This is a genomic window from Ancylobacter sp. GW821-FHT10E12, from assembly GCF_058809335.1.
The window spans coordinates 271,826-384,884 of the sequence record NZ_JBXASN010000001.1; the positions used below are offsets into that span (position 1 = coordinate 271,826).

Consider the following 113,059-nt stretch of genomic DNA (forward strand, 5'->3'; position numbering starts at 1 on the left):
ACGCCATCGGCTTTTCCGCCCCGGATGCACCGGGGGCGGTGCCGGCCGAGGTCTATTCCAACGAGCCGTTCGGCAAGCACGCCATCGTCACCATCGACCTCGGCAGCCTGCTCGCCAAGGTGAAGACCTCGATGCAGGACGCCGCTGCGCTGGGCGCGGATGGCGGCATCGGCCGCACCATCGGCATCACACTTCCCGGCGAAGGGCTGGTGCTCTTCGACGGCGCCACCGGCCGGGCCTTGTCCGGAAACTGACGACCATAAGCCGCTAACGGCACATACAGAGGGAAAGAGCGATGAAGCGTAAAATCTGGTGTTTCGCCGCCGCCTTGGCGGCAACGACGGCGCTGACGGCGCCGGCGACGTTCTCCGCCATGGCGCAGGACGCGAGCTTCTACACCGAAGCCGCCAAGCCCTACAAGGGCACCACCATCCGGGTGCTCGACGAGATCACGCCGCTGCAGGAGACGCTCTCCAAGATCGTGCCGGATTTCGAGAAGGAGACCGGCATCAAGGTCGAGTGGGAGCTGCTGAACCATTTCGAGGTGATCAACAAGGGTCAGGCCGACATGCTGTCCGGCCGCGGCTATTACGACGCCATCATGCTGCACGGCGCCCAGCTCGGCCCGATGCTCTCGGCCGGCGTGATCATGCCGATCGACAAATACGCCGCCGATCCCAAGCTGTCGGATCCGGGCTTCAACGCCGGCGACTTCATCCAGACGCCGTACAAGACCACCGCCTTCAGCGACGGCAAGCAGTACGGCTTCATCAACTGGAACTACAACCACGTCTACTGGGCGCGGGCCGACCTCTTGAACAACCCGGAGGAGAAGGCGGCGTTCAAGGCCAAGTACGGCTACGACCTCGCCCCGGCCAAGACCATCGAGCAGATGCGCGACATCGCCGAGTTCTTCACCCGCAAGAAGGGCGAGAAGCTGGCCGGCACGCCGCTGACCAGCGATTTCTACGGGATCGTGCTGGAAGGCATCAAGGGCGGCTCGACCTTCTCGAACCTGTGGGTGAACTTCATCCAGAACTACGGCGGCAACATGCTCGACGACAAGGGCATGCCGGTGTTCGACAGCCCGCAGACCGTCGCCGCGCTGAAGATGTGGCGCGAGCTGTGGACCTTCGCCCCGCCCGGCATCGCCGAGTATTCGCTGGTCGACGTGCCGACCGTGATGGGCAACGGCATCGCCGCGCAGTCGCTCGCCTGGTCGGACTTCGTGCTCGGCATCGACAAGCCGGGCGTGTCGCCCTACGCCGGCAAGTTCGTCTATGCCCCGATCCCGGCCAAGGCCGGCAACGAGGCGCACCGCCATGCCGACGCCGAGCCGTCGGTGACGGTGATCAGCGCCGCCTCGAAGAACCCGGAGGCGACCTTCCTGTTCCTGGAATGGCTGGCCTCCAAGAAGCAGCAGGACAAGCTGATCGAGATGGGCCAGGGCGGCGTGCCGATCCGCGAGAGCTCGTGGGCGGCGCCGGCGATCACCGGCAGCGCCAACCCGACGCTGTTCGCGGCGATGAAGACCTCGCTCGACGTCGCCTCGGCGCGGCCGAAGATGGAGAAGTACCCGGAAATTATCGACGCGATGAGCGGCATCGCCCAGCAGGTCGGCCTCGGCAAGATGACGCCGGAGCAGGGTGCCAAGGAAGGCCAGGCCATCCTGGTGAAGCTCTGCGGCGGCAAGTCCTGCACGCTGTGAGGGTTTGAGCCATCTCCCTGGAGAAGGACGTTTCCAAGAGGGACGCTCCCAGGAGGGAGGCTCCCAAGAGGGGCTGCTCCCTCTCCCCGACGGGGAGAGGGATGGGGTGAGGGGTCTTTCCCGAGCGCCGTTACAAGCCCCTCACCCTACCCTCTCCCCCGACGGGGAGAGGGAAAAGAAGACGTCACCCGAACCTCTCCCCCACGGGGAGAGGAAAAGAAGACGTCGCCCGAAGCATCGAGGACCGGAATTCACATGGCGAGCGCAAGCGAGACGGTGACGGCGGCTGAGCCGCAGGGGGCGGCCCTGCGCGAGCGTGCCTGGTATCCCTATCTCCTGATCGCGCCGTCGATGATCACGCTGACCGTGGTCTCGCTGGTGCCGTTCATCTACGCGATCTACCTGAGCTTCCACGAGGCCAAGTTCGGCCGGGTGCGCGACTTCGTCGGCTTCGACAATTACGCGACGCTGCTGTCCGACGAGCGTTTCTGGAACTCGATCGGCGTCGCGGCGACCTTCGTGTTCATCGCCGTGCCGATCGAGTTCATGCTCGGGCTGGCCGGCGCGCTGGTGCTGAACCAGAACGTGCGCGGGCGCTCCATCCTCATCCCGCTCTTGTTCATGCCGACCATGATGGCGCCGATCGTCGTCGGCCTTCTGTGGAAGATCATGCTCGCGGGATCGTGGGGGTTCTTCTCCTACAACGTGCTGGAGCGGTTCAACATCCTCGAGGGCACCTCGATCTTCGCCTCGCCGGACCTCGCGCTCTATGCGCTGATCTTCGTCGACATCTGGCAGTGGACGCCGTTCATGATGCTGGCCTTCTTCGCCGGCCTGCAGGCGCTGCCGCTCGGCCCCTATCGCGCCGCGGCGGTGGACGGGGCGAACCCGTTGCAGATGTTCTTCCACATCACCCTGCCGATGATGACGCCGCTGCTGGCGGTGATCGGCCTGCTGCGCTTCATCGACGCCTTCAAGGTGTTCGACACCATCTACATCCTGACCAATGGCGGGCCGGGCACCTCGACCGAGACGCCCTCCATCCTCGCCAACAAGATGACCTTCGAGTTCTGGAACATCGGCGAGGCGTCGGCGCTGGCGGTGCTGGTGTGGATCGCCTTCTTCGCCTTCTGCAACATCTTCTACCAGGTCGCCAAAAAGCGCCTGAACGCCTTCTGATGGAGCGCTGCGCATGACGATCGCGGAACACCTTGTGCGTCCTTCGAGGCCCGCCTGCGGCGTGCACCTCAGGATGACGGCTGTCCGACGGGCGCCCCGACAGGCGCCACTTGGGCCCGTCATGCTGAGGAGCGGGGCTCGGCCCCGCGTCTCGAAGCACGCAGGCCATTTCCCCCACCGCTCGGTCGGCTGATATCTCGGAGGACGTTCATGGCCGAAGCCCAAAGCCGTCCCGAGGGGTCGCGCGGTCTGTTCTGGACCACGATCACCGTCGTCTACGCCGCCATCGTGCTGTTCCCCATCTTCTGGATGGCGACCATGATGGTGAAGCCCAACGACGCCATGTTCGCGCGGCCGACGCAGTGGCTGTTCGTGCCGACGCTGGAGCATTTCGACTATGTCATCGCCCAGGGCTTCCACTGGAGCCTGCTGACCTCCTTCGTGCTGTGCGCGGTGTCGACGGCGCTGGTGGTGATCATCGGCACGCCGGCCGCCTATGCGTTCGCGCGCTTCGAGATGCGGGCCAAGGACGACCTGTTCCTGTTCATCCTCGGCTCGCGCATGGCGCCGCCGGTCTGCCTCGTCATCCCGTTCTACCTGATCTACGCCAAGATCGGGCTGCTCGACAGCTTCCTCGGCCTGACGCTGGCCTACATGACCTTCAACCTCTCCTTCTATGTCTGGGTGCTGCGCAGCTTCTGCCGCGACCTGCCGGTGGAGCTGGAGGAGGCGGCGGCGCTGGAGGGCTGGTCCAAGGCGGAGATCTTCCGCCGGGTGGTGTTCCCGCTGCTGCGCAACGGCATCGTGGCCACCAGCGTGCTGTGCTTCATCTTCGCGTGGAACGAGTTCCTGTTCGCCTTCATGCTCGGCGGCAAGGCGGTGACGACGCTGCCGGTCTCGATCCCGAAGCTGATCACCAGCCAGGGCGTGCGCTGGGGCGAGATGGCCGTCGTCGGCATGACGGCGCTCATCCCGGTGCTCGCGGTGGTGTTCGTGCTGCAACGGCACATTGTCCGCGGCCTGACGCTCGGCGCGGTGAAGGGGTGACCATCATGCAACATCATCTGCCCGCCACGCCCGGCAACGTGAACTGGGGCCAGTGGGACGCCGGGCTGAAGCCGGCGCTGAGCATCAAGTCCGGCGACCTCGTGGTGATCGACACGCTGTCGGGCGAGCCGGAGGACATGCCGGACCCGGCGCTCGGCTTCACGCCGGTGCCGGGGCAGGCGGAGGTATTCGCCAGCACCTTCCGCGGGCCGGGCCCGCACATGCTGACCGGGCCGATCTTCGTCGAGGGCGCCGAGCCGGGCGACGTGCTGGAGGTGCGGCTGCTCGACATCGCGTTCCGGGCGGACTGGGGCTGGAACATCCAGATGCCGTTCCTCGGCACGCTGCCGGAGGATTTCCCCGAGCTGCGGCGCATCCATTTCCCGGTGGACGGCAAGAGGCGCATCGCGACGATGCCCTGGGGGCAGGAACTGCCGCTGGATCCGTTCTTCGGCAATTTCGGCGTGGCGCCGGCGCCGCAATGGGGGCGGCTGTCCTCCACCGAGCCGCGGGTGTTCGGCGGCAACATGGACAACAAGGAGCTGGGCGTCGGCACGACCACCTATTTCCCGGTCTTCGCGCCCGGCGCGCTGTTCTCGGTCGGCGACGGCCACGGGCGGCAGGGCGACGGCGAGGTCTGCCTCACCGCCATCGAGACGGCGCTGACCGGCACCTTCGAGTTCCACCTGCGCAAGGACATGAAGCTGTCGGCGCCGCGCGCGGAGAAGGCGGATGCGTGGATCACCATGGGCTTCGACCCCGATCTCGACGACGCGGTGAAGGAGGCGCTGCGCGACATGATCGCGCTGATCGGCGAGCAGTCCGGGCTGTCGCCGCAGGATGCCTACACGCTGTGCTCGCTCTGCGCCGATCTGCGCGTCACCCAGACCGTGGACGGCAACAAGGGCATCCATTGCGTGCTGCCGAAACAGTTCCTGCCGGTACGCCGAGGGAGCGGGAGATGAGGAAGACCCGCTTCGGCATCTTCATGCCGCCGTGGAATTCGCCGCCGACGCAGAACATCACCACGTCGCTGCAGCGCAATATCGAGACCATCCGCTGGATCGACGAGCTCGGCTATGACGAGGCGTGGGTCGGCGAGCATCATTCCGCCGGCAGCGAGATCGTCGCCGACCCGATGGTGTTCCTCGCCCATGTCGGGGCGCTGACCAGGTCGATCAAGCTCGGCACCGGCATCGTGCCGCTGCCCTATCACAACCCCTACCATGTCGCCGACCGGATGATCCTGATGGACCATCTGCTGCGCGGGCGCTTCATGGCCGGCTTCGGGCCGGGGGGGCTGCCGAGCGACGCCTCGATGTTCGGGCTCGACCCGCGCGAGCTCAGGCCGGCGCTCGACCACGATCTCGGCGTGCTGATGAAGCTGCTCACCACAACCGAGCCGGTGAGCGCGACGACCGACCGCTACAGGCTGGTCGACGCCTTCTGCCAGGTGGCGCCCTATACCGACCCGGTCTTCGACGTCTGCGTGGCGGCGACCCGCTCGGAGGCCGGGCCGCGCATCGCCGGCCGGCACGGGCTGGGGCTGCTCTCCACCGGCGTGGTGTCGCCCAAGCCCGGCATGCCGGCCTCGCCGCTGCACTGGGACGTCTACGCGGAGGAGGCGATCCGGCACGGGCATGTGCCCGATCCCGGCCGCTGGCGGCTGGTGGTGAACGTGCATGTCGCCGAGACCCGCGAGCAGGCGATCGCCGACATGCGGCACGGCTTCGACGCCTTCTGCGACTACACCCAGAAGACCATCGCCATGCCCTCGATCACCGCGCAGGGCGAGACCTTCGAGGAACGCATCGCCTGGATGAACGAGACCGGCATCGGCGTCATCGGCACGCCGGACGATGCGGTCGACTTCCTCAAGCGGCTGGCGGCGCGGGCCGGCGATTTCGGCTGCTTCCTGATGCTGGCGCATGACTGGGCCAACCGGGAGGCGACGCTGCGCCATTACGAGCTGTTCGCCCGCCACGTCGTCCCGCATTTCCAGCCGAGCATGGCACGCCTCTTGAAAGCCGAGGAGCGCTCGCGCGCCAGCCATGCCACCGATCTCGTGAACAATGCCGCCGCGATCAACGCCTGGCTGCCGCCGAACGAGCAGCTGTCGTCGACGAACTGACTGGAGGAGTGCCCATGGCCGAGACCTCGATGCCAATAGCCTATAAGGACTCGAAGCTGCCGGCGCCGCTGGCGCTGCCGGACGGGCCGGAATGGATCGGCGTGCTGAAGGTGTTCGACGCGCATGTCGCCGAGACGCTGGTGGTGGCGGCACGCACGCTCTACCCGCACCAGGGCCTGCCCGAGCGGGTCTATCGCCGCACCGTGGCGGCCTTCGACGGCATCGCCGCCAAGGTGCCGGCCGCTGCCCAGAGCTTCGCCGAATTCGTCGACCTCGTCGACGGCGCCACCTCGCTGCCGTTCCGCGACCTGTCGGAGAGCTATCGCGTCAACGCGCTGAAGGAGATCGAGGGCACCACCGCCTTCCGGCTGGTGCAGCGCTCGACGGTGCGCTTCCTCTACGACGATGTCGAGGTGTGGCAGGCCTTCGGCTACGAGGGCGCCAGCGTGCATCTCGGCGGCTATGTGAACCGCGGCTTCAACGATCTCGACTGGTTGCCCGAACCGCCCGCGGGCGTGTGACGCAACCTCCGCATACGGGTACGCAGCATGACACATTATGAGCTCGATGATTCCGGCGTCGTCGTCATCGTCGGTTCCGGCGCCGGCGGCGGCACGCTCGCCCATGAACTGGCCCGGCGCGGGGTGGACGTGGTGCTGCTGGAGGCCGGCAAGCACCTGACGCCCGAGGACTTCGTCAATGACGAATGGGGCGGCTACGAGATGCTGTCCTGGCTCGACAAGCGCACCGCGTCGGGCACCTGGCGCGTCGCCAGGGACCATCCGACGGCGCCGAGCTGGCACTGCCAGGTGGTGGGCGGCACCACCACGCACTGGTCGGCCTGCTGCTACCGCTTCATCGAGGACGAGCTGCGCGCGCGCACCGTCTATGGCGATGTCGAGGGCGCGAGCCTGATCGACTGGCCGATCACGCTCGCCGATCTCGACCCCTATTACGACCTCGCCGAGGCCAAGATGGGGGTCACGCGCACCAACGGCCTGCCGGGCCTGCCGCCGAACAACAATTTCAAGGTGATGTATGCCGGCGCGAGCAAGCTCGGGCTGAACGTCTCCACCGGCCGCCACGCGATCAATTCGGTGGCCTATGACGGCCGTCCGGCGACCACGCAGGACGGCTTCACCATCACCGGCGACAAGGTGGGCTCGCGCTGGTCGACGCTCAACGTGGAGATCCCGCGCGGCCTCGCCACCGGCAAGCTGGAGCTGCGGCCGCAATCGCGCGTCGTCCTCATCGAGCATGACGAGGCCGGCAAGGCGTCCGGCGTCGTTTATGTCGACGCGGCGGGCGTCACCCATCGCCAGAAGGCGCGCGCGGTGGTGCTGGCGGGCAATTGCGTCGAGACCTCGCGGCTGCTGCTGCATTCGAAGAGCGGGCGCTTTGCCGACGGCCTCGCCAATGGCCATGGCCATGTCGGCCGGCATTACCTGCGCCACCTGATCCAGACCGTGTGGTCGGTGTTCGACAAGCCGGTCTACATGCATCGCGGCGAGATCATGGGCGGCATGATCGACGATTTCGTCCGCCACGACCCGGCGCGCGGCTTTGCAGGCGGCTACTACATCGAGATGAACTCGATGGGCCTGCCGACCACCGCCGCCTTCATGGACCCCGGCTGGTGGGGGCGCGACTTCGTCTCCGTCATCGAGCAATATGCCAACATGGCCGGCATCTTCATGTCCGGCGAGGACATGCCGCAGCCGGACAACCGGGTGACGCTCGGCGACGAGCTCGACGCCTTCGGCGTGCCGGTCGCCAATATCCATTATGACGACCACCCGAACGACCTGAAGATGCGCGTGCATGGCTACAAGCAGCTCACCGCCATCCATGCGGCGGCGGGGGCGAAGCGCTCCATCGAGGCGCCGGCCTATCCCGCCAGCCACAATCTCGGCTCCAACCGCATGAGCGCGAAGGCCGAGGACGGGGTGCTGGACGGCAACGGCCGGGCGCACGAGGTGCCAAACCTGTTCATCGCCGACGGCAGCACCTTCTCCACCGGCGGCGCCTGCAACCCGACGCTGACCATCGTGGCGCTGGCGATCCGGCAGGCGGATTTCATGGCGGGGCGGATGGCGGCGGGAGAGCTCTGAGCGTTCTTGCCGAGGGGAGGGCGTGTGCGTGCTTCGAGACGCGGAGCTTTGCTCCGCTCCTCAGCGTGAAGAGGTCATCTTCCTGCTTATGAGATCCTCGTCATCCCGAGGTGCCCGGCATGCCGGGCCTCGAAGGACGCACGCCGCCGGCCACATGCCATGCCCGGACCGTCTTTATGGTTCGTGTAGAACACCGAACAGCCCCAGCGACATGCCGGGGCCGTTTGCACGAGGTGCGACGTGAGCGACGGCTTCACCGAATCGACGCTGGACTATTGGCAGGAACTCACCGACGCGGTGCCGGCGCGGTTCTCGCAGGCGCCGCCCTATCGCCATGGCTACCCGGTGCGGCTGCCGGACGGGCGGGTGCTGGTGCTGCCGCTGCGCCCTCTGCCGGACGGCGAGCACGCGGTCGCCTCGCTGATCGCCAACCAGGCCGCCCATGCCGTGGTCTCGGCGCTCGCCGACGCGATGGCCGAGGCGGCGGCTCCGCTCGGGGCCGAGATCGTCGCGGGCCTGCCGACGCTGGGGCTCTCCTTCGCGGCGCTGGTGGCGGAGCGGCTGGGGCAGGCGCGCTACGTGCCGCTCGGCTATTCCCGCAAGTTCTGGTACCGCGACGAGCTTTCCGAGCCGGTCTCCTCCATCACCACGCCGGAAGCGGGCAAGCGGCTGCGGCTCGACCCCAACCTCACCCCGCTGATCGAGGGCCGGCGGGTGCTGCTGGTCGACGACGCCATCTCCTCCGGCGCCACGGCGGTCGCGGCCTGCCGGCTGCTCGCGCGGGCAGGAGCGGAGATATCAGGCATGGCGGTGGCGATGAAGCAGACCAACCGCTGGGTGGCGGCGATGGAGGGCGTGCTGCCGGCGGACCGGGTACGCGCCGCCTATGGCTGCCCGCTGTTCATCCGGCGCGAGGATGGCTGGTGGCCGGATGAGGCGACGCTGCCGCAGGTGCCGTGAGCGGGCGGCCCTCGCGGCTCTTCCCGCAGCCTGTCGTTCCGGTTCGGCCTTTGACGGGTTTGGAGTGGGAACAGCGGCGGGCGTGGTGCGTCCTTCGAGGCCCGGCTAGGCCGGGCACCTCAGGATGACGGAGGTTCCAGCACGCAAATGAGGTCCTGAGTCCTCAGAATAGATGTCATCAGAATAGACGTCGTCATGCTGAGGAGCGGGGCAAAGCGCCGCGTATCGAAGCACGCGCGGCCTGCCCGGCTTCGCCCTCGACCTCAGGCTGCCTCGATCTTCGCCGCCTTCGCCTCGATGGCTTCCCACACCCGGAACGGCGTCAGCGGCATGTCGAGGTCGGTGATGCCGAACGGGGCCAGCGCGTCGATCACCGCGTTGACGAAGGCCGGCGGGGCGCCGATGGCGCCGGCTTCCCCGGCGCCCTTGATGCCGAGCGGATTGGTGGTGCAGGGCACGTTCTGCGTCGACACCGCGAAGAAGGGCAGGTCGTCGGCGCGCGGCAGGCCGTAATCCATGAACGAGCCGGAGAGCAGCTGGCCGCTGTCGGGGTCGTAGACCACGCGCTCCAGCATCGCCTGCCCGAGCCCCTGGGCGATGCCGCCATGCACCTGGCCCGACAGCACCAGCGGGTTGAGCACCCGGCCGAAATCGTCGACCACGGTGTAGCGCTCGACGACGATGCTGCCGGTCTCAGGGTCGAGCGCGACCTCGCAGACATGCGCGCCGTTCGGGAAGGTGCCGATCAGCTGCTCGAAATCGCCGACGCCGGTGAGCCCGCCCGCCTTCGCCGCGACGTCGAGCAGGCCGACATGCCGGTTGGTGCCGGGGACGTGGAACACGCCATCGTCGAACTCCACCTCGCGCGGGTCGGATTCGAGGATCCTCGCGGCCTCCCCATGCGCCTTGCCGAGCACGTCGCCGGTGGCGAGGCGCAGCGCGCCGCCGCCATGCACCATGGAGCGCGAGGCCACCGTGCCGCCGGCGGAGGGCAGCGGCTGGTCGGTGTCGCCGGTCTTCACCACGATGCGCTCGGGCGGGACGCCGAGCGTCTCGGCGGTCATCTGCACATAGGTGGTCTCGTGGCCCTGGCCGGTGGACTGGGTGCCGACATGCACGGTGACGTCGCCGCCGGCGGATATCTCCACCACCGCGCCTTCCTTGCCGGGCACGCCGGTGCGCTCGATGTAGTAGCCGATGCCGATGCCGCGCATCAGCCCGTCCGCCTTCGCCCGGCGGGCGGGGAACCCGTCCCAGTCGGCGGCTTCCATGCCGGCCTTCATCACAGCGGCGAAGTCGCCGGAATCGTAGGTGACGCCGGTCGCGGTCCTGTGCGGCATCTCGTCGGGCGCGATCATGTTGATCTCGCGGAGCTTGTCGGGCGCCAGCCCCACGGTTCGCGCGGCCTTGTCGACGATGCGCTCGATGAGATAGGCGGCCTCGGGCCGGCCGGCGCCGCGATAGGCATCCATCGGCGCGGTGTTGGTGTAGGCGATGCGCACATCGGTGGCGACGGCGGGGATGCGGTAGACACCCGGCGCCATCGGCGGGCCGGACAGCGTCGGGCAATAGACGCCGAAGGCCGAGAGCGCGCCGCCCGCCGGCGCCATGGTTTCCACCAGCAGCGCGGTGAAGCGATGCTCGGCGTCGAGGCCGAGCCGGGCGCGGGAGAGGTTGTCGCGGCCCTGGGTGTCGGAGAGGAACGCCTCGGCGCGGGTCGACTGCCAGCGCACCGGCCGGCCGAGCTTGCGGGCGGCGTAGAGCACGAGGCCCTGCTCGGGATAGGGGATCGCCTTCATGCCGAAGCCGCCGCCGACATCGGGGGTGACGACGCGCAGCTTCTCGGCGGGCAGGCCGAACAGCGCCTCGAACAGCCAGGCGCGGATCATGTGGCTGCCCTGGCTGCCGGTGACGAGGGTGAAGTTGCCGGTCTCGGCGTCATGCAGGCCGATGGCGTTGCGCGGCTCCATCGAGGCGACGACGATGCGGTTATTGACCAGTTCGATCTCGACCACGCGGGGGGAAGCGGCCAGCGCCGCCTCGGCCGCCGCGACGTCGCCGATCCGCCAGTGCAGCGCGACATTGCCGGGGGCCTCGTCGAAGAGGAGCGGCGCGCCCTCGGCGAAGGCGGCGAGCGGGTCGACCACCGCCGGCAGGTCCTCGATGTCCATCGCCACCGCCTCGGCCGCCTCGACGGCCTGAATGGCGCTCTCGGCGACCACGAAGGCGACCGGCTGGCCGAGATAGGTCACCTTGCCCTGCGCCAGCGGGCGCTGCGGCGGCGTCGGCATGCGCCCGCCCTCGACATTGTCGAGCACGATGACGGCGGGCAGCGCGCCGATGCCGTCGGCGGCGAGATCGTCGGCAGTGTAGACGGCGAGCACGCCGGGCATTTCCCGCGCGGCGTCGGCGTCCACCGAGCGTATGATGCCATGGGCGAGGGGGGAGCGGACCACGACGGCGAAGGCCTCGCCGTCATAATGGATGTCGTCGGTGTAGCGGCCGGCGCCGGTGATGAAGCGTTGATCCTCGACACGCCGGAACGGCTGGCCCACACCGAACTTCATCGCTCTCTCGTCCTTCTCGACCGACCGCCGCACAGGTTAGAACGCATCCATGGACTTGCCAATGATGCTATTTGTGCAAAGATCAGCACATATCGTGTGATAGTCTCGATAATCGAATAAGATAGAGCCTCGCACAAGGGCTTCCGTCAGGAGATCGGCATGGCCGTGGACGTGCAGGAATCGCGCCACAGGACCGCGCATTCCGGCGCCTCGTCGAAAGGACGCGGCGTCGGGGCCTCGGTCCGCCGCAAGGAGGATGCGCGTCTGCTGGCCGGGCGCGGCCGGTTCATCGGCGACATGCGCTTTGCCGGCCAGCTGGAGGCGGCGTTCCTGCGCTCTCCGCTCGCCCATGCCCGCATCAGGGCGATCCACATCCCCGCGCATCTGGAGGGACGCGCCTTCACCCATGCCGACATGGTGGGGGTGAAGGACATCCTCGCCAAGACCGGCCTGCCGGGCTTCCGCGTTTCCGCCCAGCCGTCGCTGGCGAGCGGCAAGGTGCGCTTCGCCGGCGAGCCGGTGGTGATGGTGCTGGCCGAGACCCGCGCCGAGGCGGAGGACCTCTGCGAGGAGATCCTCGTCGACTACGAGGAACTGCCGGCGAATTTCGACATACTGAAGGCGGTGCAGCCCGACGCGGCGCTGGTGCATGACGACTGGCCGGACAATGTGTTCCTGGTCTCGGCCACCGAGAAGAATTTCCATGACGGCCTCAAGGACGCGCCGATCCAGGTGACGCGCGAGGTGCGCACCAGCCGGCAATGCATGGCGCCGCTGGAAGGCAAGGGCTGCATCGCGGTGTTCGAGCGCTATGCCGAGCAGCTGACGCTGTGGACCTCGACGCAGATGCCGCACATCGTGCGCTCGGGCCTTGCCGAATGCCTCGGCATTGAGACCCGCAAGATAAGGGTGGTGGCGCCGGATGTCGGCGGCGGCTTCGGCTGGAAGGGGCTGCTGCAGCCGGAAGAGGTGTGCTGCGCCTGGGCGGCGTTGAAGCTCGACCGGCCGGTGAAATGGCTGGAGGACCGGCGTGAGCACCTGATCGCTGCCGCCAATTGCCGCGAGCATCATTATGTGATGACCGCCTATGCCGATACGGACGGCAAGCTCATCGGCCTTGAGGCGGTGGCGCATGTCGATGCCGGCGCCTATTCGGTCTACCCGTTTTCGGCCTGCCTCGAAGGGGCGCAGGTGGTGTCGAACCTGCCGGGGCCCTACGACATTCCCGCCTATCGCTGCCGGGCCTATTCGGTGTGCTCCAACAAGCCGCCGATCGTGCCCTATCGCGGCGTCGCCCGCACCGGCGTGTGCACGGCGATCGAGCTGATGGTCGACGCGGTCGCGCGGGAGGCCGGCATCGACCCTTATGAGGTGCGCATGCGCAACCTGGTGCGGCCGGAGCAGATGCCGTTCACCTCGATCACCGGCAAGGATTTCGACATGGGCGATTATCCCGAGAGCCTGAGGCGGGCGGGGGAGATGATCGGCCATGAGGCGGTTCGCGCGCGCCAGCGGCAGGCCGAGGCGGATGGACGGCTGATCGGGCTCGGCTACGCCACCTATTGCGAGCAGGGCGCGCACGGCACCTCGGTCTATCACGGCTGGGGCATCCCGATGGTGCCGGGCATCGAGAGCTGCGGCGCGCGGCTGACCCCGGACGGCACGCTGGAAGTGCGCATCGGCGGCCAGAGCCACGGCCAGTCCATGGAGACGACGCTGGCGCAGGTGGCCTGCGAGGTGCTGGGCATCGACCCGGAACTGGTGAACGTGGTGCATGGCGACACGGCGCTGACGCCCTATTCCACCGGCACCTGGGGCTCGCGCTCGGCGGTGATGGCCGGGGGCGCGGTGGCGAGCGCCTGCGAGCGGCTGGCGGAGCGGGTGAAGCGGATCGGCGCGCATCTGCTGCAGGCGCCGGAGGAGGCGGTGATCATCCGCGACGCCGAAGTGGTGGGGCCGTCGGGTTCCGTCACCTTCAAGGAGGTGGCGAAGACCTGGTACCTGGCGCCGCAGAATCTGCCGGCCGACATCCACCCGGACGGGCTCGACCTGGTGGCCGGCTACAAGCCGACCGTCGATACCGGCACCTTCTCCTATGCTTCGCACGCCGCCGTCGTCGCGGTGGCGCCGGAGACCGGCGAGGTGGAGATCCTCGACTACGTCATCGTCGAGGATGGCGGCGTGCTGCTCAACCCGATGGTGGTGGACGGCCAGATCTATGGCGGCACCGCGCAGGGCATCGGCACCGCGCTCTACGAAGAAATGACCTATGACGAGCACGGCCAGCCGCTCGCCTCGACGCTGGCGGATTACCTGCTGCCCGGCGCCGGCGAGATGCCGACGGTGCGGATAGACCATATGCAGACGCCCTCGCCGAATACCCGCTTCGGCCAGAAGGGCATTGGCGAGGGCGGGGCGATCGCGCCGCCGGCCGCGCTGGGCAACGCGATCAACGACGCGCTGAAGGGCATGGGCGTCGAGCTCTCCATGTGCCCGATGACGCCGCGCCGGGTGCGGGCGGCGGTATCCGCGAGGGTCGCGTCGTGAAGGCCGCGCGTTTCGATTATGTGCGGCCCGCCTCGGTGGGAGCAGCGGTGGCGGCGCTGGCGGACACAGGCGGCAAGCCGATGGCCGGCGGGCAGAGCCTCGGGCCGATGCTGAACCTGCGCCTCGCGCGGCCCTCGACGCTGGTCGATGTCGCGCGGTTGCCCGACCTGCGGCGGATCGAGGAGCGGCCGGACGGCGTGCTCTACGGCGCCGCCATCACCCATGCCGAGTTCGAGGACGGCGTGGTGCCGGACCCGACGCCGGGCTTCCTCGCGCGGGTGGCGCGCGGCATCGCCTATCGCGCGGTGCGCAATCGCGGCACGGTGGGCGGCAGCCTCGTGCATGCCGACCCGGCCGCCGACTGGCCGACGACGCTCACCGCGCTCGGCGCGCGCGTGCATCTCGCCGGGCCGGCGGGGACGCGGGAACTGGCGCTGGAGGATTTCATCCTCGGCGCGTTCGAGACGGCGCTGGGGGACGGCGAAATCGTCACCGGGGTGCTGGTGCCGCGCTGTTCGCCGCAGGGCCGGTTCGGCTATCGCAAGTCCTGCCGCAAGGTCGGCGAGTTCGCCGAGGCGATGTGCGCGGTGCTCGCCGATCCCGCGCGGAACGTGCATCGGCTGGTGATCGGCGCCACCGAGGGCCGGCATATCGTGGTGAGCGATGCGGCGGCCGTCCTCGCCGATCCGTCGCTGCTCGATGCGCGCCTCGCAAGCGCCGGCCTCACCGGGGAGATGGCGACGCTTCGCCTACACCGGGCGGTGATCCGCGGGGCGATCGATCAGCTGGCAATCGATCAGTTGGCTATCGATCGACCGGCCGGCGCCGCGCTGGAAGCTGAAAGTCCGTCCGCATGATTCCGATCAAACTGGAGATCAACGGCCGCGCCATCGAGGCGGCGGTCGAGCCGCGCCAGCACCTCGCCGATTTCATGCGCGAGGAGATGCTGCTCACCGGCACCCATCTCGGCTGCGAGCACGGCGTGTGCGGTGCCTGCACGGTGCTGATCGACGGGGCGCCGGCGCGCTCCTGCATCGCCTTTCCGGTGGCGCTGGACGGTGCTTCGATCACCACCGTCGAGGGGCTGGCGGACGATGCGGTGACGGCGGCGCTGCGCGAGGCGTTCATGGACGAGCACGCGCTGCAATGCGGCTTCTGCACGCCGGGCATGCTGATCATGGCGCGCGACATCGTGCTGCGCCGGCCGCAGGCGGACGAGGAGACCATCCGCCACGAGCTCGCCGGCAATCTCTGCCGCTGCACCGGCTATGTCGGCATCATCCGCGCGATCAGGAAGGTGGCGGCGACGCGGTCGGAGGCGGTGGTGACGCGCGGCACGGTGCTGGCGCCGCCCGCCTACGGCTCGCCGCTGGCATTGCCGGTCTCGCCGGCGCAGGTGGTGCGCGCGGCGCCGGAACCGGCTGCGGTCGCCGTGCCCGCGGTGGCCTCCGAGGCGGCGGAGCCGCTGCGCAACCCGGTGGAGATGTCCGAGAGCTTCACCGTGCCGGCGCGGCGCGAGGACGTGTGGGCGCTGTTCCAGTCGCCGGAGAAGGTCATCGCCTGCCTGCCCGGCGCGCGGCTGACGGCGCCGAGCGACGGGCGCAGCCTCGCATCCGAGATGGTGGTGAAGCTCGGGCCGATGCAGGCGGCGTTCGGCGGGGCTGGGGTAATCACGCCGCACCCGGCTGACTGGTCCGGCACCATTGACGGGCGCGGCGTCGACCGGCGCAGCGCCACGCGGGTGCAGGCGCGGCTCGCCTACCGGCTGGAGGAGGCCGAGGACGGGGCGGCGACGCGGGTGCGGGTCGACGTCGCCTATGTGCTGCAGGGCCCGCTGGCGCAGATGAGCCGCGGCGCCATCGCCCGCGACGTGGCGGCGCGGCTGACGCAGAGCTTCGCCGCCAATCTCGCGGCGCTGGTGAAGGGTGAGGCGCCGGCGGCGCGGAACACCTCGCTGGACGCGGGGGCGCTGTTCCTCGCGGTGGTGAAGGGCTGGCTGATGCGGATTTTCGGACGGGGTTGAGGGCGGGCGCCTGCGCGCTTCGCCGCCGATGGCGTCGCTTGCTGGCTCGGGCCTCGCGCGAACTTCCCTCTCCCCAATGGGGAGAGGTGGCCCGCGAAGCGGGTCGGTGAGGGGCCTTGCTTCGGCCGCCGCGTCTCCCCCTCTCCCCAATGGGGAGAGGGAGCACGGGCGCGCCGTGTGTTGCCGGTTCGTCCCGGAGAGGCGCGCCTCAGCGCAGCAGGTCGATGTCGAGCTGCACGCAATCGCCGCGATAGATGATGTCGGCGACATAGATCACGGTGTCGTCGGAATCGGTGACCACCAGATGCGCCTCCACCGTCGGGAAGCCGATGCCGATGGCGAGAAGATTGGCGACGCGCGGCTCCACCGTGCCGACGATGAAGGACTGCCGCGCCTTCTTCACCTTGAGCGCCTCCAGCGTGGCGACGACGCTGATGGTCGGCTCGCGGTCGAAGCGGGCCGGGGCGAGGCGGTAGATGTTCTCGTCGAAATGCACGCGGGCGAAGGAATAGGGCTGGCCGCGCCGCGACTGCACGCTTTCGAGATAGCGGTACTGCGCCGCCGGCATGCCGTCTTCCGGGCGGATCTGCGGCGGGGCCGAGGGCGTCGCGCCGGGGATGAAGCGCGGCACGTTGGCGCCGATGGTGCCGGCGAGCGAGTGCCATTTCAGGTCGAGCTTGAGCCAGCGCTTCTCCTCGACCGAGCCGGACACGAAGGTGCCCTTGCCCTGGATGCGGCGCACCAGGCCCTCGCCCTGCAGCACCTCCACCGCCTGGCGGACGGTGACGCGGGCGACCTGGAACTCGGCCTCCAGCTCCTGCAGGGTGGAGATCTTCTCGTTGGGACCCCAGACGCCGTCCTCGATGCGACGGCGGATGACGCCGGCAATCTGCAGATAGCGCGGCACCGGGCTGCGTCGGTAGTCGGGATTGGCCAGCGCGGCCGCGGAATCCTTGAGCATCGGCGATGTCGCACCCGGTCGCAGCCGCCTGTACGCGGCGGCAGAATCAGCGAAATCTTCTTATGTTCAGTATCACATAATCTTATCCACGCGCCTCGTTACTCGGGATCGAGCGCCGTGACCACCCCCGAAATGAGGTTGGCGGCGAACAGGGCCTTGAGATCGACCCGGGCCGCCTCGCGCACCGGCGCCAGCGAGGACAGGAGCGCCGCAATCTCGCGTTCCAGCGCCCGGCGGGCTTCCTCCGCCTCGGCGACGCTCACCGCCGCGAAGCCGAACGTGGCGCCGGGCGTGAGCCGGCCGGCGCGCGGCAGGTCGGCGGAGATGATCGTGGCGATCTTGGCGTAGCCGCCCACCGTCTGGTGGTCGGCCAGCAGGACGATGGGCAGGCCGGAGCCGGGCACCTGGATGGCGCCGGTGGCGATGCCGTCCGAGGTGATGTCCGGCCCGGTGCGGAAGGCGAGCGGGGCGCCTTCCAACCTTATGCCCATGCGGTCGGCCTCGCGCGAGACCGTGTAGGTGCTGTCGAGGAAGGTGGCGAGGCCCGCCTCGGTGAAGGCCTCGTCCTGCGGGCCGAGCACCACGCGCAGCACGCCGTCGAAGGCGAGCGGGGGCGGGTAGGGGAGTTCCAGGCAGGGGCCGTCCGGGGCGCCGCCCACCGGCAGGCGGTCGCCGGCCGCGAGCGCCCGGCCGTCGAGGCCGCCGAAGCCGCCCTTGAGATCGGTCGCGCGCGAGCCGAGCACCGCCGGCACGTCGATGCCGCCGGCCACGGCGAGGATGGCGCAGCCGCTGCCGCGCAGGGCGCCGATGCGCACGCCGGCGCCGGTGGGGATGTCGACGGCGCGCCAGGCGGGGAAGCTGCGGGTCTCGCCGTCCCTCGTCACCTCGATGCTCGCTTGCGTGCCGGCCAGCGCGAGGCGCACCGGCCCGTCCTCCACCGTGAAGCTCGGGCCGAGCAGGCGGCATTCGAGTGCCGCATCGCCCTCCGCATTGCCGACGAGGCGGTTGGCGAGCCGCAGGGCGACGCCGTCGAGCGCGCCGCAGACCGGCACGCCATAAGCCTGCGAACCGATGCGGCCGAGGTCCTGCACGCTGGTTTGCGGGCCGGGCTGGGTGATGAGGAGGCGGGCGCTCATCGGCCGGCCTCCTGCTCGGGCTCATAGGCGCCGCGTGCCACCGCGTCGCGAATGGCCGCGTGCTCGTCGGCATCGACCGGGCGGAAGCGCACGCCGTCGCCGGGGGCGAACAGGGTCGGCGGCGTGCTGCCGGCATCGAAGAAGCGCAGCGGCGTATTGCCGAGAAGCCGCCAGCCGCCCGGCGATTCGACCGGATAGATGCCGGTCATCAGCTGGGCGATGGCGACCGAGCCTGGCGGTACCCGCACCCGCGGCGTGGCGAGGCGCGGCAGCTCCAGCTCCCTCGGCAGCACGCCGAGATAGGCGAAGCCGGGCAGGAAGCCCTGCACATAGACCCGGTAGAGCGTGCCGGCATGGCGGGCGACGACCTCCTCCTCGGGCAGGCCGGTGGCGGCGGCGACCTCGGCGAGGTCGGGGCCGGCCGTTCCGCCATAAAGAGTCGGGATGACCCAGACGCGCTCGGGCGCGCTGAGGATCGCTTCGCCGAGGTCGAAATCGCCGATTTGTGCTTGAAGAGCATTAGCGGAGGTCGCCAGCGGATCGTAATGAATGAGCAGCGAGCGGAAGCTCGGCACCGTCTCGACGATGCCGGGCAGCGCGGCCTCGCGGATGAGCGCGGCGGCGCGGTGGACGCGCGCGTTCAGCACCGGATCGATGCCGGTGCCGAACTCGATGGCGAAGGCGGTGTCGCCTACCGCCAGGAACCGGGCGAGGCGGTTCAGGCGGTTGTCGTCCCGCGCGGATGGATGCGCCACGTCGAGGCTCCGATACGTGCATTTTGCCTTGCGGCAGTCGTACTAATGTTAGTATGTTTCGAATTGAAATGCATGATTATTTAATGCGTTAATAGTTCGGCTGTCGAGAGCGGCCTGCTCTCACTCAGGAGGTTTCCTTGGCGACGCGCATCAATATCAACGCCGACATGGGCGAAGGCTACGGCCATTATGACATCGGCGACGACGCCGCGATCCTGAAGATCGTCCAGAGCGTCAACGTGGCCTGCGGCCTGCATGCCGGCGATGCCACGGTGATGCGCGACGTCTGCCTCAAGGCCAAGGCCAACGGGGTGTCGATCGGGGCGCATCCCGGCTTCAACGACATCTGGGGCTTCGGCCGCCGGCAGATCCGCATGAACGCCAACGACCTCGAATATCTGGTCGCCTACCAGCTCGGCGCGCTCGCCGGCATGGCCGCCTATGCCGGGGTGAAGGTGACGCATGTGAAGCCGCATGGCGCGCTCAACAACATGGCGGCCATCGACAAGGACTATGCGCTGGCGATCGGCCGGGCGATCAGGACCGTCGATCCGAGCCTTTATTATCTCGCGCTCTCCAATTCCGAGATGGAGAAGGCGGCGCTGGCGCTCGACCTGAAGCTCTCCCGCGAGGCCTTCATCGACCGGCTTTACGACGACGAGGGCAACCTGCTCACCCGCACCGACCCGCGGGCGGTGATCAAGGACCCCAAGGTGGCGGCGGAGCGCACGGTGCGCATGGTGCAGGACGGGGAAATCATTTCGGTGAACGGCAAGAAGATGCCGACCAAATTCGACTCGCTCTGCGTACATGGTGACGAGCCGACCGCCATCGCGGTGGCCGGCGCGGTGCGCGATGCGCTGCTGGCGGCGGGGATCGAACTCGTCACCCTGCCGGACGTGATGGAAGGCTGACGGCGATGAACGATGCGGCGGCGCGGTGGGATGAACTGGCCCGGCAGGTCCTGGCGACCGGCGGGCTCGACCGCGACGCCGCCCTCGCGCTGGTCGGCGAGGGTGCCGTCGGGCCGATGCGGGCGGCGGCCGGGGTGCGCGACGCCGGCTTCGGGACGGTGGTCACCGTCTCGCGCAAGGTGTTCATCCCGCTCACCCAGCTCTGCCGCGACGTCTGCCACTACTGCACCTTCGCGCATCCGCCGCGGAAGGGGCAGCGGGCGTTCCTGACGCCGGACGAGGTGCTGGAGATCGCCCGCGCCGGCGCCCGCGTCGGCTGCGACGAGGCGCTGTTCACCCTCGGCGACAAGCCGGAGCTGCGCTACAAGGCGGCGCGCGAGGAACTGGCGGCGCTCGGCTACGAGACGACGCTCGCCTATCTCGCCGCGATGGCCGGGCTGGTGCTGCGCGAGACCGGGCTGCTGCCGCATCTCAATGCCGGGATTCTGACGCTCGACGATGCGAAGGCGCTGCGGGCGGTTTCCGCCTCGCAGGGCATGATGATCGAGACGACGTCGGAGCGGCTCTCCGTGCGCGGCGGGCCGCATTTCGGCTCGCCGGACAAGGCGCCGGCTGTGCGGCTGGCGACGCTGGAGGCGGCAGGCGAGGCGCGGGTGCCGTTCACCACCGGCCTGCTGATCGGCATCGGCGAGACGCGGGAGGAGCGGATCGAGGCGCTGTTCGCCATCCGCGATTCCCACGCGCGGCACGGCCATGTGCAGGAAGTGATCATCCAGAACTTCCGCGCCAAGCCCGGCACCCGCATGGCGGCGGCGCCGGAACCCTCGCTCGACGAGCACCTCTGGACCATCGCGCTGGCGCGGCTGATCCTCGGGCCCGGCATCTCGATCCAGGCGCCGCCCAATCTGCGCGCCGATGAGCTCGGCCCGCTGATCGAGGCCGGCATCAACGATTGGGGCGGGGTGTCGCCGGTGACGCCCGATCACGTGAACCCGGAGGCGCCCTGGCCGGCGCTCGCCGCGCTCGCCGCCGCCACGGCGAAGGCCGGCAAGGTGCTGGCGCCCCGGCTGGCGATCTATCCGCGCCATCTGTTCGACGCCGGACGTTGGCTCGACAGGGCGGTGGCGCCCCATGTGCTGCGCCGCGCCGATGCCGGCGGCCTCGCCCATGAGAGCGGCTGGCGGGTCGGCGAGGGCGAGACCTTCGCGAGCACCGTGGTCGAATGGCCGGCCAGCCCGTCCATCGCCGGGGAGGGAAGCGAACTCGATGCGCTGTTCGACAAGGCGTTCGACGGGCGGGAACTCGCCGAGGGGGAGATCGTCCGGCTGTTCGAAGCGCGTGGCGACGAGGCCCGCCGCGTCTTCGAGGCGGCGGATGCCTTGCGGCGCGAGAGCGTGGGCGACACGGTGTCCTATGTCGTCACCCGCAACATCAACTACACCAATGTCTGCGCCTATCGCTGCGGCTTCTGCGCCTTCTCCAAGGGGCGCCACAACGAGCACCTGCGCGGAAAGCCCTATGAGCTCGACCTCGGCGAGATCCAGCGCCGCGCCATCGAGGCGTGGGAGCGCGGCGCCACCGAAGTGTGCATGCAGGGCGGCATCCACCCGGATTTCTCCGGCGAGACCTATCTTGCCATCGTCCGCGCGGTGAAGGCGGCGGTGCCGGACATGCATGTCCATGCCTTCTCCTCGCTGGAGGTGCGGCACGGGGCCGAGACGCTCGGCATCCCGGTGCCGGAATTCCTCGTCCGGCTGAAGGAAGCGGGGCTCGGCACGCTGCCGGGCACGGCGGCGGAAATCCTCGACGACGAGGTGCGCGCCATCATCTGCCCGGACAAGCTGAACACCGCCGAGTGGCTGGAGACGGTGGGCGCGGCGCATCGGGCCGGGCTCCGAACCACCTCGACCATCATGTTCGGCCATGTCGACCACTACCGGCACTGGGCGCGGCATCTCCTGCGCCTGCGCCGGTTGCAGGCGGAGACCGGCGGCATCACCGAATTCGTGCCGCTGCCGTTCCTGCACATGGAGGCGCCGCTCTATCTCAAGGGCGGCACGCGGCAGGGGCCGAGCCGGCGCGAGGCGCTGCTGATGCACGCCGTCGGGCGGCTGGCGCTCAACCCGCTGATCCCCAATGTGCAGGCTTCCTGGGTGAAGCTCGGCGAGGGCGGCATCGTCGCGGCGCTCAAGGCCGGCGCGAACGATATCGGCGGCACGCTGATGGACGAATCGATCAGCCGCGCCGCCGGCGGCACGCATGGGCAGGAATTCCCGCCGGACCGGATGGAGGCGGCGATCCGCGCCGCCGGCCGGCTCGCCCGTCAGCGCAACACGACCTATGCCGACGCGCCCTCGCGGCAGAAGCAGCGCTCCTATGCGGCGAACGCGCTGACGCAGCGGGTGGAGCCGGCGGCGGGCAAGCTGGCGAAGGTGGGGAGCCTGAAGGCGCTCAGGGGGTGAGGGATCCGCGCGTTTCCGCGTGACACCTCAACAATACGCTGCGCGGGCCTCTTCTCCGTCCGGCAAGGCGACTCAGGCGAATTTCGACACGTCCACGACGCCGGACGCCTTCACCAAAAGGTTTCCATTGCGGTTTGGGTGCAGCCCATCCCGCGTTATCCAGTGGGCCGTGCCGTTTACTTTCCATTTGCCGCTGTTGCGGGCGCTCTCGACGACATCGGCCACGTCGAACACGGCATGGAGGGGGTGCGAGCCGTCGCCGGACCGGCTGGCACCGGATGTCCCGATGGCGACCGGCACGCCGGCAAGGATCGGGGCGCCATCCCGCAGCCAGTCGTTCAATTGCTCGCGCTTGCCGATGCCGCCGGTCGAAAAGCCGGTCGCCGCCTTTTGGTTGGCCAGCGTCTCAAACCGGTCCGAGCTTTTTGTCGACGGGGTGATGGTGGTCTGGAACAGCCGGGAACCTTGACGCTTGTACTGTGCTCCGAGCATCCACAGCGCCAGCATTCGGGTCTTCACCATCGCCAGATCGGTGTCCGGGAGATCGTTCACCCCATGTTCGAAGATGATGTTCTTCACATAGCGCGCCAGCGACAGGCGCTTATTGTAGGAACTAAGGATATTCCTGATTTTATCGCCGCCAACGCCCGCATTGATATAGGCATGGGTGTCGGAGACGGCGCGGCCGATCAGTCCGAGGTCGTCGCTCTCGTCCTGTTCGTCGCCGACACCCTGCACGATGCTGTCGCCTATGCCGAGGACGCCGCCATGCCGTGTTCGGGCGATGATGCCGATCGGCCATATGCCCACCTCTTGAGCGCTCGGCTCGGTCTGGCCGAACGACCTCGTCCGGTCGGTGACGCGCGTCTTGCTGTCCATCGCCCCGGAACGGACAAGCGGATTCTGCGGGGTCGACTGATGTGCCCACGGCGCCGCACTGTAGGTCGCGACGCGCACCCATAGTTCCGCGCCGGCGGGCATGGCGATCGGCAGAAAGTCGGAGCAGACCTCCCCGCCCGCGTCGGCCATCCCCTGGGTATTACCCGAAAAGGTCAGGCCGGTGATCGTGCCAGCCGGATACTCGATCGAGATGGAATAGGCTGTTTGTCCGGCGACGGCACATTCCAGTTTGTTTCCTTTTCTCAAAACAAACCAATTGCCGAATCTCACGGCAAGTTCCGTTATGTCCGATCTAAGGACATGACGCTGATATCCGAAATAAGATACGATCTGACTGGTCGATATGGCTGTCGATATCCAGCAATTCGTAGCGACTTGACCGTAGAATTCCCCTTTCCTCAAGGGGAATTTGTCAAGATTAGCTGGAAATGATCCCGTTCCATGACGGAAACGTTTCTCATCATGGTAAGGTTTTAGTATCGTTCTGGCGGATTTCCATAGTTTCGGTAAGAAAGAAGGATTGCGACGTAAGCTGAACCCACCAAACATGAACGGCCACTCTCTCACGCACTTGGTTTGGCAGTATCATGGCAACGTCATTATGGTATTAAAATGGGGAAAAAGGCGTATGGGTCGTTCTTTACATTACCCATGGTAAGCATCGAGGCGACGGGGCGCGGGCTGAGCGTTCAAGCCGAGAGACCTCACCTGGCGAGGCGGCATCGATCTCTTCGTGCGTGACGGTACGGAGCCATCAGGCGATGCCATCGCGGCGACCCGGCCGGATGCCGTGGCGGCTTCGCGCTGACGCAGAGGGTCGAGCCGGCGGCGGGCAAGCTGGCGAAGGTGGGGAGCCTGAAGGCGCTCAGGAGGCGAGACGCGGCGCCCGCCGCACGATGGCGGGCACCGCGCGCCTCGCGAGGTCAATCCACCGGCATCATCGGTCCCCAGGGACCGGGTCCCCAGGGGCCGAAGTCGAATTCGGCCTGCTGGTTCATCATGGCGGTCATCTGCTGCTCGTTTACCAGCCGCTGCTGATACGCCATCTGCTGATAGGCCTGATAATTGTCCTGGGTGCCGTAATAGATGCAGCCGCAGACGGTCGGGTCAGCGTAGAGGAACACCGGCTGGCCGTTCTTGTTCTGTACGGTGAACTTGTGCGGCGGCAGGCTTGTCAGCGACGCGACCTTTTCCGGGGTGTCGGCGAGGCGCATGTTGAAGCCGGCGGCCGACAGCATGTTCTCCTTGTCCTGGGTAGCCGTCACGCATGCCGCGGCGGAAATGCTGACCAGCGCCAGCACAGCGATCGAAAGCAGTTTCACTGCTGGTTCTCCTGAGGGGTAGGCGAATTCCCGGCGCCGCAACGGTAGCAGCCGGAGACCGGGAGTCGAGTCGGCCGCGCCGCCGCGCCGCCGCCTTCGTAAACAGCCGGTATCTTTTCCGGGGCTCGAACCCCCGGCCTCCGGCGCGACGGGCCGGCGCTTCAACCTCGGGTCGCGCCGCCGCTCACTTCCGCAGCAACGGCAGCACTTCATGGGCGAGCAGGTCGACCTGCTCCTTCTCGTAGCGATACGGCACGAAGACGATCTTCTTCACGCCGGTGGCGATATGCGCGGCGATCTGCTCGGCGCATTCGGAGGGCGTGCCGACAATGGCGCTGTCGAAGGTGGAGAGCGAGCCCTTGGACAGATCCCACTCGGCGTTCAGCCATTCGGTCATCTTGGCCATGCCGGTATCGCGCGGGCCGACATGGATCGGCAGCTGGTTGAGGCTGTAGAGCGAAGAGGGATCGCGGCCGGCCTCCTCGGCATAGGCGGAGATCTTCGCCCAGGCCTCGTTGTAGCCTTCCGGCGTGTAGAAATAGGTGAGCCAGCCGTCGCCCTTGGTGGCGGCGCGCTTGAGCACCACGTCGACATAGCCGCCGATGAGGATCGGCGGATGCGGCTTCTGCACCGGCTTGGGGAACATCACCGCGTTGCGCAGGTTCAGTTCGTCCCACTGGCCGGTGACGCTGTCCTCGGTCCACAGCCGCTTCAGGATGTCGAGATTGCGGTCCATGATCTTGCCGCGGCGCTCATAGGGGATGCCGATGGCGTCGAATTCGCGCTTGTACCAGCCGACGGCGGCGCCGAGCATCAGGCGGCCGTTGCTCAGCAGATCCATCGAGGCGAGCTGCTTGGCCAGCGTCACCGGGTTGCGCAGCGGCAGCACCAGCACGCCGGTGCCGATCTTGATGGTTTTGGTGCGCGCCGCCACCGCGGTGAGCAGCGAGAGCGAGTCGATGATGGGGAAATGCGGGTCGGTGCCGAGCAGGATGTGGTCCCACACCCAGAGCGACTCGAAGCCGAGCTCCTCCATCCGCACGCCGTAATCCACCAGCGCGCCGGCATCCGGCAGCTCGGGGAAACGGGTGAAGTTGCGCATCGCGATGCCGAAGGAGACGGGAGCGGGCATTGGGGGAGGGACCTTTGCTGTCTCACCTCTCCCCGCAGGAACTCGGCTGTTGCCAAGTTCCTTTCCGCGGGTATGAAGCCGGAAATATCCGGCTTCAGCGAGAGGTCGGCCGCGAAGCGGCCGGGTGAGGGGGTGCGCGATTGCGGAGCGAAGGAAGGCCCCTCACCCCAGCCCTCTCCCCGACGGGGAGAGGGGGAAGACGTTCACGCCGTATACAGGCGCTCGGGGTCGAGCTCGCGCAGGATGGCGAGCTCGACATCGCCCGGCGGCTCGGTGACGGGCACGTCGGCAGGCACCGGCAGCTCGAAGCCGGTATTGTCCTTTATCGCCTGCGCGGTGACGCCGGGATGCAGGGCGACCACCGTCATGGCGCGGGTCGTCTCGTCGAAGCCGAGAATGCCGAGATCGGTGACGACGCGGAACATGCCGCCCGCCGGCAGGCCGGCCTTCGCCCGCGTGTCGCCGCCGTCGAGGAAGCCGGGCGAGGTGATGAAGTCGACCTTCTCCACGAAGCGGCGCTTCTCGTGCTTCATGGCGACGATCATGTCGGCGAGGCTGGCGATGTCGTTGCCGCCGCCGGTGCCGGGCAGGCGGATCTTCGGGTCGTCGGCATCGCCGATGAAGGAGGAGTTCAGGTTGCCGTAGCGGTCGATCTGCGCGCCGCCCATGAAGCCGACATCGACATAGCCGCGCTGCAGCATCAGCAGCACTTCGGTGATCGACACCAGCATGTTGGCGCGCCGCGTGCAGCGCTGCTCGTTGGTGGAGGGCGGCAGCTTGCCGGCCTCGACGAAGGGGCCGATGACGCCGCCCTCGAACAGGATGGTGAGGCCGGGCGCATGGGTCTTCTGCGCCAGGATGGCGGCGAGCAGCGGGATGCCGACGCCGGCGAAGACGGTCTGGCCGTCCTTCAGCAGGCGCGCGCTCATCACCGCCAGCAGCTCGGAGGCGGTGTAGGCCGGCACGGCCGCAAGGGTGGGCACGCTGCGGGCGGGTTCAGTCGTCATAGATGCCACTCCCGCGACGCTGGGCGTCGAGCAACTCGGCCATGCCGATGCGGCTGAGATAGTCCGCCCAGTTCTTCGGCTCGTGATAGAAGCGCTCGAGATAGGCCTTGGCGCCCGCGTCGGGATCCTTCGACGTCATCCCGGCATAGAGATCCATGTGGGTGTAGAACGGCTCGTACAGCCCGTAGCATTCGTGCGGCGCGCAGCCGAACGGCACTTCCACCACCGCGTCGACGGTGAAGAAGCCGATCTTGGTCTGGTCCGGGTGCCGGCGGATCTGCTCGTTGGAGACGATGCGCTCGGTGGTGAGGATCACCTTGTTCGCCGCCATGGCGATGTCGATGTCCATGAAGGTGAGGCCGTCGAGCTGCGCGTTGCCATAGGCGTCGCAGCGCTGGACATGGATGAGTGCGACATCCGGGTTCAGCGCCGGCACCAGCAGCAGCTGATCGCCGGTGAACGGGCATTCCATCACCTTGGCGCCCGGCGCGCGGTCGACGACGCCCGAGCCCATCATCGAGCGCATCGGCATGAAGGGCACGCCCATGGCGCCGGCGCGGTAGCGCAGGCCCATCGCCATGTGGCTCCATTCCTCGAAGGTGGCGCGCTTGCTCTCGGTATAGGCCCGCATCACCTTGGAGACGCCCCAGACGATGCCCTGGCTGAACCAGGAGGTGATGACGTGGCTGGAGAGGCCGGAGGCGTAGAGGATGTCGCCCTCGGTCGACATGATCGAGCGGGAGACCACGAGGTCCTGCTTCCGCGCGCGCACCAGCGCCCACAGCATCGCCATCGGGGTACGGGACGCGGTGCAGCCGCCGAGCGCCACCGAGGAGCCGTTCTCCACCAGCGCGGCGGCCTCCTCCAGCGACATCACCTTGTCGCGCAGGCTGCGGTCGCGCTCGCGGGTCTTCTGCCGGAGCTCAAGATAGGACGAGGTCACGCGTACATCTCCCTCACGCTGCCCTGGCGATGCCGACATCGCGGTTCATGCGGGCGATCAGTTCGTCGAACAGGTCGAGATGGGCGGTGAGGCCCTTCCAGAACGACTGGTGGCGGCGACGGTCGAAATCCTCCACCGAGACGCCCTGCTGCTCGACCCAGGTGTAATAGCCGAGGTTGAACACCCGCTGGCGGTCGCGGTGGTCGAGTTCCAGCACATGGTCGGCGTCGCCGCCCAGCAGGTGCTGGCCGAAGGCTTCCGCCGCGTCGATCCGGTCGAAGCGGCCGCCCTTGCGGGCGAGGTGCCCGGCGATCTCGCTGGGATAGAGCTCGGAGCCGTCGGTGGCGACGGTGATGAGGACGTCGTTCTCGTCGAGATCGAGCTTGCGCGCGGTCTTGATGGCCGCGAGCACATTGCCGATGCCCGACAGGCCGAGGCCGGCGAGGCCCGTGATGGTCGCGTCGTCGAGGCCCCGGCGCTCGGCGAGATAGGCGCGGCCGGCCTCCGAGCCGAACAGCAGCGCCAGATCGTCCGACGCCGCGTCGGAGACGCCGGCGACGATGTCGGTATTGGTGACGTTGTGGATCAGCGGCAGGTGCTTGTCGCCGATGCCCTGGATGTTGTGCTCGCCGAAGCCGTTATAGAGCAGGGTCGGGCATTGGACCGGCTCCATGGCGACGATGCGGGTGCCGAATTCCTGCTTCAGCCGGTCGCCGGCGCCGAGCGTGCCGGCCGAGCCGGTGCCGGCGACGAAGGCGGCGAGCTTCAGCTTGCCGGAGCTGTTCAGCCCCTCGAACAGGCGGGCGGCGGCGGCACCGGTGACGGCGTAATGGCCGAGATAATTGGGGAATTCGGAGAACTGGTTGAGGATGAAATTGCCCTCGTCCTTCGCCATCACGGCGCAGGCGTCGTAGATCTCCTTGACGTTCGACTCGGTGCCCGGCGTGCGCACGATGTCGGACGGGTCGGTGACCCATTTCTCCAGCCAGTTGAAGCGCTCGGCGCTCATGCCGCCCGGCAGCACGGCGACGCCGTGGCAGCCGAGGATGCGCGAGATGGCGACGCCGCCGCGGCAGTAATTGCCGGTGGAGGGCCACACGGCGCGGTGGCGCGTCGGGTCGAAAGCGCCGGTGACGAGGCGCGGGGCCAGGCACGCATAGGCCGCCAGCACCTTGTGGGCGTGGATCATCGGGAAATGCCGGCCGAGCATCACCACGATGCGGGCCGGCACGCCGGTGACCGCGCTCGGCAGCTCGATGAAGTCCGGCACCGTGACCGGGCCGAGGGCACGGGCATTGTTGTACCAGTGCACGCCGAACAGGTTTCTCGCGTCGGGCGCGTCCTTGTCCGCCGCATTGGCCGCGGCGCGGGTGGCGGCGGGAATGGTCTCGGGGTCGGCGAGCTCGGAGAACAGCGGCAGTACGATGCTGCGCGCGCGCAGATGCGCGACGGTGCGGGCATAGATGCCGGGGTCGACGATGGCGGAGGGAAGCTCGAAGGGGTTCATGGCAAACCTGGTGGGGACCGGCGCCGGGCGCCATCGCGATATTTTCTATGATACTAATCATAGTATCATTTATGCAAATTGTTCTTTTAGATCACGGGTATCAAATCGACAGGTAGGCCTCCCCGACGGTGGGGTCGACCATCAGATCGGCGGAGGCACCGGCACGGGCGACCTTGCCGTTCTCGATGATATAGGCGCGGCTCGACAGCTCGAACGCGGTCATTACGTCCTGCTCGACGAGGAGGATAGTCTGGCCGGCCCGGTTCAGCGCCGTGAGTGCGGCGCCGAGATGCTCGACCATGCGCGGCGACAGGCCGAGCGAGAGCTCGTCGATCATCAGGAGCTTCGGCCGCGACATGATCCCGCGCCCGACCGCGCACATTTGCTGCTCGCCGCCGGACAGGGTGGTGGCGTCCTGCCGCTGGCGCTCGGCGAGGATCGGGAACAGCTCGAACACCCAGTCGAGGTCGCGGGCGATGGCGTGCTTGTCGGCGCGCAGATAGGCGCCGAGCAGGAGATTGTCGCGCACGGTGAGGCCGCGGAACAGGCGGCGGCCCTCCGGCACATGGGCGATGCCGGCGGTGAGCACCGCGTCGGGCCGGGCGCCGCCGATCTCGCGCCCGTCGAAGCGGATGGTGCCCGCGCGCGGCGCCAATTGGCCCGAGATGGTGCGCAGCAGCGTCGACTTACCGGCGCCGTTGGAGCCGACGAGCGCGACCACCTCGCCTTGTCGCACCGCGAGGTCCATGCCCCACAGCACCTGGATCTGGCCGTAGCCGGAGGTGACGCCGGCAAGTTCCAGCAACGGTTCAGCCATGGTGCCGCTCCCTGAGCTTCGCCGCGTATTTCTGGCCGAGATAGGCCTCGATGACACGCTCGTCGGCGACGATCTCGCCGCTCGGGCCGTCGGCGATGAGCTGGCCGTGATGCAGCACCAGGAGCCGCTTCGTCAGCGACAGCACCACCTTCATCAGGTGCTCGATGATCAGCACGGTGACGCCGCGCTCGGCGATCCTGCGGATGAGCGTCAGCGCGCCGTCGATCTCCGAGGAATTCAGCCCGGCATTCACCTCGTCGAGCATCAGCACCTTGGGCTGCATGGCGAGGCTTTTCGCCAGCTCCAGCCGCTTGCGGGCCGCCAGCGCCAGCTGCGCAGCGGGACGATCGGCGAGCGGGGCGAGGCCGACGAAGTCGAGGCTCTGCACCGCCATGTCACGGGCGTCGCCCAATGAGGCCGCACCGCCGCCGAACAGCGCGCCGGCGGTGACGTTCTCCAGCACGGTCATCTGCGGAAAGGGCTGCACGATCTGGAAGGTGCGGGCGAGGCCGCGGCGGGCGGCTTCGAACGGCTTCTGCGCCGCCACATCCTTGCCCTCGAACAGGATCCTGCCGGAGGAGGGGCGCAGATTGCCGGTGACGACATTGACGAGGGTGGTCTTGCCGGCGCCGTTCGGCCCGATCAGGCCGACCACCTCGCCCGGCGCCAGCGCGAAGCTGACATCGGTGAGGGCGTTGAGGCCGCGGAAGCTCTTGGAGACGCCGTCGAGGCGCAGGATCGGCTCGCTCACGCTGCGCCTCCCGATTTCGAGCGGCGGCGCAGATGCAGGCTGAGCAGCCCGCCGGGCAGCAGGAACACCAGGAGCACGATGACGATGCCGAGGATGGCGCGGTTCCAGTCGATAAAATTGGCCCAGAACACTTCCTCCAGCAGCACGAAGGCCGCCGCGCCGAGGAACGGGCCGACAAGGGTGCCGGCGCCGCCGAGCATCGCCATGACCGGCACCTTCACCGTCATCAGGATCTGGAAGGATTCGGTCGGGTCGATATAGCCGGTCCAGGAGGCATAGGCGGCGCCGGCCGTGGCGCAGAACACCGCCGAGAGCGTGTAGGCGGCGACCTTGTAGCGGGTGGTGTCGATGCCGACCATGGCGGCGGCATCCTCGTTCTGGTGGATGCAGCGCAGGCCGAAGCCGAGGCGCGAGCGGTCGACCAGAGCGGTGGCGATCAGGCTGGCGACGAGGATGGCGAGCATCACGAACAGGAAGAAGCGCATCAGCTCTTCCGGCGGCCAGTGCATCAGCGGCAGGTTGAGCCCGTCGCCGCCGCCGGTGAGGCTCGACCAGGAGGAGGTGACCAGCCGGCACACCTCCACTACGGCGATGGAGCCGATGGCGAAATAGTGCCCGCGCAGCCGCAGGATGATCGCCCCGAGCAGGGCGGCGAAGGCGCCGACCATCAGGGTGGCGATCAGCCAGGCGGCGATCATCGGCACGCCGGCGCGCTGGCAGATCGCCCCGACATAGCAGCCGAGGCCGAAAAAGGCGGCGGTGGAGAAGGAGGGGTAGCCGGTGAAGCCGCCGATGAAGTTCCACGAGGTGGCGAGCGCGCCATACATGGCGACGATGGCGGCGGTGCGCACGATATAGTTGTCGGCATAGAGCGGCGTGGTCGCCAGCACGACGATGCCGGCGACGGCGGCGAGACAGGCGAGCGGGCCGGATTTCATTCATACCCCCTGACGCCGACAAGGCCGGTGGGACGGGTGAGCAGCAGCACCAGCATCAGCACGAAGCCGGCGGTGATCGCCTGCTGCGGGCCGAACCAGTGGCCGGCGAGGCTTTCGACGAGGCCGAGCACCAGCCCGCCGACCAGCGCGCCCGGCACCGAGCCGAGGCCGCCGACGACGCAGACCACGAAGGCCTTGCCGAGATAGGTGCCGGTGACATTGGTGGTGATGGGGAATACCGAGGCGAAGACCACGCCCGCTGCACCGGCCATCAGCGCGCCGATGCCGAAGGTGATAGCGTAGATGCGGTCGGTGCGGATGCCCATCAGTTCGGCGGCCGAGCGGTCCATGCGCACGGCGACGATGGCGCGGCCGATATTGGAGCCGCGCATCACCGCATAGAGCAGCCCGGTCAGCGCCAGCGCCACGCCGGTGCCGACGAGGCGGTCCACCGGCAGCGTCATCGGGCCGAGGGTGACGGCGCCGAGATCGAGCGTCACCCGCCGCGGCGTGGCGGTGAACCAGTAGGTCATGAGGTTGTAGAGGATCATGTCGAGCCCGAAGGTCAGCGTCAGCGTGGTGAGCACCGGGGCGCTGACCACGCGGTTGATCACCAGCTTCTGCAGCGCGAAGCCGAGGGCGAACATGAAGGCGCAGACCACGGGCAGCATCGCGAGCGGATGGATGCCATAGGCGTGCCAGGCGAAATAGGTGAGATAGCCGCCAAGGATGATGAAGGAGCCGTGGAGCATGTTGATCACGTTCAACACGCCCCATACCAGCGAGAAGCCGACGGCGAGGCAGGCATAGAGCGCGCCCAGCATCAGTCCGTTGGCGAGTATCTGCGCATAGATGGCCATCGGTCAGGCGATCCGCTGCATCGTGGTCGGAATGGTCACGACGTCTCCTTGGCCTATCGGGCGGGACCGGATCCGCCTCATGGCGCTGTCCCGAAATCTGGCGTTCGTTTTCCTCTCCCCGCCGGGGAGAGGTGGCCCGCCCACGGGTCTCGCCTATGGCGAGCCCGAGGACAGGCTCCGCGGGTCGGTGAGGGGAGACGCGATCGGGAGGCGTCGAAGACCCCTCACCCCAACCCTCTCCCCGCCGGGGAGAGGGAGCGTCCGCCATCATCGGCGAATCTAAATATTGCTGAGCGAAGTTGGCCGGCGGACCAGAGGGGGGTCTGTCAGCGTCCGCCGGCCTCTTCACGCGGCGGGGCGGTGCCCGCGCCGCGTGCAAGCGATCCTTGCCGCGATCCTCACTTCGGCATGGCGATCATCTCGGCGTTCTTGATGTCCGCCGGGGCGAGAACCTTGATGGTCTCGTCCTGCACCTGGATGATCGGCAATTCGCGCGAGAGGTTCATGCCGGTCGGGCCGAACTTGATCGGGCCGTAGAAGGTGGCGATGTCGGTGGAGGCGATGGCATCGCGCAGCCTGGCCTTGTCGAGCGAGCCGGTGCGCTTGAGCGCGTCGGCGATCACCTCGCCGGCGGCGGCGCAGGAGCCGTGCACGTAATCCGGGTCGCCACCGGTCTTGGTCTTGAATTCCTTGTAGAAATCGGCGGTGGTCGGCCACACGCCCTGGCCGGTATAGCTGGTGGCGTGGTGCCACCAGCTCGACGAGGTCACGCCGTCGGCGAGCTTGCCGAGGCCCTCGGTGAATTCCTTGTAGGACGGGCCGGTGACCATGGTGACGATCGGCGCGGTGACGCCGAGGTCCTGCATCTGCTTGCGGGCGAGGATCAGGTCCTGGGTGTAGCCGGTGATGTAGATCCAGTCCGGCTTGGCGGCCTTGATCGAGGACAGCGCGGCGGCATGGTCCATGGTGCCGACCGGATAGAGCTCCTTGTAGGCGACGGTCAGGCCCTGCGCCTCGGCGGCCTTGGCGATGCCCTCGGCCATCGACTTGGGGAACACGTCGTCGCGGCCGAGCACGGCGATGGTCTTGGTGGCCGGGAACTTCTCCTTGAACAGCTTCACCATGGCGGTGGTCATGCCGCCATTCGGCGACAGGGTGCCGAACAGGTGCTTGAAGCTCTGGTCGAACACCGATTCGGAGGAGGCGACGCAGGCGATGGTCGGCACCTGGTAACGCTCGCCGACGCCGGCGACGATCTTGGTGTGGCCCGAGCCGAACGGCGCGAACAGGAACTGCACCTTGTCGTCATTGATCAGCTTCTCGGCGAGCTGGCTCGCCCGCTGGCCCTCCGACTGGTAGTCGTACTCGATCAGCTCGACCTTCATGGTCTTGTCGCCGACCTTCAGGCCGCCGGCGGCATTGACCTTCTCGATCCACATCTTCCAGACGATGTCCTGCTTCTTGCCCTCGTCGGCGAGGCCGCCGGTGAGCGCGAGCGGGGCTCCGATCCTGATGGCCTCCTGGGCGAGGGCCGGTGCCGGGGCCGCGCCGGCGAGGGCGGCGGCCAGCGCTGCCGCCAGCAGGCCGGTGCGGGCGGCGTGTCGTGCGGAGAATGACGGAGCGCGGCTACGAGGATCTCGTTCGAACATGTGCCTGTTCCTGTGCTCGGGGGGCGATGAGGGCTGGGTCCTGCTCGGAGGGGCGTTCATGCGCGGGCCACCGGGGCGGGATGGTCAGTTCCCGAGCTCGATGGTATGGTGTGCTATGTGACCATACCAATCTAGGTTATTTCCTCAATCCGTAACGTGACTTAAGGCTGCGCGAATTTTATGCACCCACCGCCTGTCCTGTCGGCAATTCCCGGCCGTCGCCGCCCGCTCGCGGTGATGGGCGCCGCATGGACGGCGCGGTTGCTGGCATGGCATGGTCGTTGCTGATGGCAAGCCGACGCGCGCCCTGCTCGGCCCGCCCGCACGCTATCGTTTTGGCGCGACCCACGGTCAGGCGGGTGGACGCTTCCCGCCTGTCGGCCCGGTGCTCCGCGCCCCGGCCGGCTTTTCATGCTTAGGTGATCCATGGACCTTTCCGGCTCGCAGCGCATCGCCGCTCCCCGCGCCGTCGTCTGGCAGGCGCTCAACGATCCCGACGTGCTGCGCCGATGCATTCCCGGCTGCCAGGAGCTGGTGCAGACCTCGCCGACCGAATTCGCGGCCAAGGTGGTGCTCAAGATCGGCCCGGTGAAGGCGACCTTCGCGGGCGCGGTGACGCTCACCGATCTCGATCCCCCCAATGGCTGCCGCATCAATGGCGAGGGGCAGGGCGGCGTTGCCGGCTTCGCCAAGGGCGGGTCGGTGGTGACGCTGACCGAGGAAGGGGAGGAGACGGTGCTGACCTATCAGGGACAGGCCAATGTGGGCGGCAAGATCGCCCAGCTCGGCGCACGGCTGATCGACGGCACCGTCAAGAAGCTGACCGCCGAGTTCTTCGGCGCCTTCTCGCGCGTCGTCGCGCCGGAGGCGGCCTTCGCCGCAGCCGAACCCGCCGAGGGAGCGGCGGGCGAGGCCTGACGTACCGATTGCGTGCCTTACATGCGTCGCCTGTGCCCGGGAGAGGTTCGATGCGAGACGTGACTTTGACCATCAATGGCGCGCCGGTAAGCGTCGCCGTCGACGAGCGCAGCCTGCTGGTGCAGCTTATTCGCGACGATCTGCGGCTGACCGGCACCCATGTCGGCTGCGACACCAGCCAGTGCGGCGCCTGCACCGTGCTGATCGACGGCGAGGCGGTGAAGGCCTGCGCCGTGCTCGCCGTGCAGGCGGACGGCGCGTCGGTGACCACCATAGAGGGGTTGGCCGAGGGCGAGGCGCTGCACCCGATGCAGGCGGCGTTCCGCGAGCATCACGGCCTGCAATGCGGCTTCTGCACGCCGGGCATGATCCTCGCCGGCATCGACATGGCGCGCCGCCATGGGGCGGAGCTCGACGAGGCGACGGTGCGCGCCGAGCTCGAGGGCAACCTGTGCCGCTGCACCGGCTACCACAACATCGTCAAGGCGATCCAGGCCGGCGCGCTGGCGATGGCCGGCGATGCGGCGCTGGTCGCGGCCGAGTAGGGAGGGCGGGATGTTCGCGTTCAACTACCACCGTCCCGCCGAACTGGCGGATGCGCTCGGCCTGCTCGCCGGTGCCGAGGAAGCCAAGCCGCTGGCCGGCGGCCAGACGCTGATCCCGACGCTGAAGCAGCGGCTGGCCAGCCCGTCCGATCTCGTCGACCTCTCGCGGATCGACGGGCTCAAGGGCATCGCGCTGGAAGCGGGCGCCCTCGTCATCGGCGCGATGACCCGCCATGTCGAGGTCGCCACCTCGCCGGAGGTCGTCGCGCACCTGCCGGCGCTGGCGGCATTGGCGGCGCTGATCGGCGACCCGGCGGTGCGCAATCGCGGTACGCTCGGCGGCTCGATCGCCAATAACGACCCGGCGGCCGACTATCCCGCCGCCTGCCTCGCGCTCGATGCCGTCATCGTCACCGACCGGCGCGAACTGCCGGCGGCGGCATTCTTCACCGGGCTGTTCGAGACGGCGCTGGAGGCAGGCGAGATCGTCACCGCGGTGCGCTTCCCGCTCGGCGGGGTTGGCACCTACGAGAAATACCGCAACCCGGCCTCGCGCTATGCCATGGCCGGCGTGTTCGTCTGGCGCGGCGCGGGCGAATTGCGCGTCGCGGTGACCGGCGCCGGGCAGGAGGGCGTGTTCCGCTGGACCGAGGCGGAAGCGGCGCTCGCCGCCGATTTCAGCGCCGCGGCGCTCGACGGGCTGAAGCCGGATGCGGAGGTGATGATCGGCGACATCCACGGCTCGGGCGCCTACCGGGCGCAGCTTGTCGCGGTGATGGCGCGCAGGGCCGTGGAAAGACTTGCGGTGGCGCGACTCGCCTCGGCCGGCTAGATCATCGGCGTTTACCTTGCGGAGGCACCGGGATGGCCGCGACGATCTACGGCATCAAGAACTGCGACACCATGAAGAAGGCCCGCGCCTGGCTCGACGCGCATGGCGTCGCCTATGATTTCCACGACTACAAGGCGAGCGGCATCGACCGCGGCCGGCTCGGCGGCTGGACGAAGCAGGCCGGCTGGGAGACGCTGCTCAATCGCGCCGGCACCACCTTCCGCAAGCTGCCGGACGCCGAGAAGGATGGGCTCGACGCCGAAAAGGCGATGGCGCTGATGCTGGCGCAGCCCTCGATGATCAAGCGGCCGGTGCTGGAGATCGGCGACGGGCTGCTCGTCGGCTTCAAGCCGGAGGCCTATGAGAAGGTGTTCGGCTGAGGCCAATCGGCCCGCCGGCTGCGGCGAGATGCCTTCCGCCTCTTGATCCCGCACGCCATCCCTGCCACATCCCGCGCTATGAACGCTCTCAGCAACTCCGCCGCGTCGCCGATCGCCCTCGAAGTCGCGCGGCGGCGTACCTTCGCCATCATCTCGCACCCGGACGCCGGCAAGACCACGCTGACGGAAAAGCTGCTGCTGTTCGGCGGCGCCATCCAGCTCGCCGGACAGGTGCGCGCCAAGAAGGACCGGCGCTCGACCCGCTCGGACTGGATGGCGATCGAGCGCGAGCGCGGCATCTCCGTCGCCACCTCGGTGATGACCTTCGAATTCGCCGGGCACGTGTTCAATCTCCTGGACACGCCGGGCCACGAGGACTTCTCGGAGGACACCTATCGCACGCTGACCGCGGTCGATGCGGCGGTGATGGTGATCGACGCCGCCAAGGGCATCGAGGCGCGCACGCGCAAGCTCCTGGAAGTGTGCCGGCTGCGCGACATCCCGATCATCACCTTCATCAACAAGATGGACCGCGAGAGCCGCGACCCGTTCGAGATCCTCGACGAGATCGAGAAGACGCTGGCGCTCGACACTACGCCGATGACCTGGCCGGTGGGGCGCGGGCGCGACTTCGTCGGCACCATGGACGTCGCAAGCGGCGGCATGCGGCTGCTCGACGGCGACGAGGGCAAGACCGGCCCGCTGCGCGACATGAGCATGAGCGCGATCGCCGGGCTGAACAATTCGCTCGACGAGGCGGCGCTGACCGAGGAACTCGGCCTCGTGCGCGAGGGCTGCAACCCGTTCGATCTCGACAGCTTCCTCGAAGGCCATCTGACGCCGGTCTATTTCGGCTCGGCGCTGCGCAATTTCGGCGTCGGCGACCTGCTGGAGGGCCTCGGCCGCTACGCGCCGCCGCCGCGCGCGCAGGATGCCGACAAGCGCCGGGTCGAGGCCGAGGAGCCGCGCATGTCGGCCTTCGTGTTCAAGATCCAGGCGAACATGGACCCGAACCACCGCGACCGCATCGCCTTCGCGCGGCTGTGCTCGGGCAAGCTGACGCGCGGCATGAAGGCCAAGCTGGTGCGCACCGGCAAGCCGATGAGCCTGTCGACGCCGCAATTCTTCTTCGCGCAGGATCGCCAGCTCGCCGAGGAAGCCTATGCCGGCGACGTGGTCGGCATTCCCAACCACGGCAACCTGCGCATCGGCGACACGCTGACCGAGGGCGAGGAGCTCAACTTCGTCGGGGTGCCGAGCTTCGCGCCGGAAATCCTGCGCCGGGTGAAGTTGTCCGACGCGATGAAGGCGAAGAAGCTGAAGCAGGCCTTGCAGGAGATGGCGGAAGAGGGCGTGGTGCAGGTCTTCCGCCCGAATGACGGTTCGCCGGCGCTGGTCGGCGTGGTCGGCCCGCTGCAGCTCGACGTGCTGAAGAACCGCCTCGATGCCGAATACGGGCTCGATGTCGGTTTCGACACCAGCGAGTTCCAGCTCGCCCGCTGGGTGCAGAGCGAGGACGGCAAGAAGCTCGACGACTTCATCACCGCCAGCCGCTCCTCGATGGCGGAGGATCTCGACGGCGATCCGGTGTTCCTCGCCTCCTCGGCCTTCATGATCGGCTATACCGGCGACCGCTGGCCGGGCATCGTCTTCACCGACATCAAGGATGTGAAGAAGACGGCTGCGTGAGCAGGTCGTCGGCGATCCGCACGCCGGCGACGGCGACCCGGTCGCGGCCGCCGCGCTTGGCCTGATAGAGCATCTGGTCGGCGGCGTTGAGCGTCGCCTCGAAGTCGCTGCGGGTGGGGCGCCCGAAGGCGATCCCGGCGCTTGCCGTGCAGGCGAGGCCGAGTTCCGCCCGGGTCATGCGCACGAAGCTGGCGCGCACCGCCTCGGCATGGGCGAGGGCGGTTTCCGGCCCGGTATCGGCGAGCACCAGGGCGAATTCCTCGCCACCGAGCCGGGCGGCGAGCTGCCCCTTGCCCAGATGCAGGCGCAGCGCGCCAGCAAACCGGGCGATGACCTGGTCGCCGGCGGCATGGCCGCGCGCGTCGTTGATCGACTTGAAGCGGTCGATGTCGAAGAGGACGATCGCGGTTTCATTGCCGAGCGACATGGCGCCGACCATGCTGAACAGCGCGCGGCGATTGAGCAGGCCGGTGAGCGGATCGGTCATGGCGTCGCGCTTGTGCGCCTGGGCGATGCGGCTCTGGTGGAGCGCGAAAGTCAGGGCGCCGATGCCCGGCACGGCGATGACGCCGGCAATGACGTTGAGGTTCTCCGCCCAGTTGGCCGGTGGCGTGTCCAGTATCGCCTTGCCATCGATGAGCAACATCACCGCGCACAGGACGAAGGTCGATGCCAGCAGGAGATAGAACGCGCACAGGCCGGCAATGGCCGCCGGCGCCTCGATGCGCGCGCGCCAGTATTCGCGGGCGATGAGCACGATGAGCAGCGCGGCGCAGATGTTGAACAATATCGCGCAGATGCCGTCATAGCCCGCGATGCCGGGCAGGACGGTGATCACCACCACGATGGTGGCGGCGAGCACGTGCGACCATGGCGCATGGCCGGTTCGGAACTGGCGGGCGGCGCCGTAGAGCACGCAGGCCCCCATCAGCAGGAAGCCGAAGGCCGCGCTGATGAGATAGGGGTGCGGGTGGGTGAAATAGGCCGAATAGGTGAAGGCGTGGCAGATGATGAAGAACGCGCCGATGGCGCAGGTCAGCATGAACCTGTCCGTCCGCGCCGTCATCCAAGAGGCGAACAGGATGACGAACAGGCAGATGGCGGAGAAGCCGATGGCGACCAGCAGGGACGGATAATCGAACAGCATGGAGGGCTTCCGCAGCCCAGCGCCGGGCCGACCCGCCGCGTCGGCGGCAGTATTGAACAATAGCTTAGCACCATCTCCGGTAATTTCGAGCGCTGCCGCAATCATCGGCTGATGACGATGCGGGTGTCCGCCCGGCCATAGATGCCGATCAGCGAATAGAGCGTCGCGGCGTCCTTCGGATTGAGGCGGATGCAGCCATGCGACGCCGGGCGGCCGAGCCGGCGCAGGTCGGTGGTGCCGTGGATCGCCCAGCCGCGATGGAAGAACACCGCATAGGGCATCGGCGCGTTGTCGTATTTGCGCGAGAAATAGCGCCGGTACATGCGCTCGGGCCGGTAGGTGCCGGCGGGGGTGAGATAGCCCTTGCGGGCGGTGGAGACCGGCCAGCTGAACTGCCGCCAACCCTCCACCCAGACATCCATGCGCTGGGCGCCGATATCGACATAGGCGATCACGCTGGCGGCCTCGGCCGGCACGGCAACGTGCAGGAAAAGCGCGCCGAGAAGGGCGGAGATCATCCGTTTCATCGGTGCCTTGTCCCACGCCCGATCCACCACGCCGGGCAATGTGCCACGAAGCGGGGTGCGAGGGGAGCGCGGCCGCCGTTCATGGTTTACGTAGCGTCGGGACGGGCGCCGGCGGTGGTTCGGCACCGGCACGCGGATCGATGCGCGACCGTCACGCTAGAGTCGTTCAAATTCGGGGCGGCATGTTCTAGCGTGGCGCCGCTTCATGCGAAGAGGGAGATCGCGACATGCTGCTCATGCTGGCCGGACTGGTGCTGTTTATCGGGACGCATGTCTTTTCCACCTTTCGCGACGCGCGCGGCGCGGTGATCGCGCAATTCGGGATGCTGCCCTATCGGGCGGTCTATTCGCTGGTCTCGATCGCCGCGGTGCTGATGATCGCCTATGGCTATGGCGACTGGCGCGCCGCCGGTCCGGCGCAGATCTGGAATCCGCCGGTGGCGATGCGGCACATCGCGCTGGCGCTGATGCTGCTCTCGGCCATCGCCATGGGCGGCTATCTGGTGCCGAGCCATCTCCGTGCCCGCCTCAAGCATCCGATGCTGGTGTCGGTGAAGATCTGGGCATTGGCGCATCTGCTCGCCAATGGCGATGCCGCCACCATGACCCTGGCGGCCGCCATCCTCGCCTGGGCGGTGTTCGACCGCATCTCGGTGAAGCGGCGTGGCGCGCCGCTGCCGGTGGCGCCCAAGGGCTGGGGCGGCGATGTCGTTGCGGTGCTGGCCGGGCTCGTGCTTTATGCGGCGCTCGCCTTCTGGTTCCATCCTTACGTCGTCGGCGTGCCGGTCATTCCGGGCTAGGAGCATGCCGGCCCAAGAATATGCCGGGCCCAAAGAACCGGCCGAAACGAGGAAGTGCCCATGTCCGTCCAGTCCGCCGCCCGTCGCCTCACCGCGCCCGACATCCGCGCCAGGAAGGGCGGCGATCCGATCGTCTCGCTCACCGCCTATCACGCCCACACTGCCCGGCTGATCGACCCGCATGTCGACTTCATGCTGGTGGGTGATTCGCTCGGCATGGTGATGCACGGCATGGAGACCACCGTGCCGGTGACGGTGGAGATGATGATTTTGCAGGGACAGGCGGTGATGCGCGGCTCCTCGCGGGCGCTCGTCGTCGTCGACCTGCCCTTCGGCTCCTATGAGGGCTCGCCGCAGCAGGCCTTCGCCACCGCCTCGCGGGTGCTGAAGGAAACCGGCGCCGGCGCCATCAAGCTCGAGGGCGGGCGGCGCATGGCCGAGACGGTGCGCTTCCTCGCCGACCGCGGCGTGCCGGTGATGGGCCATGTCGGCCTGACCCCACAGGCGATCAACACGCTCGGCTCGTTCAAGGCGCTGGGCCGCGACGAGGCGGGCGCCGAACTCATTCGCGACGACGCCCGCGCCATCGCCGATGCCGGCGCCTTCGCCATCGTGCTGGAGGCGATGTCCGAGCCGGTGGCGCGGGCCATCACCGAGGAGGTGGGGCCGCCGACCATCGGCATTGGCGGCTCGGTCGCCTGCGACGGGCAGATCCTGGTGCTGGAGGACATGCTCGGCCTCTCCGACCGGGTGCCGCGCTTCGTCAAGAAGTTCGCCGAGATCGGCCCGGCCATCGGCGCGGCGGTGGAAGCCTATGCCAGCGAGGTGCGCGGGCGCAGTTTTCCCGGACCGGAGCATGTCTACGCGCCGAAGAAATCGTGAGCTTCAGGCGCGCGCCGGCTGTCGCAGCGCCGCATTTGCCTTGCTGAAGCCGCATCGCTAGTTTACGCGGCCTTTCCTGGTGCTGGATTGCCGCCGCTTGCGCGCGGCTCCGGCGCTTCCCCGAAGACCTCTCCACGGATCGCGACATGGCTGACATTTTCCACGAAATCGACGAGGACCTTCGTCGCGAGCGGTTCGGCCGCCTGTGGAAACGCTATGGCGCGTTCGTCATCGGCCTCGCGGTCCTCATCGTCGTCGCGGCCGGTGGCTGGCGTGGCTACGAATGGTGGAAGCTGCAGCAGGAGGAAGCCTCCGGCGCCCGCTTCGAGGCGGCGCTGAAGCTCGCCGCCGACGGCAAGCACGCCGAGGCCGAGGCGGCCCTGCAGGCGCTGGAGAAGGACGGCACCGGCGGCTATCGGACGCTGGCACGCTTCCGCGCCGCCGCCGAGCAGGCCTCCACCGACCGTGCCGCGGCGGTGACGGCCTATGACGGCCTTGCCGATGATTCGTCGCTGAACGGGCTGATGCGCGACGTCGCCCGGCTGCGCGCCGCCACGCTGCTGGTCGACACCGCCCCGGCCGCCGACATCGCCGCCCGCATGCAGCCGCTTGACACCCCGACCGGCCCGTTCCGAAATTCCGCGCGCGAACTGGTCGGCCTCGCTCAGTACAAGGCCGGCGACTTCGCGGCCGCCGCCAGGACCTTCGAGGCGATCCTGTCCGACGGGCAGGCCCCTCCGGGACTGCGCCAGCGCGCCGACCTGATGCGCACGCTCGCCGCAGCCAGTGCTCCCCCGCCTCCGGCCGCGGCGCCCGCCGCCGCGCCGGCGGCTCCGGCCGTGCAATAGGAGGCTTCCGATGCCGTCCCACATGCGTGCCGCGCACCGCGCGGCTCTCGTGATCGCCGCGTTGTCGCTGGCCTTTGCCACCGCCGGCTGCGAGACGATCGACAAGATCAATCCCTTCGTCGAGAAGGAAAAGAAGCTGCCGGGAGCCCGTGCGCCGGTGTTTCCCGAGGGCGTGCCGGGCGTCGACTACAACGCGCCGCCGCCGCAGCCGGCCAATTCGGGCTATGACTACACGCCGTCGTCCGATGCCTCGGGCACCCAGCCGGCCGCCGTCAAACCCGCCCAGTAGCTTCCGGTCCAGTAATCCGGCCCAGTGATTTTCGGCGCGGGGGCGCCATCCGATGACCATGACCGTCGCCATCGTCGGCCGCCCGAATGTGGGCAAGTCGACGCTGTTCAATCGCCTCGTCGGCAAGCGCCTCGCGCTGGTCGACGACCGGCCCGGCGTGACCCGCGACCGGCGCGAAGGCGAAGCGCGGCTCGGCCATCTCTCCTTCCGCGTCATCGACACCGCCGGGCTGGAGGAGGCCAAGGCCGAGAGCCTCGAAGGACGGATGCGGGCGCAGACCGAGGCGGCGATCGACGATGCCGACGTGCTGCTGTTCCTCATCGACGCCCGCGCCGGCCTGACGCCGACCGACCGTTCCTTCGCCGAGCTGGCGCGCCGTTCCGGCAAGCACACCATTCTCGTCGCCAACAAGAGCGAGGGCAAAGGCGCGGTGGCCGGCGCGCTGGATTCCTATGCGCTCGGCCTCGGCGACCCGGTGGAGCTTTCCGCCGAGCATGGCGAGGGCATGGGCGACCTGCTGCGCGCGCTGGTGCAGTGCTACCCGGATGACGACGAGGCCTTCGACGAGGAAGTCGACGACAGCGAGGGCGAGCGGCCCATCCGCGTCGCCGTGCTCGGCCGCCCCAATGCCGGCAAGTCGACGCTGATCAACGCGCTGCTCGGCGAGGACCGGCTCTTGACCGGGCCGGAAGCCGGCATCACCCGCGATTCCATCGCCGTGGATGTCGAGCGCCACGGCGTGAAGCTGAAGGTGTTCGATACTGCCGGCATGCGCAAGCGGGCCCGCATCGAGGACAAGCTGGAGAAGCTCTCGGTTGCCGACGGCCTGCGCGCGGCGAAATTCGCCGAAGTGGTGGTGGTGCTGATCGATGCCACCCATCCCTTCGAGGAGCAGGACCTGCGTATCGCCGACTTGGCGCTGCGCGAGGGGCGGGCGCTGGTGCTGGCCTTGAGCAAGAGCGACCTCGTCAAGGACCAGGCCGGCTTCGCCAAGCGCATGCGCGAGGAGGCCGACCACTGGCTGCCGCAGGCGCGCGGCATGCCGGTCGTCATGGTCTCCGGCCTCACCGGCGAGGGGCTCGACCGGCTGGTCAAGGCGATCGAGGGGACGTACGAGGTGTGGAACCGCCGCGTCGCCACCAATCCGCTCAACCGCTGGCTCATCGAGACCACCGACCAGCATCCGCCACCGGCGGTGTCGGGCCGGCGCATCAAGCTGCGCTACATCACCCAGCCCAAGGCCCGGCCGCCGAGCTTCGTGCTGTTCTGCTCGCGCGCCGATGCGCTGCCGGAGAGCTATATCCGCTATCTGGTGAATGGGCTGCGCGCCACCTTCGACCTGCCGGGCGTGCCGATCCGCCTGACGCTGCGCGAGAAGGACAATCCCTACGCCGAGAAGGAGTGAGGGCGCTCACTCCAGCGGCGGCAGGCGCCGACGCACCGCCTCCGACTTGATGACGGCGGTGCTGGTGACGGCGTGGTCGCACAGTCCCTCAAGCACGGCGTCCATTTCCTCGACGCTGCGCACCACCAGTTGCGCCAGGAACGGGTCGTCGCCGGTGATCTTGTGGCATTCGACGATGTTCGGGCAGGCCTCGATCAACGTCTCCACGAGATGCAGCTTGCCGGGCAGCGGGCGGATGCGGACCATGGCACGTATGGCATAGCCGAGCGCCCGCGGGTCGACATCGACCGTGAACGCCGCCAGCACGCCGGAATCGTGCAGCCGTCGCACCCGCTCGGCGACGCCGGGCGCCGACATGCCGACGAGGCGGGCCAGCTCGCTCATCGGGGTGCGCGCATCGCGGTCGAGCGCGGCGAGCAGGCGGGCATCGACGGGGTCAAGGGCGGGCTTTTCGGATTGAAGAGGTTTCATCGGTCCGGCCTTCGTTGCTGACGCATTTTGGCGCGTGCGGCTTCGATCATCCATTCGAATCGCCGCCGTCGCATGGCATTCTTGACGTCTCTCCTTTTCGGACCTTCCTGACATGCTCATCGGCATACTCGCCGGCCTTCTCACCGGGGCGCTGTGGGGCCTTACCTTCGTCGCTCCGCGCGCGGTCGAACCCTTCTCGACGCTGGATCTCGCCATCGCGCGCTACCTCGTGTTCGGGGTGGTCAGCGTGCTGCTGATGGTCGATGCGCGGTTCCGGCCGACCGGCATGACGCGCGGGCGCCTCATCGTGGGGCTGGTGCTCGGCGCCCTAGGCTATTTCGGCTATTTCCTCGCCGCCGCCAATGCGGTGCGGTTCGCCGGCGCGGTGGTGCCGCCGCTGATCATCGGCACCATGCCGGTGCTGCTGGCGGTGATCGCCAACCTGCACGAGCGCGCCGTGCGCTGGCGGCGGCTGGCGCTGCCGCTCGGCCTGATCCTCGCCGGGCTGATGGTGGTGAACGCCGCCGGCCTCAACGAGGCGGCGCCGGCGGAGCGGGACGCGATGCTCGCCGGGATCGGCCTGTCGGTCCTCGCCCTGGCCATCTGGGTGGTCTACGGGCTTGCCAATGCCGGGGTGATGCGCGCGCCCGATGCGCCGGACAGCCTGCGCTGGACCGGCCTGCAGGGCATCGGCGCCGGCCTTGCGGCGCTGGTGCTGCTGCCGCTGTTCGCCGGGCCGGCGGCCGACGTGGCGAGCGAGGCGGCGACGCTGCGCTTCGCCGGCTGGGTGCTGGCGATGGGGGTGTTCGCCTCCTGGGTCGCGACCTATTGCTGGGTCGTCGCCGCACGGCGGCTGCCATTGGCGCTCTCGGCCCAGCTGATCGTCGCCGAGACGGTGTTCGGCCTCGGCTATGGCCTTGCCTTCGAGCAGCGCTGGCCGACCGCGGTGGAGGTCACGGGCACGCTGCTGCAACTGGTCGGCGTGGTGGCGGCGGTGGCGATCTTCGCCCGCGCGTCCTCTATGCCGGAGGCGCAAAGTCCTTGAGGCTGCGGGTCGGGAAGTCGTAAAGGCGGCCGGTCTCGGTGAAGCTCGGCAGGCACAGCGAGAGGATGGCGTCCGCCACCTCTTCCGGCGCCGGCAGGGTTTCCGGGTCCTCGCTCGGGAATGCCTTGGCGCGCATGCCGGTGCGGATCGGGCCGGGATTGATCAGGTTCACCCGCAGGGCGGAAATGTTGGCGACCTCGGCCGACCAGGTGCGGGCCAGCACTTCGAGCCCGGCCTTGGTGACGGCATAGGCGCCCCAGAAGGCACGGGCCTTGTGGGCGGCGGCGGAGGAGACGAACACCGCGCGGCCGGCATCGGAGAGCCGCAGCAGCGGGTCCAGGGAGCGCACCAGCCGCCAGTTGGCGGTGAGGTTGACCGCCAGCGCGTCGTCCCATTCCTTCGGCTCGACCTGGGCGAGCGGGGTCATCGGCCCGAGCACGCCGGCATTGCCGACCAGCACGTCGAGCTTGCCGAAGCGCTCGAAGAGGGCTCCCCCGAGCCGGTCGATGGCCGGGAAATCCTTGATGTCGAGCGGCACCAGCGTGGCGGTGGAACCGACGGCGACGATGGCGTCGTCGAGTTCCTCCAGCGCGCCGGCGGTGCGGCCGGTGGCGACGACATGGGCGCCCGCTCCGGCGAGTGCCAGGGCGGTGGCCCGGCCGATGCCGCGGGTGGCGCCGGTGACGAGGGCGAGGCGGCCGGCAAGCGGCCGCGTGGCGGAAATGTCGGTCATCCGGCGTTCCTCGGAAATGTCAGTTGTCGTCGGTCATGACCACGGAGGGCGCCGAACGTTTGGCGGGGCCGTGCCAGACGGCCTCGATATTGTTGCCCTCGGGATCGAGGACGAAGGCGGCGTAATAGCCGGGATGGTAGTCGCGCGGTCCCGGCGCGCCGTTGTCGCGCCCGCCATTGGCGAGCGCAACCTCGTAAAAGCGCTGAACGGTGGCCTCGTCCGAGGCCTGGAAGGCGAGATGGGCGCGGCCGGTGGTGGGCTCGCCGGGCGAGACGAACAGCTCGTCGGCGAAGAAATAGCCATCGCCCTCGACGACCGGCACCCCGATCACCTCAAGCACCGCCTTGTAGAAGCGGAGGCTTCCCTCGAAATCGGTCACGACCAGCTGGATATGGTCGATAAGACGGCCGCGATGCCACTCGTTGAGCTCCACCATGGCCGTCTCTCCGGTTCGCCTCAGCTCGCTTCGGCCAGCAGCGAGAGCTGGCGCGGGGCGACCTCGCCGAGACGGTCGGTGAGCGGGGTCGGATACTCGCCGGTGAAGCAATGGTCGGTGAATTGCGGGGTGACATTGTCGCGCCCCTCATAACCCATCGACTTGTAGATGCCGTCGATGGACAGGAAGGCGAGGCTGTCGGCGCCGATATAGCGGCGCATGCCTTCGAGATCGTGGGTGGCGGCGAGCAGCTTGTCGCGGTCCGGCGTGTCGATGCCGTAATAGTCCGGGTGGGTGATCGGCGGCGAGGAGATGCGGAAATGCACCTCGCGGGCGCCGGCCTCGCGCATCATGCGCACGATCTTCACCGACGTCGTGCCACGGACCAGGCTGTCGTCGATCAGCACGATGCGCTTGCCCTCGACCACGGCGCGGTTCGCCGAGTGCTTCATGCGCACGCCCTGGTCGCGCACCGACTGGGTCGGCTGGATGAAGGTGCGCCCGACATAATGGTTGCGGATGATGCCGAGCTCATAGGGCAGGCCGGAGGCCTGCGAATAGCCGATGGCGGCCGGCACGCCGGAATCCGGCACCGGCACCACCAGGTCGGCATCGGCCGGCGCCTCGGCCGCCAGCTGGAAACCCATGTTCTTGCGAACCTGGTAGACCGAGCGGCCGCCGACCACCGAATCCGGCCGGGCGAAATAGATGTACTCGAAGATGCAGGGGCGCGGCGTGGCGGCCGGGAAGGGGCGCAGCGTCTCCACCTTGTCGGAGGAGAACACGATCACCTCGCCGGGTTCGACGTCCCGCACGTGGCGCGCACCGATTATGTCGAGGGCGCAGGTCTCGGAGGTCAGGATCGGGTGGCCGTCGAGCTCGCCCAGCACCAGCGGGCGGATGCCGAGCGGGTCGCGGGCGCCGACCAGCTTCTTGTTGGTGAGGCCGACAAAGGCGTAGGCGCCCTCGATGACGCGCAGCGCGTCGATGAAGCGCTCGGTGAAGCGCGGGCGCTTGGAGCGGGCGACGAGGTGCAGCATCACCTCGGTATCGGAGGTCGACTGGCAGATGGCGCCGTCGCGGATGATCTGCCGGCGCAGCGACAGGCCATTGGTGAGGTTGCCATTATGGGCGATGGCGAAGCCGCCGCCGTCGAGCTCGGCGAAGAGCGGCTGCACGTTGCGCAGGATGGTCTCGCCGGTGGTGGAATAGCGGACATGGCCGACGGCGATATGGCCGGGCAGGCGCTTGATCGCCTCGCCGTCCGAGAAGGCGTCGCCGACTAGGCCTAGCCGGCGTTCCGAATGGAAGCGCTGGCCGTCGAAGGTGGTGATGCCGGCGGCTTCCTGGCCGCGATGCTGCAGGGCGTGCAGGCCGAGCGCGGTGATGGCGGCGGCATCCGGGTGCCCGAAGATGCCGAACACGCCGCACTCCTCGCGGAGCGTATCCCCATAGGGATCGAAATCATCGGTTCCCGCCTCGCGTTTCGACGCGATGTCGAGGGGGGCCCAAGAAGGGGCCGACATATCCAGGGTCCTATGGGTCATATGACCTCACTCCGCTTCACGCAGTCCCGGCTGCGCACGCTTGTGGCTCTACGCGAACGCCGCAGCGCCGGAAACGATCCCGTTCCGGCGCTGTGCGCGACTTCACTGTGCCGGAGGTGCGGCCGGTCCCGGATTGAAAGGCTCCGGGGGAGGTTCGGTCGGTTCGGCGTCCTTCGGGCTGCGGATATCGCGTATCAGCTTCTCGGGATCTTCCGGCAACACGGAGATGAGCCAGTCGCCCGCACTTTGCAAGACCACCCGCGAATGCGCGTTGCGAATCCAGTCCGGCTGCCCCTGTTCGTTCTGGACCAGCCAGTTGAAGAACAGGAAGGCAACCACCATTATCAGGAATCCGCGCGCCAGGCCGAACAGGAAGCCCAGCGTGCGGTCCAGGGCGCCGATGCGGCTGTCCAGGATCGCGTCCGAGATGCGGACGGTGATGATCGACACCACCAGCAGCGTCAGCAGGAAAATGCCGCCGATCGCCACCGCCATGGCGAAGGTGTCCTGCGAAATATACTGTTTCGCGTAGGGCAGGGCATGCGGATAGGCATACAGCGTCACGGTCGCGGCGATGATCCAGGACGCGATGGCGAAGACCTCGCGCACGAGACCGCGCACCATGGCCAGCAGGCCGGAGATCACCATCACGGCGATCAGGATGATGTCGAGCAGCGTCAAGACGAGCGCACCGTGGTCGAACCGAAGGCCCGCAGGCAAGACCGCGGGGGCGAATCTGCAATCATCGAACCCCGAGCGGGGCCGGGCGACGTATAGCGCGGCCCGCCGGCTCCGTCATCCCTCTTGAAGGGCGTCTCTTTCCTCCGCGGCGGCACCTCTTTCCCCCGCGACGGCCCGTGCCGCCCGGCGCGGTGCCCGCGCGGCGATGCCGGCGACGAGATCCCCGAGCGAGCCGATCACGTCGAGCGGGATGGGCGAGGAGCCGGCATCGCGCTCCTTGGCTTTCGCCTCCGGCACCACGGCGCGGGAAAAGCCGAGCTTGGCCGCTTCCTTCAGCCGTGCCGGCGCGTGCGGCACCGGCCGCGCCGCGCCGGTGAGGCTGATCTCGCCGAAATAGACATTGTCCGGCGGCAGCGCCGCGCCGCTGAGCGAGGAAACCAGCGCCGCCGCCACCGCCAGATCGGCCGCCGGCTCGCTGATGCGGAAGCCGCCGGCGACATTGAGATGCACGTCATGGGCGCCGAGCTTGATGCCGCAGCGCGCTTCCAGCACCGCCAGCACCATGGAGAGCCGGTTCGGGTCCCAGCCGACCACGGCGCGGCGCGGGGTGCCGAGGCTGGTCGGCACCACCAGCGCCTGGATCTCCACCAGCACCGGGCGGGTGCCTTCCATGCCGGCATAGACGGCGGTGCCGGGCGCGCCGCGGTCGCGGTTCGACAGGAACAGCTCGGAGGGATTGGCGACCTCGGACAGGCCCAGGCCGGTCATCTCGAACACGCCGATCTCGTCGGTCGGCCCGAAGCGGTTCTTCTGCGCCCGCAGGATGCGGAACTGGTGGGCGCCGTCGCCCTCGAAGGACAGCACCGCGTCGACCATGTGTTCCACCACGCGCGGGCCGGCGATCTGGCCGTCCTTGGTGACGTGCCCGACGAGGATGACGGCGGCGCCGGCCTGCTTGGCGTAGCGGATGAGGATCTGCGCCGAGGAGCGCACCTGGGTGACGGTGCCGGGTGCGGATTCGGCGGTGTCGGTCCACATGGTCTGGATCGAATCGATCACCACCAGTACCGGCGTGCGCCCCTGCGACAGGGTGGCGACGATGTCCTCGACATTGGTTTCCGCCGCGAGCTCGACCGGCGCCCCGGCGAGGCCGAGGCGATCGGCGCGCAGGCGCACCTGCTCCACCGCCTCCTCGCCGGACACGTAGATGACGCGGTGACCGGCGCCGGCGAGGGTCGCCGACGCCTGGATGAGCAGCGTCGACTTGCCGATGCCGGGATCGCCGCCGATCAGCAGCACCGAGCCGGGCACGATGCCGCCGCCGGTCACCCGGTCGAATTCCGCGATGCCGGAGCAGGTGCGCGGCGGGCTCTCGCTGGTGCCGGAGAGCGGCTGCAATTCGATCAGCCGGCCCTTGCGGCCCGAGCGATGCGCCATCGGCAGGCTGATGCTGGCGGCCTCTTCCTGGACGATGCTGTTCCAGGCGCCGCAGGCATCGCATTTGCCCTGCCAGCGTGTATGGGCGGCACCGCAGGACTGGCAGATGAAGGCGGCGGGTTTCTTGGCCATAGGCGAGCGGATCGTTTCCGTGGAAAAGGGGCGGGCGCCGGAGCGTGCGACCTATATGGGTGTCTTATGCCGGCCGCGGGCGTCTCACGTCCAACGCCGATAATAGCGACGGCCGAGCGAGGTCAGTATCTCGTAGCCGATGGTCTGCGCATGGGCGGCGAGATCGTCGACGCCTATGCCCTCGCCGAGCAGTGTCGCCCACCCGCCAGGCTGCGTCGCGTGGTCCGGCAGGTCGGTGACGTCCACCGTCAACACGTCCATCGAGATGCGCCCGACCAGCGGGCAGCGCCGGCCGGCGATGACGACCTCGGCGCCGGGCCGGGCGTCGGAGGAACCGGCGAGCCGGGGGATGCCGTCGGCATAGCCGCCCGAGAGCACGGCGACGCGCGAGGGCCGCCGCGCCGTCTGCACGGCGCCGTAGCCGATGGTCTCGCCTTCATGCACGTCGCGGACCTGCACGATGCGCAGGTCCAGCCGCACCACCGGGCGCAGCGGCGGCCGATCGGCCCGCGCCCGTCCGCCATAGAGCGCAATGCCGGGACGCACGAGGTCGAAATGCAGCCCGGCCTCGCCGAGTGCGCCGGCGGAATTGGCGAGCGAGGCCCGCACGCCGGGAAACAGCGCGGCGACGGCACGGAAATCCTCGACCTGGCGCGCGGTCAGCGGATGGCCGGGCTCGTCGGCGCAGGCGAGGTGGCTCAGGATCAGCGCCAGCGGGAAGCCCAGTGTCGTCAGGTCCTCGGCGAGGTTGACCGCCTCGGCCGGCGAAATCCCGAGCCGGTTCATGCCGGTATCGACATGCAACGCCGCCGGCGCGGGCTGGCCGGTGCGCGCACAAAAATCCTGCCAGCGCGCGATCTCGTCGAGGCTGCCGAGCACCGGCACGAGACCGGCTTCGCGGTAGCTGCCCTCGGTGTCGGGGAACAGGCCGTTGAGGACGAAGATCTCGGCGTGCGGGAGCAGGTTTCGCAGGCGCCGCGCCTCGGCCAGCAGGGCGACGAAGAAGCTGCGGGCTCCGGCCTCCCACAGCGCGGCGGCGGCGGGCTCCAGCCCGGTGCCATAGGCATCGCCCTTGAGCACGGCGGCGCAGGCGGCGGGGGCCACATGCGCGGCGATCTGCGCGTAGTTCGCCGTGAGCGCCCCGAGATCGACGGTCAGGCGGCCGCCGGCCTCGGCGAGCGGCGGGCAATCGTGCGGTGCGGAAGCGAGAGGCGTGGACGCGTCCTGCATGGCCGGCGCCTCACCGAATGGGGATGCGGTCCTCGCGGGCGAGCGAGGAGAAGCGGGTGAATTGCGGCTCGAAGGCGACCTTCACGGTGCCGGTGGGTCCGTGACGCTGCTTGCCGATGATGACTTCCGCGGTGCCCTGGGCAGCCTTCATGTCGCTGTCCCACTTGAACCATTCCTCGGTGCCTTCCTTCGGCTCCTTGCTCTTGAGGTAATATTCCTCGCGGAACACGAACATCACCACGTCGGCATCCTGCTCGATCGAGCCAGATTCGCGCAGGTCCGAGAGCTGCGGGCGCTTGTCGTCGCGCGATTCGACCTGACGCGAGAGCTGGGAGAGCGCCATGATCGGCACCGCAAGCTCCTTGGCCAGCGCCTTGAGGCCGGTGGTGATCTCGGTGATCTCCTGCACGCGGCCTTGCGAGGAGCTCTTGGACGAGCCGGACAGCAGCTGGAGATAGTCCACCACCATGAAATCGAGGCCGCGCTGGCGCTTCAGCCGCCGGGCGCGGGCGCGCAGCTGGGCGATGGAAATGCCGCCGGTGTCGTCGATATAGAGCGGGATGGTCTGCATCATCTGCGCGCCGGCGGCGAGCTTGTCGAACTCGCTCTCGGAAATGTCGCCGCGGCGGATCTTGTAGGAGGGGATCTCGGTCTGCTCGGCGAGAATACGGGTGGCGAGCTGCTCGGCCGACATTTCCAGCGAGAAGAAGCCGCACACGCCGCCGTCGACGGCGCGGATCGAGCCGTCCGGCAGCGTTTCCGAGCGATAGGCCGCGGCGACGTTGTAGGCGATGTTGGTGGCGAGCGCCGTCTTGCCCATGCCCGGACGGCCGGCGAGGATGATGAGGTCGGACGGCTGCAGGCCGCCCATCATCGCGTCGAGATCGTCGAGGCCGCTGGCGAGGCCGGACAGGTGGCCTTCGCGCTGGAACGCGCGGCTCGCCACGTCGACGGCCTCCTTCAGCGCATTGCTGAAGCTCAGGAAGCCGCCATCGTAGCGGCCGGTCTCGGCAAGTTCGTAGAGGCGCTTCTCGGCTTCCTCGATCTGCTGCTGCGGCGTCGATTCGATCGGCGCGTCATAAGCTTCGTTCACCACCTCCTCGCCGATGGCGATGAGATCGCGGCGCACCGAAAGGTCGTAGATGGTGCGCCCGTAATCCTCGGCGTTGATGATGGTGGTGGCTTCCGCCGCCAGCCGCGCGAGATATTGCGGCGCGGTGAGCCCGCCAATGTCGAGCTCGACCGCGAGGAAGGTCTTCAGCGTGACCGGGGTGGCGACCTTGCCGGCACGGATCAGCGCGCTGGTGGTCTCGTAGACGGCGACATGCACCGGGTCGAAGAAATGCTTCGGCTGCAGGAAGTCCGACACGCGATAGAACGCCTCGTTGTTCACGAGGATGGCGCCGAGCAGAGCCTGCTCCGCCTCGATATTGTGCGGAGCCGTGCGGTAATGCGGTTCGGACGCCGCGAGGGGGCGCGCGGGAGAATCGAGCATGACGGTTCCGGCTGCGAGGGTTCAGCAAACAGCTAACGCCACCCCGGCATCCGAGTCCGGGGCGAATCGCACGCAGCCTATTTTGTCCTGTGGAGCGCCTGTGGAAAGCGGAATCGCCCTTGACGCGTTCCGCCCGGCCGCAGCCGCGGCGGCCGGCTACTCGCCCGCCAGCCGCAGATCGGGGCGATTGGCCCTTTCCATCGCCTTGAGCGCCGCCTCGGCCTCCTGGATATAGGTGCGCGTCATCGGCACCACGCCCTCGCGCTTGGCGAGCTGCACCTGGAAGATCATCATGCCCTGGTGACGGAACGCCATTTCCGAGGCGGCGAGGTAGAACTCCCACATCCGGCAGAAGCGCTCGTCATAGAGCCGCTCGGCTTCCTCGCGATGGGCGAGGAAGCGGTGGCGCCATGCCTTCAGCGTTTCGGCGTAGTGCAGGCGCAGCATCTCGATGTCGGTGACATAGAGTCCGGCGCGCTCGATGGCCGGCAGGACCTCCGACAGCGCCGGGATGTAGCCGCCCGGGAAGATGTACTTGGCCACCCAGGGATTGGTGATGCCCGGACCTTCCGAACGACCGATGGAGTGGATCAGCGCGACGCCGTCATCGTTCATCAGCTCGGCGACACGCTTGAAATAGGTGTCGTAATGGCCGACGCCGACATGCTCGAACATGCCGACCGAGACGATGCGGTCGAAGGAGCCGGGAGTCAGGCGATAGTCCTGGAGCCGGAACTCGACGCGGTCGGACAGGTCGCGTTCCTCGGCCCGGCAGCGGGCGATGCCGAGCTGTTCCTGCGACAGCGTCACGCCGGTGACGCGCGCGCCGGCATTCTGCGCCATGTACAGGCCCAGGCCGCCCCAGCCGCAGCCGATGTCGAGCGTGGTCAGGTCCGGGCGGTCGAACAGCAGCTTGGCGGCGATGTGGCGCTTCTTGGCGAGCTGGGCATCGTCCAGCGACTGGTCGGGATGCTCGAAATAGGCGCAGGAATACTGGCGGTCGGCATCGAGGAACAGCGAATAGAGCCGTCCGTCGAGATCGTAATGGTGCGCGACGTTCTTTTGCGAGCGGCCGGGCGGGTTGAACTGCGCCAGCCGGCGGAACAGGAAGCGGAAGCGCATCAGCGTCTTGGCCGGCAGGCTCGGCACCTGCAGGCCGACCTGCGACATCAGCAGCTCCAGAACGTCGGCGATGTCGCCCTGGTCGACGACCATGCCGCCTTCCATGAAGGCCTCGCCGAGCTTGAGCTCGGGATCGAGCGCGACCTGCTTCTGCCACTTCGTCGACGTGAAGCGCAGGACGAGCGGGATGCCGCTGCCGTCACCCAAGATGACCTTCCTGCCGGACGCGAGCACGACAGTAAGCGAACCACGGCTAACGACGCGCGATAGCGCGCCCATGAGCAACCGTTCCATTCGGCCGCCTCCACGGTACCAGCAGTCTTGCAGATGACTGCTTGCCCAACCAAGGGGCATGTTTGCAACTGATGCTTTTCATTGCACCACAACATTGGGAGGCCCGCAACACGCAGATTATCCGATAGGAACGCAAAAAAGCCCGGTCGCGAACGACCGGGCTACGCAATTTGGCGTATTACGTTAGGTAATAGTGTCAGGCCTGCTCGGCTTCGTCCGCCTCGGCCTCATCGGCAACTTCGGCGACATCTTCGTCCTCGTCCTCGTCACGGACGACCGACAGGTCCTCGCCGCGCGACTGGCGGGCGGCTTCTTCGGCGCTGCGGGCGATGTTGGTCTTGATCGTCACCTCGACCTCGGGATGCAGCGTCACCGGGACGGTATGCACGCCGATGGTCTTGATCGGGTGGTTGAGAACGACCTGCGAGCGGCTGACGGTGAAGCCGGCGGCGGTCAGGGCATCGGCGATGTCGCGGGTCGACACCGAGCCGTACAGCTGGCCGGTCTCGCCGGCCTGGCGGACCAGCACGACTTCGGTGCCGTTGAGCTTGGCGCCGACCTTGGAGGCTTCGTTCTTGAGTTCGAGGTTGCGGGCCTCGAGCTGGGTCTTCATCGAGTCGAAGCGGGTCTTGTTGTCCTTGGTGGCGCGCAGCGCCTTGCCCGACGGCAGCAGGAAGTTACGGGCGAAGCCGTCCTTCACGCGAACCACTTCGCCCATCTGGCCAAGCTTGGCCACGCGCTCCAGCAGAATGACTTCCATGTTGATTCTCCTTGTCGATCGTTGGTTGGTTGATGTCGTCAGATGTCGTTGGCGGCGGGCGGTCCGCCCCGGCCGCCCTTGCGGGGAAACCGGGCGCGCACGCCGAACAGGGTTTCGACGAGACCGAGCAGCGCCAGCGCCGCAAACGGCCAGCCGAGGGCAAGGGCGGCGAGCCACACCGTGCCGATGACGAGGCTGCGGCCCGGCGCGCCGCGGGTCACCGTGTGCACCACCGCAATGCCGAGCAGGCCGAAGGCCAGCAGCAGCGTGGCGGCGAGCAGCTCGACCAGCAGCCCGACGAAGCCGGAGGTGATCATGGCGCCGAGGAAGGCGCCGACGAGCAGCACCGCCGCCGCGCGCGGCAGCACCATCGCCGACAGGTCGGGCCACGGGCGCATCAGCCGGCCCGACATCCGGGCGATATGGGCGGCGAGCCAGAGATTGGCGAGCTGGGTCGCCATGGTCACCACCGCCGCCGCCGGCGGCATGATGGCGACCAGGATATCGGCGAGCCGCTCGGCGTCCGGGCCGACCTCGCCGGCACGATCGGCCAGCATCGCCTCGAACAGCACGCGCAGGGCCGCCTCGTAGTCGGCGAAATCGCCGGCGACCAGCGGGACCAGCGAGGCGACGGCAAGGCTGCCCAGCACCGCCGCGGCGAGGACAAGCCGGCCGACGGGAAACCACTCGAGCGGCGCATCGGGGCCGTCCTGCCGCGCCATCAGCGCGAGATAGGCCATCACATAGGCCGGCAGCCCGACGCCGGCGACATAGGCGACGGTCAGCTCCAGCCCGAAGAACAGGCCGGTGAGCACGGCGGCGGTGGAGGCGGCGACCAGCGCCGCTAGATGCGACCAGCCGAGGCCGGCGATGAAAACGGGCAGGGGGGCGAGATAGAACAGCGGCAGGGCCAAAGCGCTGCCGGTCGCAACAGCGGCGACCATCAGGGCGGACGCCGCACCGGCGCCGAACGCTATGAGCCAAATCATCATCATCGACGAGCTGTCCCGCTCCTTAAGCGGTTAGAGGCGGATCTAGGCCCGCCTCAGCTGAAGGCCCGACGGGATTGTCCCGCAGGCCGGTCGGAAAATCGTCAGGCGAACGTCCCCGGCATGGCTGCCGGGGACGGAATCGATGTGATCAGCGGATCACGAAGGGCAGCAGGCCGAGGAAGCGGGAACGCTTGATGGCGGCCGCGAGCTCGCGCTGCTTCTTGGCGGAGACCGCCGTGATGCGGGACGGCACGATCTTGCCGCGCTCGGAAATGTAGCGCTGCAGCAGACGCACGTCCTTGTAGTCGATCTTCGGGGCGTTGGCGCCGGAGAACGGGCAGGTCTTGCGACGACGGAAGAAAGGACGGCGCGCGCCGCCCGCGGCGGAACCGCCGGTGCTACCGAAGGCCATCATTCAGTCTCCATATTCGCGTTGGCTTCTTCACGGTCACGGCGCGGGGGACGATCGTCCCGACCGCCGCCGAAGCCGCGCCCGCCACCGCCGAAGCCGCGATCACCACCGAAGCCGCGCTCGCCACGCTCGCCGCGATCGTCACGGTCGCGCTTCTGCAGCATGACCGACTGGCCTTCCTCGAGCTCCTCGACCCGGATGGTCAGGAAGCGCAGGACGTCCTCGTCGATGCGCATCTGGCGCTCCATCTCGGCTACCGCCGGCGCCGGGGCGTCGATGTTGAGCAGAGAGAAGTGGGCCTTGCGGTTCTTGCGAATGCGGTAGGTGAGCGTCTTCACGCCCCAGTATTCGGTCTTGGAGACCGCACCGCCATTCGCCTCGATCACGCCCTTGAAGCGGGCGGTGAGTTCCTCGACCTGCTGCGCCGTTACGTCCTGGCGCGCGAGGAACACATGCTCATAAAGAGCCATGTCTCGTGCCTTTCCTATAGAATCCGCACCATTGCGGCCATCGTCCCGGCGACGAGCCCTTCGAGCCTCGCGGAAAGGCTCGAACAATCTCGAAGGCGGGGACACGGGACGCGCGGAAACATCGAAGATTCCGACATCGCGACGAGCGCGACCGTCCGTTCAGCCCCCGGCCGGGACCGACAGTGCGCGGGCTTATACGCGAAAACGCCGGGAAATCAAGGTTTGTCCCGAATATCAGCCATGCCGGGTCGTGGCGTTTCCCGCGCGCGTGTAAGTCCGTTGTAAAGAGCGTCGCTTTCCTGCCGCCTCCGGTGGCGCCTGCGCTTGACAGGGCCCGCGCATCGGTGTTCCTGCCCGCGCCTATCGTCAACCTGCGGACATCATCTGCATGAGCACAGCTTTCGTTTTCCCCGGTCAGGGCAGTCAGGTCGTCGGCATGGGCAAGTCGCTCGCCGACAACTTCGCCGTTGCCCGCGCCATTTTCGCGGAAGTGGACGAGGCTCTCGGCGAGAAACTGTCCGCGGTGATGTGGGACGGCCCCATCGAGACGCTGACCCTGACCGCCAACGCCCAGCCGGCGCTGATGGCCACCTCGCTGGCGGCGATCCGCGTGCTGGAGGCGGAGGCCGGCCTCGACCTCGCGCGCGACGCCGCCTTCGTCGCCGGCCATTCGCTGGGCGAATATTCGGCGCTCGCCGCCGCCGGCGCCCTGTCGGTCGCCGATACGGCGCGGCTGCTGCGGCTGCGCGGTATCGCCATGCAGGCCGCGGTGCCGGTGGGGGCCGGCGCCATGGCCGCCATTCTCGGGCTCGACTACGACAAGGTCGTCGCCGTCGCCGCGGAAGCGGCGCAGGGCCAGGTCTGCGACATCGCCAATGACAACGCGCCCGGCCAGGTCGTGGTCTCGGGTGATGCCGTCGCCATCGAGCGGGTGGTCGAGATCGCCAAGCGCGAAGGCGCCGCCCGCGCCATCCTGCTCTCGGTTTCCGCGCCTTTCCATTGCCGGCTGATCGTGTCGGCGGCCGACGCGATGCGCGATGCGCTCGGCAAGGTCGAGGTCGCCTCGCCGAAAGTGCCCGTCGTCGCCAATGTGACGGCCGCGCCGGTGACCGATCCCGGCATGATCCGCGAATTGCTGACCCGGCAGGTGACCGGCACGGTGCGCTGGCGCGAATCGGTGGCCTTCATGGCCGGCGAGGGCGTGACGCGGCTCGTCGAGGTCGGCTCCGGCAAGGTGCTGTCCGGCCTCACCAAGCGCATCGCCCGGCAGGTCGCCTCCGCCAATGTCGGCACTGCCGAGGACGTCGCCGCCTTTGCCCCGCTCGGCGCATCCGCCTGAGAGCAGCAGGAGATTCCATGTTCGACCTGACCGGCAAGACCGCCCTCGTCACCGGCGCCACGGGTGGCATCGGCGGCGCCATCGCCAAGTCGCTGCACGCTCGCGGCGCGACCGTCGCGATCTCGGGAACCCGCCGCGAGGCGCTCGACGCGCTTGCCGGCGAGATGGGCGAGCGCAGCTTCGTGCTGCCCTGCAACCTCGCCTCCAGCGAGGAAGTGGAAAAGCTGGTGCCGCAGGCGGAGGAGGCGATGGGTGTCGTCGACATCCTCGTCAACAATGCCGGCATCACCCGCGACGGCCTGTTCGTGCGCCTCACCGACGAGGCGTGGGACACGGTGATCTCGGTGAACCTGACCGCCGGCTTCCGGCTGATGCGCGCCGCCGCCCGCAACATGATGCGCCGGCGCACCGGCCGCATCATCGGCATCACCTCCATCGTCGGCGTCACCGGCAATGCCGGGCAGGGCAATTATGCCGCCGCCAAGGCCGGCATGATCGGCATGTCCAAGGCGCTCGCCAAGGAAGTGGCGGCGCGCGGCGTGACGGTGAACTGCATCGCGCCCGGCTTCATCGCCACGCCGATGACCGACGTGCTGAACGACAAGCAGCGCGAGGCGATTCTCTCCAACGTTCCGGCCGGCCGGCTGGGCGCGCCGGAGGACATCGCGGCCGCCGCCGTCTATCTCGCCTCCGACGAGGCCGCCTATGTCACCGGCCAGACGCTGCATGTGAATGGCGGAATGGCGATGATCTGACCAAAGCCGCTGAATTCCGGCGGTTCCGGCGCTGGCAGCGGCGCTGGTTTTGCCAGATGAAGTGTGCTAACGACCGCCACGGCTCACAGGGGGGTCGGACGTCGCCGACGAGAAGCGACGTGTCCGCGACATCCTGTAATCGGGGCAGATAACAGGCGGTTTTCCGGCTCGCCCGGATGGCCGTCTAGATGGAAACAACGTAGCAACCTCCGGATACGGACGAGGGTGGACCGATGAGCGATATTGCCGAGCGCGTGAAGAAGATTGTAGCCGAGCATCTGGGCGTCGAGCCCGAGAAGGTTACCGACAATGCCAGCTTCATCGACGATCTCGGCGCTGACAGCCTCGACACTGTCGAGCTGGTGATGGCCTTCGAAGAGGCCTTCAATTGCGAGATTCCCGATGACGCCGCCGAGACGATCCTGACCGTCGGCGATGCGATCAAGTTCCTTGAGAAGAACGCCGCCTGAGAGCGGCCCGATGCGGCTGCGACGGCCTGGCCGTCGCAGCGCGCTGTGCTCCTGGTGATTTCCGGAGAGATTGAATGAGGCGCGTCGTCGTTACCGGCCTCGGCATGGTGACGCCGCTCGGGTGCGGCGTCGAAACCAGCTGGAAGAACATTCTCGCGGGCAGGAGCGGTGCTCGCGTGGTCGACACGTTCCAGGTCGACGACCTGCCCTGCAAGATCGCCTGCCAGGTCCAGCGCGGCGACGGCTCCGACGTGACCTTCAATCCCGACCAGTGGATGGAGCCGAAGGAGCAGCGCAAGGTCGACGATTTCATCATCTATGCGATGGCTGCGGCCCGGCAGGCGCTCGACGATGCCGGATGGCATCCGAGCACCTACGAGGAGCAGATCGTCTCGGGCGTGATGATCGGCTCGGGCATCGGCGGCCTTCAGGGCATCGCCGAAACCAGCATCCTGCTCAAGGAGCGCGGTCCGCGCCGGGTGTCGCCCTTCTTCATCCCCGGACGCCTCATCAATCTCGCCGGCGGCTATGTCTCCATCGCCCATGGGCTGAAAGGCCCGAATCACGCGGTGGTCACCGCCTGCTCGACCGGCTCCCATGCCATCGGCGATGCCGCCCGCCTCGTTGCGCTCGGCGATGCCGAGGTCATGGTCGCCGGCGGCGCCGAGTCGCCGATCAGCCGCATCGGCATGGCCGGCTTTGCCGCCTGTCGCGCGCTTTCCACCAGCTATAACGACACGCCGGAGAAGGCCTCGCGCCCCTATGACAAGGATCGCGACGGTTTCGTCATGGGCGAAGGCGCGGGAGTGGTGGTGGTCGAGGCCCTCGATCATGCGCTGGCGCGCGGCGCGCGGATCTACGGCGAAATCGTCGGCTACGGCATGTCGGGCGACGCCTTCCACATCACCGCCCCGTCCGAAGACGGCGATGGCGCCTATCGCTGCATGAGCGCCGCCCTGAAGCGGGCGGGGATCACGCCTTCCGAGATCGACTACATCAACGCGCATGGCACCTCCACCATGGCGGACGAGATCGAGCTGGGCGCGGTGCAGCGGCTCGTCGGCAATGCGGGCGCGACCATCTCGATGTCGTCGACCAAGTCGTCGATCGGCCATCTGCTTGGCGCCGCGGGCGCGGTCGAGGCGATTTTCTCGCTGCTCGCCATTCGCGATCAGATCGTGCCGCCGACCATCAACCTGGATAATCCGTCGGTGGAGACGCCGATCGACCTCGTGCCCCACACGCCGCGCGAGCGCCATGTGGAATATGCCCTGTCGAACTCGTTCGGCTTCGGCGGCACCAATGCCTCGCTGGTGTTCCGGCGCTACGCCCATTGACGCGAGGCGGGGAGGGCACGGCCCGGCTTCCCGCTTTCGCCATATTTGAGGGTAGTCTGCCTCGAGCGTCGCGCCGCCCGCGCACGCCGCAGTGTCGACCATTGGAATAAAGTTTTCGCAATGGTCGGGGTTGCAGATCGAGCAAATCGCGGCATGGTCCGCTCGCCGGGATCGCCCGATCCTTGCGGAACCTGCCCACGGCGAGGCCCCCGATGACTGACGAGAATTCGCCGGCTCCCGGATCGACCCCCGCCGAGGTGCCGTCCAGCCAAGCGCTTCCCCCCGAGATCCCGCCTGCGGAGCCGATCGCCGCAGCGCCTCCGCCGCCCCCTCCGCCGCCGTCGCGCGCCAAGAAGGCCAAGGCGGCGCACAAGGCCTCGCAGCGGGCGAATCATCCTCTGGTGGTGGCCGGCAGCGCCGTGTTCACGCTGCTGCTCGTCGCCATCCTGCTCGGCGGCGGCGCGTTCTGGATCGGCAAGTCGCGCTATGTCGAGCCCGGACCGCTGGTCGCCGACACGACGCTGGTGATTCCCGGCGAATACGGGCTGATGGACATCGCCGATCTGCTGGCGAGCAAGGGCATCATCAACGACAAATGGGTGTTCGTCGCCGCGGCGGTGGGCACCCGCTCCTCCGGCCGGCTTAAGGCGGGCGAGTATGGCTTCGCCGCGGCCGCCTCGACCCGCGATGTGCTCGATACCCTCGTGTCGGGCAAGGTGATCGAATACAACATCACCATTCCCGAAGGCCTGACGAGCGACCAGATCGTCCAGCGACTTGCCGAATTCGACGTGCTTTCCGGCACGGTGCGGCAGGTGCCGCGCGAGGGCAGCCTGTTGCCGGAGACCTACAAGGTCACCCGCGGCACGTCGCGGGAAGACATCCTGCGGCGCATGGCGCGCTCGCAGCAGGCGATTCTGCAGGAGGTCTGGCAGAAGCGCGACCCCTCGGTGCCGCTGCGCAGTCCCGAGGAGCTGGTGATCCTCGCCTCCATCGTCGAGAAGGAGACCGGCGAGGCCGACGAACGCTCGCGCGTCGCCGCGGTGTTCATCAACCGGCTCGACAAGAAGATGCGGCTCCAGTCCGATCCGACCATCATCTACGGGCTGGTGCGCGGCAAGGGGAGGCTGGAACGCCCGATCACCCGTGCCGACATCACCACCCCGACCCCGTTCAACACCTATGCCATCCTCGGCCTGCCGCCCGGTCCGATCGGCAATCCCGGCCGCGCCTCGCTGGAGGCGACGGCCAGTCCGGCCAAGACCAAGGACCTCTATTTCGTCGCCGACGGCACCGGGGGGCACGTCTTCGCTGAGACGCTGGACCAGCACAACCGCAATGTCGCCCGCTGGCGGCAGATCGAGCGCCAGCAGCCGGCCGCCGCCGGGGTTTCCGGTAATACCGGCGCGCCGCCGCCCGATTGATCCGCGCAACCGCTTGAGGGCCGGAGCGTCGCTGGCTATGGTCCGCGCGCCCGAGCAATGTCGGGGGGAGTGTGCTTCATGGCGCTGGCCAGCATGACGGGGTTTTCACGCACGCAAGGGCTCTCAGGTGCCTGGAGCTGGGCGTGGGAGCTCAAATCGGTCAATGGCAAGGGGCTCGACCTGCGCCTGCGCCTGCCGGGCGGCTGGGACGCGCTGGAGGCTCCTCTCAAGGCCATGGCCTCCAAGCGGCTGTCGCGCGGCAATATCAACGCCAATCTGACCATGACCCGCGCCGATTCGGCGGTGAGCGTTCGGGTGAACGAAGAGGTGCTGCGCGCGGTGGCCGGGTCGGTCTCCCGCATCGCCGCCGAGATGGGCGCCCCGCCGGTCCAGCTCGAGAGCCTGCTCGGGCTCAAGGGCGTGATGGAGATCGCCGAATCCGAGGATACGCCCGAGGAGCGCCGGGCGGCGGAAGCTGCGGTGACTGCCGGCTTCGAGGCGGCGCTCGAGGCGCTGATCGCCATGCGGGCCGGCGAAGGCGCGGCGCTGAGCGCGGTGCTGGGCGAACGGCTCGACGGCATCGCCCGCCTGACGGCCGCCGCCGAGGCCAATCCGGCGCGCCGGCCGGAGGCGATCCGCGCCAGGCTCGCCGAGCAGATCGCCGTGCTGGCCGGCAACCCGAGCGGATTCGACCCGGACCGGCTGCATCAGGAAGCGCTGATGCTGGCCAGCAAGGTCGATGTGCGCGAGGAACTCGACCGGCTGGTCGCCCATGTGGCGGCCGCCCGCACCATGCTGGCGGAGGGCGGCCCGGTCGGACGACGGCTCGACTTCCTCGCCCAGGAATTCAACCGCGAAACCAATACGCTTTGCTCCAAGGCCAATGACGTGTCGCTGACGGCGATTGGTCTGGAGCTGAAGGGGCTCGTCGAGCAGTTCCGCGAACAGGTCCAGAATATCGAGTGAGGCGCATGAACGCGGCACTAACCGAAATCGCCATCGCCCGACGCGGGCTGATGCTGGTGTTGTCCTCGCCCTCCGGGGCGGGCAAGTCGACGCTGGCACGGCTGCTGCTGGAAAAGCACCCGGAGATCTATCTCTCGGTTTCGGTGACGACGCGCGAGCGGCGGCCGAGCGAGGTGGAAGGAGTGCACTACCACTTCCTCACCCGCGAGCGCTTCCAGCGGATGCGCGATTCCGGCGATCTGCTCGAATCGGCGGAGGTGCACGGCAATTTCTACGGCACGCCGCGCGAGCCGGTAGAGGCGGCGCTGTCCTCCGGCCGGGATGTGCTGTTCGACATCGACTATCAGGGCACGTTGCAGCTGTACGAGAAGATGCGCTCCGACATTGTCGGGGTGTTCATCCTGCCGCCTTCCGCTTCCGAGCTGAAGATGCGGCTGGAGCGGCGGGCGGAAGACGCCTCCGGCGTGATCGAGAAGCGGCTGAAAAACGCCCGCACCGAGATCGCCCACTGGACCGAATATGACTACGTGCTGGTGAACCAGGACCTGGACAAGACCTTCACCAGCCTGCGCCAGATTCTCGCCACCGAACGGTTGCGCCGGGAGCGCCAACTGGGCCTGCCGCCCATCATCGAGCGGCTGGACTCCGAGCTCGCGGCGTTGACCGACTGAGCCTCAGCCGGCCCGCGCCGCCGTCCAGGCATTGGCCAGCGCCACGAAACCCTCCACCGGCACCTGCTCGGCGCGCTCGGTCGGCTCGATGCCGGCGGCTTCCAGCAGCGCGGTCGTGTCGACGCCGAGGCTTTTCAGGCTCTGGCGCAGCATCTTGCGCCGCTGGCCGAATGCCGCTTCCGTCACCCGCTCCAGCGCGCGCCGGTCGCAGGGGAGCGGGGAGGGGCGCGGCACGATATGCACGACCGAGGACGTCACCTTGGGCGGCGGGACGAAGGCCGAGGGCGCGACGTCGAAGGCGATGCGCGCGGTCGCCCTCCAGCCGGTGAGCACGGCGAGGCGGCCGTAATGGTCGGTGCCCGGCGCGGCGACGATGCGCTCGGCCACCTCGCGCTGGAACATCAGCGTCAGGCTCTCATAGAAGGGCGGCCAGGGCTCGGCCGACAGCCAGCCGATCAGCAGCGGCGTGCCGATATTATAGGGCAGGTTGGCCACGATGCGGGTCTGCCCGTCGGAGGCGAGGCGGGCGAAATCGGTGGCGAGCGCATCGCCCTCGATGATCTCCAGCCGGCCGGGATAGCGGGCGGCAACCTCGTTCAGCGCCGCGATGCAGCGGGCATCGCGCTCCACCGCCACTACGCGCCCGGCGCCGAGCGCCAGCAGGGCGCGGGTGAGCCCGCCAGGGCCGGGGCCGACCTCGAACACCGTCACCTCTTCCAGCGCGCCGGCGGTGCGGGCGATGCGGGCGGTGAGGTTGAGGTCCAGCAGGAAATTCTGGCCGAGCGACTTCAGCGCCGAAAGGCCGTGGTCGCGAATGACGTCGCGCAGCGGCGGCAGATCGTCGAGCGCGCTCACGAGACGGCGTCCGCCGCGGCGAGCCGATCGGCGAGGCGCAGCGCCTCAATGAGGCTCGACGGATTGGCGCGGCCGGTGCCGGCAATGTCGAAGGCGGTGCCGTGGTCGGGCGAGGTGCGCACGAAGGGCAGGCCGAGCGTGACGTTGACGCCGGTGTCGAAGGCCAGCGTCTTGACCGGCGCCAGCACCTGGTCGTGATAGGCGCCGATGACCACGTCGTAGGTGGCCCGCGCGGCGGCATGGAACAGCGTGTCGGCCGGCAGCGGTCCACGCGCGTCGATGCCGAGCGCCCGAAGCGCGGCTACGGCCGGGCGGGTGACGGTCTCGTCCTCGCGCCCGATGGTGCCGTCCTCGCCGGCATGCGGATTGAGCCCGCACACGGCGATGCGCGGCGCGGCGATGCCGAAGCGGCGGATGAGATCGGCGGCGGCGATACGGCCGGTCTCGACCAGCAACTCGACGGTGTACAGGCGCGGAACATCGGCGATCGGGACATGGATGGTCGCCGGAATCACCGCGAGCTCGGGCGACCAGATCATCATCACCGGCCTCGGCGCCGGCGAGCCGCACAGATGCGCCAGGTATTCGGTATGGCCGGGGAAGGCGAAGCCGTCGGCATAGAGCACCGACTTGGCGATCGGGTTGGTGACGATCGCCCGTGCTCGGCCGGAACGGACGAAGCCGACGGCCGCATCGATGGCCGCGCGTGCCGCCGGGCCGCTGGTGGCGTCCGGACGGCCCGGTTCGGCGGTGGCGACCCGGCCAGATGGAACGACCGGGAGGGCGGTGGCGAAGGTCGCGGCGGCATCTTCCGGCGCGACCTCGGCAAGTTCGACCTCACAGCCGATATGCGCGGCGCGGGCGGCAAGGCAGGCGGCATCGCCGGTGACGAAGAAGGCCGGCAGGCGCAACTCGTCCCGCCGCATCCAGGCGGCGAGGGTGACGTCCGGCCCGATGCCCGCCGGTTCGCCGAGCGACAGCGCGAGCGGGGAGAGGGAATCGGCCATGGAGCGTCAGCGGTACTGGATCATGGCGTTCTTGCGCGCTTCCTGGAGAAGGCGAGCCGACTGCGAGTCGAACTGCTTGTTCTGCAGCTCGTTGCGCACCTCGCGCTTCTGGGCGCTCTCACCGACGACCTCGCGGCGGTTGCAGATGGCGACCATCTCGATGCCGGCCTGCGTGACCTCGGGCTGGGTGGTCTGGCCGACCGGCGTATCGTCCATGATCTTGCGCAGCGGCGCCGACATGTCGGCCGAGGTGCGGATCACCGGGTCGCGGACCACGGTCTCGCGCAGCTGCCGGGCGGCAGCGGTGCCGCTGTCGCAGTCGGTGAACGATTTGCGCAGTGCCGCCGCCTCCGCCATGCGCTGGGAGCGCTGGGCCGGCGAGGCGGTGCGCGACACCACGAGGACGATCTGGCGGACCGTGTATTCGGTGGTGCGCTGGGCCTGGTTGACGTCGGCGCCCTTGGCGCTCAATGCGGCGAAGATGTCGGAATCGCGCACCGTGGTTGCCGACGAGAAGCGCCCGCGCACATAATTGTTCCACACATAGTCCGCCCGCATCTTCTGCTTGAGAAGGCGGGCATCGATCCCCGACTGCGCCAGTGCTTGGGTGAGCTGGTCGGGGGTGCGGCCGGAACGGCTCGCCATGTTGGTGTAGAGCTTGTTCAGCTCGGCGTCGTCGATGGTGATGCCATAGCGATTGGCGGTGAATATCTTCAGCCGTTCGTCGACGAGCTCGTCGAGCGCCTGCTTGCTGTTCAGCGAGCGGCGCTCGGTGAGCTGGGCGAGCTTGATCCGCTGGCTGACGTCGAAGCTGGTGATCGGATCGCCCTGCACCATGACGAGGATCTGCTGCGCCTGCGCCGGAGCGGGCGCCATGAGCACAGGCACGGCGAGGCCGGCGCAGAGCCAGGCGGCGCGCCATGCGCTCTTCAGGAGGCGGGCCGAAGGGGCCGGATGGAGGCGCGATGCGTCCTGGCGATGACACGTCGTGGGCATAACCCGTCGCTTCTCCTTCTTCCCGGCGGTTCGTTCCGCGATCATGGCTTCTTCTGACTGTCGCTTGTGGCTTCAATGCGACATGCGGGCAATGGAGCTCATTGGGTCGAGCTGTCGCCGAGACCGGTCGAGAGGCCCACGGAACCCAGCGTGCGCAGGGTGAGGGTGAGCAGCACCGTGTCGACCCGGCTGCGGGTGCCACTCTCCGTGTAATCCGACTTGTAGCTGAGGGCGAGGCCGAAGCACTCGTCCATGTAGCTGACGCCGAACAGGGTGTAGTCGATCTCGTCGATCAGGAAATTGTAGCGAGCCGCTGCCTGCACGCTCCACTTGTCGTCGATCTTGTAGGAGCCGGTGCCGAGAATGCCCTCGCGTTCATCGTAATAGCCGAGCTCGGGCTGGGGGGCGTACATGCCGTAGAGGGCGGAAACCGTCAGCTTGTCGATGGTGGCGGTGCCTTCGAACTCGTAGCGCTCGACCGCCCAGTCCGACTCGTTGAAGCGGAAGCGGTTGATCAGCGCGATGTTCGGCAGCGGCGCGAAATAGAGGCGGGCGACATAGTCGGACAGGTCGTTCTCGAGGCCGGAATCCGCACCGGTATTGGCCATGTCCTCGATGGCATAGGAGTTCTGTCCGGCGATCTGGTAGGACTGGCCGATCAGCGCATTCACCTGGCCGACGCCCCCGACATAGGCATTGTACTGCAGGCCGTAATTGGCGCGGGTGCCGCCCTCGACGCGGTCATAGCCGGAATATTTGTTCACTTCGAACAGGTTGGTGTCGTCGAAGATCAGGCTCTGGGCATCCTCGTTCGGGAACTTGCCGATATCGGTCTCATCCGGCCGTACGATGATCTGGGCGATCGGCTCGATGGTCTGCGCGCCCCAGCTTTCGGTCGACATGAAGGGGTAGCGGTATTCGAGGCCGATGGCCGGCATGATCCTGGCGAGGGACTGGTCGCTGCTCGACAGCCAGGGAAAGTTGGCCTCCTCCGACTGCACGGAGGCGAGATCGACCTGGGCGTTGAGGAACGGCGTCCACATCTGGCCGAAGGAGTCGGTGATGGTGCGGCGCCAGTTCGCTATGCCCGACAGGCGAGTATAGGTGCCGGCCATGCCGCGCATCAGGCAGTCCTGCCGCTGCTGCGCCGAATCGGCGCCTACCGCGGTCAGATCGCACTCGTTGGTGGTGCTTTGATAGACCTGGGTCGTGGCAAACGCTGCCGAGGTCGCGCGCAGGTCGGCTTCCTGCCGGGTGAGGCTGGTGAAGTTGAAGTCGTAGCTGAACTCGCCGCCGAAGATCGATTTGTCCAGCGTCTTGCTGTAGTCCATCACCCCGACGACGGGCTGCTGATCCTGGTTTTCATAGGCCGTAAGGCCCTGGAAATACATGCCGCGCAGGTCGAAATAGGACCGGTCGCCCTGGCCGACGAGGTAGACCTGCGAGGTGACTTCCTTGATGTTGCTGTTGATCAGCTTGTAGTCCTGAAGGAAGGTCGCGTCGGAGGTCAGCCAGCCGTCCCAGCCCCAGTACCAATTCTCGTTGATATTGAAGCGGCCATGGGTCTCGACCATGCCGCGCTGCTCGCGATCGCCCGGCTCATTCTCGAAGGCTTCCGGGTCCTGCTGGTCGATCCAGGCGCCGCGGACGCTGTAGGTGCCGGTCTCCAGCCGGTGCCGGAACTCGCCTTCCACCAGCACGCCCTGCTTGGACAGCACCACCGGCGAGAACGTCACGTCCATGTTCGGCGCGATGTTCCAGAAATAGGGAACCGTGGCGCCGGTGCCGATATTGGACGAACTGATGAACTGCGGCATCAGGAAGCCCGACTTGCGCTTCACCGTCGGGTCCGGGGCCGACATATAGGGCACCCATGCAATCGGAACGCCGAGAAACTCGAGCTTGGCGTTCTCGAAATAGATGGTCTGCTCCTTCTCCTTGTGAATGATGCGGGCCGCCTTGATCTGCCACAGCGGCGGCTTTTCAGGATTGGTCTTGCACGGTTCGCAGGGCGTGTAGGCGCCGCTGGTGAGCACCGTCGTGTCGCCGGTCTCGCGGTCGGCGCGCGCCGCGGCGAAGTGCATGTTGTCCGGCGTGTCGATGCGCAGCGAATTGACGAAGCCGTTGGTGAAGTCCTGCGACAGGTCGAGGTTGTCGGCGGTGATGACCTTGCCGTCCTTGTCCTTCAGCCGCACGCCGCCTTCGGCCTTCAGGCGGTTATTGGCGCGGTCGTAGACCACGCGCTTCGCCTCCAGCACCGCGCCGTCATAGTAGATCTGGACGTTGCCGTCCGCGATCACCTCGTTGCGGTTGTAGTCGTAGACGAGCTGGTCGGCGGTCACCAGCATCTTGGCATTGGGATCGGCCTGGCGCTGCGCCAGCATCTCGCGCGCCGCGGCGGAGGAGCCGGTGTCCTGCGCCATAGCTCCGCCAACCGGCGCGAGGATGCCCAGCGCACTGCAGAGAACCGTTGAGAACAGCCAACCTGCAAGGCGCCGGCGATGCCCGTCGGGCAACCGGATGGCCTCGCCGATTTGGCCGGCTGGTACGCGGCCGACCTTCATCCGTCCTCCCGGTGAAGCAGGATGAGAATACCCATCAATGCCCCAACGACTGCTGGAAACCACGCTGCGATAATGGGATGCACGATCCCAACCTCTCCGAGATCCTCGGCGAGCTTGGTCGATACATAAAGCAGAAACCCCGCCGCCACGCCACCGAGAATCGTCTGGCCGATGCCGCCGAAGCGGAACACGCGCAGGCTGACCGAGGCCGCGATCAGCACCATGGCAAGCAGCAGAGCCGGCCGCGCCAGAAGGCTTTGGTACTGCAACCGATAGCGCTCGGCACCGAATCCGACCCGGGTCGCCGCCTCGATCGCCTCGGGCAGATCCCAGAACGAGACGGTGTCGCTCTGCAGCGTCTCCTGAACCTGATTCGGGGTGAGGTTGGTCGCGACCATGTAGGTGTCGTAGCTCTGCAAACCTATGGCGGGGGTAAGCACCCGCACCTCGTTGAGTCGCCAGGCACCCGCTTCCAGCACGGCGTTGCGGGCCTCGATCCGTTCCACCAGCTTTCCATCGGAACCAAACAAGAAGACGTTAACGCCGGACAATTGGCGCCCGCCGTCGGCCTTGGCCGCCGCCTCGATGATCGCCTGGCCGTCGACGCTCTGCTGGCGGATCCAGAAGCCGCTGTTGGTGGAGGCGAACAGGCCGGTCTGGCGGTTGAATATCTCCGCCTCGATGCGGTTTGCGCGTTCCTTGAAGTCGGCCGACATCGGATTGTAGATGGCTGTGGAAAACACGCCGAGCAGCAGCGCGCAGATGCCCGCCGGGGCGATGAACTGCCAGGCCGAAATGCCGGCGGCGCGTGCCACCACCAGCTCCAGCCGGCGCGACAGCGTGAGAAAGGTGCCGATGGCCCCGAACAGCACCGCGAAGGGCAGGAGCTGCTCGGTGAAGAAGGGCGCGCGGTAGATGGTGAGCATGAGCAGCGTCAGCGTATCGACGTCCCGCTCGCCGACCCGCCGCGATATCTCGAGGAAGTCGATGAGCATGATGAGGAAGACGCAGCCGACGAAGATGCCGAGCACCGAGTTCAGGAAGCGGCGGGCGAAATAGATTCCGAGCGTGCGTCCGATCACCGCATCGCTCCTGTCGTCCGAATGATTCGCATGCGGGTCAGTTCACCGTCTCGCGCACGACGCGCTGGGCCAGGGCGTCGAGCCGGCGTCGAATCGCCTCCGGCATACGCGGCTTGAACCGGCCGCTGAGCAGCAGCGCCGAGCCGAGGATGACGACGATCGGCACCAGGTAGACGAACGGTACCAGGCTGGCATTGTTGCGCACCTGCTGGATCAGTCCGAAGCTGGTGACCTGCAACGCGACCACGAAAGGCGCGGTGGCCGCCAGCGCGAGGCCGCGCCCCTCTCGGGTCGTCCGCGGCTCGGCGAGCGCCGCGACCGCGATGCCGAAAAAGGCCAGCACATAGAGCGGCAGCGACAGCCGGCGATGGATTTCCTCGGTGAAGCGGCCGGGATCGTTCTTGAAGGCCGGATCGTCCGCCGGCGGGTTCAGCAATTCACGGAAGCTGCGTTCCGGCGCCCGATAGACCGGGCTGTCGCCGCCGGCGGTGAAGGGCGACAGGTCGAAGGCATAGCGCTGGAACTCCACGATGTTGCTGTCCGGCTTGCCGGGGGTACGGCGATGAATCGCCCCCTCTTCGAGAATCAGGAAGGTGCCCTTGTCGGTGTCGACGATCTGGCCGCGGTCGGCGAGATAGGTGCTGACCTCTTCCGGGTTGCGCGAATCGTTGATGAAGATGCCGCCGAGCACGCCGGTCGAGTTGCGCTCGCGCACGTTGAACACCATCCCCGGCGCCAGCGTGGTGAAGCGCCCCGGCTGGGCGATGAAGGCGACCACATCGGCGCGCACGCGCGTTATCTCGTAGCGGAACTGCCGCAGCGCGGCCGGCACCAGCTCCATCGACAGCGCCGTGCAGAGCGCGGCGACGAGGACCGCCAGGATGACCAGCGGCCGCAGGAAACGCAGGGTGGAGATGCCGGCGGCGCTGGCGACCACGATTTCCGAATCGCTGTTCATGCGGAACAGTGTGTGGGCGACCGCCATGAACAAGGCGGCAGGCGCGAGCGCCAGCACTAGCGCCGGCAAGGCAAGGCTGGTGATGAAGACGAAGGCCAGGATGGTCTGGCCCTGCGTCGTCATGATGTCGAGCTCGCGCAACGCCTGGGTGATCCAGATCATCCCGGCGAGCACCGCGAGCGTGCCGACGAAGGCCGTGCTCGCCGCGCGGAAGACATAGCGGTCGAGGCGGGTCATCAACGGGGGTTCCTCATCATGCCTTCCGAAACGTCCCCCGCGCGGCCATCGCGCTCCTCATCTGGACGATGAATAAGCGGGCTCGTCGCCGGGTGCAAATCCCGTCCCGCGCGAGATGTCGTCAACCCCCGGCCTGCCGTGCCTCTCGTCGCCGCGTCGCGAATGGTCTAAACAAGCGCCGAAGGCTCGACCCTGCCAATAAGAAGGTGCCCGACGATGGCCGATTCCGTGAAGATCAGCTTTGCCAAGTTCCCCGCCACCCTCGAAGGCGTGACCGTGCTGCTCGCCGCCTCCGGCGAAACGGGGGGGAAGGCGAACCTGTCGGCCATCGCCGAGGCGCTGCTGGCACCGGCAGGCGATCTCGTCGAGCGCGCCGCCGCGGCGGACCGCTTCGAGGGCAAGAGCGGCACCGGCCTCGATCTGCTGGCGCCGACGGGCCTCGCCGTGCCGCGGCTCATCGTCGTCGGCGTGGGCAAGGCGCCGGAGCTTCGGCCGCTCGACTGGCTGAAGCTCGGCGGCACAATCATGGGCAAGCTGCCGGAATCGGCGGGCGATGCCGGAATCCTGCTCGACCTGCCGGGCGTCGAGGTCAGCGCGCAGGCGGCGGCGGAGATCGCGCTCGGCATGCGGCTGCGCGTCTATTCCTTCGACCGCTACAAGACCAAGAAGAAGCCCGAGGATGCCGCCGGCAAGCTGCGCGTCACTCTCTATGTAAAGGACGACGCGGCGGCCAAGCGGGCGTGGAAGAAGCGCGAGGGTACCGGCGAGGGCGTCGTGATCGCCCGCGATCTCGTCAACGAGCCGGCCAATGTGCTGACCCCCACCGAATTCGCCCGCCGCGCCGGTGACCTCGCCAAGGTCGGCGTCGACGTGGAGGTGATGAACGAGAAGGACCTCAAGAAGCTGGGCATGCGGGCGCTGCTCGGCGTCGGTCAGGGTTCGGCCGAGGAAAGCCAGGTCGTGGTGATGCGCTGGAACGGCGGCAAGGAAGATGCCGCGCCGGTCGCCTTCATCGGCAAGGGCGTGGTGTTCGACACCGGCGGCATCTCGATCAAGCCGGCGGCCGGCATGGAGGACATGAAGGGCGACATGGCGGGTGCGGCATGCGTCGTCGGCCTGATGCACGCGCTGGCCAGCCGCAAGGCGAAGGCCAACGTCGTCGGGGTGATCGGCCTCGTCGAGAACATGCCGGACGGCAAGGCGCAGCGGCCGGGTGACATCGTCACCTCGATGTCCGGCCAGACCATCGAGATCATCAATACCGACGCCGAGGGCCGGCTCGTGCTGGGCGACGTGCTCTGGTACACCAAGGAGCGCTTCAAGCCGCGCTTCATGGTGGATCTCGCCACGCTCACCGGCGCCGTGCTGGTCGCGCTCGGCACCGAGAATGCCGGCCTTTTCTCCAATGACGACGCTCTCGCCGCCAGCATCCACGAGGTCGGCCTCGAAACCGGGGAGAAGGTGTGGCGCCTGCCGCTCTCGCCCGAATACGACAAGCTGGTCGATTCGAAATTCGCCGACATGAAGAATACCGGCGGGCGCTATGGCGGCTCGATCACCGCGGCGCAGTTCCTGCAGCGATTCGTCGGATCGGTGCCGTGGGCGCATCTCGACATTGCCGGTACCGGCATCTCCTCGCCCTCGTCCGAGATCAACCGCAGCTGGGGCGGCGGCTGGGGCGTGCGGCTGCTGGATCAGTTGGTCGCCCGTCACTACGAGGATTGAGCCGGGGCGCCGCCGTGACGGAAGTCTTCTTCTATCACCTGAAGGGACGACCGTTGGAGGCGGCCCTGCCGCAGCTGCTTGAGAAGTGCATCGAGCGGGGCTGGCGCTGCGTGGTGCAGGCCTCCTCGCCCGAGCGGGTCGACGCGCTCGACCAGCATCTATGGACCTATGACGATGCCTCCTTCCTGCCGCACGGCACCGACCGGCAGCCGGAGCCGCAGCGCCAGCCGGTGCTGCTGACCGACGGGGCCGGCAACCCGAACGGCGCGCAGGTGCGTTTCCTCATCGAGGACGCGGGCATCGACGACGCCTCGCCCTATCTGCGGGTGATTCACATGTTCGACGACAGCGACCCCGCGCGTATCGACCAGGCGCGACAGAACTGGCGCGCGGCACGCGCCGCCGGGCACAGCGTCGCCTATTGGCAACAGGATTCGCACGGCCGCTGGATCCAGAAGTAAGGCGAAGCCGCCTGCGGCAAGTGAGGCGCCCCGTTGGCGGACGTCCCGGAGAGCCTGTGGATGGCGTCGAACGAGCGTTAGGTCCTCATTAGGCTTAACCGTTGATTTACAAAAGCTTTCTACCAACGGCCTTTTGACGGCCACCTACCCCGTTGCCTCCCCTAAATTGTGTCTGGAGCGCAACACCTGCCCGCGGAATGCCCCTTGGTCGCCCAAATCCGGCACTTTGGCTTTGCGCCCCGAAACCGATTCAAACAATATCGTCTGCGGATGCCGTGCTTCACGTGCGGTGGGTCCTGACAATCGGAAAAACCCAACATTGGTCCAATTTGGGGGAGAATGAAGTGAAGACGGTCATGAAGAATATCCTGCTCGGCTCGGTTGCCGGGCTCGCGATGGTCGGGACTGCTGCGGCGGCCGATCTGCCTGTGAAGGCGAAGGCTGCGGAATATGTGAAGATCTGCTCGACCTACGGCGCGGGCTTCTACTACATTCCGGGCACCGATACCTGCCTGAAGGTCGGCGGCTTCGTGCAGGTCGACTACTACTACCAGGACTATGACTACCTCGCGAGCGCCGACTACCAGGCCTCCTACTTCAAGACCCGTGGCACCATCCGCCTCGACGCCCGCACGCAGACCGAATACGGCACTCTGCGTTCGTTCATCGACCTGCGCGCCACCTACGGCGACTCGGGCTACGGCGACGGCGTCGACGGCACCGGCCTGAACCTGGATAAGGCTTACATCCAGTTCGCCGGCTTCACCTTCGGTAAGGTCCAGTCGTTCTTCGACTACTATGCCGACAACAACGTGTGGGGCTTCGACAGCCCGGCGCTGACCGCCGACACCAACGTGACCGCGGCTGCCTACACCGCTGACTTCGGCAGCGGCTTCACGGCCACGATCTCGATCGAAGACGACTCCAACCGCTCCAGCGGTACGGATCTCGGCACGCTCGCTCAGCCGGACATCCCGGCCCTGATCGGCAACATCAACTACGAAGGCGAGTGGGGCGGTTTCCAGATCGCCGGTGCTGTCCGTCAGATCGACGACAGCTACTACGACCCCTTCGGCATCGACACGGGTGACTCCGTTGGCTGGGCGATCCTCGGCGGCGTGAAGTTCAACCTGCCGACCCTCGGCGACGGCGACACGCTGTACATCGAAGGCGCTTACGCGAGCGGCGCGACGGGTTATACCGGCATCAACGGCGGCTATTCCAGCATCTATGCTGCCAATGACCTGTACTACAACCCGCTCACCAACGAGCTCGAGGCTTCGGACACTTGGACGATCGCCGCCGAACTCACCCACTACTTCACGCCTCAGGTCTTCGGCGTGCTGTACGGCAACTACGGCGAACTCGACGTCCCGTCGGATCTCGCCACCGACTACAACATCTACTCCATCGGCGGCAGCCTGAACTGGAGCCCGGTGAAGAACCTGCTGTTCGTGGCTCAGTACACCTACATGCAGACCGACTACGACGCCCCGGTTCTCAACCCCTACGGCTCGTACGTCGACAGCTCCAACGCTCAGCAGGTCATCCTGTCGGTGCGTCGCTCCTTCTGATCCTTTCGGATCTGAAAGACTTGGAACCCCGGCCTTGTGCCGGGGTTTCTTGTTTTGCGGGATAGCGTGTGATCCCCCGCGACTAGGCCAGCGCCTTCGGGTGCAACTCTTTCGGCACAAGATCCGTTTGGCACATGGCCCGCTCGACACCTGACCGAGATGTCGTTGCGCCCCGTACGTCGGCTGAATTCATCGGCGGACAGGCTATTGCCGCCTTGTCCGATCTGTCAGGTCGCCGGCCAGGTGCCGCAGCCGGTTGCGCGTGCAGTCTGCACCGATACCCAATTCCTTGATGCGCCCTCGCCGGACAGGAACGTCATCGGTCGGCTTCTGCCAACGGGTTGCTCGGGGCAGGTGCAGGTCCAGGCCCAAGTGCTGGGAGACCGTCGTCGATCCGGTCAATCTTCAGGCGGAGCCGCCACGACCATTCGTGCGTGAGGCGCCGACGCGCGGATCGGTTTCAATCGCCAGTCGCGCAGGGGGCGGTCCGCCGCGTCAATCGTCGGCGGCTTCCAGTGCGTCGATTTCCGAGGAGATCGCAATCCAGCTCTCCTCCTCCAGCCCCAGCTTCCCACTCTGTTCGCCGCGCAACCGGGCAAGTTCGGCGGCTTTCTGCGGAGCTTTCGCATAGAGCGAGGCGTCGGCCAGCTGGCCGTCGAGTTCGGCGATCTGGCGCTCGAGCCGCCCCATGCGGGCCTCGACATCCTTCAGCTTCTTGCGCAGCGGTACCGCCTCGGCGCGTCGGCGCGCCGCATTCTGTCGCGCCGTGTCGAGCTTGGGCGCGGCGCGGTCGTCCTTGCGGTCGGAGCGCCGCAGCACCAGCTTGCGATATTCGTCGAGATCGCCGTCATAAGCGGCGACGGTCCGGTCGGCGACCAGCCACAGCCGCTCGGCACAGGCGTCGAGCAGCGCGCGGTCATGGCTCACCAATATCACCGCACCGGGAAAATCATTGATCGCCTCCACCAGCGCCTGGCGCGCGGCGATGTCCAGATGATTGGTCGGCTCGTCGAGAATCAGCAGATGCGGGCCGTGGAAGGCCGCGAGCCCGAGCAGCAGCCGCGCTTTCTCGCCGCCGGAGAGCGAGGCGACCGGCGTGTTGGCGGCGGCGCCGGAAAAGCCCATTTCAGCCGCGCGCGAGCGCACTTTCGCCTCCGGGGCATCGCGCATCAGCCGTCGCACATGATCATAGGCGCTCTGATCCGCCACCAGCTCGTCGAGCTGATGCTGCGCCAGATAGGCGATGTCGAGGCCGGATGCCTTGACCATGCGGCCGGATAGCGGCTCCAGCCGGCCGGAGATCAGCTTGGCGAAGGTCGACTTGCCATTGCCGTTCGGCCCCAGCAGGGCGATGCGGTCGTCATGATCGATGCGCAGCGTCAGGTTGCGCAGGATCGGCTTGCCCGGCTCGTAGCCGACCGTCACCCCGTCCAGCGTCAGGATCGGCGGCGAAGGGATGCGCTCGGGATGGCGGATGACGATGGCGGCCGCCGCCTCGCCGGCCTCCTCGGTGATCGGCGCCATACGCGCCAGTGCCTTGAGGCGCGACTGCGCCTGCCGGGCCTTGGACGCCTTGGCCCGGAAGCGCTCGACGAAGGCTTCCATATGCCGGCGCTTGGCGTCCTGCTTTGTGCGCAGCTTCTGGTCGAGCAACAGCTTCTCGCTGCGCTGGCGTTCGAAGGAATCATAGCCGCCGCGCCAGAGCTGCAGCTTGCCGCGGTCGAGATGCAGGATGAACGACACCGATTCGTTCAGAAGCTCGCGGTCATGGCTGACGATCAGCACCGTGCGCGGATAGCGCGAGAGATAATCCTGCAGCCAGAGCGTGCCTTCGAGGTCGAGATAATTGGTCGGCTCGTCGAGCAGCAGCAGGTCCGGCTCGGCGAACAGGATCGCGGCGAGGGCGACGCGCATGCGCCAGCCGCCGGAGAATTCCGAGCAGGGGCGCTGCTGGGCCGCATCGTCGAAGCCGAGGCCGGCGAGAATGCGGGCGGCGCGGGCCGGAGCGGCGTGAGCATCGATATCGACGAGCCGTGTTTCGACCTCGGCGATCCGCGCCGCATCGGTGGCGGTGGCGCTCTCGGCGATGAGGCGCGCCCGCTCGGTGTCGGCGGCGAGCACGACGTCGATCAGCCTGTCCGGGCCGGCGGGGGCCTCTTGCGCCACCTGTCCGATGCGGGTGCCGTTCGGAATGCGAATCTGGCCGGTTTCCAGCGAAAGATCGCCGGTGATGGCGCGGAAGAGGGTGGTCTTGCCGGTACCGTTGCGGCCAACCAGCCCTATGCGCCCACCTTCCGGTATGGCGACGGAGGCGTGGTCGATGAGCAGGCGGCCGGCAAGCCGCAGCGATATGTCGTCGAGCGTGATCACCTGGGCCTTTTGCCCCGCGCAGCCCGCGAGGGCAAGAGCGCAAAGCCTAGGCTGACGCGGCGTCGATGCGTACGCCGCCCATGCCACTCTCGCGCTGGAAGAACACCAGATCGAGCGATGGTGCGGCAGCATTGCCGAGAAAGCCCGAGATCAGGCAGTGCGCCTGGCCGCGATGATGCGTCTGGTGATTGAAGAAATGATCGAGCGCCGTATGCAGCGGTTGGGTGATGCGGGTTCCGCTGGAATTGGCGTAGCGAAGCTCGGTGCCGAGATCGGCCTCCGTGAGTGCCGCGGCGAAGGCGAGGATGCGGGCGTCTTCCATCTCTCGGGCCTGCGTCAGTGTGGGCAGCGTCTCGAACAGGATGGTATCGAGGCTCGGCGGCTGCGGTCCGGTTCCGGTGAAGCGCCGCAGCCACAGCTGGTCGGCAACCAGCAGATGGTTGAGCGTGCCGTGCACGGAGCCGAAGAAGGCGCCGCGATCGGCGCGATATTGCTCGACGCTCAGCGCTGCCGCCGCCGCATGGAGTCGGGTGTTTGCCCAGGCATTGTAGCCGGCAAAGTTGCGATACCTCTCGACCGACATTCCGCCCCGCCCTCTTCTCGCGTCGTCGCGTTGACGGCCGCAACGGTCGGTCAAGCGTGCCCCGCTGTCCAGCGATCAAGATGCACAAGAAGCGGGCATTTGTTCGCGATAAATGCTCTTGACGTGGGCATTGCAGAGGAATGTGCTCACATATCGGGGAGCTGGCATGGGGCGGATGTCGATGGTGGCGTCCTTCCCGTCGAGGGAGTGGGCTATGAAGAAGTATCTCGCGGAATGTATCGGCACGGCGGTGCTCGTGCTTTTCGGATGCGGTTCGGTGGTCATTGCCGGATTCGCGGCTGTTTCGCCCGTGTGGTTCCTTGCGGTGGCTTTCGCTTTCGGACTTTCGGTGGCGGCGATGGCCTATGGCATCGGTCCGGTGTCGGGCTGCCACATCAATCCGGCGGTGAGCGTCGGCGTCTGGGCCGCCGGCCGGCTGTCGACGGGGGATCTGCTCGGTTACATCGTCGCTCAATTGCTCGGCGGCATTGCCGGTGCGGCGATCCTGTACTTCATCGTCTCCGGCCGGGTCGCCGGCTACGACATCGCCGCGCTTGGCCTCGGGCAGAACGGCTGGGGCGAAGGCTATGGCGCGGGATATGGTCTCCACTCGGCCATCGTCGCCGAACTGGTGGCGACCTTCGTGTTCCTGGTCGTCATCCTTGGGGCGACCAGCAAGGCAGGCGCGACCCCCGCGGCCGGCCTCGCCATTGGCCTGACGCTGGTGCTGATCCATATCGTGTTCATTCCGGTGACCGGCGTGTCGGTCAACCCGGCGCGAAGCCTCGGACCGGCGCTATTCGTCGGCGGTCAGGCGCTCAGCCAGCTCTGGCTGTTCCTGATCGTGCCGCCGATCGGCGGCCTGCTCGCCGGCCTGCTCTTCCGCGCCCGCATTCTCGAGGCTTGAAGGTCCGGCAACAAAAGGGAGCGGCGGAGATGCCTCCGCCGCTTCTGCATTTTCGGGAGCCGCAACTGTCGCGATCACTCCGCGGCGACGGCGTCCGTGCGGAGGCCGAGGCGCTTGGCGACGCCTTCGCCGAGCGGGGAATCGTTATTGCCGATGCGGCGGAAACGCTGGCCGAACCGGTGCGCAGCTGCCGCCGGTTGAGCCGGTTCTCGCCGCCAGGACCGATAAAAATGAAAGCCCCGGCCCGTGGAGGCGGGCCGGGGCAGATTCAACGCGATCCGGGGTCGGCGGAAACGGAACGCGCCGTGGTCGACCGGCATTGCTCCGGCAGCTGCAATCTCGCGCATGCCTGTGGAACCGGCGCTGAACGTTCCGTTGGCTGGCGTTCATCTTCCCGGAAGCGTGCTGGGCGGGACAAAAAATGCCCCGGCTTCCTGGGGGAGAAGCCGGGGCGCTATGGGCTCGCGTGGGGCTTGGGGGAGTGGGATGCCGCGAGCCTAACCTTGAATTCCTCAGTAGCAGACCGCCCGTTCGACCTGCCGCATCTGGCCGGCGTCGCTCACCCAGCGGGTCTGCACGACACAATCACCTGCCACCGGCTCGACCGGAAGAATGACGGTGCTTTCCACCGCGGAGCGCTTGAAATAGCCAGTGGCCGAGGCGCCGCCAGCGAACAGGGCCGTGAGCCCCATCAACGCCGCGATCGTTCCGATGACAATCGACCTAGCCATGACATACGCCTCCGCCATCCGGCGGAACGTGCCGCCGGTGCCTATTTCCTCGAAAAGCTACGCACGTTCTTCAAATCGAACTCACTGTGGTCTCGATCGTTTTTGCCGGAACAAAAGGGAGCGGTATTTCAAGTTCCCATTGTCCACAGCGTTAACACCGACTTAACGTGCGCACTCCGGCAAAAGTTCCAAGGGGCGTTCATGAAGTCGTGATTGGATGGATTCGCTGGCTGGCGTGCGGCGGCGACATGATCTTGTCGCGGCATCGCACCATCGCTATAAGCCGCAGCGAAATCACTCCCCACTCCAAGGAAGCATCTCATGGCGCTCGAGCGCACCTTTTCGATCCTGAAGCCCGACGCGACCCGCCGCAACCTGACCGGCGCGATCAACGCGACCATCGAGAAAGCCGGCCTGCGCATCGTCGCGCAGAAGCGCATCCTCCTCACCCGCGCCCAGGCCGAGACCTTCTACGGCGTGCACAAGGAGCGTCCCTTCTTCGGCGAGCTCGTCGAGTTCATGATCTCCGAGCCGATCGTCGTGCAGGTGCTGGAAGGCGAGAACGCGGTGGCCAAGTATCGCGAAGTGATGGGCGCCACCAATCCGGCCAATGCCGCCGAAGGCACCATCCGCAAGGACTTCGCCCTGTCGGTCGGCGAGAATTCCGCGCATGGTTCCGACAGCCTGGAGAACGCGGCGATCGAGATCGCCCAGTTCTTCGCCGGCAACGAGATCGTCGGCTGAACCACGCGATGCTTCGCGGCGGCTTCCGCTGAGTTTGCGCCTCGCCCGACTGTTCGGGCGAGGCGTTTTCTTTTTGCGTGGCAGCAAACACTTGCTGCATTCGCGCATCATTTGCGTAGAAATTGCTGCTTATGGGCTTGGCCAGCGCATAGATTATTATGTATGTTGCTGCTATGGGCGCTGCGGGGGTCCGGCCACGGAGAAGTGGCCCGCAGCGGGGATAGCCGTTATGGCGCGCCAAGAGCGCCCGGGAGTGGGCCCGCCGGAGCCACCTCCTCTTGCCTCACCGTATCACGGCGCGCCAACGCCGATTCAACCATATGAATCTCGTCCGCGGGCGGGAGGTGAGGGAAAACTCATGAACTATCTGGAGCCGCTATTCTGGCTCGCGTTGCTCAAGATCATCTGGATCAACGTGCTGCTGTCCGGCGACAATGCCGTGGTCATTGCCATGGCCTGTCGGTCGCTTCCCGATAATATGCGCCGCTGGGGCATGGTCCTGGGTGCCGGCGTGGCCGTCGGCATGCGCATCGTCTTCACCGCGATCATCGCGGTGCTTCTCGGCCTGCCCTGGCTTCGGATCGTCGGCGCGCTGGCACTGCTCTACATCGCCGTCGATCTGGTCGTGCCGGAGGGCGAGGGTGGCGAGGACGGCGTCCATGCCCATGACAGCCTGTGGCGCGCCGTCGGCACCATCGCCGTCGCCGATCTGGTGATGAGCCTCGACAATGTCGTCGCCATCGCCGCCGTCGCGGATGGCAACTGGGTGCTGATCACGATCGGCCTCGTCATTTCCATCCCGATGATCGTCGCCGGCGCGGCGCTCATCATGTCGCTGCTCTCCCGTTTTCCGGCCCTTGTATGGGCGGGCGCGGCGCTGCTCGGCTGGGTGGCCGGCGAGATGTTCGTCTCCGACATCAAGATCACCGAATATCTGGGCGAAGCCTTCGTACACGGGTTCGAATATCCGGCGGCGGCCCTGGGGGCGGCGCTGGTGCTGGTGATCGGGTGGTTCATGGCGCGTCGCGTCACGGGTGCGGCAAAGCACGACGCTTCCCATTAGGGGCGGGCGATTTCCCCTTCCCAACGTGCGCCCGCGCCTGCAAAGGTTGCGGGCGCGTTTACTTTGCGGAAGAAGATCTGGTGCATTTAATAATGTATGCCAGTTTTCTTCCGCGAGGGCGGATGGGCGAAATCGTTCCGCGACTTCGGATTTCGACGACGTGAGAGGAAACGATGGATTTCACTAGTCCCATTTTCTGGGTCTCGCTGCTCCAGATCATCTGGATCGATCTGCTGCTGTCCGGCGACAATGCCGTCGTCATCGCGCTGGCATGCCGCTCGCTGCCCGAGGGGCAGCGCAAATGGGGCATCCTGCTGGGTGCCGGCGCGGCGGTTGCCCTGCGCATCGTGTTCGCGCTGGCGGTGTCCTATCTGCTGGGTGTGCCGCTGCTGAAGGTGGTGGGCGCGCTGCTGCTGTTCTGGATCGCCATCAAGCTGGTGCTGGACGAGGAGGGCGGCGGTCATCATGTCGAGAGCGCCGACAGCCTGTGGAAGGCGGTGCGTACCATCGCCATCGCCGACGCGGTGATGAGCCTCGACAATGTGGTGGCGATCGCCGCCGCGGCGCGCGGCCATGCCGAACTGTTCATCTTCGGCCTGCTGCTCACCATCCCGCTGATCATCTTCGGCTCGCAGTTGATCCTCAAGCTGATCTCGCGCTTCCCGCTCCTCATCTGGTTCGGCGCGGCGCTGCTCGGCTGGATCGCCGGCGAGATGCTGGTGAGCGACAAGATCGTGCTGGAGACCATGCAGGCCATGGCGCCGCAAATGGTTGAAACCATTGCCGATCCTGAGGATCCGGTCGGCCTGAAGCCCTCGGCGTTCCCGCATTATCTGGCGGCTACGGTCGGCGCGATCTTCGTGGTGGCCTTCGGCTGGATCGTGAAGAGCCGGCGTTCGGAAGCGGCGGTCGGCAGCTCGCACTGAGCTGCATGCCGGCGTTCCAATAGGCAAGGCGCTCCGCTACGATGGTGGCGGAGCGCTTTTTCATGAATCAGCACACGACACCCATCCGCACCGGCCATTCGGCCTGCCCGCATGACTGCCCGTCCACCTGTTCGCTGGAAATCGAGATATCCGGCAATAGGATAGGCCGGGTGCGCGGCTCGCGGGACAACACCTTCACCGCCGGGATCATCTGCGCCAAGGTCGCCCGCTATGCCGAGCGCGCACACCACCCGGACCGGCTGACCCAGCCGCTCAAGCGGGTGGGGCCGAAGGGATCCGGCGCCTTCGAGCCGATCTCCTGGGACGAAGCGCTTGATATCGTTGCCGAAAAATTCCGTGCGGCGGAGGCGCTGCACGGGCCGGAGACGGTGTGGCCGTATTATTATGCCGGCACCATGGGGCTGGTGATGCGCGACGGCATCAACCGGCTGACCCACGCGAAGGGATATTCGCGTTTCTTTTCAACCATCTGCACCAATCCCGCCTGGTCGGGCTTCATCGCCGGCGCCGGGCGGTTGTCCGGCCCGGATCCGCGCGAGATGGCGCGGGCCGACCTCAACGTCATCTGGGGCACCAATCCGGTCTCGACCCAGATTAACGTGATGACTCATGCGGTTAGGGCACGCAAGGAGCGCGGCGCGCCGCTTGCGGTGGTGGATGTATACCGCTCGCCGACCATGGAGCAGGCGGATATCCCGCTGCTGATCCGCCCCGGCACCGACGGGGCGCTCGCCTGCGCCATCATGCATGTCCTGTTCGCCGAGGGCTTCGCCGACCGCGACTATCTCGCCAGCCATGCCCGCGATGCCGAGGGGTTCGAGGCGCATCTCGCCACCCGCACGCCGGAATGGGCCGAAGCGATCACCGGGCTGCCGGCCACCGAAATCATTGATTTCGCTCGTCTAATCGGCCGAACGCCGCGGACCTTCATCCGTGCCGGCTATGGTTTCACCCGCTCGCGCAACGGCGCGGTGAACATGCATGCGGTGACCTGCATCCCCACCGTGACCGGCGCCTGGAAGCATGAGGGCGGCGGGGCGTTCCATTCCAATTCGGCGATCTATGGCTGGAACAAGAGCCTGATCGAAGGCACCGACCTGCAGTACAGTGAGGTGTACGGTCAGCCCGATCCGGTGTCCGGTCAGCCCAGAATCCCGCGCCAGCTCGACCAGTCGCGGATCGGCGCCATCCTATGCGGCGAGGAAGACGTGCTCGCCGGCGGTCCGCCGGTGACGGCGATGCTGATCCAGAACACCAACCCGGTGACCATCGCCCCGGACCAGCAGAAGGTGCGGGCCGGGTTCGCCCGCGAGGACCTGTTCGTCGCCGTGCATGAGCAGTTCATGACCGAGACGGCGGGAATCGCGGACATCGTGCTGCCGGCCACCATGTTCACCGAGCATGACGACGTCTACCAGGGCGGCGGCAACCAGTATGTCACCCTCGGCCCCAAGCTGGTCGACCCGCCGGGCGAGTGCCGCTCCAACCACGAGGTGATCTGCGCGCTGGCCGACCGGCTCGGCGCCTCCCATCGCGGCTTCACGATGAGCGCCCGCGAGATCGTCGACTGGACCTTGCAGGCGACCAAGCGGGGCAGCTTCGAGGAACTGGAGCAAAAGCGCTTCATCGACGTGCAGCCGGATTTCGACGCCGCGCATTTCGTGAAGGGCTTCTCCTGGCCGGACGGCAGGTTCCGCCTGAAGCCGGACTGGGCGAAAGTGCCCTACAAGGCGCCGGCCAAGTTCGGCCCGGTGGCCGACATGCCGGAATTCCCCGACCATTGGGCGGTGATCGAGGAAGCCACCGCCGAGTTTCCCTTCCGGCTGGTGACGGCGCCGGCGCGCTCCTTCCTCAATTCGAGCTTCACCGAGACGCCGGGCTCGCTCGCCCGCGAGAAGCGCCCGACGCTGCTGATCCATCCCGACGATGCCGCCGATCTCGGCATTGCCGAGGGCGAGGCGGTGGAGGTGGCGAGCGCGCGCGGGACGGTGATCCTGCACGCGGTGCTGTTCGAGGGCATGCGGCGCGGGGTGGTGGTGGCCGAATCGATCTGGCCGAACGGCAGGCACCAGGGCGGGCGCGGCATCAACACGCTGACCGGGGCCGACCCGGTGGCGCCGGTGGGCGGCGCCGCCTTCCACGACAACCGGGTGCGCATCACCCGGCTGGCATGAGGAGGCCGGGAAAACCGCGCCCGGCAAGGAACCGGCGGGGGGCCTCGCGCGTCTAGGCGGTACATGCCTCGTGCCCGGATATCCCCGATGCAGTTCAACGTGTCCTCGCGCCTCGACTACGAGGTGCGCTCAACCACCGTCTTCGTGCTGAACGTGGAGGCGGCCGCCCTGCGCAATCAGCGCGTGCTGTCGGAAAACCTGGTGCTGGAGCCGCCGCTGGCGCTCGACCGCCATGTGGCGGGCGAGAGCGGCACCCGCTTCGTGCGGGTGGCGGCCGAGCCGGGCACGTTCAGCGTCGGCTATCAGGGCCGCATCGAGCTCAACATGCACGATGCCGACCCGGCGACGGTGCCGGAAGTGGCGATCGCCGAGCTGCCGCTCGACATCGCGCCCTATCTGAACCCCAGCCGCTACTGCCAGTCCGACCTGCTCGCCCGCTTCGCCCATCGTCAGTTCGGCGAGCTGCCGCCGGGCCATTCCAGGGTGACGCAGATCTGCAACTGGATCTACGACCATGTCGACTATGTGCGCGGCGCTTCCGACGCGCAGACCTCGGCCTATGACACCATGGTGCTGCGCGCCGGCGTGTGCCGCGATTTCGCGCATCTCGGCATCAGCTTCTGCCGGGCGCTGGGCATCCCGGCCCGCTTCGCCAGCGCCTATGCCTGGCAGCTCGACCCGCCGGATTTCCATGCGGTGTTCGAGGCCTATCTCGGCGATTCCTGGTACCTGTTCGACCCGACCCGCCAGGCGGCGCTGCAGGGGCTGGTGCGCATCGGCGTCGGCCGCGACGCCGCGGACGCCGCCTTCGCCACCCTCCATGGCGACGCCGAGATGACCGGGATGCAGGTCTCCATCGAGCCGGCCGACGATGCGGCGGCACAGGAGCCGACGGTGCGGGCGGTGGGGATCGCCTGAGGCGCCGGGCAGGCTACAGCGCGCCGCATCGGGCCCCGGTGAAGCGCGATACGCCGCTGTAATAGGCGACCTGGGTCGGCTTCGCCTTGCCGGCGAACGAGGCGAGGTGCGAACGGTACAGGCCGTATTTGAAGTACCATTGCGTCTGGTCGTCCGGCAGCGTGCGGATGTCGCGCTGGTCGACCACCTTGCGGCCGTTCAGCCAAAGCTCGATGCCGCCCTTGGCATGCGAGGGGGTGAGGCGGCCAGCGCCGCCGACGGCAGGGCGACGCACGGGAGCAGGGCGGAGAGGGGAGCCAGCAACGCCAGGGAGCGGAAGATCATGGCGCCTCGCATCGCCGCATGATGTTGCCGCAACGGTAGCAATGCGCGGGCGGCGACGCAACCTTGAGTCGGCGGCTCCGGCGGCTATGCAGCCGGCGCGACCAGCGCGCGGTCGCCGAGGCCGATCTCGTCGATGCGCACCCGGCCGTCCTCGATGCGGGCGCGGCCCTCGCAGACGAGGCGCAGCGCCGCCGGGTAGATCACGTGCTCCTGCGCCAGAACGCGGGCGCTGAGGGTGGCGGCGTCGTCGCTGTCCAGCACCGGCACCGCCGCCTGCATGATGATCGGGCCGACATCCATCTCCGGCGTGACGAAATGCACGGTGCAGCCGTGGATCTTCACGCCTTCCGCCAGCGCCCGCTCATGGGTGTGCAGGCCCTTGAAGCTCGGCAGCAGCGCCGGGTGGATGTTGATCATCCGTCCCGACCATTGCCCGGTGAAGCCGGGGGTGAGCAGCCGCATGAAGCCGGCGAGGCAGACGAGGTCGATCCGCTCCTCGACGAGCGCGGCGTGCAGCGCCGCGTCGAAGGCGGCGCGGTCGGGATAGGCCTTGTGGTCGAGGGCGCGCACCGGGATGTTGCAGGCCTGCGCGCGGGCGAGGCCGTGGGCGTCCGGCCGGTTGGAGATCACGCAGGCGATCTCGCCGGGAAAGCCAGGGGCGGCCGCGGCCTCGATCAGCGACATCATGTTCGAGCCGCGGCCCGAGATCAGGACGGCGACGCGCAGGCGGCTGGGTTCCGACAGGCTCACAGCGGCAGGTCCAGGCCGAGCGCGCCGTCATAGACGACATGCGCCGCACCCTCGCCGGGCTCGATGGCGCCGAGATGGATCACTTCCTCGCCGGCATCGGCGAAGGCGTCGGCGACCGTCTCGCAATCCGCCGCGTCGCACACCACCACCATGCCGATGCCGCAGTTGAAGGCGCGCAGCATCTCCTCCGGCGCCACGCCGCCGACCTGCGCCAGCCAGCGGAACACCGGCGGCACCGGCAGGCCGGAAAGGTCGATGCGCCCGACGGTGCCCTTGGGCAGCACGCGCGGCAGGTTCTCGGTGAGGCCGCCGCCGGTGATGTGGGCGAGCGCCTTGACCTTGCCGGTCGCGCGGATGACCGACAGGGCCGGCTTCACATAGAGCCGGGTCGGGGTGAGCAGCGCCTCGCCGAGCGAGAGGTCGGCATGGAACGGGGCGGGGGCGTCCCATGAGAGGCCGGAGCGCTCGACGATGCGGCGCACCAGCGAATAGCCGTTGGAATGCACGCCGGAGGAGGCGAGGCCGATCAGCACGTCGCCGGCCGCGATGCCGGGGCGCGGCAGCAGGTCGCCGCGCTCCACCGCGCCGACCGAGAAGCCGGCGAGGTCGTAGTCGCCCTCGGCATACATGCCGGGCATCTCGGCGGTCTCGCCGCCGATCAGCGCGCAGCCGGACTCGAGGCAGCCCTTGGCGATGCCGGCGACGATGCCGGCGCCGACTTCCGGGGCCAGCTTGCCGGTGGCGAAATAGTCGAGGAAGAACAGGGGCTCGGCGCCCTGCACCACCAGGTCGTTGACGCACATGGCGACGAGGTCGATGCCGATCGTGTCGTGGCGGCCGGTCTCGATGGCGATCTTCAGCTTGGTGCCGACGCCATCCGTCGTTGCGACGATGAGCGGGTCCTTGAAGCCGGCGGCCCGGGGGTCGAACACGCCGCCGAAGCCGCCGATATCGGCATCGGCGCCGGGGCGGCGGGTGGCCTTCACCAGCGGCTTGATCAGATCGACCAGCCGGTTGCCGGCGTCGATGTCGACACCCGCGTCGCGATAGCTGAGACCTTGGCCGTTGCCGCTCATGATGCGCCCTCTCACGAAAGCACGCGGATTAGCCGCTTATCGGGCGTCCGGCAAGTTCCGCGCCGGGCCTCGGGGCTAGCGCCGGCCGGCACGGTCGATGCCCAGCGCTATGAGCCCGGCCACCAGCCCCCAGAACGCCGAGCCGATGCCGAGCATCGACACGCCCGAGGCGGTGACCGCCAGCGTCAGCACCGCCGGGAAGCGGCGGGCACCGTCGCCCATCGCGGTGCCGAGCGCGTTCACCAGCGGGCCGAGCAGCGCCAGCCCGGCAAAGGCGGCGATCAGCGAGGGCGGCAGCGCGGCGATGAGCGCCACCAGCGAGGCGCCGCCGGCGGCCAGCACCACGTAGGACAGCGCGTAGAACGGGCTCGCCATCCAGCGCTTCTGCGGGTCGGGATGGGTGTCCGGCCCGGTGCAGATCGAGGCGGTGATCGCCGCGAGGTTGGAGGTGAGCGAGCCGACGAAGGCGGTGACGAGCGAGGACAGGCCGGTGACGACGAGTAGCGGCGTGGCCGGCGGCCTGTAGCCGGCGGCCTGCAGCACCGCGAGGCCGGGCAGGTTCTGCGAGGCCATGGTGACGATATAGAGCGGCACGCCGATGCCGATCAGCGCCTGCATGTCGAATTCCGGCAGGATGAAGGTCAGCTGCGGCAGCGGGAGGCCGCCCGGCAGCGGCCCGACGCGGCCGAGGAAGAAGGCCAGCGATATGCCGATGGCGAGGATGGCCAGCACGGCGCCGAACGGGCTGATTCGCCGGGCGACGAGGAACATCGCGACCAGCGGGATCACCAGCAGCGGGTCGGCCTGCGCCGAGGTGAAGACGGCGGTGCAGAAGCGGAACAGCACGCCGGCCAGCATGGCGGCGGCGATGGCGACCGGCAGCCGCTGCACCAGCGTGCCGAGCGGCTTCACCGCCGCGGTGGCGAGGATCAGCAGCGCGGTGAGCACGAAGGCGCCGGCGGCGGTGGCGGGGGTGAGCCCGTGCGAGCCGGCGATCAGCGCCGCGCCGGGCGTCGACCAGGCGGTGATGATCGGCATGCGGTAGCGCCAGCCGAGATAGGCCGAGGTCGCCGCCATGGACAGGCACAGGCCGATCACCGCCGAGGAGGTCTGCGCCGCATCCGCCCCCACCGCCTGCGCGGCGGCGATGACGAGCGCCAGCGTGCCGCCGAAGCCCACGAGGGCGGCGACGACGGCGGAGGTGACGACGGAGGAGCGCAGCGACGAGGGCGACGTGGCGGGCGGGGGCATGTCGGGCGGGGGCGTGTTGGACGAGGGCATGGGAGGGACCGCGGCGGGCAGGGCAGGATAGCGCCTTGTGCCATGCCGGCGCCGCGGCGTCACGGGCGGGGAGCGGTCAGGGGGAGCGGGGGCGGGCCTCTTGTCTTCCCTCTCCCCGACGGGGAGAGGTGGCCCGCGCAGTGGATCGGTGAGGGGCTCGCCGGGATGTCGCAAGGACCCCTCACCCCAGCCCTCTCCCCGACGGGGAGAGGGAGGCCATGGCTTCGACGCCGGGCATGAGGTAAGGCCGCCATGCCCCGAGTTCGTGCCCGGCCTCTTGTCTTCCCTCTCCCCGCTGGGGAGAGGTGGCCCGCGAAGCGGGTCGGTGAGGGGGCTCGCCGGGTGTCGCAAGGACCCCTCACCCCCAACCCTCTCCCCATCGGGGAGAGGGAGGCCATGGCTTCGACGTTGGGCATGAGGCAGGGCCGCCATGCCCAGGATTGGTGCCCGGCCTCTTGTTCTTCCCCTCCCCGACAGGGAAAGGGAGGCCATGGCTTCGGCGGCGTGCATTTGGCAAGGCCGTCACCTCGGCCGCCGGCGCCTTCGCCGGGCGTTTCAGCCGAGGCGGCCCACCGGGATGATCTCGGGAGCGTCGTCGTCGATCGGCCGGCCGCTCCAGTCGCCCAGCCACAGGTCGACCTTCAGTCCGGCTTCCTCGATCAGCCGTGCGATCTCGTGCCGTGGCGTGAAGCGGATGCGGCTGGTGGCGCCCAGCTCCCGTCCGTCCGGCAGCCGGTAGAAGGTTCCGTAGCTCACGATGCCGCTGGCCGCGTCGTGATCGGCCGAGTTCCACGCCTCGACGGCGCCATGGCGCGGATGATCGAGGCTTCGTCGCGAAGTGGAGGGCTGCCACTCCTCCCACTCCCGGCCGCCCGGATTGCGGCTGTCGAAAATGAACCTGCCCGAGGGCGCCAGATGGCGGGCGACCGTCTGCAGCACCGCCCGCTGATCCTCGGTGGTGAGGAAGACCTGAAAGGCGTGTCCCGTCATCACGATGAGGTCGAAGGCGCGATCGAGCCGCACGCGGCGGGCGTCCGCCTCGATCCACTCGACATCGCCGCCGCCGGGGCGCGAGCGAGCCACGTCGAGCATGGCGCGGGCCGGATCGACGCCGACGCGCGTCGTGGCGTCGATCCGGGCGAGGAAGTTCCCGGTTCCACATCCGAGGTCGAGCACGGAGGCGGCATCGCGCGCCAGGGCCGAGCAATAGGCGAGGTCGTCGCCCCAGGCGTTCTCCGCGTCGTAGAAGTCCGCGAGCGAGGGATCCGTGTAGAGCGGGTCGTGGTGCTGCATGGGGACGCCAGGGGTTCTCAACGCCAGGGATTGTCAACGCCAGCGCTTCTCGGGTGACGGCGGCGATGCATCCGACAAAAGGCGCGGCCGCCGGGTCCCTGTCAATTTCGGGCAGACCTCGTTCGGGCAGACCTCGTTCGGGCAGGCTTCGTTCGGGCAGGCCTCGTTCGAGCGGGTCTCGTTCGGGCAGGCCTCGTCGGCGGCTCCATCCCGCCGCCGTTCGGCCGCCGCGCTTGCCCTTGGGAGAGGATGGCGCGCCGGTGCGGCTTCGGTGCGGCTTGGCAATTCCGCCTGCGAGGACTATCTCGGCTGACGAGGAGCGGGATCCGAGCGCTGAGCCGTTTCGCTGAATCGAGGAAGCGCTCTATCTTTGCAGGGTCGCGTTTTCCTGACGCGAGCCGGAATCCACTTCGCTGGAAAACGCTCAAGACGTGAACCTGCCGAACAGCATCACCATCGCCCGCCTGTTCGCCGTGCCGGCGGTGGTATGGGCCATCGCCGACGACCGGATCGCGCTCGCCTTCTGGATCTTCCTCGCCGCCGGTGTTTCCGACGCGGTGGACGGCTTCATCGCCAAGCGCTTCAACCTGCAAAGCGAGCTCGGCGCCTATCTCGATCCGGTGGCCGACAAGGCGCTGCTGGTGTCGATCTATGTGGCGCTGGCGGTGACCGGGCAGGTGCCGCTCTGGCTGGCGGCCGCCGTGGTGGCGCGCGACGTGCTGATCGTCGGCGCGGTGGCGGCCTCCTGGGCGATGGAGCGGCCGGTGACCATCCGGCCGCTGATCGTCTCCAAGCTCAATACCGCGGCGCAGATCGGCTTCGCGGCGCTGGTGCTGGCCAGCGCCGGCTTCGGCCTGTCGCCCGGCCGCGCGATCGAGGTGGGGCTCGTGCTGGTGACCGGGCTGACCGCGGCGTCGGCGCTCGCCTACCTTTTCGAATGGAGCCGCCATCTCGCGCGCTGAATTGCGGGGAGACGCGATCGCGCGGCGGGTTTTTCCTGTATCAATGGCCGCAGGCGAGGCGCGGGAGGCAACGGCCCCGAGCGAGCGCCACCGCCGAGGGAAAAGGAAAGGGCGATCCGACGCATGATGTGGCACAAGCAGGTGACGTTCTGGCTCTCCGTGCTGGCGATCTTCGTGGCGATCTGCTGGCTGCTGAGCAGCGTGCTGCTGCCCTTCGTCGCCGGCCTGGCGCTCGCCTATTTCCTCAATCCGGTGACGACCTGGCTGGAGCGGCGCGGCGTCAACCGGCTGGTGGCCTCGCTGCTGTCGATCGGGCTGACGGTGCTGGTCGGCATCCTGCTGCTGCTGCTGGTGGTGCCGATCTTCGGCGCGCAGCTCTCGGCCTTCCTGGAGCGGCTGCCGGAATACATCGTCAAGCTGCAGAACCTCGCCACCGGCGAGCAGGCGGAATGGCTGCGCGGCATCATCGGCGACCGGATGCCGAATATCCGCCAGAGCCTCACCGAGCTGGCGACGCAGGGCGCCGCCTACATGCTGACCTTCGTCCAGTCGATCTGGACCGGCGGGCAGGCGCTGATCTCGCTGTTCTCGCTGATCGTCATCACCCCGGTCGTCGCCTTCTACATGCTCAACGACTGGAACAACATGGTCGCCAAGGTGGATTCCTGGCTGCCGGTGCAGAACCGCGAATCGATCCGCGAGCTCGCCCGCGAGATGGACCGCGCCATTGCCGGCTTCGTGCGCGGGCAATCGCTGGTGTGCCTGATCCTCGGCGCCTTCTATGCGATGAGCCTGACGCTCACGGGGCTGAATTTCGGCTTCGTCATCGGCCTCGTCTCCGGCATCATCACCTTCATCCCCTATGTCGGCTCGCTCACCGGCCTGCTGCTCGCCGGCGGCGTCGCCATCGTGCAGTTCTTCCCGGACTATTCGATGATCGCCATCGTCATGGGCATCTTCGTGTTCGGCCAGTTCGTCGAGGGCTACATCCTGTCGCCGAAGCTGGTGGGCGAGAGCGTCGGGCTGCATCCGGTGTGGCTGATGTTCGCCCTGCTCGCCTTCGGCTACCTGCTCGGCTTCCTCGGCCTGCTGCTCGCCGTGCCGCTCGCCGCGGCGATGGGGGTGCTGGCCCGCTTCGCCATCCGGCAATATCTGGAAAGCCCCCTCTATACCGGCGAAGGCAAGCCCGACGCCGGCCCCGAGTTGCGCTGATCATGTCCGCCCGCCAATTGCCGCTCGACCTGCCGCCGGTGGAGAACCGCACGCGCGCCGATTTCCTGGTCGGGCCGGCGAACGAGCCGGCGCTGGCGCTGATCGACCGCTGGCCGGACTGGCCGGCGCGGGCGGTGGCGATCGTCGGGCCGCCGGGCTCCGGCAAGTCGCATCTCGCGGCGCTGTTCGCCGAGGCGAGCGGGGCCCCGGTCATCAAGGCGGCGGCGCTGACCGGCGAGGCGGTGCCCGGTGCGCTCGCCGCCGGGGCGCTGGTGCTGGAGGACCTCGGGGAAGAGGGGGAAGGGGAGGCGCGCCTCGACGAGGCGGCGCTGTTCCACCTGCTCAATCTCGTCGGCGAGCAGCGCGCCAGCCTGCTGGTCACCTCGCGCCAGCTGCCGGCGGCGCTCGCCGAGCGGCTCGCCACCCGCGACCTCGCCTCGCGGCTGAGGGCGATGCCGGTGGTGCGGCTCGGCGCCCCGGACGACCATCTGATGGCGGCGGTGGCGGTCAAGCTGTTCGCCGACCGGCAGATCACCCCCGACGAGGCGCTGATCGGCTATCTGACGGCCCGCGTCGAGCGTTCCTATGCCGCCATCGGCGCCCTGATCGCCGAGCTCGACCGCGAGGCGCTGGCCCGCAGGCGGCCGCTGACCCGCGCGCTCGCCGCCGAGCTGCTGCGGGCGCACGCCGAGGCTGGCGGCGACGACGAATCGGACGAGGCGCCGTCGCCGGAGACGGCCTTGAAGACCATTGACCAAAGGTGAGACGCTCTATGTCATCCAGTCGTCACGATGCCCGGCGACCTTCCCGCCGGAAAAAGGGGACTCTTGTCCCGCCGGCGGAACCGACAGCACTCATGGAGACCGACGTGGAGCCGATGACCGAAGCGACCGTGTCCCCGCCGGCGCCGGACGACCTGCCGGCGCATCGGCTCGAAACCGACCTGATGGCCTCGCCGGAGCGGTTCATCAACCGCGAACTGTCCTGGCTGCAGTTCAACCGCCGCGTGCTCGAGGAGGCGTCGAACAAGGCGCATCCGATCCTCGAGCAGCTGCGCTTCCTGTCGATCTCGGCCAATAATCTCGACGAGTTCTTCATGGTGCGCGTCGCCGGCCTCAAGGAGCAGGTGCGCGAAGGCTATGGCGGCAGGAGCCCGGACGGCCTGACCCCCGCCGATCAGCTGCCGCTGATCGCCGCCGCCGCCGCCGCGCTCGGCCTCGACCAGCAGGCGCGCTGGCGCGAGCTGCGCGGCGAGCTCGCGGCGATCGGCGTCGTGCTGGTGGACGGTGCCGACGTGCTGAAGACCGACCGGGCGCTGCTGGACGAGTTCTTCCTCAGCCATGTGTTCCCGGTGCTGACCCCGCTCGCCATCGACCCGGCGCATCCCTTCCCCTTCATCCCCAATCTCGGCTTCTCGCTGGCGCTGCAGCTTTCGCGCATCGTCGACGGGCGCACGATGAGCGCGCTGATCCGCGTGCCGGCCAAGATCGACCGCTTCGTGCGGCTGCCGGACGGCGAGGACGGCGCGGTGCGCTTCATCAGCCTCGAACAGATGATCGGCCTGTTCATCGGCCGGCTGTTTCCCGGCTACCAGGTGCGCGGGCAGGGCAGCTTCCGCGTCATCCGCGACAGCGACCTCGAAGTCGAGGAAGAGGCCGAGGACCTGATGCGCCAGTTCGAGAGCGCGCTGAAGCGCCGCCGGCTCGGCCAGGTGATCCGCATGGAGGTCGACGCCGCCATGCCGGCGGAGCTGCGCACCTTCGTCGCCCGCGAGCTGGGCGTCAGCGACGACGAGATCTTCCTCGTCGACGGCGTGCTGGCGCTGAACGAGTTCAGCCAGCTGGTCGGCGTCGACCGGCCGGACCTGAAGTTCAAGCCGTACAACCCGCGCTTCCCCGAGCGCATCCGCGACCATGCCGGCGACTGTTTCGCGGCGATCCGCGAGAAGGACCTGGTGGTCCATCATCCCTACGAATCCTTCGACGTGGTGGTGCAGTTCCTGCGGCAGGCGGCGCGCGACCCCAACGTGGTCGCCATCAAGCAGACGCTGTACCGCACCTCCTCCGACAGCCCGATCGTGAAGGCGCTGGCGGAAGCCGCCGAGGCCGGCAAGTCGGTGACGGCGCTGATCGAGCTGAAGGCGCGCTTCGACGAGGAGGCCAATATCCGCTGGGCGCGCGACCTGGAGCGTGCCGGCGTGCAGGTGGTGTTCGGCTTCCTGGAGCTGAAGACCCATGCCAAGCTGTCGCTGGTGGTGCGGCGCGAGGGCGGCTCGCTGGCGAGCTACTGCCATGTCGGCACCGGCAACTACCACCCGTTCACCGCGCGCATCTATACCGACCTGTCCTTCTTCACCGCCGACCCGGTGCTCGGGCGCGACGTGGCGCGCATCTTCAACTACATCACCGGCTATGCCGAGCCCGCCGGGCTGGAGGCGATGTCGGTGTCGCCGCTGACGCTGAAGCCGCGCATCCTCGACCATATCGACGCCGAGATCGAGTTCGCCAAAGCCGGCCGGCCGGCGGCGATCTGGCTGAAGATGAATTCGCTGGTCGATCCGATGATCATCGACGGCCTGTACCGCGCCAGCCAGGCCGGGGTTTCCGTGGATATCGTGGTGCGCGGCATCTGCTGCCTGCGGCCCGGCGTGCCGGGGCTCTCCGACAATATCCGCGTGAAGTCGATCGTCGGGCGCTTCCTCGAGCACGGGCGCATCTACTGCTTCGGCAACGGCCACGGCCTGCCGCATGCCGAGGCGGCGCTGTACATCTCCTCCGCCGACCTGATGCCGCGCAATCTCGACCGGCGCGTCGAGGCGCTGTGCCCGATCACCAACCCGACGGTGCACATGCAGATCCTCGACCAGATCATGGTCGCCAATTTCGAGGACAACCAGCAGAGCTGGCGCGTCTTGCCGGACGGGTCCTCGCAACGCATAGTGCCCGACGAGGGCGTCGAGCCCTTCAATGCCCAGCAATATTTCATGACCAATCCGAGCCTGTCGGGACGTGGCAAATCGCTCAAGGAATCCTCGCCGCGAAACCTCGTCCGACGTCGGGGCCGTGCGTGACGGCATGAGCGATCTTGTTCGCGGGGCGTCCACGCGCCTCGTCTCCGGCGAGCCGGTGGCGGTCATCGACATCGGCTCCAACTCGGTTCGCCTCGTGGTCTACGAGCGCCTGTCGCGCTCGCCGACGCCGATCTTCAATGAGAAGGCCTCCTGCGCGCTCGGCCGCGAAGTCGCCACCACCGGCCGGCTGAACGCCGAGGCGGTGGCGAGGGCGCTCAACGCGCTGCGCCGCTTCCGCGCGCTCTGCGACCGCATGGGGGTCGGCGCGGTGCATGTGCTCGCCACTGCGGCGGCGCGCGATGCCGCCAACGGGCCGGAATTCGTCGCCGCCTGCACCGAGATCTGCCGCACCGAGGTCGAGCTGCTCTCCGGCAAGCGCGAGGCGCAGCTCTCGGCGATGGGCATCATCTCCGGCGTGCACCACGCCAATGGCGTGGTCGGCGATCTCGGTGGCGGCTCGCTGGAGCTCGCCGACGTGCACGGCCACCATATCGGCTCGGGCGTGACCTTCCAGCTCGGCGGCCTCGCCTTGCAGGAGCTTTCCGGCCGCTCGCTGAAGAAGGCCGACAAGATCGTCCGCGACGCGTTCGCCAAGGAGCCGCGGCTGGAGCACCTGAAGGGGCGCACCTTCTACGCGGTGGGCGGCACCTGGCGGGCGCTGGCGCGGCTGCACATGTTCCAGCGCGGCTATCCGCTGCACGTGATGCACGGCTACGTCATCCCGGCCAAGGAGGCGCTGGAATATGTGCGCCTGATCCGCCGGGTGCCGATCGACACGCTGTCGCGCATCGACACGGTGTCGGACGTGCGCCGGCCGCTGCTCGCCTATGGCGCGGTGGTGCTGGAGCACATCATCCGCATCGGCAAGCCGGCGAACGTCTACGTCTCGGCGCAGGGCGTGCGCGAGGGGCTGCTGTTCGAGGCGCTGCCGGAAGAGCAGCGCCGGATCGACCCGCTGATCGCCGCCACCGCCGAGCTGAACGAGCTGCGCTCGCGCTCGCCGCGCCATGGCGAGGAACTGATCGCCTGGACCGACCGCTTCATGGCGTCCAGCGGCATCGAGGAGAGCGGCGAGGAGAAGCGGCTGCGCCACGCCGCCTGCCTGCTCGCCGATATCGGCTGGCGGGCGCATCCCGACTATCGCGGCGAGCAGAGCCTCAATCTGATCGCCCACGCCTCCTTCATCGGCCTCGATCATCCGAGCCGCGCCTTCCTGGCGCTGGCCATCTATTACCGGCATGTCGGGCTGATCGACGAGGACCTCTCCCCGCGCATCCGCGAGCTGGTCTCGACCCGGCTCCTGGACCGGGCGCGCATCCTCGGCGCGGCGATGCGGGTCGCCTATATCCTGTCGGCCGCGATGCCGGGCACGCTGCCGGTGGCGCCGATGACGGTCGACCGCGGCCGGCTGGTGCTGCATCTGGAGGGCGAGCTCGCCCCGCTGGCCGGCGAGCGCCTCGCCAGCCGGGTGCGCACGCTGGCGCGGCTGATCGGCCGCGAGCCGGTGCTGCTGACCTAGGCGGACGGCGCGCTAGAGCAATTCCGGTGAACCCCAGTTCGCCGAAATTGTCCTAAGCCTTTGTCGATACGCATTTTCTTCACGCGAACCGGTACCCACTTCGCTCGAAAATGCCCTAGGGCAGGTGCAGCAGGACCGGCAGCGTGCCGTCCAGCTGCAGCATGCCGATCACCTCGAACATCGGCATGGCGAGGACGAAGGGCAGGGCGTCGATGAGCGTGCGCACGACGCGCCGCGGCTGGATCTCCAGCACGGGCTCGTCGTGCCACCGGGTAAGATGCGGGAGGAAGCGCGGCACGCGGCGGCAATAGGCGGCATAGGGCTCGCCGAACAGGGCGAGCAGCGCGGCTTCCTCCTTGCGCACCACGCCGTGGAACACCGCATAGGCGATGGCGAGGAAGGCGAGGGCCAGAACCACGCTGCCGCTGCACGCCCCCATGCCGAAGGCGCCGATGAAGGAAAAGACATAGAGCGGGTTGCGCACGATCGAGAACGGTCCGCGTTCCACCAGGTCCCTCATCTTGCGCCCGCCGATATAGAGCGAGGACCAGCAGCGGCCGAGGATGGCGATCAGCACCAGGCTGAAGCCGATATTCTCCACCCATTCCTGCATCGGGCCCTGCCAGTCCCAGATCGAGCGGACGAAGGGGAACAGCGCCAGAGCGGGGAGGGTGATCAGGAAGATCGTCCGCCGCCTGGCATGCTGTACCCGCGACAGGTCGGGCATGGGCGTGCCCGCATTCGGCGGAAGATCGAGCGTATAGGCCATATGTACCCCCCGGAACCCGAGACTCGGCCGGCGATGAACCGGGCCGCGGGTATCAAGGTGTTCGATTTGGGCCGTGTTTCGGCTCTTCCGTGGCGTAACCAAGGTGGGGCGGCGTGCGGCGCCGATTCCCGACGCGGCTCACCCCTCGCCGTTGCGCGGCAGCGCTATCACCCGGCCGCGCTGCATGGCGAGGGCCAGGCGTCCGTCCTTCAGCGCCAGCGCCTGCTCGCCGAACAGCTCGCGCCGCCAGCCGGCCATGGCCGGGACGTTCGGCTCGCCCTCGGCGGCGATGCGCTCGAGGTCGTCGACGGTGGCGATCACCTTGGCGGCGACGCCGTGCTGCTCCGAGGTCATGCGCAGCAGCACCTTGAGCAGCTCGACCGTGGCCGAGGCGCCGTTGGACAGCGGCCGCTCGCGCTCGATCGGCGGCAGCGTCTTGGGGTCGCGGTCGAGGCCGGCGCGCACCGCTTCCAGGATCTGCTCGCCGGTGCGCGAGCGCTCGAAGCCCTTGGGGATGGAGCGCAGCCCGGCAAGCCGCTCCGGCGTGGTCGGGTGCTGCGAGGCGATCTCGCCGAGCACCTCGTCCTTGAGGATGCGCGAGCGCGGAATGTCGCGGGCCTGCGCCTCGCGCTCGCGCCAGGCGGCGACCTCCATCAGCACGGCGAGGTCCTTGGGCTTGCGCACCCGCGTGCGCAGCCGCTCCCAGGCGCGCTCGGGCTCCTGGCGATAGGTGTCCGGCGAGATGAGCACCGCCATCTCCTCCTGCACCCATTCGGCGCGGCCGCGGCGGACGAGGTCGGCGTCGAGCTTGCGGTAGACGTCGCGCAGATGGGTGACGTCGGCCTCGGCATAGGCGATCTGGGCGGCGCTGAGCGGGCGGCGCGACCAGTCGGTGAAGCGCAGCGACTTGTCGAGCATGTGGCCGGTGAGGCGCTGCACCAGCTGGTCGTAGGAGATGCTGTCGCCATGGCCGAGCACCATGGCGGCGACCTGGGTGTCGAACACCGGATGCGGGATGATGCCGGCGAGGTGCCAGACGATCTCGATGTCCTGCCTTCCGGCATGGAACACCTTGAGCACCTTGTCGTTCGCCATCAGCGCGAACAGCGGGGCGAGGTCGAGCCCGTCGGCGACCGCGTCGACCACCACGGCTTCGTCCGTGCTGGCGAGCTGCACCACGCACAGCTTCGGCCAGAAGGTGCTTTCGCGCAGGAATTCGGTGTCGACGGTGACGAACGGGTGCTTCGAGAGGCGTTCGCAGGCGGCGGCGAGGGAATCGGTGGTCGTGATCATGTCCATGGTTCGCTTTTCATAGCCGAAGAGCGCCGCGGAAACGACCGCGAATCCGCCGGAATCATGCGAAAGCGTTAACCATCGGAAGCTAGCTTCCATCGGCATGAGCGTCCGGCAACAGGCCGCTCCGTAAAGGGATTGCAACCATGAAGAAGACGCTCTTCGCTCTTGCCGCCGTGGCGGCGGGTGCCGCTTTCGCCGTTCCGGCCTCCGCGGCCGACCGGGTGCAGGCCGGTGTGCTCGTCTGCAATGCCGGCGCCAGCATCGGCATGATCGTGACCTCCAAGCAGCAGCTGAGCTGCACCTTCAACCCCAGCTCCGGCCCGGCCACCAATTACAAGGGCACGATCGAGCAGATCGGCCTCGATCTCGGCGTCACCGGCGCCGGCATGATGACCTGGGGCGTGCTCGCCCTGACCGACCAGGTGAAGCCGGGCGCGCTGGCGGGCAAATATGCCGGCGTGTCGGGCGACATCGCGCTCGGCGTCGGCGTCGGCGCCAATGCGCTGGTCGGCTCGGACAAGTCCTTCGCGCTCAACCCGATTTCGGTGCAGGGCAATGTCGGGGCGTCGCTGGCGCTGGGCGTCGCCGGGCTGACGCTGACCTACGTGCCGTGATCGATCGCGGCGTCTGAGACGCCGGAAACATCCGACTTTTCTTGACAAAGCCGTGCCTGCGTTGCACCCCTCCGCGCGCCCTTTCGGGGCTCCCCGTGGAGGGGTGTTTTCGTTCGTCTGCCGGCATTCGGGTTGAGGTTACGCCATGCATCGCTATCGCTCGCACACCTGCGGGGCCCTTCGCGCCAGCGATGTCGGCCAGGCCGCGCGGCTTTCCGGCTGGTGCCACCGCATCCGCGACCATGGCGGCGTGCTGTTCATCGACCTGCGCGACCATTACGGCCTGACGCAGGTGGTGGTCGATCCCGACAGCCCGGCCTTCAAGCTGGCCGAGACCGTGCGCGCCGAATGGGTGATCCGCGTCGACGGCCGGGTGCGCAACCGCCCCGAGGGCACCACCAACGCCGAGCTGCCGACCGGCGACGTCGAGATGTATGCCACCGAGATCGAGGTGCTGGGACCTTCCGCCGAGCTGCCGCTGCCGGTGTTCGGCGATATCGACTACCCGGAAGAGACGCGGCTGCGCTACCGCTTCCTCGACCTGCGCCGCGAGAAGCTGCACAAGAACATCATGACCCGCGGCGCCATCATCGACGCCATGCGCAGCGGCATGAAGGGGCAGGGCTTCTTCGAGTTCCAGACGCCGATCCTCACCGCCTCCTCGCCGGAGGGCGCGCGCGACTTCCTGGTGCCGAGCCGCATTCATCCCGGCACCTTCTACGCGCTGCCGCAGGCGCCGCAGCAATACAAGCAGCTGATCATGATGAGCGGCTTCGACCGCTACTTCCAGATCGCCCCCTGCTTCCGCGACGAGGACCCGCGCGCCGACCGGCTGCCGGGCGAGTTCTACCAGCTCGACCTGGAGATGAGCTTCGTCGAGCAGGACGACGTGTTCGCCGCCGTCCAGCCGGTGATCACCGGCGTGTTCGAGCAGTTCGCGCAGGGCAAGCCGGTGACGAAGGACTGGCCGCGCATTCCCTATGCGGTCTCGATGCGCAAATACGGCACCGACAAGCCGGACCTGCGCAACCCGCTGGAGATGCAGGAGGTCTCCGAGCATTTCCGCGGCTCGGGCTTCAAGGTGTTCGCCCGCATGCTCGAAGACCCGAAGAACGAGGTGTGGGCGATCCCCGGCCCGACGGGTGGCTCGCGCGCGTTCTGCGACCGGATGAACTCCTGGGCGCAGGGCGAGGGCCAGCCGGGGCTGGGCTACATCATGTGGCGCGAAGGCCAGGAATCTTCTGAAATTCCGGGCGCCGGCCCGCTCGCCAACAATATCGGTCCCGAGCGCACCGAGGCGATCCGCCAGCAGCTCGGGCTCGGCGCCGGCGATGCCGCCTTCTTCGTGGCCGGCAACCCGGAGAAGTTCGTGAAGTTCGCCGGCTCGGCGCGCACCAAGGTCGGCGAGGAGCTGAAGCTGGTCGATTTCGACCGCTTCGAGCTGGCCTGGATCGTCGACTTCCCGATGTATGAGTGGAACGAGGACGAGAAGAAGGTCGATTTCTCGCACAACCCGTTCTCGATGCCGCAGGGCGGCCTCGACGCGCTGAACGGGCAGGACCCGCTCACCATCAAGGCGTTCCAGTACGACATCGCCTGCAACGGCTACGAGATCGCCTCCGGCGGCATCCGCAACCACCGCCCCGAGGCGATGGTGAAGGCGTTCGAGATCGCCGGCTATGGCGAGGAGACGGTGCGCGAGCGCTTCGGCGGCATGTACCGTGCCTTCCAGTACGGCGCGCCTCCGCATGGCGGCATGGCGGCCGGCGTCGACCGCATCGTCATGCTGCTCTGCGGCGTGTCGAACCTGCGCGAGATCTCGATCTTCCCGATGAACCAGCAGGCGCAGGACATATTGATGGGCGCGCCGGCGCCGGCGAGCCCCAAGCAGCTGCGCGAGCTGCATATCCGCACCAACGTGCAGGAGAAGTGAGGGAACCGCCGGAGCCTGTGTCTCCGGCGGGTTCGTCCCCGGTGGGCGGCGAGGCGCCCCTCAGGGCGTCACCACCTCGACATTCACCTCGTCGAGCAGGGTCGTCGGGTCGTTGCGCGCGGCTTCCAGCGCCATCAGCAGCGGCAGCGATGCCGAGCGCGGGGTGAGGCGCAGCGACAGCGTGCCCATCGGCTTCTGGAAGAAGGCGACGATGGCCTGCACCGCCGGATCGAGGTCCGGCCGGTCGCCGGCGAGCGGGCCGAGCATCATCTCCGCAAAGCCGGCGAGAAGCTGGCGCACCATCTCCGGCGTCACGCCCTGCTCGCGCGCGGCCTCCTCCAGCTTCAGCTGGTAGATGCCGGAATCGGTGAGCGTGAACTGCACCATGTCGATATTGGCCGCCATCGCCGCGCCGAGCGCCGCCGAGGGGTTCGGCGAGAAGGCGGCGGCGTCGACATGGCCGAGCCGCGCCTTGGCGCTGAAGGCGAAGGAATCCGACATTTCCGCATAGACCGGATCGACGATCACCGTCCTGTCGGCCTCGCTCCATTTGGCGCCGATATCCACCGAGACGCTGGCGCGGGCGACATTGTCGGGCACCAGCAGCGACAGCGCGTCGCCCTGCTGCATGCCGGCGGTGGGGCCGGAGGCGCGTAGCTTGAAGGCGATGCGGGTCGGCACCGCGCCGTCGGCGGCGTCCCAGGACAGCGCCAGCGTGTCGAGATGCGCCGGCTCGCCCTTGTCGGCGACCGGCACTTTCAGGCCGGAAACCTCGACGCTGCCGAACATGCCCATGAGGCGGACCAGCGAGGCGGGATCGCGGGCCATCAGCGGGCTGACCGCCGCCTCCGCCGCAAAGCGCAGCGTGGCGCCCGGCCGCAGCCCGCCCAGCGCGAGACGGTCTAGGGCGAAGGTGCCGCCGTCGGGTTCCTTGCCCGCGAGGCCCTCTACCGCCAGCAGGTCGAGGCGGCCGCCGTCGAGCCTGCCCAGCGCGATGCTCTTCACGGAGATGTCGGTGCCGTCCGGCTGCTTGGCCTCCATGCCCTCGAAGCTGGCGCCGCCGATGCGCAGCGCGTCATAGGCGCCGGCAATGCCGGTGAGCAGGTCGGCGACCTCGTCGGCGGCCGGCTGCTCACCCGCCGCCGCCAGCTGGCGGATGCGCTCGCCGATGGCGAGCAGTTCCTCGGCCGGCACGCCGGCCGGCTGCAGGGCGACGTCGCGCACGCTCATCGACGCCCATTGCTGGGCGGTGCCGTTCTCGGCGCGGAAACGGTAGTTCTGCGCCCGCACCGAGCCGTAGACGATGCGGAAATCGGTCTCCTGCAGGCGCCGGGCCGGATCGAGCAGCACCAGCATGGCGCCGATATCGACATTCTCGGCGACGACCGGGCCGATCTCTCCCTGCGCCGCCGCCGCCGGGGCGCCGCCGACCTGGAACACCGTCGATTCCACCGCGCTGCGGACGATCCTGCCGCCCTCGACGCCCTCGACGGCGATGGCGCCATAGGTGGCGTCGGTCTCCACCCGCGTGGTCGCCTCGCCGGTGGCGGTCGAGCCGGAGGAGGCGGGGATGTCGATGCGGCCGATATGGGTCGCCTCGACATAGGCGAGCGCCAGCGGCCAGGGTTCCTGGCTGGCGACGGTGAGCTGGGTCGGGCCGACGAAATCGGTGAGGGAGACCAGCGGCGCGTTGAAGCGGCCCTGCACGTCCGGCGCCAGCGGCAGCGGCCCCTCGGTGCTGAGCCCGCGGATCTCCACCTGCGCGGCGGCGAGGCGGTCCGGTGCCGGCTGGGAGAGCCCGGTGGCGGTCAGCGAGGCGATTCGCAGGCTGCCCTGGCCGGGGGCTTCGACGACGAGGTCCTTGAGGTCGAGCTGCCGCTTGAACAGGTCGAAGCCGACGGCGCCGTGGCTGGCATTGATGCCATCGGCCCGAAGCGAGGCCATCAGTGCGTCGATCTGCCGTCGCGCCTCGTAATTGGCATAGAGGCCGACGCCGAAATAGCCGCCGACACCCACCAGGAAAAGCGCCGCGATGGCGACGAGGAATGTCTTGCGCATGAAGCCGTGACCTGAAATCGGTTTCCCTTGGCGGACATGGTCCGCCCCCAACTGCGGTCAGACCATAACGAACCGTCGAAAGACGAGCATTACAAATTCGGAAAGTCGTTGTACCGCAGCATGGATTGCCTATTCTCCGCCCAGAATTTCCGAGAAGGAAACGTTCATGGCCTCTTATATCTCCGACGACCTGCGTTCGGGTGCGCTGGTCTATCACCGGCTTCCCCGGCCGGGTAAGCTCGAAATCCAGGCGACCAAGCCGCTTGCCAACCAGCGCGACCTGGCTCTCGCCTACACACCCGGCGTGGCCGCGGTGTGCGAGGCCATCGCCGCCGACGTGTCGCTGGCCGCCGAGCTGACCATCAAGCAGAACCTGGTCGCCGTGGTGTCGAACGGCACGGCGGTGCTGGGGCTCGGCAATATCGGGCCGGAAGCCTCCAAGCCGGTGATGGAGGGCAAGGCGGTCCTCTTCAAGAAATTCGCCGGCATCGACGTGTTCGACATCGAGATCAAGGCGCTGGAAGTCGACCACGTGGTGACGGTGGTCGCGGCGCTGGAGCCGACCTTCGGCGGCATCAACCTCGAGGACATCAAGGCGCCGGAGTGCTTCGAGATCGAGGCGCAGCTGCGCGAGAAGATGAACATCCCGGTGTTCCACGACGACCAGCACGGCACGGCGATCATCGTCGCGGCGGCGATCGTCAACTCGCTGCATATCGGCGGCAAGAAGATCGAGGAGGTGAAGATCGTCACCTCCGGCGCCGGCGCCGCCGCCATCGCGACGCTGAACCTGCTGGTCACGATGGGCGCGCGGCGGGAGAACATCTTCGTCACCGACATCGAGGGCGTGGTCTATGAGGGCCGCGAGAAGCTGATGGACCCCTACAAGGGGGTGTTCGCCCAGAAGACCGACCAGCGCACCCTCGCCGAGGTGATCGCCGGCGCCGACATCTTCATCGGCCTGTCGGCCGGCGGCGTGCTGAAGCCGGAGATGCTGAAGGCGATGGCCGACCGGCCGCTGATCATGGCGCTCGCCAACCCGACCCCGGAGATCATGCCGGACCTCGCCCGCGAGGCGCGGCCGGACGCGATGATCTGCACCGGGCGCTCGGACTTCCCGAACCAGGTCAACAACGTCCTGTGCTTCCCCTTCATCTTCCGCGGCGCGCTCGACGTGGCGGCGACGACGATCAACGAGGAGATGAAGATCGCGGCGGTGAACGCCATCGCCGAGCTCGCCCGCGAGACGCCGTCCGACGTGGTCGCCCGCGCCTATGGCGGCGAGACGCCGGTGTTCGGCGCCACCTCGCTGATTCCCTCGCCCTTCGACCCGCGCCTGATCCTGCGGGTGGCGCCGGCGGTGGCGAAGGCGGCGATGGACAGCGGCGTCGCCAAGCGGCCGATCGCCGATTTCGACGCCTATCAGGAGCAGCTCGACCGCTTCGTGTTCCGCTCCGGCCTGGTGATGAAGCCGGTCTTCGCCGCCGCCAAGCAGGCGCCCAAGCGGGTGATCTACGCTGAGGGCGAGGACGAGCGCATCCTGCGCGCCGCGCAGGTGGTGGTGGAGGAGGGCATCGCCCGCCCGATCCTGATCGGCCGCCCGGCGGTGATCGACACCCGCCTGGAGCGCTTCGGCCTCTCGATCCGCCCCGGTCAGGATTTCGACCTGATCAACCCGGAGGACGATCCGCGCTACCGCGACTATGTCCACACCTATGTGGAACTCGCCGGCCGCCGCGGCGTCACGCCGGAGATCGCCCGTACGCTGGTGCGCACCACGCCGACGGTGATCGCGGCGCTGGCGGTGATCCGCGGCGACGCCGATACCATGCTGTGCGGCGTCGAGGGCCGCTTCATCCGCCATCTGCGCCATATCCGCACCATTATCGGCCTGGCGCCGGGGGTGCGCGACGTTTCGGCGCTGTCGATGCTGGTGACGCAGAAGGGCGCCTTCTTCCTCTGCGACACCCAGGTCTCCACCGACCCGAGCGCCGAGGACCTCGTCGAGATGGCGCTGCTGGCGGCCAACCACGTGAAGCGCTTCGGCATGGAGCCGCGCATCGCCATGGTCTCGCATTCGGACTTCGGCAGCCGCGACGACGCCAGCGCGCAGAAGATGCGCTGCGCGACCGAGCTGATGCACCAGCGCGCGCCCGACCTGATGGTGGACGGCGAGATGGAGGGCGACAGCGCGCTGGTGCCGGAAATGCGCGAGCGCGTGCTGCCGAGCAGCCGGCTGCAGGGGGTGGCCAACATCCTCGTCATGCCGAATCTCGACGCCGCCAACATCGCCTACCAGATGGTGAAGGTGTTCGGCGACGCGCTGCCGGTGGGACCGATCCTGCTCGGCACCGCGCGGCCGGCGCATGTGCTCACCCCCTCGGTGACGGCGCGCGGCATCGTCAACATGACCGCGGTGGCGGTGGTGGAATCGCAAAGCGCCTGAGCCGCCGGCGGACGAATCGGGCAGGGCGGGCCGCCGGCGCTTCGGTGGGCCCGTCCGGCGCGGAATGGCATCGAGGCGGCGTCGGCCGCCCTCACTGAGGAAACAGGACAATGCTTCGCACCAGCTTCGCGCTCACCCTGCTCGCCGCGGCGGGCCTGGCGAGCCTGTCGGCCGCCCCGGCGGCGGCGCAGAACAATGCCACCACCGGCGCCATCATCGGCGGCGTGACCGGGGCGGTGATCGGCGGGGCGGTGACCGGCCGCGCCGGCGGCGCGCTGGTGGGCGGCGCGATCGGCGCCGGCACCGGGGCGGTGATCGGCAGCCAGTCGGACCGGCGCGCGCGCTCCTATTATTACTGGAGCCGCGGCAATTGCTACCTGCGCCAGTCCAACGGCCGCGTGGTGCGCGTCGATCGCCGCAATTGCCGCTGACCGAATGGTATATTGTGGCTTGAATGCGGCATATTTTGCCGTGCAAAAGCCACAATCTTAACCATCCTGTGCGCTGTCTCGTTTGGCTGGATGGCCGCGCCGCCTTCAGGTGGAACCGCCGGATCGCCAAGACGCGGCAAAGTGGACGGTGACGCCCAGTACCCGTCGCGTATGTAATAACATGGTCTTCCGAAGGTTTTCCTATGGCTGATACCGGCACCGTTAAGTGGTTCAACGAGCAGAAGGGCTACGGATTCATCCAGCCCGATAGTGGCGGCAAGGACGTTTTCGTCCATATCAGTGCGGTGCAGCGCTCGGGCCTGCAGGGCCTGCGTGACGGCGAGAAGATCTCCTTCGAGCTGCAGACCGACCAGCGCTCGGGCAAGACTTCCGCGGTCAATCTGCGCCCGCTCTGACCCGGTCCACCGGCGCAGTACGCCGGGCTCCGGCCAGCACTTCACCGATAGATTGCCGCCGTTTCCTGTGGAGCGGCGGTTTTCTTTCGTGGCGTTCCCATTCGCCGGTGGGGACCCTTGCATTGCCGATCATTCCGTCTAGTCTCTTCAACGACTTTGGGCAGACTACTGGGTCATTTCACCTGCAAAAGCCGGTGTAGGTTCAGATTTGCTTCCAAATTCGAAAATGCGGCACGCCGTGCCGCAAGCTGCAACCTTAGGCGAGAGACTACCCTCTATGTCGACCCAGACCGGCACCGTGAAGTGGTTCAATGATCAGAAGGGCTATGGATTCATCCAGCCCGACAGCGGCGGCAAGGACGTTTTCGTCCATATCAGTGCGGTTCAGCGCTCGGGCCTGCAGGGCCTGCGCGACGGCGAGAAGATCTCCTTCGAGCTGCAGACCGACCAGCGCTCGGGCAAGACCTCGGCCGTCAATCTGCGCGTGGGCTGACAGCCTTCCGACCGGGGCGTCGTGAACCGCCAGGTCGCAAGGCTCCGGGCATCAAGCGCTCCGGGCATCAAGCGTGGAAGCCGCTGGGCCGTCGCGGACCAGCGGCTTTTTCGTGTCCTCGCGTTCGTGTCCTCGCGGCGCCCCGCATGCCGGGAGCGTCTTCCTCCGCGGCAGGCGCTAACGGCTCGGGCTGGAACGCGGCCGCTCCAGCAGCACCATCTGCCGGCCATTGTAGACGCCCCGATCGAACGCGACGAAGCCGAGTTTGCCGGCGACGTGGAGCGAGGCGGCATGTGCGGGCTCGATCATGCAGGTGATGCGGGTTCCCGACCCGTGCGTGGCCGCCCAGTCGAGCGCCGCGCGCATCGCCTCTTCGGCGAGGCCCTTGCCCTGCATGGCGCCCGACAGCGCCCAGCCGGCCTCCATCGTGCCCTCGATCGAGGGGATCAGCGCCCGGCGCAGGTCGTGGAAGCCGGCCTCGCCGATGAAGGCGCCGGTGGCGCGGTCCTCGATGGCGAAGAAGCCGAAGCCGAGATGATGCCAGAGGCCGATCTGGCGCAGGAAGCGGCCCCAGGCGCCCTCGCGCGACAGCGGCACGCCGCCGATGAAGCGCACCACGGCGGGCTCGCTCCACATCGCCGAATAGGCGTCGAACTCGTCGAGCCGATAGGCGCGCAGCCGAAGGCGCGGGGTGAGCAGGGTAGGGATCTCGACCATAGCGGACCTCGGTTCCCGAGCGCGTTCCGATCGGGTCCCGTCACCCGGTGGACAATGAAGCGCCCCCGGTTCGACGGGCGGTGACAGGTTCGCCGCGAAGATCCTGCGATTTCCGCGGAACGGGTTCGATTGCCTGAAAGGCGCGGCGCCGCGTCCGGCCGCAACGCCCGCGCCGGATCGGCCACCTCAGGCGGAGCGCCCGTCATGGGGGGTGGGGGAGAGCGCGGCGAGGTCGACGCCTTCCAGCGCGCGCAGGTTCACCGCCACCATCTGCGTGCCGTCCGGCAGCGCACCGCGGGCGAAGGGCTCGACGCCGCAGGTGGTGCAGAACATGTGGCCGATGACGTGGCGGTTGAAGCGGTATTCGTTGAGATGGTCGGCGCCGGCGGTGAGGCTGAAGGCCTCGATGGGCGCGAAGGCGAGGACGAGGCCCTTGGCCGAGCAGATCGAGCAATTGCACGCGATGGCGGCGGACAGGTCGAGGCTGGCCTCGAAGCGCACCGTGCCACAATGGCAGGTGCCGGTGTAGCGCTGCGCGGCGGGGGCGGTGGTCTCGCCGGCCTCGGCTGCTTGCTGCGTGTCGTCCATGTGTCGCGTCCTTTCGTAGCTGTTGCGGCGACCGTCTATGGCGGTGACGGAGTGGCTCCTCGTTCAAGGGCGGGACCGCGAGGCGCGGCCCCAAATGCGAGCGGCCGGGCAAGCCCGGCCGCTCTTCGTCAGACTATACGAAATTACCCGGCGATCACGAGCACCCCGTGGTGCCGCCGCAGGTCTCGCATTTCAGGCAGGTGCCGTTGCGGACCATGGTGAAGTTCTGGCACTCGGGGCAGGCCTCGCCCTCATAGCCCTTGGCGCGGGCAATGGCGCGGGCCTCGGCCTTGCTCGGCTGGGCGGCGGCGGCCGGCGCGGCCCAGAGCAGGGCGCTGGTCTCGCCGATCGCCGCCTCGTCCTCGGCTTCCGCCTCCGGCTTAAGGGCGGTCGCGCCCTGGGTCAGGCCGCCGCGCAGGGCGGTGACGTTGGCGACACCGGCCGAGCGGGGCTCGCCCGGCACCGCCGAGGACGGCACCACCATCAGCCCGACCGAGCGGCCGCGCGTAAGACCCTTGGAGACCATGCGCGAGGCCGGGGTGGCGCCGCCCGGCGCGACCTTGCCCTCGTCGACGCCCTTGCCGAGCGCGTCGAAATTCGACTCGGACGGCTCGACATGGCCGAGATCGTTGCGGCCGAGATAGGAGACGGCGAGCTCGCGGAAGATGTAGTCGAGGATCGACGTCGCGTATTTGATGGTGTCGTTGCCCTGCACCGGGCCGGCGGGCTCGAAGCGGGTGAAGGTGAAGGCGTCGACATATTCCTCCAGCGGCACGCCATATTGCAGGCCGAGCGACACCGAGATGGCGAAATTGTTGATGAAGGAGCGCAAAGCCGCGCCTTCCTTGTGCATGTCGATGAAGATCTCGCCGAGGCGACCGTCATCATATTCGCCGGTGCGCAGATAGACTTTGTGGCCGCCGACCACCGCCTTCTGGGTGTAGCCCTTGCGGCGGTCCGGCATCTTCTCGCGGTCGTGCACGGCGACGATGCGCTCGACGATCTTCTCCACCACCTTCTCGACGATCTGGGTGGTGCGGGCGGCGGCGGGCTTCTCCAGCAGCGCCTCGACCGCATCCTCCTCGTCGTCCTCGTCGGCGACGAGCTGCGAGTTCAGCGGCTGCGACAGCTTGGAGCCGTCGCGATACAGCGCGTTGGCCTTGAGGGCGAGGCGCCAGGAGAGCAGGTAGGCCTCCTTGCAGTCCTCGACGGTGGCCTCGTTCGGCATGTTGATGGTCTTGGAGATGGCGCCCGACAGGAAGGGCTGCGCCGCCGCCATCATGCGGATATGGCTCTCCACCGACAGGAAGCGCTTGCCGATGCGCCCGCAGGGATTGGCGCAGTCGAATACCGGGTAGTGCTCGGGCTTGAGGAAGGGCGCGCCTTCCAGCGTCATGGCGCCGCAGACGTGGATATTGGCGGCCTCGATGTCCTTCTTCGAGAAGCCGAGGAAGGACAAGAGGTCGAAGGCCGGATCGGCCAGCTTGTCGGCGGGCACGCCGAGCCGGGCCAGCGTGTCGTCGCCGAGCGTCCAGCGGTTGAAGACGAACTTGATGTCGAAGGCGGCCTTCACGCTGCCGTCGATCTTCGCCAGCATCGCGTCGTCGAAGCCCTTGGCGCGCAGCGAGCCGTGATTGATCGCCGGCGCCTGGGTGATCGAGCCGTGGCCGACCGCATAGGCCTCGATCTCGGCGAGCTGGCTCTCGGAATAGCCGAGCGTGCGCAGCGCTTCCGGCACGGCGCGGTTGATGATCTTGAAATAGCCGCCGCCGGCCAGCTTCTTGAACTTCACCAGCGCGAAATCGGGCTCGATGCCGGTGGTGTCGCAATCCATGACCAGGCCGATGGTGCCGGTGGGCGCCAGCAGCGTGGTCTGGGCGTTGCGGTAGCCATGCTCGACGCCGAGCGCCAGCGCCTGGTCCCAGGTCGCCTTGGCGCGCTCGATCAGCAGCTTTTCGGGGCAGGAGGCATGGTCGAGCGGCACCGGATCGGTGGCGAGCGCCTCGTAGCCGGCCGCCTCGCCATAGGCGGCACGGCGGTGGTTGCGGATGACGCGCAGCATGGCTTCCGCATTCGGCGCGTAGCCGGGGAAGGGGCCGAGCTCCTTGGCCATCTCCGCCGAGGTCGCATAGGACACGCCGGTCATGATCGCGGTCAGCGCGCCGCAATAGGCGCGGCCCGCCGGCGAATCATAGGGGATGCCGGAGGTCATCAGCAGGCCGCCGATATTGGCGTAGCCGAGGCCGAGGGTGCGGTACTCGTAGGAGAGCCTGGCGATCTCCTTGGAGGGGAACTGCGCCATCAGGATCGAGATTTCGAGCACCACCGTCCACAGCCGGCAGGCATGCTCGTAGCTCTCGACCTGGAACGTGCCGTCGGCATTGCGGAACTGCAGGAGGTTCAGCGAGGCGAGGTTGCACGCCGTGTCGTCGAGGAACATGTACTCCGAGCACGGGTTGGAGGCGCGGATCGGGCCGCCGGCCGGGCTGGTGTGCCAGTCATTGATGGTGGTGTGGAACTGGATGCCGGGATCGGCGCAGGCCCAGGCGGCGTGGCCGATCTTCTCCCAGAGGTCGCGGGCCTTCAGCGACTTCGTCACCTTGCCGGTGGTGCGCGAGGTGAGGTTCCAGTCGGCATCGGCGCCGACCGCATTGAGGAAGGCGTCGTCGACGCGCACCGAATTGTTGGAGTTCTGGCCGGCGACGGTGAGGTACGCCTCCGAATCCCAGTCGGTGTCGTAGATCGGGAACTCGATGTCCTTGTAGCCCTGGCGGGCAAACTGGATGACGCGGCGGATATAGTTCTCCGGCACCTGCGCCTTCTTGGCGGCGCGGATCTCGCGCTTCAGGGCGGTGTTCTTCTCCGGGTCGTAGCAGTCGTCGCCTTCGCCCTCGCAGTTCACGCAGGCCTTCATGACGGCCTTCATGTGCCGGGCGACGGTCTTGGAGCCGGTGACGAGAGCGGCAACCTTCTGCTCCTCCTTCACCTTCCAGTCGACATAGGTCTCGATGTCGGGATGGTCGGCATCGACCACCACCATCTTGGCGGCGCGGCGCGTGGTGCCGCCCGACTTGATGGCGCCGGCGGCGCGGTCGCCGATCTTCAGG

Annotated in this window: 103 protein-coding genes (2 of these 103 cut by a window edge); 52 read left to right on the forward strand and 51 right to left on the reverse strand. The window is 68.0% G+C overall.

Annotated elements, in window-relative coordinates:
• From AC1RU4_RS01395 to AC1RU4_RS01435, 9 genes are all read left to right on the forward strand, one after another.
• On the forward strand, positions 1-254 hold the final stretch of the coding sequence (locus AC1RU4_RS01395) for an ABC transporter ATP-binding protein (RefSeq protein ID WP_492889195.1). Its footprint begins 892 nt before the window's first position; 254 of the gene's 1,146 nt are visible here — the last part of the coding sequence; its start codon lies off the left edge, out of view; the stop codon is at positions 252-254.
• 41 nt (positions 255-295) lie between these two features.
• On the forward strand, positions 296-1,708 hold the full coding sequence (locus AC1RU4_RS01400) for an extracellular solute-binding protein (RefSeq protein ID WP_492889196.1): 1,413 nt from the start codon (positions 296-298) through the stop codon (positions 1,706-1,708).
• 255 nt (positions 1,709-1,963) lie between these two features.
• On the forward strand, positions 1,964-2,887 hold the full coding sequence (locus tag AC1RU4_RS01405) for a carbohydrate ABC transporter permease (protein WP_492889197.1): 924 nt from the start codon (positions 1,964-1,966) through the stop codon (positions 2,885-2,887).
• Between the two features lie 210 nt (positions 2,888-3,097).
• The gene (locus tag AC1RU4_RS01410) at positions 3,098-3,934 is read left to right on the forward strand and encodes a carbohydrate ABC transporter permease (RefSeq protein ID WP_492889198.1); all 837 of its coding nucleotides are present in this window, start codon (positions 3,098-3,100) and stop codon (positions 3,932-3,934) included.
• A gap of 2 nt (positions 3,935-3,936) precedes the next feature.
• Positions 3,937-4,899, forward strand: a complete 963-nt coding sequence (locus AC1RU4_RS01415) for an acetamidase/formamidase family protein (RefSeq protein ID WP_492889404.1) — start codon at positions 3,937-3,939, stop codon at positions 4,897-4,899.
• Positions 4,896-6,065, forward strand: coding sequence for an LLM class flavin-dependent oxidoreductase (locus tag AC1RU4_RS01420; protein WP_492889199.1), 1,170 nt, complete (start codon positions 4,896-4,898; stop codon positions 6,063-6,065). Before AC1RU4_RS01415 ends, AC1RU4_RS01420 begins: the two co-directional genes overlap by 4 nt.
• A gap of 14 nt (positions 6,066-6,079) precedes the next feature.
• The gene (locus AC1RU4_RS01425; RefSeq protein WP_492889200.1) at positions 6,080-6,586 is read left to right on the forward strand and encodes a hypothetical protein; all 507 of its coding nucleotides are present in this window, start codon (positions 6,080-6,082) and stop codon (positions 6,584-6,586) included.
• A 27-nt stretch (positions 6,587-6,613) separates the two neighbouring features.
• A complete protein-coding gene (locus tag AC1RU4_RS01430) occupies positions 6,614-8,176 on the forward strand; it encodes a GMC family oxidoreductase (RefSeq protein WP_492889201.1) in 1,563 nt (520 codons plus the stop codon).
• 240 nt (positions 8,177-8,416) lie between these two features.
• The gene (locus tag AC1RU4_RS01435; RefSeq protein WP_492889202.1) at positions 8,417-9,136 is read left to right on the forward strand and encodes a phosphoribosyltransferase; all 720 of its coding nucleotides are present in this window, start codon (positions 8,417-8,419) and stop codon (positions 9,134-9,136) included.
• 263 nt (positions 9,137-9,399) lie between these two features.
• On the opposite strand, the gene AC1RU4_RS01440 is transcribed toward AC1RU4_RS01435, so the two are convergent.
• Entirely contained in the window at positions 9,400-11,703 is a 2,304-nt protein-coding gene (locus AC1RU4_RS01440; protein WP_492889203.1) for a xanthine dehydrogenase family protein molybdopterin-binding subunit, read from the reverse strand.
• Between the two features lie 159 nt (positions 11,704-11,862).
• Between AC1RU4_RS01440 and AC1RU4_RS01445 the strand changes: the two genes are divergently transcribed.
• The 3 genes from AC1RU4_RS01445 to AC1RU4_RS01455 are packed head-to-tail and all read left to right on the forward strand — an operon-like array spanning position 11,863 to position 16,273.
• The gene (locus tag AC1RU4_RS01445) at positions 11,863-14,250 is read left to right on the forward strand and encodes a xanthine dehydrogenase family protein molybdopterin-binding subunit (RefSeq protein ID WP_492889204.1); all 2,388 of its coding nucleotides are present in this window, start codon (positions 11,863-11,865) and stop codon (positions 14,248-14,250) included.
• On the forward strand, positions 14,247-15,107 hold the full coding sequence (locus tag AC1RU4_RS01450; RefSeq protein WP_492889205.1) for an FAD binding domain-containing protein: 861 nt from the start codon (positions 14,247-14,249) through the stop codon (positions 15,105-15,107). Before AC1RU4_RS01445 ends, AC1RU4_RS01450 begins: the two co-directional genes overlap by 4 nt.
• Positions 15,104-16,273, forward strand: coding sequence for a xanthine dehydrogenase family Fe-S subunit (locus AC1RU4_RS01455; protein WP_492889206.1), 1,170 nt, complete (start codon positions 15,104-15,106; stop codon positions 16,271-16,273). The genes AC1RU4_RS01450 and AC1RU4_RS01455 overlap by 4 nt, the downstream gene beginning before the upstream one ends.
• A gap of 208 nt (positions 16,274-16,481) precedes the next feature.
• Here AC1RU4_RS01455 and AC1RU4_RS01460 read toward each other — a convergent pair whose 3' ends face one another.
• The 3 genes from AC1RU4_RS01460 to pxpB form a co-directional block, all read right to left on the reverse strand.
• Positions 16,482-17,234: a GntR family transcriptional regulator gene (locus tag AC1RU4_RS01460; protein ID WP_492889207.1), complete on the reverse strand. Its 753-nt coding sequence runs from the start codon at positions 17,232-17,234 to the stop codon at positions 16,482-16,484.
• Positions 17,235-17,332: 98 nt separating this feature from the next.
• Positions 17,333-18,370: a 5-oxoprolinase subunit C family protein gene (locus tag AC1RU4_RS01465; protein WP_492889208.1), complete on the reverse strand. Its 1,038-nt coding sequence runs from the start codon at positions 18,368-18,370 to the stop codon at positions 17,333-17,335.
• A complete protein-coding gene (gene pxpB / locus AC1RU4_RS01470) occupies positions 18,367-19,125 on the reverse strand; it encodes a 5-oxoprolinase subunit PxpB (protein WP_492889209.1) in 759 nt (252 codons plus the stop codon). The genes AC1RU4_RS01465 and pxpB overlap by 4 nt, the downstream gene beginning before the upstream one ends.
• A gap of 137 nt (positions 19,126-19,262) precedes the next feature.
• Here pxpB and AC1RU4_RS01475 point away from each other — a divergent pair, with 137 nt between their 5' ends.
• Positions 19,263-20,039: a LamB/YcsF family protein gene (locus AC1RU4_RS01475; protein WP_492889210.1), complete on the forward strand. Its 777-nt coding sequence runs from the start codon at positions 19,263-19,265 to the stop codon at positions 20,037-20,039.
• Positions 20,040-20,044: 5 nt separating this feature from the next.
• Positions 20,045-22,501, forward strand: coding sequence for a 5-amino-6-(D-ribitylamino)uracil--L-tyrosine 4-hydroxyphenyl transferase CofH (gene cofH / locus AC1RU4_RS01480; RefSeq protein WP_492889211.1), 2,457 nt, complete (start codon positions 20,045-20,047; stop codon positions 22,499-22,501).
• Positions 22,502-22,573: 72 nt separating this feature from the next.
• On the opposite strand, the gene AC1RU4_RS01485 is transcribed toward cofH, so the two are convergent.
• The 11 genes from AC1RU4_RS01485 to AC1RU4_RS01535 form a co-directional block, all read right to left on the reverse strand.
• Entirely contained in the window at positions 22,574-23,671 is a 1,098-nt protein-coding gene (locus AC1RU4_RS01485) for an SGNH/GDSL hydrolase family protein (RefSeq protein ID WP_492889212.1), read from the reverse strand.
• Positions 23,672-24,324: 653 nt separating this feature from the next.
• Positions 24,325-24,723, reverse strand: coding sequence for a hypothetical protein (locus tag AC1RU4_RS01490; RefSeq protein WP_492889213.1), 399 nt, complete (start codon positions 24,721-24,723; stop codon positions 24,325-24,327).
• A 184-nt stretch (positions 24,724-24,907) separates the two neighbouring features.
• Entirely contained in the window at positions 24,908-25,855 is a 948-nt protein-coding gene (locus tag AC1RU4_RS01495) for an LLM class flavin-dependent oxidoreductase (RefSeq protein ID WP_492889214.1), read from the reverse strand.
• Positions 25,856-26,058: 203 nt separating this feature from the next.
• The gene (locus AC1RU4_RS01500) at positions 26,059-26,862 is read right to left on the reverse strand and encodes a CoA-transferase subunit beta (RefSeq protein ID WP_492889215.1); all 804 of its coding nucleotides are present in this window, start codon (positions 26,860-26,862) and stop codon (positions 26,059-26,061) included.
• Entirely contained in the window at positions 26,852-27,736 is an 885-nt protein-coding gene (locus AC1RU4_RS01505) for a CoA transferase subunit A (protein ID WP_492889406.1), read from the reverse strand. The genes AC1RU4_RS01500 and AC1RU4_RS01505 overlap by 11 nt, the downstream gene beginning before the upstream one ends.
• Positions 27,737-27,818: 82 nt before the next feature.
• The gene (locus AC1RU4_RS01510) at positions 27,819-29,312 is read right to left on the reverse strand and encodes a pyridoxal-phosphate dependent enzyme (protein ID WP_492889216.1); all 1,494 of its coding nucleotides are present in this window, start codon (positions 29,310-29,312) and stop codon (positions 27,819-27,821) included.
• Positions 29,313-29,412: 100 nt separating this feature from the next.
• The gene (locus AC1RU4_RS01515; RefSeq protein ID WP_492889217.1) at positions 29,413-30,129 is read right to left on the reverse strand and encodes an ABC transporter ATP-binding protein; all 717 of its coding nucleotides are present in this window, start codon (positions 30,127-30,129) and stop codon (positions 29,413-29,415) included.
• A complete protein-coding gene (locus AC1RU4_RS01520) occupies positions 30,122-30,880 on the reverse strand; it encodes an ABC transporter ATP-binding protein (protein WP_492889218.1) in 759 nt (252 codons plus the stop codon). The genes AC1RU4_RS01515 and AC1RU4_RS01520 overlap by 8 nt, the downstream gene beginning before the upstream one ends.
• On the reverse strand, positions 30,877-31,818 hold the full coding sequence (locus AC1RU4_RS01525) for a branched-chain amino acid ABC transporter permease (protein ID WP_492889219.1): 942 nt from the start codon (positions 31,816-31,818) through the stop codon (positions 30,877-30,879). Before AC1RU4_RS01525 ends, AC1RU4_RS01520 begins: the two co-directional genes overlap by 4 nt.
• On the reverse strand, positions 31,815-32,678 hold the full coding sequence (locus tag AC1RU4_RS01530) for a branched-chain amino acid ABC transporter permease (RefSeq protein ID WP_492889220.1): 864 nt from the start codon (positions 32,676-32,678) through the stop codon (positions 31,815-31,817). Before AC1RU4_RS01530 ends, AC1RU4_RS01525 begins: the two co-directional genes overlap by 4 nt.
• 398 nt (positions 32,679-33,076) lie before the next feature.
• Entirely contained in the window at positions 33,077-34,327 is a 1,251-nt protein-coding gene (locus AC1RU4_RS01535; protein ID WP_492889221.1) for an amino acid ABC transporter substrate-binding protein, read from the reverse strand.
• Positions 34,328-34,753: 426 nt separating this feature from the next.
• On the opposite strand from AC1RU4_RS01535, the gene AC1RU4_RS01540 reads away from it, so the two are divergent.
• The 5 genes from AC1RU4_RS01540 to AC1RU4_RS01560 all read left to right on the forward strand — a co-directional run bounded on the left by AC1RU4_RS01540 (position 34,754) and on the right by AC1RU4_RS01560 (position 38,691).
• Positions 34,754-35,245, forward strand: coding sequence for an SRPBCC family protein (locus tag AC1RU4_RS01540; protein WP_492889222.1), 492 nt, complete (start codon positions 34,754-34,756; stop codon positions 35,243-35,245).
• 50 nt (positions 35,246-35,295) lie between these two features.
• Positions 35,296-35,790, forward strand: coding sequence for a (2Fe-2S)-binding protein (locus AC1RU4_RS01545; RefSeq protein WP_492889223.1), 495 nt, complete (start codon positions 35,296-35,298; stop codon positions 35,788-35,790).
• Between the two features lie 10 nt (positions 35,791-35,800).
• Positions 35,801-36,622, forward strand: a complete 822-nt coding sequence (locus AC1RU4_RS01550) for an FAD binding domain-containing protein (RefSeq protein WP_492889224.1) — start codon at positions 35,801-35,803, stop codon at positions 36,620-36,622.
• A gap of 32 nt (positions 36,623-36,654) precedes the next feature.
• Complete coding sequence (locus AC1RU4_RS01555) at positions 36,655-37,002, forward strand: ArsC family reductase (protein ID WP_492889225.1); 348 nt, start codon at positions 36,655-36,657, stop codon at positions 37,000-37,002.
• A 78-nt stretch (positions 37,003-37,080) separates the two neighbouring features.
• Positions 37,081-38,691, forward strand: coding sequence for a peptide chain release factor 3 (locus AC1RU4_RS01560; protein WP_492889226.1), 1,611 nt, complete (start codon positions 37,081-37,083; stop codon positions 38,689-38,691).
• Here the strand turns inward: AC1RU4_RS01560 and AC1RU4_RS01565 are convergent.
• Together AC1RU4_RS01565 and AC1RU4_RS01570 are read right to left on the reverse strand one after the other, a co-directional pair.
• Positions 38,663-39,838 carry a GGDEF domain-containing protein gene (locus AC1RU4_RS01565; RefSeq protein WP_492889227.1) on the reverse strand — a complete coding sequence of 392 codons (1,176 nt, stop codon included), beginning with the start codon at positions 39,836-39,838 and terminating at the stop codon, positions 38,663-38,665. The two genes, AC1RU4_RS01560 and AC1RU4_RS01565, sit on opposite strands and share 29 nt — an antisense overlap.
• Positions 39,839-39,939: 101 nt before the next feature.
• A complete protein-coding gene (locus tag AC1RU4_RS01570; protein WP_492889228.1) occupies positions 39,940-40,365 on the reverse strand; it encodes a L,D-transpeptidase in 426 nt (141 codons plus the stop codon).
• Positions 40,366-40,592: 227 nt separating this feature from the next.
• On the opposite strand from AC1RU4_RS01570, the gene AC1RU4_RS01575 reads away from it, so the two are divergent.
• The 5 genes from AC1RU4_RS01575 (at position 40,593) to der (ending at position 44,589) form a co-directional block, all read left to right on the forward strand.
• Positions 40,593-41,165, forward strand: coding sequence for an NnrU family protein (locus AC1RU4_RS01575; protein ID WP_492889229.1), 573 nt, complete (start codon positions 40,593-40,595; stop codon positions 41,163-41,165).
• 60 nt (positions 41,166-41,225) lie between these two features.
• Complete coding sequence (gene panB / locus AC1RU4_RS01580) at positions 41,226-42,047, forward strand: 3-methyl-2-oxobutanoate hydroxymethyltransferase (protein ID WP_492889230.1); 822 nt, start codon at positions 41,226-41,228, stop codon at positions 42,045-42,047.
• Positions 42,048-42,193: 146 nt separating this feature from the next.
• Positions 42,194-42,895 carry a tetratricopeptide repeat protein gene (locus AC1RU4_RS01585; protein ID WP_492889232.1) on the forward strand — a complete coding sequence of 234 codons (702 nt, stop codon included), beginning with the start codon at positions 42,194-42,196 and terminating at the stop codon, positions 42,893-42,895.
• A 10-nt stretch (positions 42,896-42,905) separates the two neighbouring features.
• Positions 42,906-43,184, forward strand: a complete 279-nt coding sequence (locus tag AC1RU4_RS01590) for a hypothetical protein (protein ID WP_492889233.1) — start codon at positions 42,906-42,908, stop codon at positions 43,182-43,184.
• Positions 43,185-43,236: 52 nt separating this feature from the next.
• A complete protein-coding gene (gene der / locus AC1RU4_RS01595; protein WP_492889234.1) occupies positions 43,237-44,589 on the forward strand; it encodes a ribosome biogenesis GTPase Der in 1,353 nt (450 codons plus the stop codon).
• Between the two features lie 6 nt (positions 44,590-44,595).
• Here der and AC1RU4_RS01600 read toward each other — a convergent pair whose 3' ends face one another.
• Positions 44,596-45,060, reverse strand: a complete 465-nt coding sequence (locus tag AC1RU4_RS01600) for an Lrp/AsnC family transcriptional regulator (protein ID WP_492889236.1) — start codon at positions 45,058-45,060, stop codon at positions 44,596-44,598.
• 112 nt (positions 45,061-45,172) lie between these two features.
• Here AC1RU4_RS01600 and AC1RU4_RS01605 point away from each other — a divergent pair, with 112 nt between their 5' ends.
• Positions 45,173-46,105 carry a DMT family transporter gene (locus tag AC1RU4_RS01605; protein WP_492889237.1) on the forward strand — a complete coding sequence of 311 codons (933 nt, stop codon included), beginning with the start codon at positions 45,173-45,175 and terminating at the stop codon, positions 46,103-46,105.
• On the opposite strand, the gene AC1RU4_RS01610 is transcribed toward AC1RU4_RS01605, so the two are convergent.
• The 12 genes from AC1RU4_RS01610 to rpsF all read right to left on the reverse strand — a co-directional run bounded on the left by AC1RU4_RS01610 (position 46,080) and on the right by rpsF (position 57,846).
• On the reverse strand, positions 46,080-46,838 hold the full coding sequence (locus AC1RU4_RS01610; RefSeq protein ID WP_492889238.1) for an SDR family NAD(P)-dependent oxidoreductase: 759 nt from the start codon (positions 46,836-46,838) through the stop codon (positions 46,080-46,082). The genes AC1RU4_RS01605 and AC1RU4_RS01610 overlap by 26 nt on opposite strands.
• A gap of 19 nt (positions 46,839-46,857) precedes the next feature.
• A complete protein-coding gene (locus AC1RU4_RS01615) occupies positions 46,858-47,274 on the reverse strand; it encodes a VOC family protein (RefSeq protein WP_492889239.1) in 417 nt (138 codons plus the stop codon).
• A gap of 20 nt (positions 47,275-47,294) precedes the next feature.
• Entirely contained in the window at positions 47,295-48,800 is a 1,506-nt protein-coding gene (gene purF / locus AC1RU4_RS01620; protein WP_492889240.1) for an amidophosphoribosyltransferase, read from the reverse strand.
• A 123-nt stretch (positions 48,801-48,923) separates the two neighbouring features.
• Positions 48,924-49,502: a CvpA family protein gene (locus tag AC1RU4_RS01625; protein WP_492889241.1), complete on the reverse strand. Its 579-nt coding sequence runs from the start codon at positions 49,500-49,502 to the stop codon at positions 48,924-48,926.
• 114 nt (positions 49,503-49,616) lie between these two features.
• On the reverse strand, positions 49,617-51,071 hold the full coding sequence (radA, locus tag AC1RU4_RS01630) for a DNA repair protein RadA (protein ID WP_492889242.1): 1,455 nt from the start codon (positions 51,069-51,071) through the stop codon (positions 49,617-49,619).
• A gap of 84 nt (positions 51,072-51,155) precedes the next feature.
• Positions 51,156-52,301, reverse strand: a complete 1,146-nt coding sequence (gene alr, locus AC1RU4_RS01635; RefSeq protein WP_492889243.1) for an alanine racemase — start codon at positions 52,299-52,301, stop codon at positions 51,156-51,158.
• A 10-nt stretch (positions 52,302-52,311) separates the two neighbouring features.
• Positions 52,312-53,796 (reverse strand): replicative DNA helicase, encoded by a 1,485-nt coding sequence (locus AC1RU4_RS01640; RefSeq protein WP_492889244.1) that lies wholly within the window; start codon positions 53,794-53,796, stop codon positions 52,312-52,314.
• A 156-nt stretch (positions 53,797-53,952) separates the two neighbouring features.
• On the reverse strand, positions 53,953-55,212 hold the full coding sequence (locus AC1RU4_RS01645; RefSeq protein ID WP_492889245.1) for a cyclopropane fatty acid synthase: 1,260 nt from the start codon (positions 55,210-55,212) through the stop codon (positions 53,953-53,955).
• A gap of 196 nt (positions 55,213-55,408) precedes the next feature.
• Entirely contained in the window at positions 55,409-55,972 is a 564-nt protein-coding gene (gene rplI, locus AC1RU4_RS01650) for a 50S ribosomal protein L9 (RefSeq protein WP_492889246.1), read from the reverse strand.
• Positions 55,973-56,010: 38 nt separating this feature from the next.
• Entirely contained in the window at positions 56,011-56,967 is a 957-nt protein-coding gene (locus AC1RU4_RS01655) for a DUF2232 domain-containing protein (RefSeq protein ID WP_492889247.1), read from the reverse strand.
• A 145-nt stretch (positions 56,968-57,112) separates the two neighbouring features.
• A complete protein-coding gene (rpsR, locus tag AC1RU4_RS01660; RefSeq protein WP_492889248.1) occupies positions 57,113-57,376 on the reverse strand; it encodes a 30S ribosomal protein S18 in 264 nt (87 codons plus the stop codon).
• On the reverse strand, positions 57,376-57,846 hold the full coding sequence (rpsF, locus tag AC1RU4_RS01665; protein ID WP_492889249.1) for a 30S ribosomal protein S6: 471 nt from the start codon (positions 57,844-57,846) through the stop codon (positions 57,376-57,378). Before rpsF ends, rpsR begins: the two co-directional genes overlap by 1 nt.
• A gap of 388 nt (positions 57,847-58,234) precedes the next feature.
• Here rpsF and fabD point away from each other — a divergent pair, with 388 nt between their 5' ends.
• From fabD to gmk, 7 genes are all read left to right on the forward strand, one after another.
• Positions 58,235-59,185: an ACP S-malonyltransferase gene (fabD, locus tag AC1RU4_RS01670; RefSeq protein WP_492889250.1), complete on the forward strand. Its 951-nt coding sequence runs from the start codon at positions 58,235-58,237 to the stop codon at positions 59,183-59,185.
• Between the two features lie 17 nt (positions 59,186-59,202).
• Positions 59,203-59,940 (forward strand): 3-oxoacyl-[acyl-carrier-protein] reductase, encoded by a 738-nt coding sequence (gene fabG / locus AC1RU4_RS01675; RefSeq protein ID WP_492889251.1) that lies wholly within the window; start codon positions 59,203-59,205, stop codon positions 59,938-59,940.
• Positions 59,941-60,173: 233 nt separating this feature from the next.
• Positions 60,174-60,410 (forward strand): acyl carrier protein, encoded by a 237-nt coding sequence (locus AC1RU4_RS01680; protein WP_492889252.1) that lies wholly within the window; start codon positions 60,174-60,176, stop codon positions 60,408-60,410.
• A gap of 74 nt (positions 60,411-60,484) precedes the next feature.
• Positions 60,485-61,747: a beta-ketoacyl-ACP synthase II gene (gene fabF, locus AC1RU4_RS01685; protein ID WP_492889253.1), complete on the forward strand. Its 1,263-nt coding sequence runs from the start codon at positions 60,485-60,487 to the stop codon at positions 61,745-61,747.
• Between the two features lie 212 nt (positions 61,748-61,959).
• Positions 61,960-63,171 (forward strand): endolytic transglycosylase MltG, encoded by a 1,212-nt coding sequence (mltG, locus tag AC1RU4_RS01690; RefSeq protein ID WP_492889254.1) that lies wholly within the window; start codon positions 61,960-61,962, stop codon positions 63,169-63,171.
• Between the two features lie 78 nt (positions 63,172-63,249).
• Positions 63,250-64,137 carry a YicC/YloC family endoribonuclease gene (locus AC1RU4_RS01695; RefSeq protein WP_492889255.1) on the forward strand — a complete coding sequence of 296 codons (888 nt, stop codon included), beginning with the start codon at positions 63,250-63,252 and terminating at the stop codon, positions 64,135-64,137.
• Between the two features lie 5 nt (positions 64,138-64,142).
• The gene (gene gmk / locus AC1RU4_RS01700; protein WP_492889256.1) at positions 64,143-64,808 is read left to right on the forward strand and encodes a guanylate kinase; all 666 of its coding nucleotides are present in this window, start codon (positions 64,143-64,145) and stop codon (positions 64,806-64,808) included.
• 3 nt (positions 64,809-64,811) lie between these two features.
• On the opposite strand, the gene rsmA is transcribed toward gmk, so the two are convergent.
• The 6 genes from rsmA to lptF form a co-directional block, all read right to left on the reverse strand.
• On the reverse strand, positions 64,812-65,663 hold the full coding sequence (rsmA, locus tag AC1RU4_RS01705) for a 16S rRNA (adenine(1518)-N(6)/adenine(1519)-N(6))-dimethyltransferase RsmA (RefSeq protein WP_492889257.1): 852 nt from the start codon (positions 65,661-65,663) through the stop codon (positions 64,812-64,814).
• Positions 65,660-66,670, reverse strand: coding sequence for a 4-hydroxythreonine-4-phosphate dehydrogenase PdxA (gene pdxA, locus AC1RU4_RS01710; RefSeq protein ID WP_492889258.1), 1,011 nt, complete (start codon positions 66,668-66,670; stop codon positions 65,660-65,662). Before pdxA ends, rsmA begins: the two co-directional genes overlap by 4 nt.
• 6 nt (positions 66,671-66,676) lie before the next feature.
• On the reverse strand, positions 66,677-67,666 hold the full coding sequence (locus AC1RU4_RS01715) for a peptidylprolyl isomerase (protein ID WP_492889259.1): 990 nt from the start codon (positions 67,664-67,666) through the stop codon (positions 66,677-66,679).
• Between the two features lie 98 nt (positions 67,667-67,764).
• On the reverse strand, positions 67,765-70,089 hold the full coding sequence (locus tag AC1RU4_RS01720) for an LPS-assembly protein LptD (protein ID WP_492889260.1): 2,325 nt from the start codon (positions 70,087-70,089) through the stop codon (positions 67,765-67,767).
• Between the two features lie 137 nt (positions 70,090-70,226).
• Positions 70,227-71,312: an LPS export ABC transporter permease LptG gene (gene lptG / locus AC1RU4_RS01725; RefSeq protein ID WP_492889261.1), complete on the reverse strand. Its 1,086-nt coding sequence runs from the start codon at positions 71,310-71,312 to the stop codon at positions 70,227-70,229.
• A 37-nt stretch (positions 71,313-71,349) separates the two neighbouring features.
• Positions 71,350-72,507 (reverse strand): LPS export ABC transporter permease LptF, encoded by a 1,158-nt coding sequence (gene lptF, locus AC1RU4_RS01730; protein ID WP_492889262.1) that lies wholly within the window; start codon positions 72,505-72,507, stop codon positions 71,350-71,352.
• A gap of 216 nt (positions 72,508-72,723) precedes the next feature.
• On the opposite strand from lptF, the gene AC1RU4_RS01735 reads away from it, so the two are divergent.
• The 3 genes from AC1RU4_RS01735 (at position 72,724) to AC1RU4_RS01745 (ending at position 76,267) form a co-directional block, all read left to right on the forward strand.
• On the forward strand, positions 72,724-74,232 hold the full coding sequence (locus tag AC1RU4_RS01735) for a leucyl aminopeptidase (RefSeq protein WP_492889263.1): 1,509 nt from the start codon (positions 72,724-72,726) through the stop codon (positions 74,230-74,232).
• Positions 74,233-74,246: 14 nt separating this feature from the next.
• Positions 74,247-74,693, forward strand: coding sequence for a DNA polymerase III subunit chi (locus AC1RU4_RS01740; RefSeq protein WP_492889264.1), 447 nt, complete (start codon positions 74,247-74,249; stop codon positions 74,691-74,693).
• A 344-nt stretch (positions 74,694-75,037) separates the two neighbouring features.
• Positions 75,038-76,267 (forward strand): porin, encoded by a 1,230-nt coding sequence (locus tag AC1RU4_RS01745; protein WP_492889265.1) that lies wholly within the window; start codon positions 75,038-75,040, stop codon positions 76,265-76,267.
• A gap of 495 nt (positions 76,268-76,762) precedes the next feature.
• Here the strand turns inward: AC1RU4_RS01745 and AC1RU4_RS01750 are convergent, their stop codons facing one another.
• Positions 76,763-78,637, reverse strand: coding sequence for an ABC-F family ATP-binding cassette domain-containing protein (locus tag AC1RU4_RS01750; RefSeq protein WP_492889266.1), 1,875 nt, complete (start codon positions 78,635-78,637; stop codon positions 76,763-76,765).
• Between the two features lie 46 nt (positions 78,638-78,683).
• On the reverse strand, positions 78,684-79,220 hold the full coding sequence (locus tag AC1RU4_RS01755; protein ID WP_492889408.1) for a DinB family protein: 537 nt from the start codon (positions 79,218-79,220) through the stop codon (positions 78,684-78,686).
• A 214-nt stretch (positions 79,221-79,434) separates the two neighbouring features.
• Between AC1RU4_RS01755 and AC1RU4_RS01760 the strand changes: the two genes are divergently transcribed.
• Positions 79,435-80,127, forward strand: a complete 693-nt coding sequence (locus AC1RU4_RS01760; RefSeq protein WP_492889267.1) for an aquaporin — start codon at positions 79,435-79,437, stop codon at positions 80,125-80,127.
• Between the two features lie 74 nt (positions 80,128-80,201).
• On the opposite strand, the gene AC1RU4_RS01765 is transcribed toward AC1RU4_RS01760, so the two are convergent.
• The gene (locus tag AC1RU4_RS01765; protein WP_492889268.1) at positions 80,202-80,474 is read right to left on the reverse strand and encodes a hypothetical protein; all 273 of its coding nucleotides are present in this window, start codon (positions 80,472-80,474) and stop codon (positions 80,202-80,204) included.
• A gap of 165 nt (positions 80,475-80,639) precedes the next feature.
• Positions 80,640-80,858 carry a hypothetical protein gene (locus AC1RU4_RS01770; protein ID WP_492889269.1) on the reverse strand — a complete coding sequence of 73 codons (219 nt, stop codon included), beginning with the start codon at positions 80,856-80,858 and terminating at the stop codon, positions 80,640-80,642.
• A 321-nt stretch (positions 80,859-81,179) separates the two neighbouring features.
• On the opposite strand from AC1RU4_RS01770, the gene ndk reads away from it, so the two are divergent.
• The 5 genes from ndk to AC1RU4_RS01795 all read left to right on the forward strand — a co-directional run bounded on the left by ndk (position 81,180) and on the right by AC1RU4_RS01795 (position 86,704).
• On the forward strand, positions 81,180-81,602 hold the full coding sequence (ndk, locus tag AC1RU4_RS01775; protein WP_492889270.1) for a nucleoside-diphosphate kinase: 423 nt from the start codon (positions 81,180-81,182) through the stop codon (positions 81,600-81,602).
• A 358-nt stretch (positions 81,603-81,960) separates the two neighbouring features.
• Positions 81,961-82,665 carry a TerC family protein gene (locus tag AC1RU4_RS01780; RefSeq protein WP_492889271.1) on the forward strand — a complete coding sequence of 235 codons (705 nt, stop codon included), beginning with the start codon at positions 81,961-81,963 and terminating at the stop codon, positions 82,663-82,665.
• A gap of 173 nt (positions 82,666-82,838) precedes the next feature.
• Positions 82,839-83,591 (forward strand): TerC family protein, encoded by a 753-nt coding sequence (locus AC1RU4_RS01785; protein WP_492889272.1) that lies wholly within the window; start codon positions 82,839-82,841, stop codon positions 83,589-83,591.
• A 62-nt stretch (positions 83,592-83,653) separates the two neighbouring features.
• Positions 83,654-85,786 carry a molybdopterin-containing oxidoreductase family protein gene (locus AC1RU4_RS01790; protein ID WP_492889273.1) on the forward strand — a complete coding sequence of 711 codons (2,133 nt, stop codon included), beginning with the start codon at positions 83,654-83,656 and terminating at the stop codon, positions 85,784-85,786.
• A gap of 87 nt (positions 85,787-85,873) precedes the next feature.
• Positions 85,874-86,704, forward strand: a complete 831-nt coding sequence (locus AC1RU4_RS01795) for a transglutaminase-like domain-containing protein (protein WP_492889274.1) — start codon at positions 85,874-85,876, stop codon at positions 86,702-86,704.
• A 13-nt stretch (positions 86,705-86,717) separates the two neighbouring features.
• Here the strand turns inward: AC1RU4_RS01795 and AC1RU4_RS01800 are convergent, their stop codons facing one another.
• From AC1RU4_RS01800 to AC1RU4_RS01820, 5 genes are all read right to left on the reverse strand, one after another.
• On the reverse strand, positions 86,718-86,978 hold the full coding sequence (locus tag AC1RU4_RS01800) for a heparin lyase I family protein (protein ID WP_492889275.1): 261 nt from the start codon (positions 86,976-86,978) through the stop codon (positions 86,718-86,720).
• 134 nt (positions 86,979-87,112) lie between these two features.
• Positions 87,113-87,772, reverse strand: a complete 660-nt coding sequence (purN, locus tag AC1RU4_RS01805) for a phosphoribosylglycinamide formyltransferase (protein ID WP_492889409.1) — start codon at positions 87,770-87,772, stop codon at positions 87,113-87,115.
• A gap of 2 nt (positions 87,773-87,774) precedes the next feature.
• Positions 87,775-88,854, reverse strand: coding sequence for a phosphoribosylformylglycinamidine cyclo-ligase (gene purM / locus AC1RU4_RS01810; protein WP_492889276.1), 1,080 nt, complete (start codon positions 88,852-88,854; stop codon positions 87,775-87,777).
• 75 nt (positions 88,855-88,929) lie between these two features.
• Positions 88,930-90,075, reverse strand: coding sequence for a benzoate/H(+) symporter BenE family transporter (locus tag AC1RU4_RS01815; protein ID WP_492889411.1), 1,146 nt, complete (start codon positions 90,073-90,075; stop codon positions 88,930-88,932).
• Between the two features lie 615 nt (positions 90,076-90,690).
• On the reverse strand, positions 90,691-91,428 hold the full coding sequence (locus AC1RU4_RS01820) for a class I SAM-dependent DNA methyltransferase (protein WP_492889277.1): 738 nt from the start codon (positions 91,426-91,428) through the stop codon (positions 90,691-90,693).
• A 431-nt stretch (positions 91,429-91,859) separates the two neighbouring features.
• On the opposite strand from AC1RU4_RS01820, the gene AC1RU4_RS01825 reads away from it, so the two are divergent.
• From AC1RU4_RS01825 to ppx, 5 genes are all read left to right on the forward strand, one after another.
• Entirely contained in the window at positions 91,860-92,390 is a 531-nt protein-coding gene (locus AC1RU4_RS01825) for a CDP-alcohol phosphatidyltransferase family protein (RefSeq protein ID WP_492889278.1), read from the forward strand.
• 123 nt (positions 92,391-92,513) lie between these two features.
• Positions 92,514-93,602, forward strand: coding sequence for an AI-2E family transporter (locus AC1RU4_RS01830; protein ID WP_492889279.1), 1,089 nt, complete (start codon positions 92,514-92,516; stop codon positions 93,600-93,602).
• Between the two features lie 2 nt (positions 93,603-93,604).
• A complete protein-coding gene (locus AC1RU4_RS01835; protein WP_492889280.1) occupies positions 93,605-94,366 on the forward strand; it encodes a P-loop NTPase family protein in 762 nt (253 codons plus the stop codon).
• A 113-nt stretch (positions 94,367-94,479) separates the two neighbouring features.
• On the forward strand, positions 94,480-96,672 hold the full coding sequence (locus AC1RU4_RS01840; protein ID WP_492889412.1) for an RNA degradosome polyphosphate kinase: 2,193 nt from the start codon (positions 94,480-94,482) through the stop codon (positions 96,670-96,672).
• A 4-nt stretch (positions 96,673-96,676) separates the two neighbouring features.
• A complete protein-coding gene (ppx, locus tag AC1RU4_RS01845; RefSeq protein ID WP_492889281.1) occupies positions 96,677-98,191 on the forward strand; it encodes an exopolyphosphatase in 1,515 nt (504 codons plus the stop codon).
• Positions 98,192-98,306: 115 nt separating this feature from the next.
• Here ppx and AC1RU4_RS01850 read toward each other — a convergent pair whose 3' ends face one another.
• The gene (locus AC1RU4_RS01850; protein ID WP_492889282.1) at positions 98,307-98,960 is read right to left on the reverse strand and encodes a methyltransferase family protein; all 654 of its coding nucleotides are present in this window, start codon (positions 98,958-98,960) and stop codon (positions 98,307-98,309) included.
• A 138-nt stretch (positions 98,961-99,098) separates the two neighbouring features.
• Positions 99,099-100,259, reverse strand: a complete 1,161-nt coding sequence (gene rnd, locus AC1RU4_RS01855; protein WP_492889283.1) for a ribonuclease D — start codon at positions 100,257-100,259, stop codon at positions 99,099-99,101.
• A gap of 140 nt (positions 100,260-100,399) precedes the next feature.
• Here rnd and AC1RU4_RS01860 point away from each other — a divergent pair, with 140 nt between their 5' ends.
• Entirely contained in the window at positions 100,400-100,870 is a 471-nt protein-coding gene (locus AC1RU4_RS01860) for a DUF992 domain-containing protein (RefSeq protein WP_492889285.1), read from the forward strand.
• A 145-nt stretch (positions 100,871-101,015) separates the two neighbouring features.
• Entirely contained in the window at positions 101,016-102,803 is a 1,788-nt protein-coding gene (gene aspS, locus AC1RU4_RS01865) for an aspartate--tRNA ligase (RefSeq protein ID WP_492889286.1), read from the forward strand.
• A gap of 60 nt (positions 102,804-102,863) precedes the next feature.
• Here aspS and AC1RU4_RS01870 read toward each other — a convergent pair whose 3' ends face one another.
• The gene (locus AC1RU4_RS01870) at positions 102,864-104,861 is read right to left on the reverse strand and encodes an aq_1923 C-terminal domain (RefSeq protein ID WP_492889287.1); all 1,998 of its coding nucleotides are present in this window, start codon (positions 104,859-104,861) and stop codon (positions 102,864-102,866) included.
• A gap of 166 nt (positions 104,862-105,027) precedes the next feature.
• Between AC1RU4_RS01870 and AC1RU4_RS01875 the strand changes: the two genes are divergently transcribed.
• The 4 genes from AC1RU4_RS01875 to AC1RU4_RS01890 all read left to right on the forward strand — a co-directional run bounded on the left by AC1RU4_RS01875 (position 105,028) and on the right by AC1RU4_RS01890 (position 108,647).
• Positions 105,028-107,307 carry an NADP-dependent malic enzyme gene (locus AC1RU4_RS01875; protein WP_492889288.1) on the forward strand — a complete coding sequence of 760 codons (2,280 nt, stop codon included), beginning with the start codon at positions 105,028-105,030 and terminating at the stop codon, positions 107,305-107,307.
• A gap of 110 nt (positions 107,308-107,417) precedes the next feature.
• Positions 107,418-107,738 (forward strand): YMGG-like glycine zipper-containing protein, encoded by a 321-nt coding sequence (locus AC1RU4_RS01880; RefSeq protein WP_492889289.1) that lies wholly within the window; start codon positions 107,418-107,420, stop codon positions 107,736-107,738.
• Between the two features lie 203 nt (positions 107,739-107,941).
• Positions 107,942-108,154, forward strand: a complete 213-nt coding sequence (locus AC1RU4_RS01885; protein WP_013165948.1) for a cold-shock protein — start codon at positions 107,942-107,944, stop codon at positions 108,152-108,154.
• Positions 108,155-108,431: 277 nt separating this feature from the next.
• Positions 108,432-108,647 carry a cold-shock protein gene (locus AC1RU4_RS01890; RefSeq protein WP_492889290.1) on the forward strand — a complete coding sequence of 72 codons (216 nt, stop codon included), beginning with the start codon at positions 108,432-108,434 and terminating at the stop codon, positions 108,645-108,647.
• Positions 108,648-108,824: 177 nt separating this feature from the next.
• On the opposite strand, the gene AC1RU4_RS01895 is transcribed toward AC1RU4_RS01890, so the two are convergent.
• From AC1RU4_RS01895 to AC1RU4_RS01905, 3 genes are all read right to left on the reverse strand, one after another.
• Entirely contained in the window at positions 108,825-109,364 is a 540-nt protein-coding gene (locus AC1RU4_RS01895) for a GNAT family N-acetyltransferase (protein ID WP_492889291.1), read from the reverse strand.
• A 186-nt stretch (positions 109,365-109,550) separates the two neighbouring features.
• Positions 109,551-109,952: a GFA family protein gene (locus tag AC1RU4_RS01900; protein WP_492889292.1), complete on the reverse strand. Its 402-nt coding sequence runs from the start codon at positions 109,950-109,952 to the stop codon at positions 109,551-109,553.
• A 154-nt stretch (positions 109,953-110,106) separates the two neighbouring features.
• On the reverse strand, positions 110,107-113,059 hold the 3' portion of the coding sequence (locus AC1RU4_RS01905; protein ID WP_492889293.1) for a vitamin B12-dependent ribonucleotide reductase. The gene runs 770 nt beyond the window's last position; only the last 2,953 of its 3,723 coding nucleotides appear in the window; its start codon lies off the right edge, out of view; its stop codon occupies positions 110,107-110,109.

What these genes read in the sequence shown, in the direction of transcription:
- AC1RU4_RS01400 (WP_492889196.1), top strand. Translation starts at nt 296, where the DNA reads ATGAAGCGTAAAATCTGGTGTTTCGCCGCCGCCTTGGCGGCAACGACG.
- AC1RU4_RS01405 (WP_492889197.1), top strand. Translation starts at nt 1,964, where the DNA reads ATGGCGAGCGCAAGCGAGACGGTGACGGCGGCTGAGCCGCAGGGGGCG.
- AC1RU4_RS01410 (WP_492889198.1), top strand. Translation starts at nt 3,098, where the DNA reads ATGGCCGAAGCCCAAAGCCGTCCCGAGGGGTCGCGCGGTCTGTTCTGG.
- AC1RU4_RS01420 (WP_492889199.1), top strand. Translation starts at nt 4,896, where the DNA reads ATGAGGAAGACCCGCTTCGGCATCTTCATGCCGCCGTGGAATTCGCCG.
- AC1RU4_RS01425 (WP_492889200.1), top strand. Translation starts at nt 6,080, where the DNA reads ATGGCCGAGACCTCGATGCCAATAGCCTATAAGGACTCGAAGCTGCCG.
- AC1RU4_RS01430 (WP_492889201.1), top strand. Translation starts at nt 6,614, where the DNA reads ATGACACATTATGAGCTCGATGATTCCGGCGTCGTCGTCATCGTCGGT.
- AC1RU4_RS01440 (WP_492889203.1), bottom strand. Translation starts at nt 11,703, where the DNA reads ATGAAGTTCGGTGTGGGCCAGCCGTTCCGGCGTGTCGAGGATCAACGC.
- AC1RU4_RS01445 (WP_492889204.1), top strand. Translation starts at nt 11,863, where the DNA reads ATGGCCGTGGACGTGCAGGAATCGCGCCACAGGACCGCGCATTCCGGC.
- AC1RU4_RS01455 (WP_492889206.1), top strand. Translation starts at nt 15,104, where the DNA reads ATGATTCCGATCAAACTGGAGATCAACGGCCGCGCCATCGAGGCGGCG.
- AC1RU4_RS01460 (WP_492889207.1), bottom strand. Translation starts at nt 17,234, where the DNA reads ATGCTCAAGGATTCCGCGGCCGCGCTGGCCAATCCCGACTACCGACGC.
- AC1RU4_RS01465 (WP_492889208.1), bottom strand. Translation starts at nt 18,370, where the DNA reads ATGAGCGCCCGCCTCCTCATCACCCAGCCCGGCCCGCAAACCAGCGTG.
- cofH (WP_492889211.1), top strand. Translation starts at nt 20,045, where the DNA reads ATGAACGATGCGGCGGCGCGGTGGGATGAACTGGCCCGGCAGGTCCTG.
- AC1RU4_RS01495 (WP_492889214.1), bottom strand. Translation starts at nt 25,855, where the DNA reads ATGCCCGCTCCCGTCTCCTTCGGCATCGCGATGCGCAACTTCACCCGT.
- AC1RU4_RS01500 (WP_492889215.1), bottom strand. Translation starts at nt 26,862, where the DNA reads ATGACGACTGAACCCGCCCGCAGCGTGCCCACCCTTGCGGCCGTGCCG.
- AC1RU4_RS01505 (WP_492889406.1), bottom strand. Translation starts at nt 27,736, where the DNA reads ATGTCGCTGGAGGAGGCCGCCGCGCTGGTGGAGAACGGCTCCTCGGTG.
- AC1RU4_RS01510 (WP_492889216.1), bottom strand. Translation starts at nt 29,312, where the DNA reads ATGAACCCCTTCGAGCTTCCCTCCGCCATCGTCGACCCCGGCATCTAT.
- AC1RU4_RS01515 (WP_492889217.1), bottom strand. Translation starts at nt 30,129, where the DNA reads ATGGCTGAACCGTTGCTGGAACTTGCCGGCGTCACCTCCGGCTACGGC.
- AC1RU4_RS01525 (WP_492889219.1), bottom strand. Translation starts at nt 31,818, where the DNA reads ATGAAATCCGGCCCGCTCGCCTGTCTCGCCGCCGTCGCCGGCATCGTC.
- AC1RU4_RS01530 (WP_492889220.1), bottom strand. Translation starts at nt 32,678, where the DNA reads ATGGCCATCTATGCGCAGATACTCGCCAACGGACTGATGCTGGGCGCG.
- AC1RU4_RS01535 (WP_492889221.1), bottom strand. Translation starts at nt 34,327, where the DNA reads ATGTTCGAACGAGATCCTCGTAGCCGCGCTCCGTCATTCTCCGCACGA.
- AC1RU4_RS01540 (WP_492889222.1), top strand. Translation starts at nt 34,754, where the DNA reads ATGGACCTTTCCGGCTCGCAGCGCATCGCCGCTCCCCGCGCCGTCGTC.
- AC1RU4_RS01545 (WP_492889223.1), top strand. Translation starts at nt 35,296, where the DNA reads ATGCGAGACGTGACTTTGACCATCAATGGCGCGCCGGTAAGCGTCGCC.
- AC1RU4_RS01550 (WP_492889224.1), top strand. Translation starts at nt 35,801, where the DNA reads ATGTTCGCGTTCAACTACCACCGTCCCGCCGAACTGGCGGATGCGCTC.
- AC1RU4_RS01555 (WP_492889225.1), top strand. Translation starts at nt 36,655, where the DNA reads ATGGCCGCGACGATCTACGGCATCAAGAACTGCGACACCATGAAGAAG.
- AC1RU4_RS01560 (WP_492889226.1), top strand. Translation starts at nt 37,081, where the DNA reads ATGAACGCTCTCAGCAACTCCGCCGCGTCGCCGATCGCCCTCGAAGTC.
- AC1RU4_RS01565 (WP_492889227.1), bottom strand. Translation starts at nt 39,838, where the DNA reads ATGCTGTTCGATTATCCGTCCCTGCTGGTCGCCATCGGCTTCTCCGCC.
- AC1RU4_RS01570 (WP_492889228.1), bottom strand. Translation starts at nt 40,365, where the DNA reads ATGAAACGGATGATCTCCGCCCTTCTCGGCGCGCTTTTCCTGCACGTT.
- AC1RU4_RS01575 (WP_492889229.1), top strand. Translation starts at nt 40,593, where the DNA reads ATGCTGCTCATGCTGGCCGGACTGGTGCTGTTTATCGGGACGCATGTC.
- panB (WP_492889230.1), top strand. Translation starts at nt 41,226, where the DNA reads ATGTCCGTCCAGTCCGCCGCCCGTCGCCTCACCGCGCCCGACATCCGC.
- AC1RU4_RS01585 (WP_492889232.1), top strand. Translation starts at nt 42,194, where the DNA reads ATGGCTGACATTTTCCACGAAATCGACGAGGACCTTCGTCGCGAGCGG.
- AC1RU4_RS01590 (WP_492889233.1), top strand. Translation starts at nt 42,906, where the DNA reads ATGCCGTCCCACATGCGTGCCGCGCACCGCGCGGCTCTCGTGATCGCC.
- der (WP_492889234.1), top strand. Translation starts at nt 43,237, where the DNA reads ATGACCATGACCGTCGCCATCGTCGGCCGCCCGAATGTGGGCAAGTCG.
- AC1RU4_RS01600 (WP_492889236.1), bottom strand. Translation starts at nt 45,060, where the DNA reads ATGAAACCTCTTCAATCCGAAAAGCCCGCCCTTGACCCCGTCGATGCC.
- AC1RU4_RS01605 (WP_492889237.1), top strand. Translation starts at nt 45,173, where the DNA reads ATGCTCATCGGCATACTCGCCGGCCTTCTCACCGGGGCGCTGTGGGGC.
- AC1RU4_RS01610 (WP_492889238.1), bottom strand. Translation starts at nt 46,838, where the DNA reads ATGACCGACATTTCCGCCACGCGGCCGCTTGCCGGCCGCCTCGCCCTC.
- AC1RU4_RS01615 (WP_492889239.1), bottom strand. Translation starts at nt 47,274, where the DNA reads ATGGTGGAGCTCAACGAGTGGCATCGCGGCCGTCTTATCGACCATATC.
- purF (WP_492889240.1), bottom strand. Translation starts at nt 48,800, where the DNA reads ATGTCGGCCCCTTCTTGGGCCCCCCTCGACATCGCGTCGAAACGCGAG.
- radA (WP_492889242.1), bottom strand. Translation starts at nt 51,071, where the DNA reads ATGGCCAAGAAACCCGCCGCCTTCATCTGCCAGTCCTGCGGTGCCGCC.
- alr (WP_492889243.1), bottom strand. Translation starts at nt 52,301, where the DNA reads ATGCAGGACGCGTCCACGCCTCTCGCTTCCGCACCGCACGATTGCCCG.
- AC1RU4_RS01640 (WP_492889244.1), bottom strand. Translation starts at nt 53,796, where the DNA reads ATGCTCGATTCTCCCGCGCGCCCCCTCGCGGCGTCCGAACCGCATTAC.
- AC1RU4_RS01645 (WP_492889245.1), bottom strand. Translation starts at nt 55,212, where the DNA reads ATGGAACGGTTGCTCATGGGCGCGCTATCGCGCGTCGTTAGCCGTGGT.
- rplI (WP_492889246.1), bottom strand. Translation starts at nt 55,972, where the DNA reads ATGGAAGTCATTCTGCTGGAGCGCGTGGCCAAGCTTGGCCAGATGGGC.
- AC1RU4_RS01655 (WP_492889247.1), bottom strand. Translation starts at nt 56,967, where the DNA reads ATGATGATGATTTGGCTCATAGCGTTCGGCGCCGGTGCGGCGTCCGCC.
- rpsR (WP_492889248.1), bottom strand. Translation starts at nt 57,376, where the DNA reads ATGGCCTTCGGTAGCACCGGCGGTTCCGCCGCGGGCGGCGCGCGCCGT.
- rpsF (WP_492889249.1), bottom strand. Translation starts at nt 57,846, where the DNA reads ATGGCTCTTTATGAGCATGTGTTCCTCGCGCGCCAGGACGTAACGGCG.
- fabD (WP_492889250.1), top strand. Translation starts at nt 58,235, where the DNA reads ATGAGCACAGCTTTCGTTTTCCCCGGTCAGGGCAGTCAGGTCGTCGGC.
- fabG (WP_492889251.1), top strand. Translation starts at nt 59,203, where the DNA reads ATGTTCGACCTGACCGGCAAGACCGCCCTCGTCACCGGCGCCACGGGT.
- AC1RU4_RS01680 (WP_492889252.1), top strand. Translation starts at nt 60,174, where the DNA reads ATGAGCGATATTGCCGAGCGCGTGAAGAAGATTGTAGCCGAGCATCTG.
- fabF (WP_492889253.1), top strand. Translation starts at nt 60,485, where the DNA reads ATGAGGCGCGTCGTCGTTACCGGCCTCGGCATGGTGACGCCGCTCGGG.
- mltG (WP_492889254.1), top strand. Translation starts at nt 61,960, where the DNA reads ATGACTGACGAGAATTCGCCGGCTCCCGGATCGACCCCCGCCGAGGTG.
- AC1RU4_RS01695 (WP_492889255.1), top strand. Translation starts at nt 63,250, where the DNA reads ATGGCGCTGGCCAGCATGACGGGGTTTTCACGCACGCAAGGGCTCTCA.
- gmk (WP_492889256.1), top strand. Translation starts at nt 64,143, where the DNA reads ATGAACGCGGCACTAACCGAAATCGCCATCGCCCGACGCGGGCTGATG.
- pdxA (WP_492889258.1), bottom strand. Translation starts at nt 66,670, where the DNA reads ATGGCCGATTCCCTCTCCCCGCTCGCGCTGTCGCTCGGCGAACCGGCG.
- AC1RU4_RS01715 (WP_492889259.1), bottom strand. Translation starts at nt 67,666, where the DNA reads ATGCCCACGACGTGTCATCGCCAGGACGCATCGCGCCTCCATCCGGCC.
- AC1RU4_RS01720 (WP_492889260.1), bottom strand. Translation starts at nt 70,089, where the DNA reads ATGGCGCAGGACACCGGCTCCTCCGCCGCGGCGCGCGAGATGCTGGCG.
- lptF (WP_492889262.1), bottom strand. Translation starts at nt 72,507, where the DNA reads ATGACCCGCCTCGACCGCTATGTCTTCCGCGCGGCGAGCACGGCCTTC.
- AC1RU4_RS01735 (WP_492889263.1), top strand. Translation starts at nt 72,724, where the DNA reads ATGGCCGATTCCGTGAAGATCAGCTTTGCCAAGTTCCCCGCCACCCTC.
- AC1RU4_RS01755 (WP_492889408.1), bottom strand. Translation starts at nt 79,220, where the DNA reads ATGTCGGTCGAGAGGTATCGCAACTTTGCCGGCTACAATGCCTGGGCA.
- AC1RU4_RS01760 (WP_492889267.1), top strand. Translation starts at nt 79,435, where the DNA reads ATGAAGAAGTATCTCGCGGAATGTATCGGCACGGCGGTGCTCGTGCTT.
- AC1RU4_RS01765 (WP_492889268.1), bottom strand. Translation starts at nt 80,474, where the DNA reads ATGCGCGAGATTGCAGCTGCCGGAGCAATGCCGGTCGACCACGGCGCG.
- AC1RU4_RS01770 (WP_492889269.1), bottom strand. Translation starts at nt 80,858, where the DNA reads ATGGCTAGGTCGATTGTCATCGGAACGATCGCGGCGTTGATGGGGCTC.
- ndk (WP_492889270.1), top strand. Translation starts at nt 81,180, where the DNA reads ATGGCGCTCGAGCGCACCTTTTCGATCCTGAAGCCCGACGCGACCCGC.
- AC1RU4_RS01780 (WP_492889271.1), top strand. Translation starts at nt 81,961, where the DNA reads ATGAACTATCTGGAGCCGCTATTCTGGCTCGCGTTGCTCAAGATCATC.
- AC1RU4_RS01785 (WP_492889272.1), top strand. Translation starts at nt 82,839, where the DNA reads ATGGATTTCACTAGTCCCATTTTCTGGGTCTCGCTGCTCCAGATCATC.
- AC1RU4_RS01790 (WP_492889273.1), top strand. Translation starts at nt 83,654, where the DNA reads ATGAATCAGCACACGACACCCATCCGCACCGGCCATTCGGCCTGCCCG.
- AC1RU4_RS01795 (WP_492889274.1), top strand. Translation starts at nt 85,874, where the DNA reads ATGCAGTTCAACGTGTCCTCGCGCCTCGACTACGAGGTGCGCTCAACC.
- purM (WP_492889276.1), bottom strand. Translation starts at nt 88,854, where the DNA reads ATGAGCGGCAACGGCCAAGGTCTCAGCTATCGCGACGCGGGTGTCGAC.
- AC1RU4_RS01820 (WP_492889277.1), bottom strand. Translation starts at nt 91,428, where the DNA reads ATGCAGCACCACGACCCGCTCTACACGGATCCCTCGCTCGCGGACTTC.
- AC1RU4_RS01830 (WP_492889279.1), top strand. Translation starts at nt 92,514, where the DNA reads ATGATGTGGCACAAGCAGGTGACGTTCTGGCTCTCCGTGCTGGCGATC.
- AC1RU4_RS01835 (WP_492889280.1), top strand. Translation starts at nt 93,605, where the DNA reads ATGTCCGCCCGCCAATTGCCGCTCGACCTGCCGCCGGTGGAGAACCGC.
- AC1RU4_RS01840 (WP_492889412.1), top strand. Translation starts at nt 94,480, where the DNA reads ATGACCGAAGCGACCGTGTCCCCGCCGGCGCCGGACGACCTGCCGGCG.
- ppx (WP_492889281.1), top strand. Translation starts at nt 96,677, where the DNA reads ATGAGCGATCTTGTTCGCGGGGCGTCCACGCGCCTCGTCTCCGGCGAG.
- AC1RU4_RS01850 (WP_492889282.1), bottom strand. Translation starts at nt 98,960, where the DNA reads ATGGCCTATACGCTCGATCTTCCGCCGAATGCGGGCACGCCCATGCCC.
- rnd (WP_492889283.1), bottom strand. Translation starts at nt 100,259, where the DNA reads ATGGACATGATCACGACCACCGATTCCCTCGCCGCCGCCTGCGAACGC.
- AC1RU4_RS01860 (WP_492889285.1), top strand. Translation starts at nt 100,400, where the DNA reads ATGAAGAAGACGCTCTTCGCTCTTGCCGCCGTGGCGGCGGGTGCCGCT.
- aspS (WP_492889286.1), top strand. Translation starts at nt 101,016, where the DNA reads ATGCATCGCTATCGCTCGCACACCTGCGGGGCCCTTCGCGCCAGCGAT.
- AC1RU4_RS01870 (WP_492889287.1), bottom strand. Translation starts at nt 104,861, where the DNA reads ATGCGCAAGACATTCCTCGTCGCCATCGCGGCGCTTTTCCTGGTGGGT.
- AC1RU4_RS01875 (WP_492889288.1), top strand. Translation starts at nt 105,028, where the DNA reads ATGGCCTCTTATATCTCCGACGACCTGCGTTCGGGTGCGCTGGTCTAT.
- AC1RU4_RS01880 (WP_492889289.1), top strand. Translation starts at nt 107,418, where the DNA reads ATGCTTCGCACCAGCTTCGCGCTCACCCTGCTCGCCGCGGCGGGCCTG.
- AC1RU4_RS01885 (WP_013165948.1), top strand. Translation starts at nt 107,942, where the DNA reads ATGGCTGATACCGGCACCGTTAAGTGGTTCAACGAGCAGAAGGGCTAC.
- AC1RU4_RS01890 (WP_492889290.1), top strand. Translation starts at nt 108,432, where the DNA reads ATGTCGACCCAGACCGGCACCGTGAAGTGGTTCAATGATCAGAAGGGC.
- AC1RU4_RS01895 (WP_492889291.1), bottom strand. Translation starts at nt 109,364, where the DNA reads ATGGTCGAGATCCCTACCCTGCTCACCCCGCGCCTTCGGCTGCGCGCC.
- AC1RU4_RS01900 (WP_492889292.1), bottom strand. Translation starts at nt 109,952, where the DNA reads ATGGACGACACGCAGCAAGCAGCCGAGGCCGGCGAGACCACCGCCCCC.